The organism is Allohoeflea poritis (genome assembly GCF_027889715.1).
Classification (GTDB): domain Bacteria; phylum Pseudomonadota; class Alphaproteobacteria; order Rhizobiales; family Rhizobiaceae; genus Hoeflea_A; species Hoeflea_A poritis.
The window spans coordinates 171,542-268,623 of record NZ_JAPJZH010000008.1 but is presented as its reverse complement, the minus strand read 5'-3'; the positions used below and the strand labels follow the sequence as shown (position 1 = coordinate 268,623).

Annotated in this window: 87 protein-coding genes (1 of these 87 cut by a window edge); 34 read left to right on the top strand and 53 right to left on the bottom strand. The window is 61.4% G+C overall.

What is annotated here, in order from left to right:
• The first annotated feature begins 135 nt into the window (after positions 1–135).
• Positions 136–1,662, top strand: a complete 1,527-nt coding sequence (locus OOZ53_RS14845) for a UxaA family hydrolase (protein ID WP_271090420.1) — start codon at positions 136–138, stop codon at positions 1,660–1,662.
• A gap of 20 nt (positions 1,663–1,682) precedes the next feature.
• Here the strand turns inward: OOZ53_RS14845 and OOZ53_RS14840 are convergent, their stop codons facing one another.
• From OOZ53_RS14840 to OOZ53_RS14790, 11 genes are all read right to left on the bottom strand, one after another.
• Positions 1,683–3,326 (bottom strand): GMC family oxidoreductase, encoded by a 1,644-nt coding sequence (locus tag OOZ53_RS14840; protein WP_271090418.1) that lies wholly within the window; start codon positions 3,324–3,326, stop codon positions 1,683–1,685.
• Between the two features lie 6 nt (positions 3,327–3,332).
• Positions 3,333–4,343, bottom strand: coding sequence for a zinc-binding alcohol dehydrogenase family protein (locus OOZ53_RS14835; RefSeq protein WP_271090416.1), 1,011 nt, complete (start codon positions 4,341–4,343; stop codon positions 3,333–3,335).
• Entirely contained in the window at positions 4,340–5,854 is a 1,515-nt protein-coding gene (locus OOZ53_RS14830) for an FGGY-family carbohydrate kinase (protein ID WP_271090415.1), read from the bottom strand. The genes OOZ53_RS14835 and OOZ53_RS14830 overlap by 4 nt, the downstream gene beginning before the upstream one ends.
• Positions 5,847–6,689: a class I fructose-bisphosphate aldolase gene (locus tag OOZ53_RS14825; RefSeq protein ID WP_271090414.1), complete on the bottom strand. Its 843-nt coding sequence runs from the start codon at positions 6,687–6,689 to the stop codon at positions 5,847–5,849. Before OOZ53_RS14825 ends, OOZ53_RS14830 begins: the two co-directional genes overlap by 8 nt.
• Positions 6,680–8,404, bottom strand: coding sequence for a glycerol-3-phosphate dehydrogenase/oxidase (locus OOZ53_RS14820; RefSeq protein WP_271090413.1), 1,725 nt, complete (start codon positions 8,402–8,404; stop codon positions 6,680–6,682). The genes OOZ53_RS14825 and OOZ53_RS14820 overlap by 10 nt, the downstream gene beginning before the upstream one ends.
• 60 nt (positions 8,405–8,464) lie before the next feature.
• Positions 8,465–9,472, bottom strand: a complete 1,008-nt coding sequence (locus OOZ53_RS14815) for an aldo/keto reductase (RefSeq protein ID WP_271090412.1) — start codon at positions 9,470–9,472, stop codon at positions 8,465–8,467.
• Entirely contained in the window at positions 9,465–10,436 is a 972-nt protein-coding gene (locus OOZ53_RS14810; RefSeq protein WP_271090411.1) for a sugar-binding transcriptional regulator, read from the bottom strand. Before OOZ53_RS14810 ends, OOZ53_RS14815 begins: the two co-directional genes overlap by 8 nt.
• Positions 10,433–11,467, bottom strand: coding sequence for an ABC transporter permease (locus OOZ53_RS14805; protein ID WP_271090410.1), 1,035 nt, complete (start codon positions 11,465–11,467; stop codon positions 10,433–10,435). The genes OOZ53_RS14810 and OOZ53_RS14805 overlap by 4 nt, the downstream gene beginning before the upstream one ends.
• 6 nt (positions 11,468–11,473) lie before the next feature.
• Positions 11,474–12,502: an ABC transporter permease gene (locus OOZ53_RS14800; RefSeq protein WP_271090409.1), complete on the bottom strand. Its 1,029-nt coding sequence runs from the start codon at positions 12,500–12,502 to the stop codon at positions 11,474–11,476.
• Positions 12,499–14,010, bottom strand: a complete 1,512-nt coding sequence (locus OOZ53_RS14795) for a sugar ABC transporter ATP-binding protein (RefSeq protein ID WP_271090408.1) — start codon at positions 14,008–14,010, stop codon at positions 12,499–12,501. The genes OOZ53_RS14800 and OOZ53_RS14795 overlap by 4 nt, the downstream gene beginning before the upstream one ends.
• A 100-nt stretch (positions 14,011–14,110) precedes the next feature.
• Complete coding sequence (locus OOZ53_RS14790) at positions 14,111–15,133, bottom strand: sugar ABC transporter substrate-binding protein (RefSeq protein ID WP_271090407.1); 1,023 nt, start codon at positions 15,131–15,133, stop codon at positions 14,111–14,113.
• A gap of 401 nt (positions 15,134–15,534) precedes the next feature.
• Between OOZ53_RS14790 and OOZ53_RS14785 the strand changes: the two genes are divergently transcribed.
• Positions 15,535–16,515 carry an arginase family protein gene (locus tag OOZ53_RS14785; protein ID WP_271090405.1) on the top strand — a complete coding sequence of 327 codons (981 nt, stop codon included), beginning with the start codon at positions 15,535–15,537 and terminating at the stop codon, positions 16,513–16,515.
• A 3-nt stretch (positions 16,516–16,518) separates the two neighbouring features.
• Here the strand turns inward: OOZ53_RS14785 and OOZ53_RS14780 are convergent, their stop codons facing one another.
• The 3 genes from OOZ53_RS14780 to OOZ53_RS14770 form a co-directional block, all read right to left on the bottom strand.
• Positions 16,519–18,096 carry an ABC transporter permease gene (locus tag OOZ53_RS14780; RefSeq protein ID WP_271090403.1) on the bottom strand — a complete coding sequence of 526 codons (1,578 nt, stop codon included), beginning with the start codon at positions 18,094–18,096 and terminating at the stop codon, positions 16,519–16,521.
• Positions 18,093–19,127, bottom strand: a complete 1,035-nt coding sequence (locus OOZ53_RS14775; RefSeq protein WP_271090401.1) for a quaternary amine ABC transporter ATP-binding protein — start codon at positions 19,125–19,127, stop codon at positions 18,093–18,095. Before OOZ53_RS14775 ends, OOZ53_RS14780 begins: the two co-directional genes overlap by 4 nt.
• Before the next feature lie 75 nt (positions 19,128–19,202).
• Complete coding sequence (locus OOZ53_RS14770) at positions 19,203–20,150, bottom strand: ABC transporter substrate-binding protein (protein ID WP_271090400.1); 948 nt, start codon at positions 20,148–20,150, stop codon at positions 19,203–19,205.
• 518 nt (positions 20,151–20,668) lie between these two features.
• Here OOZ53_RS14770 and OOZ53_RS14765 point away from each other — a divergent pair.
• Positions 20,669–21,658 (top strand): LysR family transcriptional regulator, encoded by a 990-nt coding sequence (locus tag OOZ53_RS14765; RefSeq protein WP_271090399.1) that lies wholly within the window; start codon positions 20,669–20,671, stop codon positions 21,656–21,658.
• Here OOZ53_RS14765 and OOZ53_RS14760 read toward each other — a convergent pair.
• A complete protein-coding gene (locus OOZ53_RS14760) occupies positions 21,642–23,162 on the bottom strand; it encodes a trimethylamine methyltransferase family protein (protein ID WP_271090398.1) in 1,521 nt (506 codons plus the stop codon). The two genes, OOZ53_RS14765 and OOZ53_RS14760, sit on opposite strands and share 17 nt — an antisense overlap.
• Positions 23,163–23,351: 189 nt before the next feature.
• Between OOZ53_RS14760 and OOZ53_RS14755 the strand changes: the two genes are divergently transcribed.
• Positions 23,352–25,772 carry a GcvT family protein gene (locus OOZ53_RS14755; RefSeq protein ID WP_271090397.1) on the top strand — a complete coding sequence of 807 codons (2,421 nt, stop codon included), beginning with the start codon at positions 23,352–23,354 and terminating at the stop codon, positions 25,770–25,772.
• Between the two features lie 119 nt (positions 25,773–25,891).
• Positions 25,892–27,088 carry a DegT/DnrJ/EryC1/StrS family aminotransferase gene (locus tag OOZ53_RS14750; RefSeq protein ID WP_271090396.1) on the top strand — a complete coding sequence of 399 codons (1,197 nt, stop codon included), beginning with the start codon at positions 25,892–25,894 and terminating at the stop codon, positions 27,086–27,088.
• 57 nt (positions 27,089–27,145) lie between these two features.
• Here the strand turns inward: OOZ53_RS14750 and OOZ53_RS14745 are convergent, their stop codons facing one another.
• The 8 genes from OOZ53_RS14745 to OOZ53_RS14715 all read right to left on the bottom strand — a co-directional run bounded on the left by OOZ53_RS14745 (position 27,146) and on the right by OOZ53_RS14715 (position 33,954).
• Positions 27,146–28,081 (bottom strand): ABC transporter permease, encoded by a 936-nt coding sequence (locus tag OOZ53_RS14745; protein WP_271090395.1) that lies wholly within the window; start codon positions 28,079–28,081, stop codon positions 27,146–27,148.
• Complete coding sequence (locus OOZ53_RS14740; protein ID WP_271090393.1) at positions 28,078–29,016, bottom strand: ABC transporter permease; 939 nt, start codon at positions 29,014–29,016, stop codon at positions 28,078–28,080. Before OOZ53_RS14740 ends, OOZ53_RS14745 begins: the two co-directional genes overlap by 4 nt.
• Positions 29,013–29,237 carry a hypothetical protein gene (locus OOZ53_RS26500; RefSeq protein ID WP_333780597.1) on the bottom strand — a complete coding sequence of 75 codons (225 nt, stop codon included), beginning with the start codon at positions 29,235–29,237 and terminating at the stop codon, positions 29,013–29,015. The genes OOZ53_RS14740 and OOZ53_RS26500 overlap by 4 nt, the downstream gene beginning before the upstream one ends.
• A gap of 4 nt (positions 29,238–29,241) precedes the next feature.
• The gene (locus tag OOZ53_RS14735) at positions 29,242–30,483 is read right to left on the bottom strand and encodes a sugar ABC transporter ATP-binding protein (RefSeq protein ID WP_333780596.1); all 1,242 of its coding nucleotides are present in this window, start codon (positions 30,481–30,483) and stop codon (positions 29,242–29,244) included.
• Positions 30,484–30,516: 33 nt separating this feature from the next.
• Positions 30,517–31,539: an ABC transporter substrate-binding protein gene (locus tag OOZ53_RS14730; RefSeq protein WP_271090392.1), complete on the bottom strand. Its 1,023-nt coding sequence runs from the start codon at positions 31,537–31,539 to the stop codon at positions 30,517–30,519.
• 245 nt (positions 31,540–31,784) lie between these two features.
• On the bottom strand, positions 31,785–32,513 hold the full coding sequence (locus tag OOZ53_RS14725) for a response regulator transcription factor (RefSeq protein WP_271090391.1): 729 nt from the start codon (positions 32,511–32,513) through the stop codon (positions 31,785–31,787).
• Positions 32,510–33,799 carry a GAF domain-containing sensor histidine kinase gene (locus OOZ53_RS14720; protein ID WP_271090390.1) on the bottom strand — a complete coding sequence of 430 codons (1,290 nt, stop codon included), beginning with the start codon at positions 33,797–33,799 and terminating at the stop codon, positions 32,510–32,512. Before OOZ53_RS14720 ends, OOZ53_RS14725 begins: the two co-directional genes overlap by 4 nt.
• Positions 33,800–33,813: 14 nt before the next feature.
• Positions 33,814–33,954, bottom strand: coding sequence for a hypothetical protein (locus OOZ53_RS14715; RefSeq protein WP_271090389.1), 141 nt, complete (start codon positions 33,952–33,954; stop codon positions 33,814–33,816).
• 23 nt (positions 33,955–33,977) lie between these two features.
• Between OOZ53_RS14715 and OOZ53_RS14710 the strand changes: the two genes are divergently transcribed.
• Entirely contained in the window at positions 33,978–34,880 is a 903-nt protein-coding gene (locus tag OOZ53_RS14710) for an SMP-30/gluconolactonase/LRE family protein (RefSeq protein WP_271090388.1), read from the top strand.
• Positions 34,881–34,972: 92 nt separating this feature from the next.
• Here the strand turns inward: OOZ53_RS14710 and OOZ53_RS14705 are convergent, their stop codons facing one another.
• Positions 34,973–35,653: a GntR family transcriptional regulator gene (locus OOZ53_RS14705; protein WP_271090387.1), complete on the bottom strand. Its 681-nt coding sequence runs from the start codon at positions 35,651–35,653 to the stop codon at positions 34,973–34,975.
• Entirely contained in the window at positions 35,650–36,570 is a 921-nt protein-coding gene (locus OOZ53_RS14700) for a hydroxymethylglutaryl-CoA lyase (RefSeq protein ID WP_271090386.1), read from the bottom strand. Before OOZ53_RS14700 ends, OOZ53_RS14705 begins: the two co-directional genes overlap by 4 nt.
• A 101-nt stretch (positions 36,571–36,671) precedes the next feature.
• Between OOZ53_RS14700 and OOZ53_RS14695 the strand changes: the two genes are divergently transcribed.
• From OOZ53_RS14695 to OOZ53_RS14645, 11 genes are all read left to right on the top strand, one after another.
• A complete protein-coding gene (locus OOZ53_RS14695; RefSeq protein WP_271090385.1) occupies positions 36,672–37,883 on the top strand; it encodes a CaiB/BaiF CoA transferase family protein in 1,212 nt (403 codons plus the stop codon).
• Between the two features lie 20 nt (positions 37,884–37,903).
• Complete coding sequence (locus tag OOZ53_RS14690) at positions 37,904–38,734, top strand: MerR family transcriptional regulator (protein ID WP_271090384.1); 831 nt, start codon at positions 37,904–37,906, stop codon at positions 38,732–38,734.
• Between the two features lie 52 nt (positions 38,735–38,786).
• Positions 38,787–40,985 (top strand): hydantoinase/oxoprolinase family protein, encoded by a 2,199-nt coding sequence (locus OOZ53_RS14685; RefSeq protein ID WP_271090383.1) that lies wholly within the window; start codon positions 38,787–38,789, stop codon positions 40,983–40,985.
• A gap of 12 nt (positions 40,986–40,997) precedes the next feature.
• Entirely contained in the window at positions 40,998–42,878 is a 1,881-nt protein-coding gene (locus tag OOZ53_RS14680) for a hydantoinase B/oxoprolinase family protein (RefSeq protein ID WP_271090382.1), read from the top strand.
• 9 nt (positions 42,879–42,887) lie between these two features.
• Positions 42,888–43,544: an isochorismatase family protein gene (locus OOZ53_RS14675; protein WP_271090381.1), complete on the top strand. Its 657-nt coding sequence runs from the start codon at positions 42,888–42,890 to the stop codon at positions 43,542–43,544.
• A gap of 3 nt (positions 43,545–43,547) precedes the next feature.
• Positions 43,548–44,636: a sugar ABC transporter substrate-binding protein gene (locus OOZ53_RS14670; RefSeq protein ID WP_271090380.1), complete on the top strand. Its 1,089-nt coding sequence runs from the start codon at positions 43,548–43,550 to the stop codon at positions 44,634–44,636.
• Positions 44,633–46,204 carry a sugar ABC transporter ATP-binding protein gene (locus tag OOZ53_RS14665; protein ID WP_271090379.1) on the top strand — a complete coding sequence of 524 codons (1,572 nt, stop codon included), beginning with the start codon at positions 44,633–44,635 and terminating at the stop codon, positions 46,202–46,204. Before OOZ53_RS14670 ends, OOZ53_RS14665 begins: the two co-directional genes overlap by 4 nt.
• A 33-nt stretch (positions 46,205–46,237) precedes the next feature.
• Positions 46,238–47,311 (top strand): ABC transporter permease, encoded by a 1,074-nt coding sequence (locus OOZ53_RS14660; RefSeq protein WP_271090377.1) that lies wholly within the window; start codon positions 46,238–46,240, stop codon positions 47,309–47,311.
• A 142-nt stretch (positions 47,312–47,453) separates the two neighbouring features.
• On the top strand, positions 47,454–48,260 hold the full coding sequence (locus OOZ53_RS14655) for an amidohydrolase family protein (protein ID WP_271090376.1): 807 nt from the start codon (positions 47,454–47,456) through the stop codon (positions 48,258–48,260).
• Positions 48,247–48,651, top strand: coding sequence for a hypothetical protein (locus OOZ53_RS14650; protein ID WP_271090375.1), 405 nt, complete (start codon positions 48,247–48,249; stop codon positions 48,649–48,651). The genes OOZ53_RS14655 and OOZ53_RS14650 overlap by 14 nt, the downstream gene beginning before the upstream one ends.
• The gene (locus OOZ53_RS14645) at positions 48,648–49,802 is read left to right on the top strand and encodes a cytochrome-c peroxidase (protein WP_271090374.1); all 1,155 of its coding nucleotides are present in this window, start codon (positions 48,648–48,650) and stop codon (positions 49,800–49,802) included. The genes OOZ53_RS14650 and OOZ53_RS14645 overlap by 4 nt, the downstream gene beginning before the upstream one ends.
• Before the next feature lie 21 nt (positions 49,803–49,823).
• Here OOZ53_RS14645 and OOZ53_RS14640 read toward each other — a convergent pair whose 3' ends face one another.
• From OOZ53_RS14640 to OOZ53_RS14610, 7 genes are read right to left on the bottom strand one after another with little or no spacing between them, the layout of a single operon-like run.
• Positions 49,824–50,978, bottom strand: a complete 1,155-nt coding sequence (locus OOZ53_RS14640; protein ID WP_271090373.1) for an iron-containing alcohol dehydrogenase — start codon at positions 50,976–50,978, stop codon at positions 49,824–49,826.
• A gap of 4 nt (positions 50,979–50,982) precedes the next feature.
• On the bottom strand, positions 50,983–52,353 hold the full coding sequence (locus OOZ53_RS14635; protein WP_425499152.1) for an aldehyde dehydrogenase family protein: 1,371 nt from the start codon (positions 52,351–52,353) through the stop codon (positions 50,983–50,985).
• Positions 52,354–52,355: 2 nt separating this feature from the next.
• Positions 52,356–53,720: a glutamine synthetase family protein gene (locus OOZ53_RS14630; protein ID WP_271090372.1), complete on the bottom strand. Its 1,365-nt coding sequence runs from the start codon at positions 53,718–53,720 to the stop codon at positions 52,356–52,358.
• 41 nt (positions 53,721–53,761) lie between these two features.
• On the bottom strand, positions 53,762–54,796 hold the full coding sequence (locus OOZ53_RS14625) for a TRAP transporter substrate-binding protein (protein ID WP_271090371.1): 1,035 nt from the start codon (positions 54,794–54,796) through the stop codon (positions 53,762–53,764).
• Between the two features lie 58 nt (positions 54,797–54,854).
• Positions 54,855–56,177 (bottom strand): TRAP transporter large permease, encoded by a 1,323-nt coding sequence (locus OOZ53_RS14620; RefSeq protein ID WP_271090370.1) that lies wholly within the window; start codon positions 56,175–56,177, stop codon positions 54,855–54,857.
• Entirely contained in the window at positions 56,167–56,784 is a 618-nt protein-coding gene (locus tag OOZ53_RS14615; protein WP_271090369.1) for a TRAP transporter small permease subunit, read from the bottom strand. The genes OOZ53_RS14620 and OOZ53_RS14615 overlap by 11 nt, the downstream gene beginning before the upstream one ends.
• The gene (locus tag OOZ53_RS14610; RefSeq protein ID WP_271090368.1) at positions 56,781–57,581 is read right to left on the bottom strand and encodes an N-formylglutamate amidohydrolase; all 801 of its coding nucleotides are present in this window, start codon (positions 57,579–57,581) and stop codon (positions 56,781–56,783) included. Before OOZ53_RS14610 ends, OOZ53_RS14615 begins: the two co-directional genes overlap by 4 nt.
• Before the next feature lie 86 nt (positions 57,582–57,667).
• Between OOZ53_RS14610 and OOZ53_RS14605 the strand changes: the two genes are divergently transcribed.
• Positions 57,668–58,540, top strand: a complete 873-nt coding sequence (locus OOZ53_RS14605) for a MurR/RpiR family transcriptional regulator (protein ID WP_271090367.1) — start codon at positions 57,668–57,670, stop codon at positions 58,538–58,540.
• Positions 58,541–58,549: 9 nt separating this feature from the next.
• On the opposite strand, the gene OOZ53_RS14600 is transcribed toward OOZ53_RS14605, so the two are convergent.
• The 3 genes from OOZ53_RS14600 to OOZ53_RS14590 form a co-directional block, all read right to left on the bottom strand.
• On the bottom strand, positions 58,550–59,341 hold the full coding sequence (locus OOZ53_RS14600) for a DNA-binding transcriptional regulator (protein ID WP_271090366.1): 792 nt from the start codon (positions 59,339–59,341) through the stop codon (positions 58,550–58,552).
• Between the two features lie 91 nt (positions 59,342–59,432).
• Positions 59,433–60,911, bottom strand: a complete 1,479-nt coding sequence (gene mhpA, locus OOZ53_RS14595; protein ID WP_271090364.1) for a bifunctional 3-(3-hydroxy-phenyl)propionate/3-hydroxycinnamic acid hydroxylase MhpA — start codon at positions 60,909–60,911, stop codon at positions 59,433–59,435.
• Positions 60,912–61,727: 816 nt separating this feature from the next.
• On the bottom strand, positions 61,728–62,363 hold the full coding sequence (locus OOZ53_RS14590) for a TetR/AcrR family transcriptional regulator (RefSeq protein WP_271090363.1): 636 nt from the start codon (positions 62,361–62,363) through the stop codon (positions 61,728–61,730).
• A gap of 96 nt (positions 62,364–62,459) precedes the next feature.
• Here OOZ53_RS14590 and OOZ53_RS14585 point away from each other — a divergent pair, with 96 nt between their 5' ends.
• Together OOZ53_RS14585 and OOZ53_RS14580 are read left to right on the top strand one after the other, a co-directional pair.
• Positions 62,460–62,729 (top strand): hypothetical protein, encoded by a 270-nt coding sequence (locus OOZ53_RS14585; RefSeq protein ID WP_271090362.1) that lies wholly within the window; start codon positions 62,460–62,462, stop codon positions 62,727–62,729.
• A 168-nt stretch (positions 62,730–62,897) separates the two neighbouring features.
• On the top strand, positions 62,898–63,566 hold the full coding sequence (locus OOZ53_RS14580; protein ID WP_271090359.1) for an SH3 domain-containing protein: 669 nt from the start codon (positions 62,898–62,900) through the stop codon (positions 63,564–63,566).
• A gap of 204 nt (positions 63,567–63,770) precedes the next feature.
• Here the strand turns inward: OOZ53_RS14580 and OOZ53_RS14575 are convergent, their stop codons facing one another.
• From OOZ53_RS14575 to OOZ53_RS14560, 4 genes are read right to left on the bottom strand one after another with little or no spacing between them, the layout of a single operon-like run.
• Positions 63,771–64,586 carry an ABC transporter permease gene (locus OOZ53_RS14575; RefSeq protein ID WP_271090357.1) on the bottom strand — a complete coding sequence of 272 codons (816 nt, stop codon included), beginning with the start codon at positions 64,584–64,586 and terminating at the stop codon, positions 63,771–63,773.
• Positions 64,583–65,479 carry an ABC transporter permease subunit gene (locus OOZ53_RS14570; protein ID WP_271090356.1) on the bottom strand — a complete coding sequence of 299 codons (897 nt, stop codon included), beginning with the start codon at positions 65,477–65,479 and terminating at the stop codon, positions 64,583–64,585. Before OOZ53_RS14570 ends, OOZ53_RS14575 begins: the two co-directional genes overlap by 4 nt.
• 4 nt (positions 65,480–65,483) lie before the next feature.
• Positions 65,484–66,623 (bottom strand): ABC transporter ATP-binding protein, encoded by a 1,140-nt coding sequence (locus OOZ53_RS14565; RefSeq protein ID WP_271090355.1) that lies wholly within the window; start codon positions 66,621–66,623, stop codon positions 65,484–65,486.
• 43 nt (positions 66,624–66,666) lie between these two features.
• Entirely contained in the window at positions 66,667–67,752 is a 1,086-nt protein-coding gene (locus OOZ53_RS14560) for a polyamine ABC transporter substrate-binding protein (protein WP_425499150.1), read from the bottom strand.
• Between the two features lie 285 nt (positions 67,753–68,037).
• On the opposite strand from OOZ53_RS14560, the gene OOZ53_RS14555 reads away from it, so the two are divergent.
• Together OOZ53_RS14555 and OOZ53_RS14550 are read left to right on the top strand one after the other, a co-directional pair.
• Entirely contained in the window at positions 68,038–68,823 is a 786-nt protein-coding gene (locus tag OOZ53_RS14555) for an SDR family NAD(P)-dependent oxidoreductase (protein ID WP_271090354.1), read from the top strand.
• A complete protein-coding gene (locus tag OOZ53_RS14550; RefSeq protein WP_271090353.1) occupies positions 68,820–70,181 on the top strand; it encodes an aminotransferase family protein in 1,362 nt (453 codons plus the stop codon). The genes OOZ53_RS14555 and OOZ53_RS14550 overlap by 4 nt, the downstream gene beginning before the upstream one ends.
• 5 nt (positions 70,182–70,186) lie before the next feature.
• Here OOZ53_RS14550 and OOZ53_RS14545 read toward each other — a convergent pair whose 3' ends face one another.
• Entirely contained in the window at positions 70,187–71,239 is a 1,053-nt protein-coding gene (locus tag OOZ53_RS14545) for a GNAT family protein (protein WP_271090352.1), read from the bottom strand.
• A gap of 110 nt (positions 71,240–71,349) precedes the next feature.
• On the opposite strand from OOZ53_RS14545, the gene OOZ53_RS14540 reads away from it, so the two are divergent.
• The 4 genes from OOZ53_RS14540 to OOZ53_RS14525 are packed head-to-tail and all read left to right on the top strand — an operon-like array spanning position 71,350 to position 75,667.
• On the top strand, positions 71,350–72,288 hold the full coding sequence (locus OOZ53_RS14540; RefSeq protein ID WP_271090351.1) for a class I SAM-dependent methyltransferase: 939 nt from the start codon (positions 71,350–71,352) through the stop codon (positions 72,286–72,288).
• On the top strand, positions 72,278–74,272 hold the full coding sequence (locus OOZ53_RS14535) for an alpha-ketoacid dehydrogenase subunit alpha/beta (protein ID WP_271090350.1): 1,995 nt from the start codon (positions 72,278–72,280) through the stop codon (positions 74,270–74,272). Before OOZ53_RS14540 ends, OOZ53_RS14535 begins: the two co-directional genes overlap by 11 nt.
• A gap of 7 nt (positions 74,273–74,279) precedes the next feature.
• The gene (locus OOZ53_RS14530) at positions 74,280–75,398 is read left to right on the top strand and encodes a 2-oxo acid dehydrogenase subunit E2 (RefSeq protein WP_271090349.1); all 1,119 of its coding nucleotides are present in this window, start codon (positions 74,280–74,282) and stop codon (positions 75,396–75,398) included.
• Between the two features lie 14 nt (positions 75,399–75,412).
• The gene (locus tag OOZ53_RS14525; RefSeq protein ID WP_271090348.1) at positions 75,413–75,667 is read left to right on the top strand and encodes an acyl carrier protein; all 255 of its coding nucleotides are present in this window, start codon (positions 75,413–75,415) and stop codon (positions 75,665–75,667) included.
• 19 nt (positions 75,668–75,686) lie between these two features.
• Here OOZ53_RS14525 and OOZ53_RS14520 read toward each other — a convergent pair whose 3' ends face one another.
• The 11 genes from OOZ53_RS14520 to OOZ53_RS14470 form a co-directional block, all read right to left on the bottom strand.
• Positions 75,687–76,232: an OmpA family protein gene (locus OOZ53_RS14520; RefSeq protein WP_271090347.1), complete on the bottom strand. Its 546-nt coding sequence runs from the start codon at positions 76,230–76,232 to the stop codon at positions 75,687–75,689.
• A 47-nt stretch (positions 76,233–76,279) separates the two neighbouring features.
• Positions 76,280–76,921: a L,D-transpeptidase gene (locus OOZ53_RS14515; RefSeq protein WP_271090346.1), complete on the bottom strand. Its 642-nt coding sequence runs from the start codon at positions 76,919–76,921 to the stop codon at positions 76,280–76,282.
• A gap of 145 nt (positions 76,922–77,066) precedes the next feature.
• Positions 77,067–77,468, bottom strand: coding sequence for a YcbK family protein (locus OOZ53_RS14510; protein ID WP_271090345.1), 402 nt, complete (start codon positions 77,466–77,468; stop codon positions 77,067–77,069).
• Between the two features lie 120 nt (positions 77,469–77,588).
• Positions 77,589–79,004 carry an amidase gene (locus OOZ53_RS14505; RefSeq protein WP_271090344.1) on the bottom strand — a complete coding sequence of 472 codons (1,416 nt, stop codon included), beginning with the start codon at positions 79,002–79,004 and terminating at the stop codon, positions 77,589–77,591.
• A 16-nt stretch (positions 79,005–79,020) separates the two neighbouring features.
• Complete coding sequence (locus tag OOZ53_RS14500) at positions 79,021–80,121, bottom strand: DUF1513 domain-containing protein (RefSeq protein ID WP_271090343.1); 1,101 nt, start codon at positions 80,119–80,121, stop codon at positions 79,021–79,023.
• A gap of 2 nt (positions 80,122–80,123) precedes the next feature.
• On the bottom strand, positions 80,124–81,227 hold the full coding sequence (locus tag OOZ53_RS14495; protein ID WP_271090342.1) for an imelysin family protein: 1,104 nt from the start codon (positions 81,225–81,227) through the stop codon (positions 80,124–80,126).
• Between the two features lie 27 nt (positions 81,228–81,254).
• Entirely contained in the window at positions 81,255–82,118 is an 864-nt protein-coding gene (locus OOZ53_RS14490) for a phosphodiesterase (protein WP_271090341.1), read from the bottom strand.
• A 93-nt stretch (positions 82,119–82,211) separates the two neighbouring features.
• Positions 82,212–83,168: an NAD(P)-dependent oxidoreductase gene (locus OOZ53_RS14485; protein ID WP_271090340.1), complete on the bottom strand. Its 957-nt coding sequence runs from the start codon at positions 83,166–83,168 to the stop codon at positions 82,212–82,214.
• 31 nt (positions 83,169–83,199) lie between these two features.
• Positions 83,200–84,408 (bottom strand): mandelate racemase/muconate lactonizing enzyme family protein, encoded by a 1,209-nt coding sequence (locus OOZ53_RS14480; RefSeq protein WP_271090339.1) that lies wholly within the window; start codon positions 84,406–84,408, stop codon positions 83,200–83,202.
• Between the two features lie 8 nt (positions 84,409–84,416).
• Complete coding sequence (locus tag OOZ53_RS14475) at positions 84,417–85,520, bottom strand: mandelate racemase/muconate lactonizing enzyme family protein (RefSeq protein WP_271090338.1); 1,104 nt, start codon at positions 85,518–85,520, stop codon at positions 84,417–84,419.
• Between the two features lie 5 nt (positions 85,521–85,525).
• Positions 85,526–87,154, bottom strand: a complete 1,629-nt coding sequence (locus OOZ53_RS14470) for a GMC family oxidoreductase (RefSeq protein ID WP_271090336.1) — start codon at positions 87,152–87,154, stop codon at positions 85,526–85,528.
• 110 nt (positions 87,155–87,264) lie between these two features.
• Between OOZ53_RS14470 and OOZ53_RS14465 the strand changes: the two genes are divergently transcribed.
• Complete coding sequence (locus OOZ53_RS14465; protein WP_271090335.1) at positions 87,265–88,164, top strand: LysR substrate-binding domain-containing protein; 900 nt, start codon at positions 87,265–87,267, stop codon at positions 88,162–88,164.
• Positions 88,165–88,284: 120 nt separating this feature from the next.
• Positions 88,285–90,075 (top strand): acyl-CoA dehydrogenase, encoded by a 1,791-nt coding sequence (locus OOZ53_RS14460; RefSeq protein ID WP_271090334.1) that lies wholly within the window; start codon positions 88,285–88,287, stop codon positions 90,073–90,075.
• On the opposite strand, the gene OOZ53_RS14455 is transcribed toward OOZ53_RS14460, so the two are convergent.
• Entirely contained in the window at positions 90,072–90,569 is a 498-nt protein-coding gene (locus OOZ53_RS14455; RefSeq protein ID WP_271090333.1) for a ClbS/DfsB family four-helix bundle protein, read from the bottom strand. The two genes, OOZ53_RS14460 and OOZ53_RS14455, sit on opposite strands and share 4 nt — an antisense overlap.
• Positions 90,570–90,729: 160 nt before the next feature.
• Here OOZ53_RS14455 and OOZ53_RS14450 point away from each other — a divergent pair, with 160 nt between their 5' ends.
• Entirely contained in the window at positions 90,730–92,019 is a 1,290-nt protein-coding gene (locus tag OOZ53_RS14450; RefSeq protein ID WP_271090332.1) for an O-antigen ligase family protein, read from the top strand.
• 15 nt (positions 92,020–92,034) lie between these two features.
• Here OOZ53_RS14450 and OOZ53_RS14445 read toward each other — a convergent pair whose 3' ends face one another.
• On the bottom strand, positions 92,035–92,574 hold the full coding sequence (locus OOZ53_RS14445) for a sugar transferase (RefSeq protein WP_271090331.1): 540 nt from the start codon (positions 92,572–92,574) through the stop codon (positions 92,035–92,037).
• A 163-nt stretch (positions 92,575–92,737) separates the two neighbouring features.
• On the opposite strand from OOZ53_RS14445, the gene OOZ53_RS14440 reads away from it, so the two are divergent.
• The 5 genes in view from OOZ53_RS14440 to rfbD are tightly spaced (at most 25 nt apart) and all read left to right on the top strand, a layout consistent with a single transcriptional unit that may run on beyond the window.
• Positions 92,738–93,685, top strand: a complete 948-nt coding sequence (locus OOZ53_RS14440) for a glycosyltransferase family 2 protein (protein ID WP_271090330.1) — start codon at positions 92,738–92,740, stop codon at positions 93,683–93,685.
• A gap of 25 nt (positions 93,686–93,710) precedes the next feature.
• The gene (gene rfbA, locus OOZ53_RS14435; RefSeq protein ID WP_271090329.1) at positions 93,711–94,586 is read left to right on the top strand and encodes a glucose-1-phosphate thymidylyltransferase RfbA; all 876 of its coding nucleotides are present in this window, start codon (positions 93,711–93,713) and stop codon (positions 94,584–94,586) included.
• A complete protein-coding gene (gene rfbC, locus OOZ53_RS14430) occupies positions 94,586–95,134 on the top strand; it encodes a dTDP-4-dehydrorhamnose 3,5-epimerase (RefSeq protein WP_271090328.1) in 549 nt (182 codons plus the stop codon). Before rfbA ends, rfbC begins: the two co-directional genes overlap by 1 nt.
• 17 nt (positions 95,135–95,151) lie before the next feature.
• Positions 95,152–96,222, top strand: a complete 1,071-nt coding sequence (gene rfbB / locus OOZ53_RS14425) for a dTDP-glucose 4,6-dehydratase (RefSeq protein WP_271090327.1) — start codon at positions 95,152–95,154, stop codon at positions 96,220–96,222.
• A protein-coding gene (gene rfbD / locus OOZ53_RS14420) for a dTDP-4-dehydrorhamnose reductase (protein ID WP_271090326.1) crosses the window boundary here: on the top strand, positions 96,219–97,082 show its 5' portion. The gene runs 18 nt beyond the window's last position; only the first 864 of its 882 coding nucleotides appear in the window; it begins with the start codon at positions 96,219–96,221; the stop codon falls past the right edge of the window. The genes rfbB and rfbD overlap by 4 nt, the downstream gene beginning before the upstream one ends.

The following is a 97,082-nucleotide window of genomic DNA, read 5'->3' as shown; positions in this document are numbered from 1 at the left end:
CGCTGGTTCGGCTGTGCATCGTCTTTACTTTGCCTATTAGAATGCTAACATGTTAGTTGATGATTTCATCGCGTCAAATCCCAAGATGAAGTACAGCAGATACTAGACCAGGAATTCTCCGGAGCAACCGCCTCAATGAATCGCCCACTGCCTGAAACTGTCCGTCTGAATGACGCGGACAATGTCGTCATCGCGCTGCGCGACATCCGTCGCGGCGAGACGCCCGCCCAGTTTGCCGGGCCGCTGCGTTCCGACATCGCCCGCGGTCACAAGATCGCCCTGGCGCCGATCAGCGCCGGAAGCAATGTGGTGCGGTACGGTCAGATCATCGGGCAGGCGAAGTCGGACATCGCGCCGGGCGAACATGTGCATGTTCACAATCTCGGCATGGCCGAACACACGCAGGACTATGCTTTTGCAACGTCCAATGCACCGCTTCCCCAAATCGCGGATGAGCGCACCTTCCAGGGCTTTCATCGCGAAGACGGACGCGTCGGCACGCGCAATTATCTCGGTATTGTCACCACGGTGAACTGTTCCGGCTCCGTGGCGCGGTTCATCGCAGAGGCGGCCGAACGGACGGGGCTGCTGGACGGGTTCGAGAATGTCGATGGCATCGTGCCGATCGTGCACGGAACGGGCTGCGGCATGTCCGGGCGCGACGAAGGTTATGCGACACTGTTCCGCACGCTTTCCGGTTACGCGCAGCATCCCAATTTCGCGGGCGTCCTGCTGATCGGCCTTGGCTGCGAGGTCATGCAGATCCCCGACCTTGTCGGCGAACGCAAGATCCGCAGCGACGGCAATTACCGCTACATGACCATTCAGCAGACGGGGGGCACGCGGCGCACCATCGAGGCGGGATTGAGGGAACTGCGTGAGATGGCGCAGATTGCCAACCAGGCCGTCAGGAAAGCCGCGCCGGTCTCGCAACTGACGGTCGGCATGCAGTGCGGCGGATCGGACGGATATTCCGGCATCACCGCCAATCCGGCGCTCGGTTTCGCCTCCGATCTTCTTGTTCGTCACGGTGGAACCACCATCTTGTCCGAGACATCGGAGATCTACGGGGCCGAACACCTGCTGACGCGCCGTGCCGTGTCACCCGAAGTGGGCGAAAAGCTGATCGAGCGGATAAGGTGGTGGGAGGATTACACCGCCCGCAATGGCGGCGAGATGAACAACAACCCGTCTCCCGGAAACAAGCGCGGCGGCCTGACGACCATACTGGAAAAGTCGCTGGGCGCGGTGGCAAAGGGCGGCACGGCGCCGTTGACCGAGTGCTACAAATTCGCCGAGCCGGTGGACAGGAAGGGCTTTGTGTTCATGGACAGCCCCGGTTACGACCCCTGTTCCGTGACGGGGCAGGTGGCTTCCGGCTCCAACCTGATCGTCTTTACCACCGGGCGCGGCTCGGTCTCCGGTTACAAGCCCACCCCGTGCATCAAGCTGGCGACCAATACCGAGATGTATGAACGCATGTCGGAGGACATGGACATCAACTGCGGCGATATCGTATCCGCCGGCGTCAGCATCGAAGAAAAGGGCGAGCAGATCTTCGAAGCCTTCATTCGCGTCGCTTCCGGCGAACAGACCAAGAGCGAGGAGCTGGGTTTCGGGGGCGCCGAATTCGTGCCCTGGCAGATCGGCGCGGTGATGTAGGATCAGGTCTTAGGATAAATCTAACTCGGAACAGCTCTAGCTGCCGTGCGGATCATGTCTGCGGCTTTTTCCGCGATCATGATCACCGGCGATGCGGTGTTTCCGGAAACGATCTTCGGCATGATCGAGGCATCGACGACACGGATGCCGTCAAGACCGGCGACTTTCAGTTCAGGATCGACGACCGCAGCCGGATCGCTGCCCATTCTGGCCGTTCCGACGGGGTGAAAGATCGTCGTCGCGATATCGCCTGCGCAGCGCACCAGTTCCTCGTCGGCGGTGTATTGGGGTCCCGGCAGGAACTCCTCCGGCTGATATTTCTTCAGCGCCTGCGCGGTCATGATCCGGCGCGACTGCCGGATCGCTTTGACCGCGATCTCGCGGTCCGATTTCGCCTTCAGATAGTTCAGGCGGATATCCGGCTGTTCGTCCGGATCGGTCGTGCGGATGTGACAGGACCCGACGCTGTCCGGGCGCAGATTGCAGACGGAGACGGTGATTGCCGGAAAGGTGTGCAGCGGATCGCCGAACTTGTCGAGCGAGAGCGGCTGGACATGGTATTCCAGATCGGGGGTTTCCAGTGACGGATCGCTCTTGGTGAACAGTCCCAGCTGGCTCGGCGCCATGCTCAGGGGCCCCGACCGGCGCAGCGCATATTCGGCGACCATGCCGATCTTGCCGGACAGGCTGTTGGAGACCTGGTTGAGGGTCTTGCAATTCGAAACACGATAGGCGGTGCGGATCTGCAGGTGATCCTGCAGGTTCTCACCGACCCCAGGCAGTTCGTGGCGGATCTCCAGTCCAAGATCGCGCAGTCTTTCCGGATCGCCGATCCCGGACAGTTCAAGCAGTTTGGGCGAATTGATCGCACCGGCGGTCAGCAGGACCTCACGATCGGCATGCACCGTCCATTGTTTACGGTTCCTTTTGAAGCGCAGTCCCGTCACCTTCGCACCGTCAAGCAAGAGTTCTTCGGCAGCGGCATGGGTCAGGACCCGCAGATTAGCTCTTCGCTTCACGGGATCGAGAAAGGCCTTGCGCGTATTCCAGCGCACGCCGTTGTTCTGGTTCACCTCGAAATATCCGGAGCCTTCATTGGTGCCGGTATTGAAGTCGGCCGTCGGGCCGTAGCCGAACTCGCTTGCCGCATCCTGGAAGGCGGCGAGGATTTCCCATGACAGGCGCTGTTGCGAGACCTTCCACTCGCCGCCGCTGCCGTGGAAATCGCCGGATCCCGAAAAATGGTCCTCCGACTTGGTGAAATAGGGAAGCACGTCGTCCCAGGCCCAGCCGGGATTGCCCATCTGGCGCCAGCGGTCATAGTCCGCCGCCTGTCCGCGCATGTAGATCATGCCGTTGATCGAGCTGCATCCGCCGAGCACCTTGCCGCGCGGATAATGCAGCGAGCGCCCGTTCAGCCCGGGCTCCTCGACGGTCCTCATCATCCAGTCGACCCGCGGATTGCCGATGCAATAGAGGTAGCCGACCGGGATGTGGATCCAGTGATAGAGATCGCGCCCGCCGGCTTCGAGCAGCAGCACCTGCACGGCCGGGTCCTCGCTGAGCCGGTTGGCGAGCACGCAGCCGGCCGTTCCGCCGCCGACGATGATGTAGTCGTAGCGACCTTCGAGCCGTTGGATCTGGTTTGATTGTTTTTCAGGCATTGATTTTCAGTACGCGATTACGAGCTTGCCGATCATAGAGCCAGTTTCAATCATTCGGTGGGCGGTTTTCAACGTTTTTGCGCTCAAACCCTCAAGCTTTTCGGTTTCCGTCGTCATGACAAGGCCATCGTCGACGAGGCGGGCCATGCGGGCGAGGATATTTCCCTGCCGATCCATGTCCGCCGTCGCGAACAGTGACCGGGTGAACATCAGTTCCCACATCAGCGCAGCGGATTTTTCCTGCAGCATGGAGATGTCCAGCCTGTCAGTGGTCTCGACAATGGTGCCGATCCGGCCCTGCGGGGCGATCAATTCGCACATGGCATCCCAGTGCCGCGACATGTCGGCATATTGCGCGATGTAATCGACATGTTGCCGTCCGTCGCGCCTCGTCTGTGCGACAAGATCGCGATGGTCGACAATGTCGTGCGCGCCCATTCTCCGGCACCATTCGCCGCTCTCCGACCTCGATGCCGTCGCAATGATTTCAAGTCCGGTGAGCTTGGCGGCAAGCTGGATCGTAATCGAACCGACGCCGCCGGCGCCGCCAATCACCAGCAGTGACGGGCTTTCGACACCGGCCGGTACCTGCAGCCGGTCGAAGAGCATCTCCCAGGCTGTCAGCGACACGAGCGGCAAGGATGCGGCCGAAGCTGGCGAAACCGAGTGCGGCGCGTGCGAAACGATGCGGTGATCGACGGCCTGCAGCTCCGCATAAGAGCCCGGTCGGCTTGCGTCGCCCGCATACCAGACCCGGTCGCCCTTTTTGAAGCCCGAGACGTCGTGTCCTACTGCTTCGACAATGCCGACAGCGTCATAGCCGAGCAGGAACGGCTCATCCAGCGGCCCCTCCGCGGCGGTGCGGATGCGCCGCTTGGCGTCCGCCGGATTGACGGAAATGGCCTCGACCGCGACCAGCAGGTCCGCTGGGCGCAGGGCAGGGGTGGGTAATTCGACGTCCAGCAGGGCGTCATCGGCCTCGATGGGCAAAGATTGCAGGAAGCCGACCGCTTTCATCGCGCCTGTTCCTTCGCCTGTTGCTGCCAGAAGGATTCAAGTGCACCGGCGAGATCGCGATACGTGTCATAGCGCCGGTCGTAGTGGGTCTTCAGCAGCGGGTCCGGTTCGAACGCCTGCTTGATCAACGTCATACGCGCCAGGCCTTCCTCGTAGTCGCCGACATGGGCGGTGGCGACGGCGGCGCCGATGGCCGCTCCGAGTGCACCGGTTTCCCTTGCCTCCGCGACGGCGACCGGCACGCCGAGGCAGTCGGCGAACATTTGCGGCCAGTGCGGGCTGCGCGAGCCGCCGCCCGATAGAATTGCCCTGTCGAAGCCGACACCGGCGGATTTCAGCTTTTCGATATGCCGGCGGTGCTCGAACACGACACCCTCGAAAAGGGCCCGCAGGAGATGGCCTTCACCGTGCCAGCCCGCCAGCCCGTAATAGCCGCCGCGATGGTGCGCGCCCTGACCGGAACCATAGAGAAAGGGATGGAAATAGGGGTCGTCGGAGCGCGGCTCCACGGATGCAATGCGCTCGTTGCAGAAGCCGAAGGGATCGTCATGGTGGCCGCCCCGCTCGACGAGTTCGCGGACATACCATTCGAGGTTGGCCGCCGATGTGGCGCTCGCCTCGATATTGACGTAGCGGTTGGGCCCGAAGGCAGAGACCATGAACACCGACGGGTCGCGAACCGGCGCTTCGGAGAAGACCTGGTTGATGCTCCAGGTTCCGGCGATGATGGATGCGCCGCCTGCCTGTCCGGCGCCGGACCCGAGGGCGCTTGCGACGACATCGAAATAGCCGGCGATCACCGGCGTTCCGGCGGCCAGCCCGGTCAGTTCCGCCGCCTGCCGGGTAACCGTCCCAACGATGTCGCTCGGATCGCGAACCGGCGGCAGCATGCCCCGTGCATCCTCTAGCCCGTAGAGGCCGAGCAACTCGTCATCATAGGCGCCCTCCGGAAGGCGCAGCATACCGCAGCCGGACATGTCCGACAGGTCGCTGACCCGTTCGCCCGTCAGACGTTGGGTGATGAAGTCCTTGCAAAGCAGCGCGGTGCCGGCTTTTTCGTAGATATCCGGACGGTTCCGCTTTACCCAGGCCAGCAGGCTCGGCGTCTGCGATGGCCAGGGTTTTTGCAGGCAAAGCGCATGGAAGCGCTCGCCGGACCGGCCGGCCAGATCGCCGGCAAGGCCGGCCGCGCGACTGTCCAGGGACTGGACACCAATGAGCGGCTCGCCTTCGGCGTCCAGCAGATAGAGCCCGTTGCCGTGTCCGGCGCAGCCGACGGCCGCAATTTCGTTGGACCGGATACCGGCTTTGCGGATGCAAGCGTTTATTACGGTGCAGGCGTTCGACCACAGCTCGTTGAGATCGCGCTCGACATAGCCGGGTTCAGGCGTCGCCGATTGGCCGTCGAGCGCGTGCATCGCGATCTGCCGCCCCTCAAGGTCGAAGAGGACCGCCTTGATCACCGTGTTTCCGGCGTCGAGGCCGAGCAGATAGGATGCGTTGTCAGGCATTGTGGTAGATTTCCCAGGCTTCCTCGCCGGAAGCCCCCTTGTGTATCATCGCCATCAGGGCGGCAACCACGGCGCGCGGGTTGTCGTGCTGATAAATGTTGCGCCCGTAGACCATGCCGCTGGCGCCTTGCGCCATGAGGGCGGCTGATTTGTTGAAGACGTTTCTCAGATCTTCCTTGCCGCCGCCGCGTACGAGGACGGGAACCCTGGCCGTCTCCACGACCTTGTGAAAGTCCTCAGGATTTTCCGTCGGGTCCGCCTTGATGATATCGGCGCCCATTTCGGAGGCAAGTCTGACCAGCGTCACGATCTTCTCGGCATCGCCGTCCACCTGGTAGCCGCCGCGCTGTTCGTTCGGCAGCATGACGAGCGGCTCGATCATCAGCGGCATGCCGTAGCGGTGACAGGCTTCGCGCACCCGGCTGATATTCTCGACGCACTGGCGGAACAGGTCCGGCTCGTCCGGCAGCATGAATAGATTGACGACCACCGCCGCCGCATCCATTTCCAGCGCGCCGATGATCGGATTGTCCGCGTTCTGCAGCATGGACCACATGACCCGGTGACGCCGGTCATTATAGGGGTTGCCCATATCGATGCGCATCACCAGGGCCGGCTTGTCCTTCTCGGCACGGCTCTGCAGCAGATCAGCCTGGCCATAGGCACACTGTATCGCGTCGGGCCCGGCGGCGATGAGCGTATTCATGACCGAAGCCATATCTTCGAGGCCGACGAGAAAGCCGGGTTCATTGCAGACACCGTGGTCGATCGCCACGTCCAGGCATTTGCCGTGGGTGAACATGCGGTTCATGCGTGCCTTCTGGCTTACGCGCATTGCTGACTCCTTGCGTGGTTTCGTTCTTGAAGCGATTGCAACGACACACCGTAATAGTCGTCCAACTCCCGGATCAGGCTGTCGCGCTGATCGGCGATTTCCTGCGAGGAAAGACCGGTTTCGGTGGTCATGATTGCGGCCAGGCTGTCGATCAGGTCCAGCGAAACGGCACCTGTTATGGCAAGTGACGTTCGCCGCAGGGCCAGGTCGGCGATCGTTTCGACCTGCTCGTTGCGGATCAGATAGGCGATTTCCCGGCTTGTATATGGGGTAAGCGCGCCGGCAAGCGGCTCGTCATCGCCTTCCTGGCAGAAATGCGCGATCTCTTCGGCGCAAGAACCGTAGTGGCCGATCAGGTGCTCGGCCCTTTGACGCGGAATGCCCTTGTCTCGGATCAGTCTTTGAAGGATTTTTTCGCCGCCCGGTTCGAAATCGCGACCGCCGCCGATCGGCATATCCGGCGTTTGGCAGCGCCGTTCATGCCCCAGTTCCTTCAGAACTTCGTCCGCGGTCTGTTCGGCGAATGCCCTGAAGGTCGTCCATTTCCCGCCGATCATGCAGAATTGCGGTATCGGGCCGTCAAGCCGGTGCACGAAATGTCCGCGCGTAATCCGGCCGGTAAAGCCGTGGTCGCTTTCCGGCAAAGGCCGGATGCCGCTAAAGCTGAATACGACCTGCTGCCGTGTGACATCGATATCCGGAAAGACCTGCCCAATTGCGCCGAGTATGTAATCCAGCTCGTGGTCCTCGCAGCGCACCCGTGCGGGCCGGTCCACGCGAATGTCGGTTGAACCTGCCAGTACGTAGCCTTGATAAGGGAACGCGATGCAGACGCGACCGTCAACATTCTCGTAATAGACCATGTGCCCGTTCAGAGCGCTGCGAAGCTCCGGATTGTCGATGATCAGGTGCGAACCTTTTGTTCCGGAAACAAGTTTTTTGCCGGCGGCATTGCCGAGGGCCTGGATCGTGGAGTCGATCCATGCGCCGGTCGCATTGACCAGCGCTCGCGCCGTGACGGGCTGCCTGATGCCGGTCCTGCGGCAGGTCACGACCAGGCCGTCGTCCCCGGCCGTCAGCTCCGCATAATTTATAGCGACGCTGGCGGGGGCGGCGGATGCCATGTCGGCAATCATCTCGACGCACAGCCGCTCCGGGTGCGTGATCCAGGCGTCGTGGTAGATGGCGGCAAAGCGCGCCTGCCGTGTCAGCACCGGCCAGGATCGACGAGCCTGTTTCGCGGATATGACCTGGTGCTTCGGCAAACGGCGCCGGTCTCGTGTCACCCAGTCGTAGAGCATCAAGCCCAGCTTGATCGGCAGGATACCGCGGTTGGCGGGTTTGCCGGACCATCCCAGGAAGCTGGCTGCCGCGTTCATTGACCCTGAAAAAACCGAGGTGATGGGGATCAGTGTCGGTAGCGGCTTCACCATGTGAGGCGCGGTTTTGAGAAGACCGTCCCTTTCGCGAAGGGACTCGCGAACGAGGCCAAACTCGCCGTTTTCCAGGTAGCGCAGCCCGCCGTGGATCATGCGGGAGGGCGCCGCGCTGCAGCCCGAGCAGAAATCATGCCGTTCGACCAGAAGAACCCGAAGGCCTTGCAGGGAGAGCTCGCGGTAGACGCCAATGCCATTGACGCCGCCGCCGACCACGATGGCGTCAAATCCGCCGTCGTCGTGCAGTTCCGCCATGATCTGTTGGCGCGTCTTGGACATAATTCTCCCGTTCGCCGGCAGCTTCCCCACCAGCGTTCCCGTTTCTTTGTTTGACGAGGACTAACCGTCCAGGTCGGTCAGGTTTTCGGCTGCCGCTTTGCCGATCGCCTCGATATCCGAAGCGGACAGCCGCAAACGGCCGGCCTTGGCATTCTCGACAGCCTGTTTTTCGTCACGTGCGCCGCACAGCGAGAAGGTGATTCCGGGCTGCTGCAGCGTCCAGGCAATCACGATTTGCGCATTTGTCGCGCCATGTGCCTCGGCGATCGGCGTAATCGCGGTCATCAGTCGCGCCACCTTTTCGCGGTTGGCCGTTGAAAAGCGCGGATTGTCCTTTCGCTGATCGTCGCCTTCGAATACCCGGTCCGGGCCGATCTTTCCGCTCAGCAGCCCAAGCGCCAGCGACGAGTAGCTCAGCACGGAAACGTTGTTTTCCAGGCACAGTGGCACGAGGCTCGTCTCAATGTCGCGTTTGACCATGGAGTATTCTTCCTGGATCGCATCGAGCTGTCCGGCCGCCAGGTAGGCGCGGACCTCTTCGGGCGCCGTGTTGCTGGCCCCGATCGAGCGGATCTTGCCCTGCGTCTTCAGCGTTTCCAGCGTTTCCATGGTTTCCGCCACGGGTGTGGTCGGATCCTGCCAGTGCGTGATGTAGTGATCGATCACGTCGGTGCCGAGCCGTTTCAGGCTCTGCTCCACCTCGTGGATGATCGCGTCCCGACCGAGATAGCGATGAACGGGGACGCCTTCGTAGTCGAAAAAATGGTTGCCTTGTTGCGTGTGCCAGACCAGACCGCATTTGGTCGCGAGGACAACCTTGTCCCGGCGTCCCTTCAGAGCCTTTCCGACAATGGTTTCGGCCAAGCCCTGGCCATAGGCGGGGGCGGTGTCGATCAGTGTGATGCCCTCGTCGATTGAGGCCTGGATTGCCCGGATCGACTTTGTCTCGTCCGTTCCGCCCCACATCCAGCCACCGATGGCCCAAGTGCCGAGGCCAATTGCCGAGGCCTCGATATCGGAGCCGCCGATCCGGCGCTTCAGCTGATCGCCCGCGGTTCTGTCAAGCATCTTCGATCTCCATTTCAAGCACCGATCGGGCGGTGCGCTCATCCGTAACCAGGGAGTTGAGGTATCCGCCCTCGAGCGCGGCGATGATGGGTTCGACCTTTTCCGGTCCGGACGCCACGCCGATCGTGACCGGGATTTCAGCGGCGAGATCCGGCGCATAGGCCACCAGTTTCGAGTTGTAGCCGTTGCCCGACAGCTTTCCCTGCCGGTCGATCAGATAGCCCAGAAACTCGCCGCGAATGCCGTCGTCGTAAAGCCGCTGGCGCTCCTGTTCGGATACCGGATGGGCCTCGTAATACGTGGCGTTCGATCCGACCACCGATCCGACGCCGACCAGCGCGACTGCTGCGTTTGCGACCTGGTCCATCACGCTCTTGACGGACTGCACCGACATCAGCAGGTCCCGTTCCTGTTTCGAGGCCGTGTGCAGCGGCGCGTGCAGCAGGGTGGCGTGGCCGCCGAGCCTGTCGGCCAATTCCGTCGCTATATGATTGACGTCCGTGTAGTGCTGGCCCTGAACGCCGCCGGTCATGGGCACGATATTGACGGCGAAACTGCGATCCACTGCGAGATTCTCGATCAGGGCGCTGAGCGCCTTGCCGGCGGAAATGGCGACGGTATCGCCATCCTGCAGGACTTCCAGAAGAAGGGTTCCGGCGCCTTTGCCGACCTGGTTGAGCGTTGCTTCCGCGCTGCCGGTCACCTCCGGCACGACAACGCAGTGTTTCAGTGGCCACCTGCTGGAGAGCTCGCGTTCGAGATCGAAAAGCGGCACAAACGGGCTCTTTATCGTGATCTGGACCATGCCCAGTTCGCGCCCCTGCTTGATGAGCCTGTTCACTTTTGCCGTCGAAAGACCGAGTTTTGCGGCGATCTGGGATTGCTGAAGCCCTTCTTCGAAATGAAGCGACAGGACCCGGGCAATGGTCCGCATCTGTTCGACATCGGGGGCGCTGGAGTTCACGAGGACTTCCCCTTCTTGCTGACAATGTGGTTCGACGCCGCCGCGAGCAGCAGCGCGGAGCCGATAACGAGCGTCTGGTAATAGGCCGGCACGAGCGTCAGCATGCCGACGGTCAATGACATGATGATCAGTGCGGCCACGAAGGATTTCGAGACCCGGCCTTCGCCGCCGCTGAAGGCGGTGCCGCCCAGCAGGACGACCAGGATGACCGTCAGTTCCATGCCGTCGCCGGACAATGGGTCGCCAAGCGACATGAAGCTCGATCTTGCAATCCCGGCCAGTGCGGCCGTGACACCGACGATCCCGTAAAGAACCCAAACGATCTTGCCGGTCTTGATGCCGGACAATTTGGCCGCTGTCGGGTTTCCGCCGGTTGCCGCGGCGTATTTGCCGATGAGCGTGCGTTTTTGAACGATGATAAGAACGAGCGTGACAAGGATCGCGACCCAGAAGGCCATCGGCAGGCTGAGCAATACGCCTTCTCGGCCATAATCGTTGAACCATGCCGGCATCTTCAAACCGCCCCCGGATTTGATCGCCGATACGCCGTCCTGAACAAGTAATAGCGCGATGCCCTTGTAGAGGCTGAGCGTTATCAGCGTCGCGATTACCGGCGTTATCTTCAGACGCACCACCAAAAAACCGTTGATCGTGCCCAGAACGACCCCGACCGCAACCGTTGCAACGAAGGCCGGCAGGAAAGGTACGCCATTGATCGCCAGCAGCGCATAGACGACGGCGCTCAGGCTCATGGCGCTGCCGACGGACAGGTCGATATAGCCCGAAACCATCAGCAGCGTGAATGCGCCGGCAAGCGTGATCAGCGGAGCGGAAACGCGCAGAATATTGATAATGTTGTATTTGTTCAGGAAGTTGCCGCGTTCGAACAGCGTGAACTGATCAAGATTGGCAACACTCAGAACGGCAATCACGGCCACGAAGACGAAATAGATGTAATAGTCGCGCAGGAACCGCGCAATTCGCCCGTTCCGGTCTGTCGGTCCCTGACTTATGGCAGTTGGCTGGCTCATTGCGGATCACCGGTTCCTGCGGGCCAAGGCCCAGGTTTGAACGACGATTGCGAGGAAGACCGCGATCGCCTTGAGCGTGAACTGCCAGTCGGGCGACAGGACCAGCCCCGTTGCCGCCGACGTCACGACGGCAAGGATGATGGCGCCGAAGAACATGCCGACCACAGAGCCGAAACCGCCGGCGATCGCCACGCCTCCGAGCAAGGCGATGACAAGCGCATCGAACTCCATGAGCATGCCGCGATTGGAAAAACCCGACTTGAATTCGGAGGCGAGCAGTATTCCGACGACACCGGCGATGGCCGAACTGAACAGGTAGAGGTAGGTTATGTGCTTTGCGCGGTCGATACCCGACAGGGTCGCCGCAACGGCGTTGGCGCCGATCCAGTAGGTCTTGCGGCCGAAGACGGTCTTCTTCTCGATGAATACGGCGATCAGGATCAGGAGGATCATCAACACGACAGGCAGTTTCACAGACGTGCCGAACATGTAGAGATTGCCGAGGACACCGAACTCTTCCGGCAGGTTGGTGTTTCGCTGCGAACCGTGCGTGATGACCTGCGCAATTCCGCGCGCCACCATCATGGTGCCCAGCGTAACGATAATGGAGGGAACGCCGAACCGGACGACGAAGAGGGCGTTGAGGCCGCCGATCGCCATGGCCCCGAGCAACGCGCAGGCAATCGCCAGGAAGTAGGGCATGCCGAGCCCGGTCGAAAGTGCGTTCGCGCCGCCGGCGGACTGGGCGAACCAGACCGACAAAACGCCCGACAGCGCGACCACACCGCCCACGGACAAATCGAAATTGCCCGATACAAGCAGGAAGGTGACACCGACACCGAGCGATATGACCGCCCAATTGTTGGTCACCAGGTTGATCATGTTCTGAAGCTGGAAGAAGTTGGGAACCAGCAGCGATGCGGTGAGGAAGAGTGCCACAGCCGCCAGCACGACCAGAAGCGTAATGAAGGCTTCGTCGCCAAGCCTGCGGCGTGTGAACTCCGTCCGCGGCGGGATTTGAGCGGAAATGGTCATTGCACCGCTCCTTCGCCGCCACCGGTTACGACGTTGAGAATATGGGCGATATCGACCTCGGGTCCGTTCGCCATTTCCTCGATGAGCGCACCGGAATAGAGAAGGAAAATCCGGTCGCAAATCCCGAGCACTTCCTCCAGTTCGGACGAAAAGACGGCAACGGATTTGCCGGTATCGGCCATATTCTTGATGATGTTGTAGATCTCCATTTTCGCGCCGACGTCGACGCCGCGGGTCGGTTCATCCAGCAGCAACAGATCGGCATCCGCAAACAGGCATTTGGCGAAGACCACTTTCTGCTGGTTCCCACCGGAGAGCTTCTCGGTGTGCTTGTCGATTGAATCAGTCGCGATGCTCAGCTTGCCGACATATTCATTGGCGGCCGCAAGCTCCTCGGAAGACCGGTAAACGCCTTTGTCGGACAGTTTGCGCAGGTTCATGACGGGAATGTTCTCGCGGATCGAGAGATTGGTAAAAAGGCCCTGGGTCCGACGTTCCTCGGGAACCAGCGCGATGCCGGCTTCGATGGCCTGCCTGGGAGAATGGCCGACGGGATTGCCCTTGAACGTGATGGATCCCGACGCCTTGTCGGCACCGAACAGCGCGCGTGCGATCTCGGTCTTGCCCGCGCCGACCAGGCCGTAAAACCCGACGATCTCGCCGCGTTTGATGTCGAAGCTCACATCGTCCAGCAGGTGATTGGCGAGGCTTCTGGCTTCCAGGACGGTTTCGCCGGTCGCCGTCTTTCGCGGCTCGTACGTCTGAAAGACGTTGCGTCCGATCATCATCCGGATCAGATCCGAACGGTCGGCGATCTCGGAAAGCGGCGCCGTTGCGATGTGCCTGCCGTCGCGCAACACGGTCACGGCGTCGCCGAGTTGAAAAATCTCATCGAGCTTGTGGGAAATGTAGATTACCGTCACGTCGGATTCCCGCAGGCGCCGGATCACGCCGAAGAGGCGTTCGACCTCACGTTCCGACAGGGCCGCGGTCGGCTCGTCCATGATGATGACGCTCGCGCCGGACGAGGCTGCCCGCGCGATCTCCACAATCTGTTTCTGTGCGACGCTCAGGCTCGAAACCCGGGCCGTGGCGTCAATGGACGGCTCGATCGCATTCAATGTCCGGACCACCCGGTCGTCCAGATCGGATTTGACAAGAAAGCCGAAGCGGCTGCGCTCCATTCCAAGGGTGAGGTTTTCCATGACCGTCAATTCGTCGACGACATGCATTTCCTGGAAGAGCGTTGCAATCCCGCCGTCACGGGCTTCCTGCGGGTTGGCCGGGAAAAATGGCTGCCCCCGGACCTTCATGGATCCGCTTGTCGGCTGAAGCGCGCCGGTCAGCATTTTCACCAGTGTCGATTTGCCGGCGCCGTTTTCGCCGACCAGACAGTGCACCGATCCGGCCTCGATCGAGAAGGTTACGTCGTCGACGGCACGAACGCCGGGATAGTCTTTCGTCAATCCGACGACGGACAGAACGGGCGTTTGCTGTTCGCGATCCACTGTGGCCTCCCTGATCCCGGTGCGCCCTTGCGGGCTTGTTCAGTCCCGGTGCGGTTCCCGGCGGCGCCTCTGCGCTGTGCCGCCGGGAACCCCTTTGCGCTTATTCGCCGAACTGCGTTTTCAGCCAGTCCTTCGCCTCGGCCTTGTCCATCGTCCAGTAGGAAATGGTATAGGCCTTGTAGAAGAACTCCTCGGCGACGTTGGATGTCTTTTCGACCTTGCCGTTGACGACATCCATGATCAGGTCGACGCGGCCGCGTGCGGTTTCAACCGGCGGCAGGCCCATCGAAACCTTGAGGCTCGAATTGGGATCGAAGACCTGGTCGTACTCGACAGCGTCGAAATCCACGCTCGCGACGATTTCGGTCAGCGGCTTGCCGTTGTCGAACTTGCCGCGGCCAAGCTGCGAAAGGCCGGCCATTGTGCCAACGGTGAGGTTGGATGCCTCGGAGTAGATCAGGTTGACTTCCGGGCGCTGCGTCAGCAGGTCGACGATGATCTGCTTGGCGGCTTCCTGGCCGGCGCTGGAATCGAGCGCGCCGAGATTCTCGGCCTTCGGATCGACCGACAAAACGCCTTCGACGAACGGTTTGGTGCGGCCCGAATTCACCTCGGTGTGGTTCGGCCAGCCCAACTGGACCATGACAATCGGCTTGTCGGGATGTGCTTCCTTCCACGCCTTGGCCATCTGCGCGCCCATCTCGAAGGAGACAGCCGCCTCGTCGCTGCGCGCGGTCGGAATTCCGGTGTCGGCGATCGGGCTGAAGAACGACGTCATCACGATACCCTGATCGAGCGCATCATTCACGCCGGGCGTCGCAGCCTCGGCGTCCCAGATATGCAGGGTCGCTCCATCGAAGCCGCCGGCGACCACCTGGTCGATATTCTGGGTCATGACAGCAGAATCGGCCTGGCCGTCGAACACGACGACTTCGGCGCCGTATTTTTCCTTGGCGTAACGCTCCGCCTCGGCACCCTGTGCCTGGTGAAACACGTTGGACAGGTCGGATACGAAAAACGCGATCCGTTTCCCATCGTCCGCACCGGCACCGATGCTGCCGGCGGCCATCACCGATGCGGCCAGCACGCTGCTCATCAGCAGCTTTTTCCCGAAATTTTTCATGTGCATTCCTCCTATGCTTTGCGGACATCGACGCGGATGTCTCTCCCACTGCAAATGACAGGAATCCGTCTAACGAAATTTTTTGCAGCTTCTGCAATAAATATCAATAGTGAAATTTATGTCAAGAAGTGATAAAAATTTCATTGTGAGAATTGTAATGCCAATCCCACTCGGCCCGGACGGCCGAAACTGCAATTCGGCTGTCCCCGGTACGTGGCGATACATGCCGCAATCACTGGAAATGTTTGAATTCCGGTCGTTCAGGCCGGCAGTTCATGTTCGACTGTGCGAGCGTTGCGGGGCAAGGCTGATTTCGCTTGCGGCGAGGCGGCCCTGTGCCACTATGGGCGGCGCGGTGTCACGCGATGAGATTTTGAACTCCCGGAAAAGAGAGGTTCGCCTTGGCTGAAGAACACGATCGCAGCATGATGGAAAACCTCTACTGGTGGGGCGTGCCGACGCTGTTCCGCTGTCCCCATGAAGAGATCGGCGGGCAGGATATCGTCCTGGCGGGTGTTCCGCACTCCACCGGCAACGGCACCACCGAACGCGACCAGCATCTGGGGCCGCGGGCCGTGCGAAACGTCTCGGCTGTCCAGCGGCGCGTCCATGGGGTGTTCGGCCTCGACCCTTGGGCGACCGCAAAGATCGCCGATATCGGAGATGTCGCGCTGCCGCGCGCCAATGACAATGAGGATTGCATTGCGCGCATTACCGAATTCTACCGGCGGATCGATACTGCAGGCGCGCGGCCCGTTTCCATCGGCGGCGATCATTCGATCACCGGCGGCATTGTCCAGGCGCTCGGCTGCGGTCATCTAACGGCAGGAGAGCCTGTGAGCTTCCTGCATCTCGATGCCCATACGGATGTCTTCACCAAGGTGGATCACTTCCTTGGCGCGAAAAAGTCGGCAGCCCATTGGGGCGCCTATCTTGCCGATCAGGGCAAGGTCGATCCGCGCCGCTCGATGCAGATCGGCCTGCGCGGCCATCCGCGAACCCTGGACTGGCTGCAGCCGTCCTATGATTATGGATACAATGTCGTGACCATGGCGGAATATCGGCAGCGCGGCGCGTCCGACGTCATCGCACAGACCAAAGATATTCTTGACGGGCGGCCGGTCTACATCACCTTCGACCTCGATTGCCTCGATCCGTCCGTCGCCCCGGCGGTGTCCAACCTGGAGCCGGGCGAAAAAGGCTTCGACATCGACGAGGCGATCGGGCTCCTGCGCAGCGTGCGCGGCATGAACATTGTCGGCGGCGATGTCGTGTGCATGATGCCGACCAAGGACAGCCCCAACAACATCACCGCGCTGGTCGCCGGCGCGGTGATGTTCGAGATGGTCGCTATGATCGCCGAGAGCGTTTCGGGCCGCTGACGATCAGTCCTGATCGGCCCGCCGGAACGCGCCCTGGACGATGCGGTCGATGACCATGGCGCAGAACAGGATGGCGAAACCGCCGAGCAGGCCGGGACCCTTGGCGGCATATTGCAGCGCTTCCAGAATCACCTTGCCCAGTCCGCCGCCGCCGATCAGCGAGATGATGACGACCATCGACAGACACATGAGAATGGTCTGGTTGACGCCGGCCATAATCGATGGCAGCGCAAGCGGTATCTCGACATCTCTCAGCGTCTGGAACCGGGACGCTCCGAAGGCATTGGCGGCCTCCTTGATGCTTTCGGGGACCCCGCGCATGCCCAACGCCGTGAGACGAATGACCGGCGGCATGCCGAAAATGATCGTGGCAAGAATGCCCGGCGGGTTGCCGGTGCCGAAAAAGGCGATGATCGGTATGAGATAGACGAAGGCCGGCAGGGTCTGCATGAGGTCGAGCACCGGTTCGGCGAAACTGTATGCGCGCTTCGATTTACCGAACCAGATTCCGAGCGGGATGCCGATGACGACACAGATGATCACGGCCGCCCCGACGAGCGCCACCGTCTCCATGCTGATTTCCCAGTATCCGAGGATCGCGACATAGGCGAGGGCGGCTGCTGTGAAGATGGCGACGCGCGGACCGGCGGACCGCCAGGCGACAACGCAGATAACGACCATGACCACCGGCCATGGTGTAACAATGAGCGCCAGCGTCATGGCGTTGAGAATGGCGCGAACGCCCGCCGTTATGCTGTCGAAGGCGCCCTGGCCGGCCACGGCGGCCGCGTCGATGCGCGCTTCCAGCCAATTGGCAAGCTCGGTGAATATCGTCTCGTTCTGGTTCGCGATGAACAAATGGCTGAACTGGTCTTCGGGGAAGGTGTTCAGGATTTCCAGCGGACTGGCGACCGTAAATTTGTAGATCGTCAGCGGCGCGATCACCAGGACCAGTACGATGCCGAGCAGAAGGTTCTGCTGTTTCAGGCCCGATTCAACCGTATTCGGGCTGATCCGCCAGCGCGTATATTGCTTCTCGTAGACAATATTGGCGTAGAAGCCCTGCAGCAGCTTGAAGGCGAGCAGCAGAACCAGACCGGTAATAAGGATGGTGATCGCCTCGGCATTGGCTGTATCGGCCTGTGCCTGACTGCGCTCGGCGGCCTTCGCCATATTGGCCGCCAGCGTTTCGAAGCGGCTCGGATCTTCGCCTGCGGCTGTGGCCTCCGCGGCTCTTTCCAGAAACTCCTGTGAGCGGGAAAGCTGGCTTTCGGCGCGTTCGCTGAATTTGGCGCCCGGATTGCCCCAGGCGCCCCGGCCGATCTGCACCCAGGCGATCATCTCCAGGATCAGGAAGGCCCAGAAGAAGCCCCAGACGCCCCGCATGGCCGCCCAGACGGGTCCGAGCACGGCGGCTGCAATGTTGAAGGTCAGCGGCGGTGCGCCGGCGGCTTCATGGATCTTGTGGAACGCGGCCGCATAATAGGCGCCATTGCTCCCGGCGAATTCGCTGATCGAGGCATCCAGTTGCTCGCGATCGACCTCGACATCCGACGCGGCGGTAACCGTGATATCCGTCATTCCTTGCCTCCCTGAATACCACGCAGCAACCGCGGTTTGGTGACCACGCCGATATCGCTCCCGTCCTTGGTGATGACGACGGGAAGATCCGATCCGACCGCATGGTCGATCAGCTGATCAAGGTCCGCCTCCTCATCGGCTCTGGGCGCGCCTTCGGTCGGTCCGTCATACCGCTCGAGCGGTTCCATAATGGAGTGGGCCTTGACCAGTTTGAGTTTCGAGATGCCCTGGACGAACTCGCGCACATAGTCGTCGGCAGGGTTCATCACGATGTCTTCAGCCGTGCCGATCTGGACGATGACGCCATCCTTCATGATGGCGATGCGATGGCCGATGCGGATCGCCTCGTCGAGATCGTGGGTAATGAACAGCGTTGTTTTCTTCAGTTGCGCCACCAGGGCCTTGAACTGGTCCTGGAGTTGCATCCGGATCAACGGGTCGAGCGCGGAAAACGGCTCGTCCATCAAAAGGATTTCCGGGTCCGAAGCCAGCGCCCGGGCAATGCCGACGCGCTGCTGCATGCCGCCGGACAGTTCCTTTGGCAGCCGGTCCTCGTAGCCGATCAGATTGACGAGTTCCAGGGCGTGATCGGAGACCGCCCATCGTTTCGATTTCGGTACGCCGCGTATTTCCAGTGGATAGGCGACATTGTCGCGGACCGAGCGATGCGGCATCAGCGCCATATGCTGAAACACCATGCCGATCTGCGTGGCGCGGACATTGCGCAGTTCCGAGGCGGACATGGCGCTGACATCGCGCCCGAGGATCTCGATGGTGCCTGATGTCGGCTCGATCAGTCGGTTGACGTGCCGGACCAGGGTGGACTTTCCTGAGCCGGAAAGGCCCATAATGCAGAAAATCTCGCCTCTTGCGACCTCGAAGGTGGCGGCCTGGACCCCGACAACACAACCGAAACGCTCCAGCACTTCCGGTTTCGTGAGGCCTTCCGCCTTTATGGCCTCCATCGCTTCGTCGGCGCGGTCCCCGAAGACCTTCCAAACATCCGTCAGCTTTACGACAGTTTCGCTCATCTGCGCCCCCGAGGCTTCATTCAACTGGTTGATGGCCGCGGCGCTGAAAACGCCGCGGCCACCGGTTCGGTCGGATTACTGGCTAAGCCAGTCGAGAACCTGGTCCTCGTTTTCGCTGACCCATTCCTTGGCGTATTCAGCCGGGTCTTTCTTGTCGACGACCAATGCGTAGGTCATCGCGCTGACAGCGTCCGTGTCGAGCTTCATATTGGCAAAGAGCTTTGCGACCTCGGGATGCTGTTCTTCGATTGCCTTTGCATAGTGAAGATGCAGATAGGCGGTGTCCCAGGCCATCGCAGCCGACGACTTGTCGAGCCATGCCGGGTCGTCAGTCGGCTGTACGACCTTCCAGCCGGACGGATCGTGCGCTGGCTCCTCGAGGATCTGCAGATCATGCAGGACAAACACGTAGTGGGGCGTGTAGCAGAAACCGACCCATGGCTTGCCCGCCTTGATGGCGTTGTCGAGATTGGCATAGGCCAGCGTTTCATCGGATTCCGTCAGCTCCATCAACTCACCATAGCCATAGGACTTGGCACGGATTTTCTCGACATTGGTCGATGCCCAGCCGGGGGCTCCGATCCAGATTTCGCCGCGGCCATCGCCGTTCGTGTCGAACACGGCCGCCTTGTCCGGGTCGGTCAGATCGTTGATCGACTTGATGTTGTGCTCTTCGGCCGTGGCCTTCGGCACGCAGATGCCCTGGAATGCCTCGACGCCGTTGGAGTTCATGACGACCGAGCCCTTGTCCTTCACATAGGTATCGTGAAGGTTCTGCTGGTTCGGCATCCAGACTTCGGGGTGGGCGTGCATCGAACCCTTGTCCATGGCCTCGAACACGATCGGGTTGGTACCGTTCTGCAATTCGACCTCAAGGCCGAGATTGTCCTCGATTACAACCTTGAGGACGTTGGCCGTCGCTGCAACGGACGGCCAGTTGGGTACGCCGATAACGACGTCCGCGGCCAGGGCCGGCGTTGCCGACAACATGGTGGCGGCGATGAGTGAGGAAATGTGTTTCATTGGGTTCTCCCTGTTCAATGATGATTCAGTTGGTCTGCGGCTGCAGATTATTCGCAAGACCGCCGCTTCAGCCCCTCGGTTGCATAATATGTCTCGTCCGATTGGTCACACCAAGGCTGGCCGAACAGGCCTGACGGATGTGCTCAGATGGATGAGTTGGCGTTGATCCGGTGCTGTAGTAACGGCCTGGACGGTAATTTGTTGCCAATTCCCTTCGGTTGATCGCCACATCCGCAGGTTTAACCGGAGTGTAGCCTGTTGCCGGACGCTGGCAAAGCGATGCGCGATCCAAAACAATGTGTTCCTCTTATTTGCTGCCGCCTTGTGACCGGCGGCTGCCCGTCTTCGCGGGTTGCACTTAGACTTCCACAATAGGGCGCGGTGATGGATCGTTTTTTTGCAGTTCCTAAAAATTAGGAATATACTTGCGAAGAAGTAGAAACCGGGTTCGCTCTGGCCCGGATGGTGCCTCATAATGGGACCATTGCGCAAATTGAAGGCAAAAGGCGGAGGCACGCATGCAACGGTCGCGGCTCAGTCTGAAATGGCTGGAGGTGTTTCAACTGGCGGCACGGTCCGGTTCCGTCCAGGAGGTGGCATCTGAAACCGGTCTTTCGGTCAGCACGGTGTCGCATCATATCCAGAGTCTGGAAAAGCGGCTGGGTGTCAGCCTGCTCGACCACAATCGCCGGCCCATGGTTCTCACGCCGGCGGGCAATGTGTTCCTGCGCTATATCGAGGAGGCGCTCAGTCTCATCCGCAAGGCGGAGATCGAGGCGGTGTCCGGCAACATGATCGAGGCACGCAGTCTGCGGCTCGGGATGGTCGACGATTTTGACGCCGAGATTGCTCCCGAACTGGCCCGCACGCTGGCCGCCGGCATGCGCAATTGCGAGTTCACGCACTTTGCGCGCCCCAGTCATGAAATCCTGCATCTGCTGCGCAACCGTCAGATGGATGTCGGGGTCGCGACGCGGCCGATGGACGACGTGTCGGATCTGGTGGAGTATCCGCTGGTGCGCGATCCGTTCGTAGTCGTCACGCCGATCTCCCAGGGCATGTCTCCCGAGGATTACCTGGCCGGCAAAAGCACTATTCCGCTTATTCGATACAGCCAGACGCAGATCATCGGCCGCCAGATCGAAGCGCAGCTCAGGCGTCTTCGCATATCACTGCCCAACCGGATTGAAATGGAAAGCAACCAGTCCATCATCGGCATGGTGGCCGATGGGAGCGGCTGGGCCATCACAACCCCTTTGAGCTATCTTAGGGCGCGCCGGTTCCACGGGCAGACCGTCCTTCACCCCTTTCCGGGGAAAAGTTTCGCGCGTTTCATCTCGATTTTCACCGCCGAAGAATATGCCCAAGGCGTTGCGCGCATGATCGCCAACACCATGCGCCGCCTTATCCATCTGCGGACCATCGAGCCGGCGGTGCAGCAGATCCGGTGGCTTGAAGAGGGTTTCTATGTCCTGCCGGAACGCAGCGGCGTCAACGCAGGCGTGTAAAAATGTTCCTGATGGCAGCGTCAGTGGAAGTCCCCAGATAGTCCGGGTGATGGGTAGCCAGAATTTCCTTCGCTTTTTCGCGCGCTCTTGACCAGGCCTGCTGCGCGCCCTTTTCCTCCCATGTTCGCGGCGTGTCCCTGTCCGCCAGGGCCGGATAGAAATAGTCGCGTTCCATGGCCGCAAGCGTGTGCGAGCCGCCGAGAAAATGGCCGTCGCCCAGTACCGCGCCGCATATTGCATCGAATCCGAGATTTTGCTCGTTGACCTCGACGCCGCGCAATATCCGGTAGGTGTTGGAGTGCATTTCATCGTCGAGGACGAAAGCTTCGAAACTGGCGCCGAGCAGCGAGGCCGTCATTCCGGAACTCTCATAGATGAGATTGCCGCCCGCCAGTGCCGCCGCCAGGGATGTTAGCGCCTTTTCCGTTCCATATTGCGCATCGATGGCCTTGGCGTCGCTCATGGATGCGGCAACGCCGGAGGGAAGTCCGAGCCAGTTGGACAATTGCGCCGATGCCGCGTTCAGCACGGCGATCTCGCCGCCGGCGCCCGAAAAGGCACCGGTGCGCAGGTCGACAACGAACGGCCAGTTGGAAAACACCATGGGATGGCCGGGACGGATGGCGTGCACCATCAGCAGGCTGCCGAGGGTCTCGGCGAGGGACTGGGCGAGAAATCCGGCCAGTGTGGCCGGTGCCGTGGCGCCCGCCTGGGCGGCGGTGATGCAGGAAATCGGGATGTTGTGGCGGATGCATTCGAATGTGACATCCACGGCGTCCTCGCCGTAGCGCATGGGCGAGATGACCGGGCTGATATGCGCCTTGACGAAAGGCCGGCGGGAAAAGGCGCCTTCGCCGCCCGCGGCGATATCGAACATCTGCACGATGGGGGCGACATTCTGTGCCAGCGTGAAGGAGGTTGCCGTCGGCTTGGTGGTGTTCTTGACCAGCGCATAGGCGGTGTTCAGGTCCAGATCGAAGACATCCTCGACATCGGTGGCGACGCAGCAGCGCGTGAACCAGCTGATATTGGCCAGCGTGTCCTGAAGCCGGGTGAAATCATGCAGGTCGCGCAGTGTGGACGGGCGGTAGAGCCCCGTTTCGATATCAAGGGTCTGCACGGCGGCGCCGCCGGTTCCGAAATAGACGCGGCTGCCGCCCACTTCGATCGAGCGTGCTTCATCACGGCCGTGAAGAACGAATGTCTTGGCCGACTTGCCGATCGCTTCCTCTACAAGATCGCGGGAAAACAGAAACCGGCCGCGTTCATCGCGCTGCGCTCCGCATGCCTCGAAGCGCTCGGCAAGCCGTTGCGGCACCTCGCCCATGCCAAGGGTGGCGAGCAGGCGCAACGCGGTGTCGTAGATCTTCTGGAGGTCCTGTTCATTCAACGGCCGGTACTGACCGCCCGTCTGACCCGGCGGACAGGGATTGGTTTCGGGACCGGCAGCCCGTCGGCTTATCCGCTCGCGCCGTCCCGCGCGTTTCGGCGAACTGTGTCCCATGACAGATCTCTCCATTGCCATAGCGAGGCTCGGAAGAGGATTAGGATGCCGGCTTGAAAATTGCACAAGCACGTTTCGGTTCAAGCGAAAATGTCGAATTCGAGTTTCGAAATTATCGGATAAGAGATGCTATGGTTGACCGAAACTCCAGAAAACCGCTGCCTATGACTGGTTCAATGGAGCGCCTTGATGAAATCGCGTTGCAAAGTTGTTGTCATTGGCGGCGGTATTGCCGGGTGCTCGACGCTCTATCACCTGACGCGCGAAGGCTGGAGCGATGTGGTTCTCCTGGAACGGGACGAACTGACCAGCGGCACCACGTGGCATTCGGCGGCCCAGGTGACCAATTTCGGCATGAACCAGACAATGATCGGACTGAAATCGCACTCGATCAGGCTGTACAAGGAACTGGCTGAGGATCCGGAATATCCGATCAACTACCACCACGGGGATGGCGGTATTCGTCTTGCAAATACCGAAGCGCAGATGGACGGCTATCGGCATTTCGCGTCTCTTGCCCGCGGCATGAATGTGCATTTCGAGGTGATAGATGCGCAGGAATGCGCGCGCCGTCACCCCTTGATCTCGACGGAAAACCTCGTCGGCGGGCTGTGGGACCCGCTGGACGGCGATATCGATCCGGCGCAATTGTGCCAGTCACTGGCGCGCCGGGCGCGCAAGGCCGGCGCGGAAGTCTATCGCCACACACCGGTGACAGCGCTCACCCAGCGCGATGACGATACGTGGACCGTGCATACCGCCAAGGGCGACATCGATTGCGATATCGTGGTCAATGCAGGTGGCTACCGTGTCAACGAAGTCGGCGCCATGATGGGCGTGCACCATCCGGTTGCGTCGATGGAACACCAGTATTTCCTGACCGATCCTATCCCGGCTATCGAGGAAGCGGGCCACCGCATGCCGCTGTTGCGCTGTCCGATTTCGGATTTCTATTGCCGGCAGGAAAAATTCGGCCTGCTGCTCGGTTTCTACGAGCAGGACTGCAGGACCTGGGGCATGGACGGCATCGATCCCAATTTCACCAATGCGCTGTGCCCGGACGATCTGGATCGTGTGACGGACGTGCTGGAAGGCGCATTTGCACGCATGCCTGCGCTGATGGATGCGGGCATCCATACGGTGATCAACGGTCCCATCACCTATACGATCGACGGCGCGCCGCTGGTCGGACCGGTTCCGGGCAAGCGGAATGCCTATTGCATCATCGGCCTGCGCGCCGGGCTCGGCGAGGGCGGCGGACATGGATGGCTGCTGGCGCAGCAGATCGTTCACGGTGAAGCCTGTTATGACACCTGGTGCCTCGATCCGCGCCGGTTTACCGGCCACGGCAATGTCGAGCTGACGGCCGTGAAAGCCATCGAGGATTACCGGAACGAGTTCCGGTTCCACTTCCCGAATGAGCATCGCCCGGCGGGACGTCCCTTCAAGACGACGCCGCTGACCGCCGTGCTTGCCGCGGAAGGGGCGGCGTTCGAGGTGGTCAATGGCTGGGAGCGCATTGAATATGTGAAGCCGGCTCCCGACTTTCACCCGACACACACATTCCGGTTCGATGAAGCATTCGACACGGTGGCCGGCGAAATCGCCAATCTGCGCGAGAATGTCGGCCTGACGGAAGTCAGCGGCTTCAACCGCTATGCGCTCACCGGCACGCATGTGCACGATTTTCTCGACCGGGTCATGTGCGGCCGGGTTCCGCGTAAATCCGGCAAAGTCGGGCTTGGCTACCTGCTGAACCGTCACGGTATGGTCAAAACCGAGGCTACCATCGCGAACCTGCCGGACGGGAGGGTGTGGTACGGATCGGCCGCGGCCGCGGAATATCACGACCGCGACTGGCTGAGGGATCATATCACGCCGGATGAGGATGTTTCGATCGAGACGCTGACCAACGATTTCACGATCCTGGTCGTCGCCGGCCCCAAATCGCGCGACGTGCTGCGGGCCGTCAGCCGCGCCGACTGGTCGAAGGAGGCTTTCCCGTGGCTGTCCGTGCGCGCGTGCTTTGTCGGCATCGCGCCGGCAGTCGTCATGTCCGTCAGTTTTTCCGGCGAGCTTGCCTACGAGATCCATGTGCCGAACAACCAGCTATACGCCGCCTATCTGGCGCTGAGACAAGCCGGCGAGCAGCATGGAATGAAGCTCTTCGGCGCGCGCGCCATCGATTCCATGCGGCTGGAAAAGGGCTTCCTGCACTGGAAGGCCGATATTCTGACGGAATTCGACCCGTTTGAAACCGGGCTCGACCGGTTCGTCAAGATGGACAAGGCGGACTTTGTCGGCAAGGCGGCGTTGTCGGAGCGGATAGCGGGCGGTCCGTCACGCAAGCTGGTCACGCTTGAAATCGAATGCAGGGATGCGCCGGCCCATGGCGGTGCGTCCGTTCTGCGCGACGGTCCGGTGGTCGGCACCGTTACCTCGGGTGCGTTTGGGCACCGCGTTTCAAAGAACCTCGCCTATGCTTTCGTGCAGCCCTATCTTGCTGTGCCAGATACCCGAATGGAGGTCGATGTGCTTGGCGAACGGGTTGCGGCGCGGGTCATCGAAATGAGCCCCTATGACCCGGCCCATGATCGTATGCGGGCCTAATATCCCGGTCTTGCCGGCTCCGGCGCAGGCGAGACGAAATTGGAGGAGATGAATGTACGGATCGTTTTTCTGCTGTCCCGGTTTATTGCGATGATGCTTGCTCTGGCGGGATCAGCACCATGACGTCAAGGATCTTTCGTGGCAGTTTTACGCAGCAGGAGCCGATCCCGGAGGAGGCGATCGAGGCGGCGGTTGCGGTAATGCGCAGCGGTCGTCTGCACCGCTACAACCTTACCAGTGGCGAACATGGTGAAACGGCTCTCCTGGAACGGGAATTTGCGGACTGGCAGGGCAGCAAATACTGCCTTGCCATGGCATCCGGCGGCCAGGCCATCCAGACGGGACTGCGGGCGGCCGGGGTCGGGGACGGCGACAAGGTCCTGACCAACGCCTTCACGCTGGCGCCGGTGCCGGGCGCCATTGCCGCCGTCGGCGGTTTGCCCGTGCTTGTCGAGATCGATGAAAATCTGCGCCTGGACGTGGAAGACCTCGACCGCAAGGCGGCAGAAAGCGGGGCACGCACGCTGTTGCTGTCGCATATGCGCGGACATTTGTGCGACATGGACGCCGTGATGGCGGTTGCGGAAAGCAGGGGCTTCCAGGTTATCGAGGATTGTGCGCACACAATGGGCGCGCGTTGGAAAGGAACAAAGTCCGGCAACTATGGCGTTGCGGCCTGCTTTTCGACCCAGACCTACAAACACATGAACTCGGGCGAGGGCGGTTTCCTGACTTCGGACGATCCTGACCTGATGGCCCGGGCGACCATCCTGTCGGGAAGCTACATGTTCTACGACCGCCATGGCGCCGGTCCCGACGAAAAGCATTTCGAGGCGGCACGCTACCAGATGCCCAACCAGTCCGCCCGCATGGACGCGTTGCGCGCGGCAATCCTGAGGCCGCAATTGCGCCTGCTCGAAGAAAACATCGCCCGGTGGAATACGCTCTACAACACCGTCGCCGATGGGTTGAAGAAAAGCCCGGCCATTGTCGTCCCAAGGCGCCCGCAGGAAGAAGACATGGTCGGATCGTCGATCCAGTTCCGCGTGCCCGCGCTTGATGTTGCGGGTTGCCGGACCCTCATCCGCCGTTGCAGCGACCACGGCGTGCAGCTCAAATGGTTCGGCGACCGCGAACCGAGCGGCTTCACCTCGGACCACGCTTCCTGGCGGTATTTTGAAGCGCAGACCTTGCCCAGGACCGATGCGGTCCTGTCGACCCTGTTCGATATGCGTTTGCCGCTGACTTTCTCACCGCAGGACTGCACGCTCATCGCCGATATCATTGTCGAGAATGCCGATCTGGTCCGCACATGACGGCTCGGTGCCTTCGCTGATGAAGCAGTGAAAGGATCTAGTGCCTGCCAGTGGCGATCAGCGGTCGCGGCCGGATGCCGCCAGGATGACGCCGATGATGATCAGGCCGGTCAGGATCAGGCGCGGCCCCGCGCCGAGACCGAAGGTGTTCAGCATCGTCACGAGCAGGAACATGAAGAGGGCCGCTCCCCAAAGGCCGGGCACGTTGGAAAAACCGCCGGCGACGGATGTGCCGCCGATAACGACGACGGCGATGGAAGCCAGCAGATATTCTTCGCCCATATTGAGTGCCGCGCCACCTGAAAACGCCGCCAGAAAGAAGCCGCATATGGCGGAAAAGACCGCGCAGAGCGTGTAGGTGAGGTAGCGGACACGGTTGACATTGATGCCCGCAAGCCGCGCCGCGCGGGCGTTCTGCCCGATGGCAAGCACAGACTGGCCGTAAACCGTGCGCCGCAACACCACATGCATAATGGCTGCCAGCATGATCGTCGCGATTGCGAGGTAGGGAAGCCCGAGGATTTTGCCGGTGGCAAAATCGCCGAGTGCTTCAGGCGGTTTTATGCGCAGGCCGCGATTGTACCAGATGGCCAGCGACTGATAGATGAAGCTGGTGGACAAAGTCGCAATGATCGGCGGTATGTTCAAAAGCCGGATCACCAGATAATTGGCGCTTCCGATCAAGATACCGAGCACGAGTGCCAGCAGCAGGCCTACCAGGATCATGCCGTCGGACCCGTCCATTACCTTCATCGCCACCGTGGCGACCAGTGTCATGCTCGACGGAATTGACAGATCGACATTGCCGGGGCCTGTCGTGATCACCAGCATCTGCCCGATGGCAACGATGACAAAAAACGATCCGAACAACAGGGCGGCCGAAACGACACCGGCACCGGCCGCGCCGCCGGAGACGGCGATGATCGCCACCACCATCAGCACCGCGCCGAACCAGGACCAGAACCAGGGGAGACGGAATATCGCGGCGATCATTTCCTTGCCTCCAGCCTGTTGATCAGAACGCGAAGGGCCAGGACGATGATCAGGATCGCACCCTGCGCGCCGATCTGCCAGTCCGGGTTCAGCCGCAGGAACGACAGGAACGAACCGGTCAGGGTCAGGGTGATCGCGCCGATAACCGCACCGATGGGCGACACGCGTCCGCCGACAAACTCTCCGCCTCCCAATATCACGCCGGCGATTGAAAGCAGCGTGTAGCGCAGGGCGATATTGGCGTCGGCGGATGTGGTCAGGCCGACCAGCGCAATGCCCGACAGCGCTCCGAAAAAGCCGGCAAGCGCAAACATTGTCGCCTTGATGCGGACCATCGACCAGCCGGATCGTTCGACCGCCCTGGCGTTGCCGCCGGCGCCGCGCAGCACAACGCCATAGGAGGATTTCATCAGCGCGATATGGACGACGAGCGCGATGACGATCGACGCGATGATCGGAAACGGCACATAAGCCGGTTTCAGGGTCATCAGCGAACGGATCCAGCCCGGCGCCTCGCCGCCGGGGGTCGGCAGCAGCATGACCGCGATGCCCAGCCAGACGAAGGACATGCCGAGCGTTACGACGATGGAGGGCAGGTTGCGCAGTTGGATGAGGGCGCCGAGCGCGGCATAGACCGCGATGCAGCCGGCAATCGCCAGGATTCCCAGAAGCGGGGTTTCCTGAAGAAGGGTCGCGGCGATACAGGCCATCAGGCTGACATAGGAGCCGATGGACAGATCAAGGTCGTTGACGCACAGGATGAACATCTGCGCGATCGTCGCGAGCGCGATCGGTATGGCCAGGTTGAGCATCAGGTTGAGGCCGAAATAGCTCATCGCGCGTGGCTGGATATAAAAAATCGCGGCCAGCAGGATCGCCAGCGAAACCGCCGGCAGCAGCGTCCGGAAAAGGCGGGGATTGATGATATCCCTCATGCCGCCTTGTCCTTGAAGGATGCCTCGAGAATACGCTCTTCGGTGACATCGGCGCGATCGAACTCGGCCATGATCCGGCCTTCCCGGAAGACGTAGACATGGTCGCAATGGCTCAACTCGTCGGTTTCCGTGGTGTACCAGACGAAGCTGCGACCGCTGCGTGCTTCCTGATCGATCAGCAAATAGACCTCTTCCTTGGTTCCGATATCAACGCCGCGCATCGGGTCATCCATCAGGATGATGTCGGCGTCGGAACCAAGCGCGCGCAAACAGCGCCTTTTGCTGGTTGCCGCCCGAGAGCGACAGGATTGGCATGTTCAGATCCAGCGATTTGATGCCGATTCTCTTTTGCCAGCTATTGGCCAGTTCCAGCTCGGGCGCGGATTGGATGAGGCCGGATTTCGTGAAGCGCCGCAGCGAAGATATGGAGGTGTTCTTGATGATGGACCATAGCGGGAAGACCCCGTCATTCTGGCGATCTCCGGGCACCAGCGCGACGCTGCCGCTTATCTTTATGTCCGGGTCGCGCCGGGAGGCCGCATCGAACAGGCGGATGATCATCTCGGTCTGTCCATGGCCGCCGAGACCCGCCAACCCGATGACCTGGCCGCGGTGAAGCTTGAAATCGGCCCCGGAGACCTTTTCGGACGCCGTGATCACGATGTCCGCCATTTCGCCCTTGCTGCCCCGATCGGATTTTTCCGCGTTCTCATCGACCACATTGCCCATGGCCTGCACGAGGCCGGCACGGTCGAATTCGCCGACGGGCCTGTCTGCGACGATGCGGCCGTCGCGCATGACGATGACGCGGTCCGAGGTCGAGAGGATTTCGCCGAGAAGATGCGAAATCAGGATGATTGTTCCCCCCTCAGTCACGTATTTTCGCACATAGGCAAGCAATTGCTCCGCCTGGCCCTGGTCGAGCGAAGATGTCGGCTCATCGAGTATGACAAGCCGGGGCGGCGGGCCGTCCGAGGCAAACGCCCTGGCGATCTCGACCATCTGCCGCTTTGCGATCGTCAGGTCGCCGACAACGTCCTCGGTCGAGATATTGTTGCCGGGGAATATCTCATCGAGCTGTTGGCGGATGATGCCGGTGGCCTGTCTCTTCCACAACAGTCCGCGCACGGATTTCAGCGAAACCCGCAGGTTTTCCGCAACCGTCAGGTTCGGGCACAGGGAAAGCTCCTGGAAAACGCATCGCAGACCGGCTGCATGGGCGGATGCGATGCTGTGCGCGGCTATTTGTGCGCCGGCTATCTTGAGCGTGCCCTGATCGGGTGCCATGACACCGGCCAGTATGTTCATCAGGGTCGATTTGCCGGCCCCGTTGTGGCCGACAAGTCCGAGGCACCGCCCGGCGCTGATCGCGAGATCGACCCCGGCCAAAGCCTGAACGGCGCCGAAACTCTTTCCGACGCCGTTCAATTCCACGACCACATCGCTGTCCTGTGCCGATCCGTCCATCAACATTGCCCTGTGATCGTTATTCGCACTCCGTCAGGAGGCTTCGTCGATCACCTTGATGGCATCTTGCTGCGAATATTCGACATTCGCAACGCCTCCGGCCTGGGTGTTTTCCAGGTTTGCTTCAAGATTGCCCTGGTCGATGCGCAGAAAGGGAACGGTCAGGTCCTTGGGGACGTCCTTGCCGTCGAGAATCTGCTGCGCGACCCAGAAGGCCAGCGTCGAAACGCCGGGTGCGATGGACACGGACATGGTTTCGTATCCGTTCGCGTCCTTCTGTTCCTTCCACCAGGTAAGCTCGTCATGGCGATTGCCCATGATGATGGTTGGCGTGTCGCGGCCGGCGGCCTTGAAGGCCTGTGCGGCACCATAGCCGTCACCGCCCTGGGTCACGACCGCAGTGATTTCCGGAAGGCTTGGGAGGATACCCGCGACAGCCTTCTGGGAAACATCCTGCGCCCAGTTCCCATGGACGGATCCGACTATCTTGAATTTGCCGCTTTCAGCGACGCCTTCATGGATGCCCGCCGAAATCTCGTCATCGACGAATACGCCGGCAAGACCGCGGATCTCGAGCAGATTTCCGCCGTCGGGGTATTTTTCAGCGAGATATTCGACCTCGCTCTTGCCCATCTTCTTGAAATCGACGGCGATGCGCCATGCGCAGGGTTCGGTCACGACGCCGTCGAATGAAACGACGGTGATCCCGGCATCACAGGCCTCCTTGACAGCACCATTCAGACCTTCAGGCGAGGCGGCATTGATGACGATCGCGTCGTAGCCCTGGAGTATGAGGTTCTGAATCTGGGCGGCCTGTTCCGTGACCTGGTTTTCGGCCGTGGTGAACGGATCGGCGGCCGCCACCACGCCGTTCTTGACGGCTTCGCCGGTTACCTTTTCCCAGCTGTTCAGCATTGCCTGGCGCCAGGAGTTTCCGGCGTAGTTGTTGGAAAGCGCGATCTTCTTGCCGGATGTGTCCGCTACAGCCGGCTGAACGGTCGTCGCGGCTACGATGGCAACACCCAGACCCAAAACGCTTGCGGTCAAACTCTTCATTTCGTCCTCCCATGGCACAAACCGGACCCCTATAGCGATCCCTCAGAACGGATCGCCCGGCCATGGCGGCGACCCGCTCAAATCCTCCCGCCGATGCTTCCGCATCCGCGCGCCCGGTTTTTTCTTTCGGTATTCCCGGTCAGGCAAAGGCTACGGCGTGGCCGGGACGCGGGAAAGCCGCCAATGCGGGTTTGTTCCTGCGTATTCACGCCGGGCAAATAGCGGGTTTCCGCAGTCACCAAAGCCTAAAGGATATGCTTGTCGAGCCAGGCCTTGAGATGCTCTTCGCCGAGCGCCAGGCCCTCGACATTCAGCAGGCCGCGTGAAAAGGCAACGGCGACCGCCCGGGTCCTGGAGTTGAAGGCCGGCCCGACCTTGCCGTCGACGGGCGTCTGATCGATGCCCAGTTTCTCATAGAGATGTTTCAGGCGGCTCTGCACGCCGCGCGTGGAAATCGAACGGCGCGCGGCAATCGCCTTGTCCGTCATGCCGAGGGCGATGTCCATGAGCACCTCGAACTCGGCGTCGCTCAGGCCTTCATGTATGTTTTCGCTGCGCTGCTGCACGCCGCGGATCTCGCGGTCGATGATGCACTGATCCTCCTGGAAGACGCCACGCAGGGCGAGTTCCAGCCGCTGTTCGCTGGCCGTTTTCAGCAGGTAGCCATACACCGCCTCGTTGGGCACGATGCGGGAAATGCCGCGCACATAGGCTTCGTCCGCATAGTTGGACCAGAACAGGATGCGCATGGCGGCGTGCTTGCGCCAGATCACGCTGGCGGCCGTAACGCCACTGGTGTTGGGCATCTGCATGTCCATGATGATACCGTCGATTTTTTCGCCGGCGACCAGGTCGAGCGCGGTTTGCCCGTCCGAGGCTTCGAAGATCTGCTCGCATTCGGGCATGGCGGTGGCGACCGCGTTCTTCAGGAACGTTCGGTGGAAGGGATCGTCCTCGGCAATCAGCAAATTCATGAGCCCGCCCTTTTTACCGCGGTGCTCTCAGCGGAAAGAGGATCGGCATCGTCCGGTATTTGCAGGATCGCTAGCGGCACATGCAGCGATATGCAAGTGACGTCCGCATCGTGCCGCAGGGCGATATCTGCACCGATAAGGGCCGCTCGGACCTTCATATTGTCGACGCCGCGTTTGGAATCGGACCATCCGTCGGTCGGTGTCGCGCCATCGTTGCGTACTTCGACGATCACATGGTCGCCATCCCGATACAGCGACACGGAGATCGTGCCGCATTGGCTGTGCTTGACGGCATTGGTCAAGGCTTCCTGCACGATCCTGAAGACAGCGGTCCGGATGGTGTCGGAGCCGTGGTCGAGGATGCCGCCTGTTTCATCATTCAGGACCGTCTTGATGGAACGGCCGGCTCCGGCGGTGGCCTTTTCGAGTTGCGCCTCGATCGCCTGTTGCAGGCCGAACAGTTCCAGTATGCCGGGTTTGGCATTTTCGATGATGCGGCGAAGCTCATCGGTGCAGCGGGCGATGCTGCGGCCGACCTTGGCAAGTTCAAGGGATTCCGTGCCTGCACGGCGGGTCATTTGCGTGACCTGCCGGTAGATGCTGGAAAGATCGGCGAGCGTCTGGTCGTGCAGTTCCATGCCGAGACGCTTGCGCTCCTCCTCCATGCCCTCTGTCAGCCGCAACGCACCGCTGCGAAGCGCCTGTTCGCGACCGATGGCTTCGCCCTCGCGAAGGGCCGCCTGGCGGGCCTGTTCGCCCATTTTCAGCGCGTAGATATAGGGTGAAATGAGATCGGCGATGCGTTTGGCCTCTTCAAGGTCGTCCTGGGAATAGACGTTCTTGGCGTGGCTTGAAATATTCAGCGAACCGTGGACGACGCCGTGCACGTGCAAGGCGACGTGGATCCGGGAATGCAGATCCGCCTCGTAGATCGGCGCATCGAAGGCGCCGTCAAAGTGGAACTGCGGATCCTCCCAGGCGTCGCTGGTCAGGATATAGGGAATCTTGCCGAGCAGCAGGTTGCAGATCGGGCTCTTTGCGATGGGCCGCGACCGGTCACCCTCGCTCCAGCCGGTTTCAACGCCGACCTCGAACGCCATGTGTTCGCCCTTGCGGTCGGAGGTGATGATGGCGATGTCCATATGGTCGAAGGGCAATATCTCGCGGATCTCGTCGGCGATCCGCTGGAGCACTTTCTGGAAATCGAGCTGTCCCGCGACCGCCCTGGAGATCGACAGGTAGCGATCGAGGCTGTCGGATTGAATCCTGTCCGTTTTCTGTTCCATATGCGCACATATCATCACAGTTTGCTGCCGGCGCAAATCCCTTTATCCCGCAGCACGTTGCGGGAATCCGCACGCTGAACTTCGTTGTCACGCAGTACATTGACCGCAATTGCGGGTTTAAACTCACCGGCGACCGGTCTTACCTTGGCCGACATCACGCGGACCGCAGAGCAATCCAATGCAAGATCACATCGTCGTCGACGATCGGCGCTTCCTGTCCCTGATTCAGCCGAACGCGCATCTGGAGAAGATCGCCGGCGGCATGATCTGGACGGAAGGACCGGTCTATTTCCCGCAGGGCGACTATTTCCTGTGGAGCGACATTCCCAACAACCGCAGCTATCAGTGGTCGAGCGGCTCAAGCGTGCGGGTTTTCGATCACAATCCCAATTACTGCAATGGCCACACACGTGACCGCGAAGGAAGGCTTATCAGCTGCGAGCACCTGACGCGGCGTGTCACCCGCCTGGAGCATGGCGGATCCGTCACCGTCATTGCCGACAGCTTCAACGGCAAACGACTCAACTCGCCCAATGATGTGGTGGTCAAGTCGGACGGCAGCATCTGGTTTACCGATCCGCCCTACGGGATCCTCAGTGATTTCGAAGGCGCGGCCGCGGAGCAGGAACAGGACGGTTGTTACGTCTTCCGGTGGTGCCCGGACACCGGAGAGCTGAGCGTCGTCGCCGATGATTTCGTCAAGCCGAACGGGCTTGCCTTTTCTCCCGACGAAAGCCTGCTCTATGTTTCGGATACCGGGCTTTCGCACGATCCCGACGGTCCGCATCACATTCGCGTTTTCGATGTGAAGGACGGCCGAGCGCTCGCAAACGGACGGATTTTTGTGGACATCGAGGAGGGCGTTCCGGACGGCTTCCGGGCCGACTGCCAGGGCAATATCTGGACCAGCAGCGCCGCCGGTGTTCAGTGTTTCGACCCTGACGCCATGCGTCTCGGCATGCTTGCGACGCCTGAGACGGTGGCCAATGTCACCTTCGGCGGCCGCCGCAATATCCGGCTGCTGATCACCGCGACCACATCGGTCTACACGACCTTCGTCTCCGTTAAGGGCGCGACCTAAGCCGCTGTTGTCAATTGGCTATTTCAACGTTTTCGTTGCCGTGACAGGTGAAGAGCGGTGGATGTGCGCCGCTGCATATCAGCTGACAGTGCTCAGAAGGCGGCGGGAACCTTGCGCTGGCCGGCGCGCGCCGCCATGGATGCGGCGGCCAGGAGGTGTGAGGACATGACGCTGGCCGCCCATTCGGGTGATCGTGCGGCGATCGCATCCGTTATCTCGTGGTGGTGCGCGGCGCTGCGGATGAGGTCCTCGTCGGAATAGAGGTGGTACATGCGCGCCACCATGCCGACATTGACGGCCATGGAGATGAGAGCGCTGAGGCGCGGCGAACGGGCCGCTTCCATGATGGTGCGGTGGAACTTCTCATTGGCGGCCGAGATGATCTTGTAGTCGGATTGCGATTTCGGCGGCGTGTGGGCCGACATTTCAGCGCTCAGTTCCTTCAGATGTTCAACCTGCTCATCGGTCGCGAATTCGGCCGCGCGAGCAGCGCCATAGCTCTCGAGCAGCTTTCTGATCTGGAACATCTGCTCCAGTTCCTCGTCCTCGAAATGAGCGACGCGCGTCGTATATCCGGTGCCGCGCTCGACGAAACCTTCATGGATGAGCTTGCTGATCGCCTCGCGCACGGGTGTCCGGCTGAGGCCGAGATTTTCAGCCATTCTCTGTTCGGTGATGCGCTCGCCTTCCTTGAGCGTGCCGGACAGGATGTCCGAGCGGATGGCGTGGTAGGCCTGGTCCGTGGCGGCGGTTCGCTGTGCGGGATTGCTCATGCGGCTGCCTCGCCGGTTTCGGATTTCGGAAAACCGCCCGCCTTCATGAGCTGTCCCGGTACGGGCTTGCCGAGTTGCTGTTCAAGCCAGAGCGCCGTTTCGATGGCCGCATCGAGCGACATATTCGTCCGCACGCCAGACCGTTCCAGCATATAGAGCAGATCCTCGGTGGCGATGTTGCCGGTGGCGCGCGGCGCGAACGGACAGCCGCCGACGCCGCCGAAGCTCGCGTCGAGCGACCGGGCGCCGGCTTCCAGCCCGGCCCAGGCATTGGCGATGCCGGTGTTGCGGGTGTTGTGCAGATGCAGACGCACGGGAATGTCCGGAAAGGCCTGACGAACGGCCGTGACCCGCCGTGCGACATCCTGCGGCACCGCCACGCCGATCGTGTCGGCGAGCCCGATTTCACGAGGGGTGTGGGCAATACAGGCCTCGACGACCTGCATCAGCCGCTCAAGCGGGACTTCACCCTCGAACGGGCAACCGAAGGCGGCGCCGATGGTTACGCCGACCCGGATGCCGGAGGGCGCATCGCGCATGATGTCGCCAAAGGCCCTGATGCTCTCCTCGGTCGGAACCCCCTGGTTGCGCATATTGAACGTATCTGTCGCGACGACGACGAAATTGGCCTCGTCGAGCCGTGCGGCCACCGCACGGTCGAAGCCGCGGCGGTTGAGCGTCAGTCCGATGAATTTGGTCGCGGTGCCGCGCGGCAGACCGCGTGCCACCTCATCGGCATCGGCCATCTGCGGAACGCGTTTCGGATTGACGAAACTTGTCGCCTCGATGCGGTCGGCGCCAGCGTCCACGGCCCGCTGAATGAGCTCGAGCTTGACGGCGGTGGTGAGAATCTTTTCGTCATTTTGTATCCCATCTCTGGGGGAAACTTCAATGATTTCAACGAAATTTTCGCTCATAAGCCAAATCCGTTTGATTTTTGTATGCAAAATACTATAGACAAGTATGCCGGTTTAGACCAGTCTGCAAGTCACAGTTTGTTGTCGGGAGGTTCATCACAATGAATTCGGGCGTGCCGCGGCAGGGGCCTTTGACGGACCTGAAAGTTCTCGAGATGGGACAGCTTCTCGCCGGACCGTTCTGCGGCCAGCTGCTCGCCGATTTCGGCGCCGAGGTGATCAAGTGCGAACAGCCCGGGGCAGGCGATCCGATGCGCCAGTGGGGGCGGGAGAAGCCGCATGGCAAGTCGCTGTGGTGGCCGGTCGTTGCCCGCAACAAGAAATCCATCACGCTGAACCTGCGCACCCCGGAAGGTCAGGAGATCGTTCGCGACCTGATCAAGACAACCGACATCCTGATCGAGAATTTTCGCCCCGGCACAATGGAACGCTGGAACCTCGGCTATGACGAGCTGTCGAAGATCAATCCGCGCCTTGTCATGGTGCGGGTGACGGGCTTCGGCCAGACCGGCCCCTATGCGGCGCGGGCCGGATATGGCGCCATCGGCGAAGCGATGGGCGGTCTGCGCTATGTCGTCGGCGATCCGCAAACCCAGCCGAGCCGCATGGGCATTTCCATCGGCGACGAACTGGCTGCGATCCATGCCTGCATGGGTGCACTGATGGCCATCCACGCGCGCGAGCGCACCGGTCGCGGCCAGATCGTCGACAGCGCCATCTACGAAGCCGTCCTCAACATGATGGAAAGCCTGGTCACCGAATATAATGTCGCCGACTATGTGCGCGAGCGCACCGGTCCGATCCTGCCCAATGTGTCGCCCTCCAATGTCTTCGATACGGCGGACGGCAAGCTGCTGCTGATCGCGGCCAACCAGGATACCGTGTTCAAACGGCTCGCCGAGGCCATGGGACGCCCGGAGCTGGCCGAAGACGAACGCTACGCAACCCATTCGGCGCGCGGAAAATACCAGGCGGAGCTCGACGGTCTGATCAATGAGTGGACCAGGACGATCCCGCTGAAGGAGCTCGAGGCGCTGCTCAACGAGCACGGCGTGCCCTGTGGCCTGATCTACAAGGCCGAGGACATGATCGACGATCCGCACTTTCAGGAAAGGGACGCGATTGTCGATGTTCATCATCCCGATTTCGGGACCATCAAGATGCAGAATGTGGCGCCGAAACTGTCTGAGACACCGGGAGCCATCCGCCATGTCGGGCCGGAGCTGGGCGAACACAACGATTACGTCTACGGCGAAGTTCTTTCGCTTCCGCAGGACAAGCAGGCAAGTCTCCGGGAGAAGGGGATAATCTGATGCGATCGGACCAGTGAGCGATGGCTGAAAAGCGTAGCGATTCCGGGCGTCATTTTCTCCCCGTCGGGGAGGCAGCAAGGCTGCTTGGCCTGAGCCGGATGCGTTTGCGTGAAGCCATTGCCAAGGGTGTTCTGCCGGCAAGGCGCGACAATGAGGGGCGGCTGCGTGTCGACCTGACATCCATCCCGCCGGATCTCGAGGGTCAGATCAGCGGCAAGGGCATGGCTCCCGCCGAATTGCTCGACACGCTGTTCGACGAGGTCGAGGAGCTCCAGGGCCTGCTTGCCGAACGCGACGAGGAAATCGGCAAGATCCATCAACTGCTCGAACGGCAGGACAGTGCGCTGGCGCAGTCCATGGATTTGCTCGCCAAACGTAACGAGCAGGCCGGGCCGCAGGATGATCGCACCGAGGAACTGGCCGGCGTGTCCGACCGGGCGCTTGCCATGCTCGACGATGCGACGGCCAGGCTGGAAGCCGCCTTGCAGGACAATGCCCGTTACCGGCAGCTGCTGGAGCGGGCATTGTCGCTTTCGGACGCGGCGACGGCGCCTGGCCGCGACAGCCGGGAGCTGACGGAAGCAGCCGACCGCGCCATGAGCCTTCTGGATCGCGCCTTGCAGGAGGCCGAGCGCAAGGGCGCGGCGACCGCCGAGCTTTCAGCCATGCTGGAACGGGCGCTGGCAACCGGCGAACGGCTCGAAAGCCAGATCCGTGAAAGCGAGCGGCTGGTGCGCCGGCATGAGGCGGCGGTCGGCCGGATGATCGGTATTTCGGAGCGGGCCATCAATCTGGTCACAGTGGAGCCGCGCCGCCGCTGGTGGTGGCTTGCATGGCTGACGGGCCGGTAGAGTAGAGGATTTTCAGCGCCGCTTTCGGCGCGCGTAGGGGAAACACTGCACGATGAACAGCACGGACGATCTGATCAAGCATTATGAGGAACGGCTGGCCGCCTTTGAGGAGCGATTGCGGCGAATGGAGGCTGATGCCGGCTCGGCGCCAGCCCCTGTCCGCCCGATGCGTGCCGGAACCGGCTTGCGGCTCGGCGTCGATGTCGGCGGCACCTTTACCGACCTCCTGATGCTCGATGAGAAGAACGGCAGGACCTACACCGCCAAGGTGCCCTCGACGCCGGCCGACAGCTCCATCGGCGTTCTCAACGGGATCGAAAAGATCTGCCGCGAAGCCGGCATAGCGCCGACCGATATCACCGAGGTCATGCACGGCACCACGGTCGCCACCAACACCGTGCTGACCAATGCCGGCGCGCTGGTCGGGCTTGTCACCACCAAGGGCTACAAGGACGTGCTGCAGATTGCGCGCTCCTATGTGCCGGGCGGGCTCGGCGGCTGGGTGATCTGGAACAAGACGCCGCCGCTGGCGCCGCTTGAGCTGACCATCGAGGCGGATGAGCGCATGGGTGCAAATGGCGAGGTGGTATCCAGCCTTGACGAATCCAGGATCCGCAAGGATCTCAAGAAGCTCTTCGATCAGGGCATCGAGGCGCTGACCATCGCGCTGTTCAACTCCTATGCCAATGATGCGCATGAAAAGCGCATCGCCGAGATCGCCCGCGACATCGCGCCGGATATTCCGGTCTCCACATCGGCCTCGATCATGCCGGAGATGTATGAGTATGAGCGCGCCGAAACGACGGTGGTCAATTCCTATGTGCGCCCGGTCGTCTCCAAATATGTTTCCAACCTGCAGCGCGAGTTGCGCAACCGGATGGGCGAGAACGTGCTTCTGCAGATCCTGCGCTCTGATGGCGGGCTGTCCTCGGCCCAGCTTGCCATGGATCAGCCGGTCAACCTGCTGATGTCCGGGCCTGCCGGCGGCGTCTCCGGCGCGCTGTGGATCGCGAAGCAGGCCAAATTCGAGAACCTGCTGACATTCGACATGGGCGGCACATCCACCGATGTGGCCCTGATTCAGAATTCGGTGGCGCGCACGAGGCGCGAGACGCGCGTCGCCGACGTGACCGTCCGTGCGCCATCCATAGACGTGCGGACGGTCGGAGCCGGCGGCGGCTCCATCGCCTATGTGCCGGAACTGACCAAGGCGCTGCGCGTCGGGCCGCAATCGGCCGGCGCCGATCCGGGGCCGGCGGCTTATATGAAAGGTGGCGAGGAACCGACGGTGACCGACGCCAACGTGGTGCTCGGCTATCTGCCCTCCGATGCCAAGCTGGGCGGCGATATGGCGATCAGCCGGGACAAGGCGGCAGAGGCTGTCGGCAAGATCGCCGATGCGCTTTCGATCCCGGTGGAAGAGGCGGCCGAGGGCATCATAAAGATCGTCAATGAGAATATGTGCGGCGCACTGCGTCTTGTTTCTGTGGAACAGGGTTACGATCCGCGCGAATTCGCGCTGATCGGTTTTGGTGGTGCCGGGCCGCTGCATGCCAATGCGCTGGCCCGCCTGATCAATTCCTGGCCGGCAATCATCCCGCCCGGGCCGGGTGTCCTGTGCGCCTATGGCGATGCGACCACGCAGCTTCGCAATGAGGCAAGCCAGACCTATGTCACCCGCGTTGCCGACACCTCCGACGCGGAAGTCGGAAAGATGCTCAACGCGCTGCGCGACGCAGCCGCCCGCGAGCTGACGTCCGAAGGCGTCGCCCAGTCCGGACAGAGCGTGATCTACCAGATCGACATCCGCTATCACGGCCAGGGCATGAAGCTGACCATCGATGTATCGCCGGAGGATTTCGAGCGGGAAGGGCTGGCCGGTATCGGGCGGCGTTTCGACAAGGAACACGAGCAGCTCTTCACCTTTGCCCTCGATGCGGAGCACGAGTTGGTCGGCCTGCGCGCCGTCGTCCAGGACGCCGAAAAGAGCTTCATTGCCGAGAACCAGGGCGCGGGCGGCGCGGATGCCTCATCGGCGCGCGTTCACACGACGCGCATCTATACCGACGGCAACTGGCAGGAGGGTCATATCTACGACCGCGACCGGCTGCGGCCGGGCAACCGTATCGAGGGCCCTGCTGTCGTCACGGAGATGGATTCAACGGCGCTGATCCTGCCGGACCATGTCGGGGTGGTGGACGATGTGGGCAATATTCTCATCTGGCCGGCAGATCATGAAAACGCACGTTGAGGGACAAGTGAAATGGTAGCCAAGATCATTCAGAGCGACACACGGCCCTTCAATCGCATTGCGGTCGACCCGATCACGCTGGACATCGTCGAGAACGCCTTGCGCAATGCGCGCACGGAAATGGATGCAGTCCTTTTCCGCACCGCCATGTCGCCGGGCATACGCGAACAGCACGACGCCTTCCCGATGATTGCCAACCAGGAAGGCAAGATGGTCGTCGGGCAGTTCGGCTCGTTCCTCTACGGTTTCATCAACGGCTATGAGGGAACGATCGAGGATGGCGACATCTTCATCACCAACGATCCCTATTCCTGCAACGGCGCTGTCAGTCACCTGAACGACTGGCTGTTGATGATGCCGATCTTCCATGAAGGCAAGCTTGTCTCCTGGGCGGCGATGTTCGGTCACATGACCGATGTCGGCGGCAAGGTGCCGGGTTCGCTGCCGACCGATGCAAAGATGATCTACGAGGAAGGCATGATCGTGCCGCCGACCAAGATCTTCCGGAAGGGCGAACTGGCGGATGAAGTGCTCAATATCATGCTGCACAACTGCCGCATGCCCGAATGGAACAAGTCGGATTTCTTCGCAATCATCGCCGCGCTGCGTCTGGCCGAGCGCCGGGTGCGCGAGAACATCGACCGCTTCGGCGTCGACACCTACATCTCGGCCATGTGGGATATGCTCGACCGCAACAAGGCGGCGATGAGCGCGATCATCCAGATGATCATCCCGGAAGGCGATCACAAGGCGCATTTCGAAGACTGGATCGATGATGACGGCATGGGCAACGGGCCGTACCGGATCGCCTGTTCCCTGTGGCGCGAGGGCGAGGTCGCCCATTTCGATTTTTCCGATTCCGACCCGCAGAGCCTGTCTTCGATCAATTTCCTGTTGAACGAGGAAATGTTCAAGATGTTCTTCGGGGCCTTTACCATCAACCTGTTCGACCCGCAGATCCTGTTCAATGACGGCTTCTACGACTTGGTCGAGGTCCATATTCCGGAAGGCTGCATATTGAAGCCGAAAAAGCCGGCGGCATTGTCGTGCCGGACCCATATGCTCGGCCGTATCTTCGACCTGATGGGCGGGCTTCTGGGACAGGGTGCGCCGGACGCGCTGAATGCAGCCGGATTCTCCGACAGTCCGCACTTCATGTATTCGGGCTTCAACGAACAGGGCGAGTGGTATCAGCTGTTCCAGATCGGCTTCGGCGGCGTGCCTGGACGACCGGCGGGCGACGGGCCGGACGGCCATTCCATGTGGCCGGCCTTCACCAATGTGCCGAACGAGTTCCTGGAAGCCTATTTCCCGCTGCGTATCCGCGAATATGCGACGATCCCCGACAGCGGCGGGGCCGGACTGCACCGCGGCGGCAATGGCATCACCATCGCCTATGAAATGATGGAAAAGGGCGAGATCTCGATTCATGACGACCGCTGGCTGACCTATCCATGGGGCGTCAATGGCGGCGAGCCGGGCATGCGCTCGACCAAGCGACTCGTGCGCACCGACGGCAGCGAGGAAAACATTCCCTCGAAATGCGACCGGATCGCGGTCAACCCGGGCGATATCCTCTACTTCAACACCTGGGGCGGCGGTGGCTGGGGCAATCCGCTGAAGCGGGATCCCGAGCTGGTGGCGCTGGATGTCAGCCGCAAGCTCGTTTCGGAAGAGGGGGCGAAGCGCTACGGCGTCGTCCTGTCGCGCGGCAAGGTCGACAGGAAGGCGACCGAGAAGCTGCGCAACAAGATGGCCGGCAGCCAGTCCAAGCAGCTGTTCAACCGCGGCTTCGAAAGCATCGAGGAACTAAAGAAGCGCTGCAAGGCGGAAACCGGTTTCGAGCCGCCGGCCGCTCCGGTCTTCCACCGCTTCATGCAGGCTGCGGAATAGGAGAGGATGATGGCCGAGGCACTCGACAGCAACTATGCCCGTGCCGGATACCACGCCCGGCAGAGCTGGGGCCGGCGCCCGGCGCTGCTGCTGATCGACTTCGCCATGGCCTATTTCGACGAAAACGCGCCGCTCTTCGGCGGCGAGAACTGCCAGGCGGCGCTCGACCATGCAGTGCGTCTTGCGCCGGCTGCGCGTGCCGCCGGCGTTCCGGTCATCTTCACCGAGGTCAAGTATCAGCCGGGCGGAGCCGATGGCGGGGCGTTCTACGCCAAGGTGCCGGCACTGTCCTGCTTCGATGCCGGAAAAGATACGCAAAAACTCGCTACCGGTTTGGCGGTCGAGGAAGGCGATATCCTCGTTACAAAACAATATCCAAGCGCCTTTTTCGGAACTTCTTTGGCAGCAACGCTGAAGTGGCTGAACATCGACACGCTCCTGCTTGCCGGCGTCACGACATCCGGCTGTGTTCGGGCGACCTGCATCGACAGCATCTCGTACGGATTTGTGACGCTCGTTGTCGAGGACGCGGTGGGCGACCGTGCGGAGGAACCGCACGCCGCAAACCTCTTCGACATGAGCGCCAAATATGCCGACCTCCTCAGCACCGAGGCGGCGATCGAATACATGCAGCAGACACAAAAGAACCACGACAAGGAGGAATGAACCATGAAGAAGCTTTTCCTGCCGGCGCTCGGCGCCGCGCTGATGTTCGCACCGGCGGCGCATGCGGATATGGATGCCGCAAAGGCGCTGATCGAGAAACACAGCAAGTTGCCAACCTTCGAGGCGCCCGGACCGGCGTTCGACGCGAAAGCCTGCATGGCGGACAAGAAGATGTTCGTCATTCCGCTGACCAACGCGAACCCGTTCAATGCTGCGATCAGCCAGGGCTTTGTCGACGCGGCCGCCATGGTGGGTTTCGAGCTGCGTGACTGGGAAACCCAGATGGATCCGGCCGGCTGGATCCAGGGGATCAACACGGCCGTTGCGGAAGGCTTCGACCTGATCGACATGCAGGGCGGCCTGCCGCCGGAATTCCTGGTGCCGCAGATCACCGAGGCGCGCTCCAATGGCGTCAAGGTGACGGCGACGCACAATTACGACGCCACCACGCAGCAGATCCCGGAGTTTCTCGATAGCGCCGCCAATACGGACTATGTGACAGTGGGCAAGATCATTGCCGCCTGGGCGATGGTGCAGACCGACGGCAAGGTCAACGCGCTGGTGCTCGGTCCGGACGAGATTACGCCGACCGCTCCGTTGCGCGACGCGATTCTCAACTATCTGAAGGACAATTGCCCGGACTGCAAAACCCAGTACATCAACGTGCCGGTGAACGACTGGGCAACCAAGACGCAGCCGGCGGTGCAGAATGCGCTGCTTGCCGATCCGACGATCAACTATGTGCTGCCGGTCTACGATTCCATGTCGCAATTCATCGTGCCGGCCATCCAGATCGCTAATTCGGACGCCAAGATCGTATCCTATAACGGCACGCCATTCGTGCTCGACATGATGCGCGACGGCGACATCGTGGAAATGAATGTCGGGGAAAGCCTCGGCTGGGTCGGCATGGCCGGCACCGATGCGAATATGCGTCTGCTGTGCGGTCTCGATCCGGTGACCGTGCTCAACACGCCGGCCTTCATCTTCACCGACGAAAACGTTGCGACCGCCGGCAATCCGGCGACCTTCAACGACGGCTATGGCGATGTCCACAAGGCGGGATTTGCCAAGCTGTGGGGGCTTGAGTGACGTCAGGCATGGTCCAGCGCGCCGCGCATGGCGACGCGCTGGTCATTCGGCATCTGTCCAAGCGCTTCGGCGGTGCCGTGGCGCTGGACGATGTTTCGCTGACGGTTCGCCGCGGCGAGGTGCACGGCCTGCTCGGATCGAACGGTTCGGGCAAGTCGACATTGATCAAGGTGCTTGCCGGCTTTCACACGCCGGAACCGGGCGCGGAAATTTCGCTTTACGGTGAAAAACTGCACCTGCCGATCTCAGGCGTCGATGCGCGCGCAAAGGGTCTCGCCTTCGTCCACCAGCATCTGGGCCTCATCCCGTCCTTGAGCGTTGCCGAGAATTTCTTCATGGGATCCTTGTCGACGGGGCACAACTGGGCCATCAACTGGCGTGCGGCGCATCGCAACGCCCGGCGCATCTTCGAGTCCTTCGGCCTGGCGCTGGCGCCGGAGGCGCCGGTTGCGTCCCTGTCGGCGGTGCAGCAGGCATTGCTTGCCATCGTGCGCGCCTATGAGGATATCCGCATCGCCACCAAGGATCATGCGGACCGGCCGGGCGTTCTCGTTCTGGACGAGCCCACGCCGTTCCTGCCGAGGGCCGGGGTCGAACAGCTCTTCGGACTGGTGAGGCAGTGCACCGACCAGGGGGCGAGCGTTATCTTCGTCAGCCACGATGTGGACGAGGTGCGCGAAATTACGGACCGGGCGACGGTGTTGCGCGACGGCCATCTGATCGACACTGTCGTTACCGCCGATACCGGCACCGAGGCTTTTGTCGAGCGCATTATCGGCCGCAGCATGGAGCGCTATGCCGGCGCCGGCAAACAGCGAAAGGCCGGTGCGCCTGCCGTGATGATCCGCGACCTGGCTGCGCCCGGGCTTGGGCCGGTCTCGTTCGAAATCGGTCGCGGCGAGATACTCGGCCTTACCGGGCTGATCGGGTCCGGTTTCGACAATATACCGGCGCTGCTTTACGGCGCGCGCGGCGGCACCAGCGGCTATATGGAAGTCGCTGATTTCGATGCCGATCTGAAACATTTGTCGCCGGAAATCGCACTGTCACGCGGCATCGCCTACCTGCCGGCGGACCGGCTGGGCGAGGCGGGTATCGGGTCGCTTCCGGTGGGCGACAATGTCGCGATGCCGGTCTACCACACGCTCAGGGGGGCATTGGGGCTGACCGACCGCAGTATCCAGCGGCATGCCGCCAGGCTCGGCGGCGAGGCGGGTGTCAAGCCGAATGTGCCGGCGATGCCGCTTTCGGCACTGTCCGGCGGCAATGCGCAAAAGGCGCTGATGGCGAAATGGCTGCAGACCGATCCCAGCCTTCTGCTGCTCGACGAGCCGACGCAGGGCGTGGATGTGGGCGCCAGGCAGCAGATCTGGGATGCGCTGGACAGGACGGCGGCGGCGGGAACGCCGATCCTGGTGGGTTCGACCGATTACGAGCAATTGGCCCAGCTTTGTCATCGCGTGCTGATCTTCTCGCGCGGGCAGATCGTGGCGGAGCTGTCCGGCTCCGGGCTTACCAAAGACAAAATCGCCGAGAGATGTTACCGGTCTATGCCGCAGGCCGTTTAGGGGCCGCAGGTCGTTCAGGGGATGCAACGATTGATGAGTGAGGGACAGTCCGACGACAGCATAGCCGCCTATGAGGAGCGCATCGAGGCGCTCGAAGCCAAGCTGCGCGCGCTGGAGGAAAATGTCGCCGCGAGCGCGGAACAGGCCGGCCACGGCTTTGACTGGAAAATGTGGGGCGAGCGCTACGGGCTGCTGATCGCCTGGGGCGTGATGATCCTGATCCTCGGTTCGGTCAAACCGGATCAGATGTTCGCCTGGAATTCCTACGCCACCATGCTCGGCTCCAACGCCATGGTGGTGGTCCTGACGCTGGCGCTGATGATCCCGCTGACCAGCGGCGATTTCGATCTGTCAGTGGCGAGTGTCATGGGGCTGAGTTCCATGCTGTTGGCGGTGCTGAACGTCAAAATGGGCATGCCCATCGGCGGTGCCGTCGTCATTGTCCTGCTGGTCGGTGCGGTCGTCGGCCTGATCAATGCGTTCTTCATCCTCTATTTCGGCGTTCACTCGCTGATCGTCACGCTCGGCACCGGCTATTTCATCAATGGGCTTATCCTTTGGGTGTCGGATTCAGCGACCATTGCCGGTGTTTCCATGGGGCTGGTCAACGCCGTGATCCTGACGCGCCTGTTCGGCATTCCGATCGGCTTTTACTACGCGCTCGCGCTGACCCTGATCATCTGGTACGTCTTCCAGCACACCAGTCTCGGGCGCCGTTTGCTTTTTGTCGGGCGTGGCCGGGAAGTGGCGCGCCTGTCCGGCGTCAATGTCGACCGGGTTCGCGCCGGAGCGCTGATGGCCTCGGGCACCATCGCGGCCTTTGCCGGCGTCCTCTATACGGGCATGCGAGGCGCGGCCGACCCGTCCTCTGCGCTGGCCTTCCTGTTGCCCGCCTTTGCCGCAGCATTTCTTGGTTCGACCGCCATTTATCCCGGGAAATTCAATGCGCTGGGCGCGTTTGTTGCGGTGTTCTTCCTGTCGACCGGGATCATGGGTCTCAACTTCCTCGGCGTGGACAGTTTCGTGCAGAACCTCTTCTATGGCGGCGGGCTGGTGATCGCGGTGTCGATTTCGCAGCTTATCCGCGGCCGCAGGCCGATGGACTAGCGAGATCCGCCGACCAGCTTCGTCCGTTGCCGCTTGCGAATTACGATTGCGCCGCGATTTTGTGAACCAGGGTCTTGCTTCGTCCGTAATAAAGGCGTTGTTTCAGCGGGATTGCTCTGGTTTCTATCGGGATGCATTTGTCATGTTTCGTGTGTTTTCAGTTATTGCCATTCTTGGATTTCCTGCCGCAGCGATCGCGGATGACTTGCCGATTTTTGATGCCCATATTCACTACAGTCACGATGCCGTTGAACTGGTTCCGCCAGAGGAGGTGGCCAAGATCCTGCGGGACGCGGGCATCAGAAAGGCCATGGTTTCCAGTTCCGACGATGACGGGACGCAGAAACTGAAAGCGGCGGCGCCCGACATAATCGTGCCGGCGCTCCGGCCCTACAGGCGGCGCGGCGAACTGGGCACCTGGATGCATGATCCGACGGTGATCGATTATCTCAATGAGCGGTTGAGCGCATACGACTATGAAGCCATCGGCGAATTTCACGCCTTTGGCGACGACATCGAAGCGCCCGTCATACAGCAGATGATCGGCATGGCGCGTGACCGCAACTTGATCCTGCACCATCACGGCGACCGTGAAGCGCTCGATTTGATTTTCAAGACCTGGCCGGAGGCACGTGTCCTGTGGGCGCATTCCGGCTTTGAGGGGCCGGACGGCATTGCCGATGCGTTGAAGACCTATCCGCGCCTGTGGGCCGATCTTGCCATACGGTCGGGCATGGCCAGCCTCGGCGAAGTCAGGCCCGATTGGCGGGCGCTGTTCACGGCCTATCCCGACCGGTTCATGCTGGGTACCGACACCTTTGCGCCGGAGCGGTGGTATTATGTCGGTTCACATGCGCAGACGTCGCGCGACTGGCTGGCGGACCTGCCGGATGATGTGGCCAGAAAAATCGCCTATGAAAATGCGGAGGCCATGATTGCCAGCAAATAGAGCTGTCGCGGCGCTGTGCCTGCTTGCATATCTGGCCGGACCGGCTCTAGCCTGTGTCTCCGACCCTGACGCGCAACGCATGACGCCGGAAACCGAGGCGGCTCCGGAGGTCTACGCAATCCTCGGTCCGTCCGTGGTCTCGCAGCCCACCGGCCTGGAACTGGTGGTCTGCCCGTGGAATTCAGGCGCGGTTTCAAGCGTTGATGTCGATGCCTGGATGCCCAGCCACCAGCATGGCATGAATTACGAGCCGGACATCGAGGCCTTGGGCAACGGGCGCTTTGCAATCACAAACATGGTCTATCACATGCCCGGGCCGTGGGAATTGACGGTCACCGTCCGTGCTGGAGCAGAGCGGGCGTCCTACGTGCTGGATATGCCGATCCCATGAACCGGCTTTGCCGCATCATTGTCGCTTTTCATTTGGTCGCCGCGATCATTGCCGGGCCGGCGGCGGCCGATGTGTTGCTGACGCCGGAAGAGATATCCCGGACCTTGACACACGGACCTTGGCCGCCAGCGGTTGGACCGGACCCGAGCAATCGCGTGTCCGGCAACGCGGCCGCGATCGCTTTCGGTGAGCAATTGTTCCATGATCCGGACTTGTCCAGGGATGGCTCGATCTCCTGTGCCACCTGCCATGTGCCGGCGCGCGGTTTTTCGGAGGACCGGCCGCGCGCCATGGGGCGCGTCGCGTTGGACCGCAATACGCCTTCGCTTATGAATGTCGGCACGCACCGCTGGTTCGGTTGGGCAGGGGACAGCGACAATCTGTGGGCGCAAAGTCTTTTGCCCATTCTGAATGCGGATGAACTGGCAAGCGATGCGCAAAGCCTGAAGACAATGATGGCCGACGGTCCTTATGCCAGCACCTATGCGCAATTGTTCGGGCCATCATCCGATCACGCATCCGAAACGGTGCTGGTGAATATCGCAAAGGCCTTGGCGGCGTATAAGGAAACGCTGATCACTGGCCAAACATCCTTCGATCGCTTCCGCGACGCGCTGGAGCTGGGCGATATGGCACGTGCGGCGGACTATCCCGAAAGCGCGCAAAGGGGTTTGCAGATCTTTCTCGGCAAGGGCAATTGCGCCTTCTGTCATACGGGTCCGGCCTTTACCAATGGCGAGTTCCACGATGCGGGCGTGCCCTATTTCATTGAGCCGGGGCGCGTCGATCCGGGGCGCCATGGCGGGCTGAAAGCGTTGCTTGAGAGCCCGTTCACCCTGGATGGCGCGTTCACCGACGATCCCGGGAAAAGGGGCGCCTGGGCGGTGCGCAATGTGCGGCGCACGCATCTGGATTTCGGGAAATTCCGGGTGCCGTCACTGCGCGGCGCATCACGCACGGCACCCTATATGCACGATGGAAGTCTGCCTGATCTCGAATCCGTTGTCGCCCATTACAACACCATCGATATGGAGCGCCTGCATGCGGACGGAGAAGCGATCCTGATGCCGCTCAATCTGTCCGATGACGAGGTCGATGACCTGCTCGCCTTCCTGCGCAGCCTGAGCGACGATCAGCCCGTGGCGGACTGATCGCCGGAAATTTCAGCGTCATCACGCCGCGCCGGCAAGCTCCATCACCAGCGCGCGCGTGTTTTCTTCCGTCAGAACCACGGGATTGCCGCCACGGCTCGGATCGATCAGGGCGCTGGCGACGATGCGGTCGATATCGGGTTCCCCGATGCCCATGGCGGCGAGGTTTTTCGGAATGCCAAGCGCCGCGTTCAATTCGCCGACAAATGCGTAGAACCCGTCGAATCCGCCATCGATGCCGAGATAGGCGGCAGCCTCGGCAAGCCTGTCTTCGACCGCCGGCCGGTTGAAACGCAGGACAGCCTGCATGACCACGGCATTCGTTGTGCCGTGATGGGTGTTGTAAAGAGCGCCGATCGGATGGCTGAGCGCGTGGATGGCGCCGAGGCCCTTCTGGAATGCGGTGGCGCCCATCATGGCCGCCGACATCATGTGAGCACGGGCTTCCAGATCGTCCGGTGTCGCGTAGGCGCGCGGAAGATATTGCTTGACGAGACGCATGCCTTCGAGCGCGATGCCCTGGCTCATCGGATGATAATGGGGCGAGCAATAGGCTTCCAGGCAATGGGCGAAGGCGTCCATGCCGGTCCCGGCGGTGATCGCCGGCGGCATGCCGACCGTCAGTTCCGCGTCGGCAATCACGACCGAGGGCAGGACCTTGGGGTGGAAGATGATCTTCTTTTCGTGGGTGGCCGCGTTGGTAATGACCGAGGCGCGGCCGACTTCCGAACCGGTTCCGGCCGTTGTCGGCACCGCGACATTCGGTGCGATGGCGCTTGCGTCGGCGCGGGTCCACCAGTCGCCGACATCCTCGAAATCCCAGACCGGCCGCGTCTGGCCGGCCATGAAGGCGACCATCTTGCCGAGATCGAGACCGGAGCCGCCGCCGAAAGCGACCACGCCATCGTGCCCGCCGGCCCGGAAGGCTTCGATACCGGCGGCCAGGTTGATCTCGTTCGGGTTGGGATCGACATCGGCGAACAGCGCGCGGCCAAGGCCGGCGGCTTCCAGAATATCGAGTGCGCGAGCGGTGATCGGTAAATCGGCCAGCCCGCGATCGGTCACCAGCAGCGGTTTCTCAATGCCTGCATCCGCGCAGGCCTGCGGCAGTTCGGCAATGCGTCCCGCGCCGAAACGAATGGCTGTGGGGTAGGACCAGTTGGCTTCAAGCTTCATGCGCTCAGCTCTTCTTCAAGTGGTAGGATTTCGGACGGGTGACGTGCTGGTAGCCGATATGCGACAGGGCGCCGCCCCGACCGGTGTCCTTGCAGCCGGTCCAGCAAAGGCCCGGGTCGAGATAGTCGCAGCGGTTCATGAAGACCGTGCCGGTCTCGATGCGTGCGCCGATGGCTGCCGCACGCTCTGCATCGGCTGTCCAGAGTGAGGCCGTCAGCCCGAATTCGCTGTCGTTCATCAACGCCACGGCTTCGTCGTCACTGCCGACCGGCATGATGCCGACGACCGGGCCGAAGCTTTCCTCGCGCATCACCCGCATGTCGTGGGTCACATCGGTCAGGATCTGCGGCGCCAGATAGGTGCCGCCATCGTCGGCAAAGCGTGCCGTGTCGATGACCGGCCTTGCACCGGCGGCGATGGCTTCCGATGTCTGGGCGCGGACAAGATCGGCGAAGCGCAGGTGCGCCATCGGGCCGAGCGTCGTGTCGGTGTTGAGCGGATTTCCGAGTACATAGGCGTCAACGATGGCTTTCGCCTTCTCGACGAAGGTATCGAAAAGGTTCTGGTGCACGTAAATGCGCTCGATGCCGCAGCAGCACTGGCCGGAATTGAACATGGCGCCGTCGATAAGCGTTTCGGCCGCGGCGTCGACATCGGCGTCGTCAAGCACATAGCCGGGGTCCTTGCCGCCGAGTTCGAGGCCGACGCCCGTGAAGGTGCCCGCGGCGGCGCGCTCGATCGCCTGCCCGCCGGCCACCGAGCCGGTGAAATTGACGAAGCCGAAACTGCGCCGGGCAATCAGATCCGAAGTTGTCGCATGATCGAGGAACAGGTTCTGGAAGACATCTTCAGGAACGCCCGCTTCGTGGAAGGCACGGGCCAGCCTCTCGCCGGCGAGCAGGGTCTGGGTCGCGCCTTTGAGGATGACTGCGTTTCCGGCAATGAGGGCGGGGGCAATGGTGTTGATCGCCGTCAGATAGGGATAGTTCCAGGGCGAGACCACCAGGACGACGCCCTGCGGCTCGCGCAGGATACGGCGTTCGAATGCCGGACCGTCCTCGACGACAAAGGGTGCCAACGCTTGCTCGGCGATGTCGGCCATATAGTTTGCCCGCTCCTCGACACCGCCGATCTCGCCGCCATAGCGCACCGGACGGCCCATCATATGCGCCAGTTCCGGAACGGCCTCGTCGTTCATGTCCCGCAGCCGGGCGACACCGGCGCGCACCAGGGCGATGCGGTCGTCGAGCGGCCGTGCCGCCCATGCTGGCTGAGCCGCGCGGGCGCGGGCAATGGCACTTGCCGCCTCGTCGGCGGAAAGCGTCGGGCGGGTGGCGAAAACCGACCCGTCAATCGGTGAGATGCATTCGAGCATGGTCAGGCCCTTTCGAAGCCGCGGGCCACTTCCCAGTCGGTGACGATGCGGTCGAACTCCTCCTGTTCCCATTCGGCGCAGCGCACATAATGGGCGGTGACATCCTCGCCGAGGGCCGATTTCAGCATCGCCGAGCCGCGCAGGCATTCGGTCGCTGCACGCAGCGTGTTCGGGATATCGGGTGCTTCGGCGGCGTTGTAGACATCGCCGGTCGTGGGGTCGGCCAGTTCCAGTTTTTCCTCAATGCCGGCAATGCCGGCAGCAAGCTGTGCGGCGAGCGCCAGGTAGGGATTGAAATCCGAGCCGCCGATGCGGCATTCGACGCGCACCGCCGCCGTGCCGTCGCCGCAAAGCCGGTAACCGGCGGTGCGGTTATCGACCGACCAGACGGATTTGGTCGGCGCGAAGGTGCCCTTGGCGAAGCGCTTGTAGCTGTTCACGTAAGGTGCCAGGAACACCATGATGTCGGGCGTATATTTGATGAGACCGGCAATGTAGTTGCGCATCAGGTCCGACATGCCGAGTTTCGCGCCGGCGTCCTGGAAGGCGTTGCCGCCATCGTGCCACAGCGACTGGTGAATATGCGAGGAACTGCCGACGCGTCGATGATCCCATTTCGACAGGAAGGTCGCGGCATGCCCGTTCTGCCAGGCAATCTCCTTGACCGCGTGCTTGGCGAGCGTGTGATGATCGGCGCAGGAAAGGGCGTCCGCATAGCGGATGTTCAGTTCCTCCTGTCCGGCCTCGGCCTCGCCCTTTGTGTTTTCCACCGGAACGCCCATCGCGACCAGATGGTTGCGGAGGGGCCGCATGACCGCCTCCTCCTTGGTGGTCTGGAAGATGTGGTAGTCCTCGTTGTAGCCGCTGATCGGCTGCAGGTCTCGAAAGCCGGATTTGCGGATTTCGTCGTAACTCTTTTCGAACAGGAAGAATTCCAGCTCGGTGGCCATGACCGGCGAGAGGCCCATGTCGGCGAGCCGCGCGATCTGGCGCTTGAGCACGGCGCGCGGCGCATGCGGTACGGGTTCGTGGCTGTGATGGTCGAGCACATCGCAAAGAACGAGCGCTGTGCCCTCAAGCCATGGGACGGGGCGCAGCGTGGCGAGGTCCGGTTTCATGACATAGTCGCCGTAACCGGATTCCCAGCTTGTCGACGCATAGCCGTCGGGCGTCGCCATTTCGAGGTCGGTCGCCAGCAGATAGTCGCAGCAATGGGTTTCCTCATAGGCACTGTCGACGAAGTGCCGGGCGACGAAGCGCTTGCCCATCAGCCGGCCCTGCATATCGATAATGCAGACGAGCACGGTGTCGATCGTGCCGTTGGCGACGGCGGCTTTGAGTTCGTCGAAAGTCATCATCCGTTCCATCAAAGTTGCGGGGCAGGGAATGTCCGCCCCGCAGGTTGGTATCAGCTGTAACGGTAGGGCCGTCCAGCCTTTTCCATATCCGCATTATACTTGCGGAAGATATCGACCACCTTGGCCTTTGTCGGGCTTTCGGCGGCAATCTCGTCCCAGAACTGGACCGCGGCCTTTTCGACCGTCGCCCATTCCTCGTCCGGAATGGTGGTCAGCTTGAGCTTGGTGCCGTGGACACGCAGATTGGCCTCGCCGCCCCAGTACCACCACTGACGATAATAGTGCGACTGGTCCATGGCCATCTGCAACATCACCTTCAGATGCTCGGGCAGTTCGTTCCAGCGGTCCATATTGGCGAAGAACGAGCCGGCCCAGGCGCCGGAGATGTTGTTGGTCAGGAAGTAGTTGGTCACGTCGGCCCAGCCGACCGTATAGTCCTCGGTGATGCCCGACCAGGCGATGCCGTCGAGTTCGCCGGTCTGTACGGCGACCTCGATATCTTCCCATGGCAGCGTCACAGGCACGACGCCGAACTGCGACAGGAAGCGGCCGGCGGTGGGGAAGGTGAAGACGCGCTTGCCCTTCATGTCCTCCAGGCTGTTGATCGGATCCTTGGTGGCGAAGTGGCACGGGTCCCACGCGCCGGCGGAAATGTGCTTGACGCCGACGGCGGCGTATTCCTCGTCCCAGATCTCTTTCAGACCGTACTGGTTGAAGAGCACCGGCACGTCCAGCGAATAGCGCGAAGCAAAGGGGAAATAGCCGCCGAAGACGGTCACTTCCGTGGGCGATGCCATGGAGTCGTCATCCGACTGAACGGCGTCGATCGTGCCCTTCTGCATGGCGCGGAAGAGTTCGCCGGTCGGTACCAACTGGTCGGAGAAGAACAGTTCGATCTCCATCTGGCCCTTGGCGGCGATATTGAAGGCGTCGATCGACGGCTTGATCACGTGTTCGGCCAGCGCCGGGCCGGCATAGGTCTGCATGCGCCATTTGATCGGCGCCTGGGCCTTGACGGCGGGCGCGGCAAGGGTTGCGGCCCCGGCGATGCCGGCGGTTTTCAGAAATTTACGTCTTGAAGTCATGTCGTCCTCCGATTTGTCATCGTTATGGTTGGCATTCCCGCTCCTTTCGGAGTTCTTGTCAGTTTCCGTAGACATATTGCGGCAGCCACAGCGCGATCTGGGGGAAAGCCATGATCAGCGCCAGGCAGGCGATCATCACCCCGACAAACGGAATGATGGACTTGTATATGTCGGAGAGGTTCACCTCCGGCGGCGCCATGGCACGCATCAGGAAGAGGTTGTAGCCGAATGGCGGCGTCATATAGGCGATCTGCGTGGTGATCGTATAGAGCACGCCGTACCAGATGAGGTCGAAACCCAGCACCTTGACCAAAGGCACATAGAGCGGCGCGACGATGACCAGCATTGCCGTGTCGTCCAGGAACGTTCCCATCAACAGGAAGCTGAGCTGCATCAGGATGAGGATCATCCACGGATCGAGCCCGAGCTGTTCGGTGAAGAGATTGTCGATGGCGCGGACAGCGCCGAGCCCGTCGAACACGGCACCGAAGCCGAGCGCCGCCAGGATGATCCACATGAACATGCAGGAGATCGCCAGGGTCTGGCGCGTGCTGTTTTCGAAGACCTCGCGGGTCATGCGCCCCTTCAGCACGGCCGCCGCGAAGGCGGTGAGGGCGCCGATGGCGGAGCTTTCGACCAGCGAGGTCCAGCCATTGACGAAGGGGACCATCATCGCCGCGAAGATCGCCAGCGGCAAAGCGCCGGCCTGCAGCAGCTTGAGCTTCTCGGCCCTCGGCATGGTGCGCGCTTCGTCCTTGAGCGCCGGGCCGAGATTGGGCTGAAAATAGCAGCGCAGTCCGATATAGAGCACGAACATGCCGGCCATCAGCAAACCCGGCACGACACCTGCCAGCCAGAGCTGGCCCACCGGTTGGCGGGCGATCATGGCGTAAAGAACAAGGACGACCGAGGGCGGGACGAGGATGCCTAGCGACGATCCGGCCTGGATGACGCCGGTGACCATGCGCTTGTCATAGCCGCGTCGCAACAGCTCGGGCAGGGCGATTGTTGCGCCGATCGCCATGCCGGCCACTGAAAGTCCGTTCATTGCCGAGACCAGAACCATCAGCCCGATCGTGCCGATCGCCAGCCCGCCATTGATCGGCCCCATCCAGACATGGAACATGCGGTAGAGATCGTCGGCGAGCTTCGATTCCGACAGGATGTAGCCCATGAAAATGAACATCGGCAGGGTCAGCAGCGGGTACCATTTCATCAGCTTCATGGCGGCCGAGAAGGGGATGTCCTGACCGCCGGTACCCCAAAGGGCGAGCGCCGCGATGGCGGCAACAGCCCCGATGGCGCCGAAGACCCGCTGTCCGGTGAACAGCATCAGCATCATGGATGCGAACATGAAGATGGCGATCATCTCATGCGACATCGGCGCGGCGCCCCCATTCATAGCCCCTGATACAGGCGATATCCTTGAAGAGTTCCGAGACGGCCTGCAGCAGCATCAGGAATATGCCGAAGCACATCACGGTCTTGATCGGCCATAGAAACGGGCGCCAGGCGGAGGGGCTGCGTTCGGTGCGGCCGATAACTTCGGTTGCCGCGTCCGGCCCGCCGGTAAAGAAAGCTGCGACGATCTGGCCGAGGAAGCCGAAAGGCTCGTCACCCCAGTGGCCCAGCGAATAGGCCGTGGAGCCGACACCGCCATAGAGCAGCACGCCGAGATAGAAGATGAGGAAAAACACGGTGAAGCTGTCGAACCAGGCTTTGCGGCGCACGCTCCAGGATCCGTAGAACAGGTCCATGCGTACATTGGAGCCGAGCTGGATCGAATAGGGTCCGCCCATGATGTAGTAGGCGACCATGGCGAATTGCGCGGTTTCCAGGGTCCACAGCGAGGGCAGGAAGAATGTCTTGGAGACCGACGACCACAACAGGATCGCCATCATGACGAAGACGCCGTACATCATGATGCGGCCGATGCGGTAGTTGACCGCATCCACGACACGTACATAAGCCGCCATCGCACGGTTCATGGCGCGGCCTCCGGCGAAAGGCCCGCAATCGCCGCCCGCAGCCAGGGGTGCAGCAGTTTCGCCATTTTGTTCTGCTTGTGCCGTGTGTCGATGAGATCATTGCGTATCTCGATCATCACATTGGCGAGCCCGTTGGCGCTTCCATGCAGGTTCAGCGTATGGCTGACGCCGTCTTGAGGCCCATAAGGATCGTTGAGCCGGACAGTGCGTTGCGTGAATTGTCCGGCGGTGGCCATCATGGCCTCGGCAAGGCGCGGATCGGACCCATGAAGAACGCCGATCTCGGTCGATCTTTTCTGGCCGTGATAGGTTGGTGTGAAGCTGTGGATGGTGACCAGCGTCGCATTGGACGGAGCATTGCCGACGACCTTTTCCAGACGCCGCCGGAACGGCATGTAGACGGTGTCGATGCGCTCGGTGCGGTCTTCGGCGGTCAAATCCCGGTTGCCCGGAACCGGCGTCACTTCGCTGACGGCCGGTATTGCATCCTGCGCCTCTGGCGGGCGGTTGCAGTCGTAAACCAGCCGTGACACGCAGCCGAAAACCAGCGGCGCGTTCAGCGCGCTGCTGAGAGCCTCGGCAACGCCGAGCGCACCCGGGTCCCAGGCGATGTGGCTATGCTGTGCCAGCGTGTCCACGCCGAGCCCGTCATAGAGCGCCGGAATCCAGTTCGAGGCGTGTTCGCAAACCAGAATCACGCCGTGATCCCCGTGTTCGTTGAGCACGGCGACGACCTGATCGGGCGTTAAGGCGTTTGGCTCGTCCAGCAGCATCTGAAAATAATTCTTCACAACCATGGCGGCTGTCAATATAATTACTGAAAAATTTTCTTCATCCACGGTTGCCATGGGCATCGATTGTTCAATGCGAGAGGGCCGAAGCATTGGAACCACATGAGACAACGGTCGCCGAACGCTTGAACGCACGGCAGCGGGAACTGACGCGCGCGGAGCGACAGGTCTCCGATGTGATCCTCAGCAACTATCCCGCATCCGGCCTCGGCAGCATCACCGAGCTTGCCGAAGCGGCGGATGTTTCGACCCCGACCATCGCCCGCATGGTTCAGAAACTCGATTTCGCCGGCTACCCGGAATTCCAGGCCAAGCTGCGCGAGGAACTCAACGACATTCTGTCGAATCCGATTGCCAAGCGAGATACCTGGGTCAGCGCGGCGCCCGACCAACACATACTCAACCGATTCACGCAGGAAGCCAGCGAGAACATCCGCAGCAGCCTGGAACAGCTCGATCCGACGACCTTCGACCGCATCGCGGCCCTGATCGCCGATCCGGAACGCCGTGTGCATATCTCGGGTGGACGTATCACCCAGACCCTGGCGAACTATCTGTTCCTGCACCTGCAGATGATCCGGTCCGATGTCGTGCTGGTCCCGTCCAACTCCAATGCATGGCCGCATTATCTGCTCGATTTGAAGGAAGGCGACATCCTCGCTGTCTTCGATATCCGCCGCTACGAGAGCAGCACGCAGCTCTTGGCGGAAATGGCGCGCGAGCGCGGTGCTGAGATCATCCTGTTTACCGACCAGTGGCGCTCGCCGATCCAGGCCATTGCCAGCCACACCGTTTCGGCGCGCATAACCGTGCCGTCCGCGTGGGATTCGTCGATCGCCATCCTGCTTGTCGTGGAGGCAGCCATCGCCGCTGTCCAGGAACTGCACTGGGACGACACGCGCGGCCGGACCGAGGAACTGGAAGGCATTTTCGATCGGACCGGCCTGTTCCGAAAATTCGTCTGAAACGACCGGTCAGCCCGGCCGGATTGCCTCCGCGATATTGGCGGCGATTTCGCGCAGGGGCTCTGCGGAGGTCTCGACGGCCTTTTGCGTTGTCATCGCAGAGCGGATCCAGATCATCGAAACACAGCCGAGAATTGCGCCGCCCGAAAGGATCGGCACGGCGATCGACGCTGTTTGCGGACGGAATTCGCCGGCATCGCGGATCGCATAGCCACGCTCTTGGGCTTCTTGGATCATGGGATCCAACCAGGCGGAGCGCAGGAACGGCAGATCGGCCGGATCGCCCAAGCGGCGAAGATGTTCAAGGATCAGCACACGCTCCTCCCGCGGGCAGAAGGCAAGATAGGCACGTCCGGCGGACGTTCTGAGCATCGGCAATCGGTATCCGACCATCGCGCGGTCGATCGAAAGCGGCGATCGTGCATGGGTGGATTCAAGGATCACCATCGCCGCGTTTTCGTAAACCGCAAGATCGAGCGGCCAAATGAGTTTCGCGCCGTATCTGGCAAAAAGCGGTGCTGCCGCCTGGCACAGCGCGGACCGATGCGCGTGGCCATCTCCGAGCGCTGCAGCCTGAGGCGTGATCCGCACGATGTTGGCGCTTGCGGAGAAGACGACATAGCCCTCTTCCTCCAGCGTCGAAAGCAGCCGGTAGACGGTGGGGCGGGGGATATCCAGTGCCCGGGCGATGGCGCCCGGCCGTGCTTCGCCGACAGCGCTTATGTGGCGCAGGATGGCAAGTCCGCGCGTCAATGCGCGAACGGTGTCGCCCTTTCTGCCCCGATCCGGTTTTGACAACATGCCGCATCCTTTCATGTTGCCGTCCGGCAGGGAAGGGCGGCTGCGGGGTTTCACGAGCGGATGGCGGGAGCCGTTTACCCGTATGCGGCTGTCAGGCGGCAACGGGATCGGGAAGCCTATCAGATAGAAGCTGCGTGAGCTCTTCCGCCGTGTCCGCCGCACCCAATATGTACCGGTCGGGGCGCAAGATGACGGCGCGCGCACCGACTTGCGCAAGGTGTTCGGCTGCATCAGCGGATGCAGTTGTCGACACGATTGCCGTTCCCTCCGGCGCGCTGAGTTGGTCGACCAGATCCGCATCAGCCACCACAACAAAACGGTGCGGATGGACGTCATCCATCAGCGCGCCGCCTGACAGCCGCGGCTGGCCGAAGAGCCTCCCGGCCTTGTCGCCTGTTCCAAGGCCTTTTCCCAGCGGCGGCGCGATGGATTCCATGCGCGCCGCGCCGTCGGCGGACGGAAATGCCGCGCGCAGCGCCTCTTGCGTGCCGCAAGTGTTGATCAGCCCGCCGAGGCGAACGGCAGTGGCGATATATTCGCGTGCATTCGGCTTGCGCTCGCTTTCATAACTGTCGAGCAGCCGTTCTGCTGCTGTGGCCGTGATGCTGCCCTGACAGATCAGGGCGAGCTTCCAGTATAGATTCGCAACATCGCGAATGCCGGCGCACATGCCCTGTCCCATGAAGGGTGGCGTCTGGTGGCAGGCATCGCCCGCCAGCAGCAACCGCCCCTTGCGCCAGGATTTCGCCACAAGGGAGTGGAATGTGTAGACAACCGAGCGTTCGAGTTCCGCCTCGTCCGGCGTCAGCCAACGGGATAGCAATTCCCACACACGCGCCGGCCGTGCAATTTCGTTCGCATCCTCTTCGGGGCGAACGGTGATCTCCCAACGGCGGCGCAAGCCCGGGCAGCGCACATAGGTGGCGGGGCGTTCCGGCACGCAATATTGCACGGAGTGATCGCCAAGTTCCGGTTTCTCCCGGTTGAGTATCGCATCGATCACCAGCCAGCGTTCGTGGAAACCGAAATCCTCCATGCCGGCTCTGATGACGCCGCGCACGAGCGATCTGGCGCCATCGCAGCCGACAACGTATTTTGCACTGACACGGCAGGTCCGGCCATTGCGCCTGTCCTCATAGCGCAGTTCAACGCCATCTTTCCGCTCCTTCAAGGAGACGACATCGCAGCGGGTTCGCACCGAGACGGTTTCGCGTTCGGCCATATGATCGCGCAGCAGCTTTTCGAGATCCGGCTGGTGGAAGCGGTAATTTGCGCGCCAGCCCTGCGGACCCTGGCCTTGCGGTCGCGGCCAGTCGAGCAGCAGCCTGCCGTCCGCGCCGACAAAGCGCATGCCCGGGTGGGGTGCGGTTTTCGGCTCCAGAGCATCGGCGATGCCGGCCCATTGCAGGGTGCGCATGACTTCGGCGTCGAGATGAACCGCGCGGGGCAGATGGTAGGCGTTGCCTTCGCGTTCGAGAATGACGACACTGACGCCACATTGTCCGAGAAGATGGGCCAGTGTGGCTCCGGTCGGACCGTATCCGACGATGGCGACATCAAAACACTCCATGACCCGGCGCCCCTATCCCGCCTGAAGCAGGTACGCCTTCGAGCAGACGTTGCGGCTATGTGTCGAATCAGGCGCGAGACCTCTTTCCGTTACCAAATTCAAGTTTTCCTCCTGTTTTGTGAGCGTAGTTCGGATGAGGCGGGCTGAGAAATTGACCTGCGCTGCTTGTCCGCTATGCGGACAGGGAATGTGCCTGCCGGTTCGGCAATCGGATCGTTGTTGCGGTGATTTCGGCGTGTTTGACGGGTCGCGTAAATGAAAACGGCGCGTCGCGGCGCCTTTCGCAACATCGCTCTTATAAAGCCGGTCCTGTGTTCTTGCGATTGTCAGATTGAATGCGTGAAAATACTGGCGTCCGGCCGGCGAATTACTCCGGGATGAGGGTTCCTGTGCCGGATTAATCTGGGTCTATCTTTGCAGGTTGTCATGCTTAGCCTATGCCCGTAAAACGCGTGTGTTGTGGGAATGCAACACCCTACTTTCTCAGGGGTTTTCAAGGGATTTGGCCGGCTTGACAATTTTTTGTGCAGAGCCTACGCGTTTCAATATAAGAAAAATAATTAATTAGTTAGTTTTGTTGGGTGTGATGCGCTGACAGCCAGTCTATGCGGGCGTTGGTTTGGGCTGTCTCGGATGCGGCATTAGAACGAGGGATGACCGAAAGAACGGCGGTGGATGGCGCGATCTTCGCGCTCCTTTCTGCGCCGGATAACGGTGGCGAGATGGCAGGGTATTCCTTGCCTCGGGCCTGCCGGACATCACCAAACCCCTGGCCGGATTGTCGCCCCATTCCGGTCTTCGTCCGGCGGGCCCACTTCATTGCTCTACAGCCTCGTCCCGAGTGCTGACGAAATGTGTGACCATCGCAACCAGTTCGCGCTCGTATTCCGGGTCCTTGAGATATCTCGGTTCTGAAAAGAGCGTCGACCGGATGCTGCCCAGCAGGGCGCCAGAGAGGGCGAGGCACGAAATTTCCGTGGGTCGGCGAAAGCGTGCCGGATCAATTTCGACAAGGCGCGTCTGAAACATATGCATTATGCGAAGATTGGTTTCGTTCGTCCTCGCCACCAGTTCCGTGTCGTGAATCAGCGTCGTCAGAACGCTCTTTCGTGCCCTGCTGCGGCCGAAGCGCTGCAGGATCGCGCGTACGACGCCGAGAATAAGCTCATCGGCATCCAGGCCATCGGTCCGTTCCAGCAGTGCCCGTGTAGCCATCTCCTGCTGCTTTAGTTCGGCTTCCACCATTTCGCGCATGATTGCCAGCTTGTGCGGAAAATAGCGATACAGCGTGCCGATTGAGTAACCGGCGCGCCGGGCGATGTGGTTCGTGGTCAAACCGGCCCTTCCGCCGTGCTCCAAAAGCTGAGCAGTGGCTTCCAAAATCTCCTCAATGGTCTTCTGCGCCCGCTTCTGGTGCGGAAATTTCCTCTTCTTTTCAGGTGCTTGTGGCATGAACTCTTAAATGTCCGCGGATCCGAAAACTGAGTAGTGAATGCCCGAGGGCGAACATATCTATGTCGGACCGAACAAAACCTATCGGAGAAAACAATGAAACATCTTATCGTATTGACCCTGGTTCTTCTACCGGTCTCGGCGGCCGCCGGGCAGGCCGAGGCGAATGCATGTGCGGCCGGGCTCGATGCACCGGCGAAGCAAATCTACGATGCCAGCGCACCCCATGTAACACCGACATCCGATTTGCATGATGTGGTCCGCCAGCAGGCGCGGAGCCTGGTCGTCTCGGGTCAAATGACCCGACAGGTCGCGCAGGCCAATGCCATGTCAGCCGGCAAATGTCTGCAGAAACTGCAATCGTAAAACGGGCCGTGTCATGGCCCGGCGGATTTCGCGGCGCCTTTCTCAACCGGGTGTCTCAAATCCGATTGCCGGAGCCATCGCACAGTCCCGACCGCCAGGACAGGCCAATTGCCGTCCCCCCCGGCGGCCCGTCCGGCGGTTCCAACAGTTCTCCACGGAGTAATTGTCGTGAATCATAGAATAATCCTACCGTTCGTCGCCCTCGTCGTCCTCACTGCTTCGCCTGCTCAAGCGGCCAGTTCGGCCTCCGTGACAGTCGATCTCAATCTGCGCGCGGGGCCCTCAACGCAATATCCCGTTGTTGCCGTTGTCCCGCAATCCGCTCCTGTCACCATGCATGGATGCAATGCCAATGTTACCTGGTGCGACATTTCCTATGCCTCTTACCGGGGCTGGGCTTCCGCCAACTATATCCGCGTTTCCAGCGGTGGAACGCAAACGGTGGTCACGCCGGCAGTCGCGGCGACGGTCGGCATCGCCACGGTTGCCTATAGTCGTGCCTATTGGGACAATTATTATTCGACATATCCCTGGTACGGGCAGTGGAACTTCTACTACAGGCCGCCGCCGCCGCCCGGCTCAGTCACGGGTGGCGCGGGTTGTATCGGGAATGCATGCGGCGCGACCCGTGCGACCACCGGCGCCGAGGGAAATACGCTGAGACGCAGCGGCGGTTGCGTCGGAAGTGCCTGCGCCACCAGGCAGAGCGTGACGTCCCCCACGGGAAATTCGGCCAGCAAAACGGTCACCTGCCGCAGCGGCGATCCGAACTGCACCGTCAGGCGGACCGGGCCGTCCGGCAACACGCATATCAGGCAGCGGCCGGCCAGACACTGACCCCAGACACTGATCGCTGCCCGATGGATGGCAGATGCATTAGCATGAGATCCGGCCGCACGCTTGCCCGGACAAGTATGCGGCCGGTTGCGCGATGCGGCCCATTGACCGAAGACGCTATGCGAAACATCTTCCAACTCAGCGATTTCAAGATGTTTCGCGCGTTTCCGCTGGTTCTTCGGAACAACTTTCTGAACGATCGATTCAAGTCGCGGCGGCGCGTTGCTCTTCCGCCCGCTGGCGCATGATGGCCCGTTTCGAGACCAGCGATGCCGTGATGACGCCGATGGTGACCAGAGCGATCAGGATCGTCGAAAGCGCGTTGATCTCGGGGCTGACACCCAGCCGGATGGAGCTGAAGATCCTGATCGGCAGGGTTGTCGATGCGGGCCCGGTGGTGAAGGAAGCGATGACGAGATCGTCGAGAGACAGTGTGAAGGCAAGCAACCAGCCGGAGATCACGGCCGGCGCGATAATGGGCAGCGTGACGCTGCGGAAGGCATCGAAGGGTGTGCAGCCGAGATCAAGCGCGGCTTCCTCGATGGACCGGTCGAAGGTGGCAAGCCGCGAAGAGACGACGATCGAGACGAAGCACATGGAAAAGGTGGTGTGGGCAAGGACAACGGTGAACACGCCGCGTTCGAGGCCGACGGCGATGAACAGCAACAGCAGCGACAGGCCGGTGATCACCTCCGGCATGACGAGCGGCGCGTAGATCATGCCGGAAAACAGCGTGCGCCCGAAGAAGCGCCCGCCGCGCACCATGACATAGGCGGCCATGGTTCCCAGCACGGTGGCCGCCGTCGAGGAAGCGAGCGCGACCTTGAGCGTCACCCAGGCGGCATTGAGGAACGCCTCGTTGCGCATCAGCTCGAAATACCACTTGGTTGAAAATCCTGCCCAGACCGTCACCAGTTTCGAGGCGTTGAAACTGTAGATGACGAGGATGACGATCGGGATGTAGAGGAAGGCAAAGCCGAGCGTCAGCGCGGTGACGTTGAACCAGGTCAGGCGTCTCATTCGTCCGCCTCCCTTTGGGCCTGCTGGTTGCGCTGGAAGAGCGTGATCGGAATGATCAGGATGAGGAGCAGCACCACCGCCACGGCCGAGGCGACGGGCCAGTCGCGATTGGTGAAGAACTCCTCCCACAGCACCTTGCCGATCATCAGCGTCCCCGATCCGCCGAGCAGCGACGGTATGACGAATTCGCCAAGCACCGGGATAAAGACCAGGAAACAGCCGGCGATCACGCCCGGACGCGAGAGCGGCGCGGTGACAAGCCAGAAAGCCTGGATGCGCGAACAACCGAGATCTTCCGCCGCCTCGAGCAATGAATTGTCGAGCTTTTCCAGTGTCGCGTAGATCGGCAGCACCATGAAGGGCAGATAGGTGTAGACGATGCCGATATAGACGGCGGTGTTGGTGTTGAGGATCGTCAGCGGCGTGTCGATCAGGCCGGTCCATATGAGGAACTGGTTGAGCAGTCCGCCCTGACTCAAGATGCCCATCCATGCGTAGACCCGGATGAGAAAGCTGGTCCAGAAGGGCAGGATGACGAGCACCATGAGGCTCGGCCGCCATTCCTCCGGCGCGTTGGCCATGCCGTAGGCGATGGGAAAGCCGACCGCGAGCGTCAGCAATGTCGAGACAACGCTGATCGTCAGGCTTGAAAGAAAAGCCTTCCAGTAAAGATCGTCCTCGGCGAGGAAGCTGAAATTGTCGAAATCGAGTTCGCTTAAGTAAGCGGTGAAACCCTGCCAGCCGGCGGAAAGATCGAGCGTCGGCGTATAGGGCGGGATAGCGATCGCCGTCTCCGACAGCGAGATCTTCAGGACGATGCCGAAGGGAATGAGGAAGAACAGCAGCAGCCACAGATAGGGGATGGCGATCAGTATCAGGCGGCGCAGGTTCATCCGTTCATCCCGTCAGCACGATCCCGGCGGTGTCGGTAAAGGACAGCCAGACCGCGTCCTCCCAGGTAAAATCGCGCCGCCCGATTCGCCTGCTGTTCGCGGTCTGCGCCTTGACAATATGGCCGGTATCGAGCCGCACGTGATAGGTCGAGATGTTTCCGAGATAGGCGATGTCGTGGATGTTGCCGCTTATCGCGTTGACGGCATCGGGCGGCCGTTCGGCCGAAATCGCCACCTTTTCGGGCCGGATGGCGAAGGAGCAGCGGGTCCCCGCCGCAAGCGGGGAGGCGGAAGAGCCGACGATCAGCGGCTGTCCTTCCGCCCAGCTTATCTCGACGCGCTCGCCTTCGGTCGATGCGACATTGCCCTCGATCAGATTGACGTCGCCGATGAAGTCGGCGACGTAGACCGAGTTGGGCATCTCGTAGATGCGGTCGGGCGTATCCACCTGGATCAGCCGCCCGTGATCCATGACCGCGACCCGGGTCGCCACGGTCATCGCTTCCTCCTGGTCGTGGGTGACGATGACGAAGGTGGTTCCGGTCTTTTCCTGGATGTCGACCAGTTCGAACTGCGTCTGCTGGCGCAGTTTCTTGTCGAGCGCACCGAGCGGCTCGTCCAGAAGCAGCAGCTTCGGGGCCTTGGCGAGCGCCCGGGCGAGGGCGACACGCTGGCGCTGGCCGCCGGAGATCTGGTGCGGCTTGCGGCCGGCGAATTCCCTGAGCTGGACAAGACCCAGCATCTCGTCGACGCGGCCCGGTATCTCTGTCTTCGGCATGTCGGATCGTTTCAAGCCGAAAGCGATGTTCTCGGCGACGCTCAAATGCGGAAACAGGGCGTAGGACTGGAACATCATGTTGACGGCGCGCTTGTTTGGCGGGACGGGGCCGATATCGCGCCCGTCAAGCAGGATGCGGCCCTCGGTCGGCTTCTCGAAACCGGCCAGCATCCGCATCAGGGTGGTCTTGCCGCAGCCCGAGGGGCCGAGAAGGGCGAAGAACTCACCCTTGAAGATGTCGACATCCAGCCGGTCGACCGCGGTGAATTCGCCGAACTTCTTGGTCACCCCCTCAAAGCGGATGAGCGGTTCCTCGTTCGGATCCTGCCAGGGCGCAAAGCCGCAGCCATTTGCCGTCTGTTGCATCATGTCCCCCGCATGAGCACGCGTCCTTCCGGCGAAAATCCGGTCAGGTGCCGGACTTGATCTTGGTCCAGAGCCGCGTCACGTATCGCTGGGTGCGCGGGACCCAGGCGATCGTCGTATAGAGCGACTTCAGCGTCTCTTCGTTCGGGTAGATCGCCGTATCGGTGATGACGTCCTCTTCCAGGAATTCCTGTGAGGCCAGATTGCCGTTCGCGTAATAGACATAGTTCGAGGCGGCGGCCATGTTTTCGGGATCCATCATGAAGTTGAGGAACTTGTGCGCGGCGTCCGGATTGGGCGCATCGGCAGGGATCGCCATCTGGTCAAACCACATCACGGCGCCTTCCTTCGGCGCGTTGTATGCGATGGTGACGCCGTTTTCGGCCTCGTCGGCGCGGTCGCGCGCCTGCAATATGTCGCCCGAATAGCCGAATGCGACGCAGATGTCGCCATTGGCCAGCGCATTGATGTATTCGGAGCTGTGGAACTTGGTCACATAGGGCCGCACCGCCATCAGAACAGGTTCCGTCTTGGCGATGATATCGGTGTCCTGCGTTTTGGGATCTTCGCCGATATAGGTGAGTGCGGCCGGGATCATCTCCGCCGAGGCATCGAGGAAATGGACGCCGCAGGCGGCGAGTTTTTCCATGTATTTCGGGTTGAAGACGAGCTCCAGCGAGTCGATGGGCGCATCGTCGCCGAGCGCTTCCCTGACCTTGTCGACATTGACGCCGATGCCGGTGGTGCCCCACATGTAGTTGACCGAATAGGCATTGTCGGGGTCGTAGGGTGCGGTGCGCTGCTTGATCAGATCCCACAGGTTCTTGCTGTTCGGAAGTTTCTCCTGGTCAAGCGGCTGGAAGACGCCGGCCTGTATCTGGCGCTGCAGGAAGCTGGCCGAGGGCACCACGACATCATAGCCGGAGCTGCCGGCCAACAGCTTGGTTTCAAGCACATCGTTGGAATCGAAGACGTCGTAGATCAGCTTGACGCCCGTCTCGTCTTCGAACTTCTTCAGGAGTTCCTCGTCGATATAGTCGGACCAGTTATAGACACGCACTTCCTCGGCCATCGCCATACCGGCGGACAATGTCAGAGAAAATGCGAGAGCAAATCTTATCAGTTTCATCGTGGTTCCCTGCTGTCAGTCTGCTGCCCAATTGCCCGGTTTCGCGGGGGCATGCGCCGGGGGTAATCCACGGCTGGCCCGCAAACCGGATGTTTTGCCGTTAGATTGCACATCAGCCGTCGCTGCGTCGAGAAAAAATGGGCGGCAGGGCGCGGCCGCGCACCTTTGACGGGCAAACGAATGAATGATGAAAAAAGGCGTTTCCGGCTGGTGTCTACGTCGCTACTATGCCGGTTTGTCGGCCAATCCGAACAGCGATGAACAAGGTGGGGGTGCCAGTCTGTCATGTCGCAACGTTTCGAGAATTCAATCGTACTGGTGACTGGCGCAAATGATCGCGGCTTCGGCGGTGCCATTGCCGAAAAATTTGCCGAGGAGGGCGCAACGCTGGTGCTGACGGACCGGGTCGCTCCGTCACGTCTGCTCGGCCGGCTCGAGCGGCGCGGCGCATCGGTTCGCTGGCATGAAGGCGACATTACGGATGCGGGTTTCGTCAACAACATGGTTGCGGAGACCGTCTCGGAATTCGGCCGCATCGACACGGTTGTCAATTGTGCCGGGGTCAGCTGTTTCGGCCTGTTCGAGGATCTGACCGACGAACAGTGGGATTTTACCTTCGACGTCAATGTAAAAGGCACGGTCCGTGTTTCGCGCGCCGCGTTGCCGCATATGACGTCGCCGGGCGGTGTGATCGTCAATATCGCTTCGGTGCTGGCCGAAAATGCCTGCGCGGGGAACGCGGCCTACGGTGCCAGCAAGGCGGCGGTGATCGCGCTGACCAATTCGCTGGCGCTGGAAGTCGCGCCGAAGAAGATCCGCGCGGTGTGCATCGCGCCGGCGCTCGCCCATACGCCGATGCTGCATGATTTCGCAAAAGACTTCACGCAGGAAGCCTGGGACCAGGTGAATGCCTGCCATCCGCTCGGCACCGGCTCGCGCCACGACATCGCCAACGCGGTTGCCTTCCTGGCCTCCAGCGATGCCGGCTGGATCACCGGCAGCACACTGCCGCTCGGCTGGACCCGGACCATTCCGCTTCCCATGGTGTCATCGGAGAAACAGCAGTCATGAGCCTATCCGAACAGCAGAGCGTCGAACAGGAAGCCCCTGCCGGCGAGGACTATCACCTGTGGCATCCGTTCAGCCAGATGCAGAAGATTCTCGGCGCGCAGAACATTGTCGTGGAACGTGGCGAGGGACCGTATCTCTACGACCAGAACGACAAGCGCTATCTGAACCTGACATCATGCCTGTGGAATGCGCCGCTCGGCCTTGGCCGACAGGACATCATCGAGGCGGTTCACAAGCAGCTCAACGAACTGAGTTTCGCGGCGTTGTTCCGCACGGCGCACCGACCGGCGATCGATCTTGCCCGCAAGGTAGCGGAGATCGCGCCGAAGCGCCTCAACCGCGTCTTTCTGACTTCCAACGGTTCGGAGTCGGTGGAATCGGCCATCAAGATGGTGCGCCAGTACTTCCACCGGAAGGGCTCGGGGAAATACAAGGTGATCTCGCTGGAGAACGCCTATCACGGCGTTTCCTACGGCGCACTGGCGGCGTCCGGATTTGCGGACGACCAGCAGGGCTTCGGGCCGATGCCGGCGGGTTTCGTGAAGATCGCGCAGCCGTTTAATCGCGACAGCCAGACCGAGGCGGAGCGGGAAGCCTTCGAAATTGCCTGCGCCGAACAGCTCGAAAAGGCCATTGTCGCCGAAGGCCCTGAAACGGTCGCCATGTTCATCCTCGAACCGGTGCAGGGCATGGGCGGCGCCATCGTGCCGGGGCAGGCCTATTTCGACATCATCAGTGAGACCTGCAAGCGCCACGACATCAAGCTGGTGGTCGACGAGGTGACGACGGGCTTCGGCCGCACCGGGACGCTGTTCGCCTCGGAACGGTTCAATCTCGATCCCGATGTCATGTGCCTAGGCAAGGCGATCAGCGGAGGCTATTTCCCGCTGGGCGCGGCGGTTGCCACCGATGAGATCTGGGAGGCTTTTCTTTCCGATACGGACGCCATGCGGTTCAACCACGGCTCGACCAATGCCGGCCATCCGGGTGCCTGCGCGGCCGGTCTCGCGGCCATCGACATATTGACGCGGGACAATCTGATTGCCGATGCGGCGGCACGGGGTGAAGCGTTTCTCGAGCGGCTCCAGGAACTGAAGGAACTGCAGGTCGTCGACAATGTGCGCGGCATCGGCATGCTCTTCGCGATCGATCTGGTGCGCGATCCGGCCGGACGCGAGCAGCTTGACGCCGAAGCCATGGATATGGTGGCCAAGGCCTGTTTCGCGCGTGGCCTATGGGTGCATATCGCCGGCAGCCGGATCCTGATGCTGCCGCCCTTCATTCTCGAGGACTCGCATTTTGATGAGGCTTTTTCAGGCCTTAAGCGAATTCTTTCAAGAGTTCCGAACTGGATCTGATCACGTCAGCGCAGCATCAGCTCGAAGCTGTCGGAGGCTGACGCTTCGATGGATTCATCGGCAAACAATACGACCAGGCGTCCGGGATCGGGCGCCGGCAGGAAGCCGGACGGAATGACGGTGCGTGCGCGGAACATGGACGACCGCAGTGCCGTCGCGACCTGCGCGCCTTCCTGCCGCGCCCGTGTGCAGGCCTCCTGAAGCAAGTGGCGCCGGATCAGATCGTCCCCGGCAGCCAGCATGTCAATGACGACACCGCGTATTTCCCTTTCGTTCCACACGGAGAGCCAGTGCAGGCCGATCACGCCGGCGACGGAACCGTTGCGCTCGGCGACCAGCGCATCCGTCTTGCCCGATCCGATCAGGTATTGGCCCAGACTGTCGCGGTCCCAGCGGATCGACCAGTCCGCCCGTGCGTTTTGTGCTTTCAGCAGTTCCAGACAGTCACCGAGATCGTCGTGGCGACAGGCCCTGACCCCGATACCGGCAGGCGCTGCATCGGCGCCGCTTTGCAGCCGCGCGCCAAGTTCAGCGTTTGCGCGGGCCTGTTCGGCGCGACCGGCTTCGTCGAGCACGGACGGATCGAAGGCCCGGATCCAGTAGCCGGCATCCGTTATGAACTGGAAATTCTTCGGATAGGCCTTCGCGTAGCCCGTCCAGCATTGATGGGGACCGGAATTCGGGCCACCCATGACGAAGCCAAGCGAGAAAGCGTAGCCATTGTCGCGGTGGCGCCGCCGCAGTTTCTCGATCACATAGGGCGTCAGCCCTCGAAAGGCGGGATCGATCATGAGGCAGGTCGAGAAGGTTCCGGCCAACGTCTCGCCGCGCACATCGAACATGTAGGGAACGGCAAAGAAGGAGCCGATAAGGCGTTCGCCGTCATAGGCGCCCACCATCAATTCACGGTCGGCGGCCGGAGCCTCGATCTGGCGGCGCAGATAGGCGGCATCCCACAGCGGCGACCATTTTTCCTCTTCGCCCTCCTGCTTGCGTATGCGCAGACACAGTTCGGCAAAGTCGCTTCCGTCGCCGTCATAAGTTCGAATTTCGACCATCCGATTATGCCTTTCGGTTTCAAACCAATTCGCCTATTTTGCGTTTTACAGAGGGAATGATATCCCGTCCAACCAATCCCGAACCAGCAAACGGATCGATTGCACGCGACATGAAGCACGACCTGAAGACCGGTTCGTATCCGCTGGTATCGGCGCTCCAGGATGGCCTGAACAAGACGCTTTTCGGCGCGTCGGCCTCGGCTGTCGAGGGTCTGCGCGCGGACTATGGCGACGGCTATCTTGCCGACTTCGAGCGCAGCCTCGATTTGCTGAAAAAAGCGTTCCCGGAGAATGCGTTTCCGAGCTGGGCCGTGCGCGGCTTCCAGCGCCTCGGCAGCACTATCCTGCGCGAGGAAGTGGCCTTTAAGCAGACCGGGCAATACTCGGCAGGTGTCGAGGAACTTCAGTCGCTTAAGGACGATTTCTACAGCAATCCGGACGTTATGGAGGGCTATTATCTCGTCGGGCTCTACTGCACCTATTTCCTGTGGCCGCATCACTACCAATTGCTGCGGTTTTACCGGGACGCATTCCTGGCGCCACCACATGATCCGCAAGGCCTCGTCATGGAATGGGGGCCGGGCCACGGACTGCTCAGCGTCGAGGCGCTTGGCCGGTGGACGAACAGCCCATCCCTGTTGATCGATCTCAGCCCGCAGAGCCTCGATTTCAGCAAGGCTGTCCTCGGAGCCAGCGGGGCGGGCGCCCGGGTCGAAACGCGACTTGAAGACGTTCTGGCCGCACCGGATCTGCCAAAGGCAAGCCGCATTATCTGCGGGGAGCTTCTTGAGCATGTGCCGGACCCGAAGGCTCTGGTCGGCCGGATCCGGGACAGTCTCGAACCGGGCGGGCTCGCCTTCCTGACCGGCGCGATCAATGCGCCGCAGCCCGACCATATCTTCCTGTTTCGCAGCGAGGAAGAACTGCTGCGGCTGGTGGAGGATGGCGGGCTTTCGGTGCATGCGCATCTGACGGTGCGGCATCCGAGCCGGGCGGGCGATGACAATCCGCCCGAAGTGACCGCCATGGTGGTCGGACATGGTATCTGAACCGACGGCTGAGACGCGGCCCGGGTTCGACGGCAGGTCGAAACCGGAATTGCCGCTTGACCCTGCGGCGCTCTACGGCTTCGGACATCTGATACGCGGCTCCGAGGAAACGCTGCTCGATCTTTTCAGCAAGGGCCAGCTTTCCGGCACGACCCATACCTGCCTCGGCCAGGAACTTTGCCAGATGGGTGTCGTGCGGGCGCTCAACCATGACAGGGACGCCATATTCTCAAACCATCGCAATCACGGGCATTTTCTCACCTATAGTGGCGATTTCGCGGGTCTCTTCGCGGAAATCATGGGACGTGAGGCGGGCGTGTGCGGCGGACATGGCGGCAGCCAGCACCTGGCATACCGTGGTTTTCACAGCAGCGGCGTTCAGGGCGGCATGACGGCCATTGCGGTGGGCGAGGCCCTGGCCCGAAAACAGGATGGCGCCGGCGGTATTGTCGCGGTGATCATCGGAGACGGCACGCTGGGGCAGGGGCTTGTCTATGAATCGCTCAACCTGGCGGGTGTCTGGGATGTCCCGGTGCTTTTCGTGGTCGAAAACAACAGCATCGCGCAGACCACGCCCACCGACATGACGACAGCCGGATCGCTGACCGCGCGAGGCGAGGCTTTCGGGATTCAAACATGGCGCGTCAGCGACGATGCACCGGATTTTTTCGAGCGGGCCGAAGCGGCGGTGGACGCCGTCAGGAAAACGGGTTCACCCGGCTTCCTTGTCATTGACACGATGCGGCTCGGGCCGCACAGCAAGGGCGATGATCTGCGCGGCAGCGAGGAAATGGACGCGATCCGGGCCCGCGATCCTCTGACACGGCTGGGAGAACGCCTGCCGGATGCCGAGCGGCAGGCGATCGAGAAAAGCAACGCCGACTTTCTGAAAGCGGCCGTCGATGAGGCGATGCAGTCGCCGCCGGCGCAGTTCGACGAAGTGCCGCTGCACCCGTTTGGTCCCAATCAGCCGGTTCAGGCAAAGACCGTGCAAGTTGGCGGAACGGTGCGTCAGGCGCTCAACGCGGCGCTACACCGTATGCTCGAGCAAAGTCCCGAGGTTATCCTGCTCGGCGAGGATCTGCACGATCCCTATGGCGGCGCGTTCAAGGTCTCGGAGCGTCTGACAACAGCCTATCCCGACCGTGTCCTGTCGACCCCGATCAGCGAGGCCGGCATTGTCGGCGCCGGGATCGGTCTTGCCATGGCAGGCAAGCGGCCGATTGTGGAGATCATGTTTGCCGATTTCCTGAGCCTCGGCATGGACCAGATCTACAATCACGCGGTCAAGTTCCCGCCGCTCTTCGATGAGGTGACGGTGCCGCTGGTGATCCGCGCGGCCTGCGGCGGCGGACGCGGCTATGGCGCGACCCACAGCCAGACGCCGGAGAGCCTTTGCGCCTCCGTGCCGGGCCTGACCGTGATCTATGGCAGCCACCGGCACGATGCGGGCGGGCTTCTGGAGAACGCCGTGCTGAACTGGGACCATCCGACGGTCTTTTTCGAGCACAAGCTGCTCTATAGCCGACCGAACGAACCGGATGGCTACAAAGCGCTGGCGGCGCACGCCTCCGATCCGGCGGCAGGCCTCTTTCCAACGCTCCAAAATGGCAGGGACGAACCCGACATCACGATTATTGCCTATGGCGGTATGGCGCCCCTGGTCGAAGTGGTCGCGGAAGAGCTGGAGCGCGAGGAGGAACTCTCGGTCGAGATCATTCTTCCTTCGCTGATCGCACCGCTGCCGCGCAACACGCTGATCGCGGCGCTGTCGGACCGGCCGCGCATCGTCCTTGCCGAGGAATCTCCGACGGAATTCGGGGTCGGCGCGGAGATCGCGGCAAGCCTTGCCGAAGCCGGCTTTGACGGCCATATCCTGCGCGTCGGCCCGCCCCCGGTGCCGATCCCGTCGGCACGCTCGCTGGAAGAGCAGGTCCTGCCGGACCGCGACCGGCTGATTGCTGAAATCCTGGAAATGTTCTGAGCCCGCCATGCCCCGTCCGATCCACGTGCCGCGCATCAACAACAATGACGACGAGGTCAAGCTCATCGCCTTTCTGGTTTCGCCGGGCGAGGCAGTGAAATCCGGTCAGGCGGTGGCGGAAGTCGAGTCCGAAAAAGCGACGGTCGTCGTGGAAGCGGAAGAGGACGGATTCGTTATCGAAACTTCGGGCACGCAGGGCCAAATGCTCGATGTCGGCGCCGTGCTTCTTTGGCTTGGCGAAACGCCGGATGAGACCGTGCCGCAGAATGATCCTGCGCCGCAATCCGTGGATGGACAAGCCGGCACCGACCGGCCGACGGCCGGCGCGCTGGCTCTGATCGGCAAACACGGGCTTTCCGCCGTTGACATTCCCGCCGCCGGCGCCCGCCTGAAAGTATCGGATGTCGAAGCCTTCCTTTCCGGGAACGCGCCGCCTGCCGAACCGGAAAGGCCCCCCGCTCCGCAATTCGGAGCGCCGGATGCCGGCGGGAAGAGCACGGAATTCAGCGCCTATGAGGCGGCGATGCTCCATTCTGTTTCATGGCACGCTCATGAAGCTGCCGCCACCTATCTTGAAGCCGCCTATGACGAGGCCGACTGGCAGGCCTTTGCTCAGGGGTTCCGGGACCGGCACGGACTGTTGAGCAGTCCGCTGGTGCCGCTGATGGCCTATCAGCTTGTCCGGCACGCATCGGATAATCCGGATCTCAACAGCACGGTCCATAACGGCCGCAAATTCGTCTATGACCGCGTCAATCTCGGCTTTACCGTCCATATCGGCGGAAAGCTGTTCCTTCCGGTCATCCACGAGGCGGATGGCATGAATGCCAGGGAATTCGTCGATGCCTTTGCCGGCCTCCACCGTTCGGCGATGCGCGGCAAGCTGCAGCCGGCAGATATGAAAGGCGCGACGATCGCGATCTCCAGCATGGCGCGCTGGCCGGTGCTGCGGCACATGCCGATCCTGCCGCCCTTCGTTTCGCTGATGGTCGCGCACAGCGCGCCGCAAGATGGCCGTTCGATCCTCGGCGCGACCTATGATCACCGGGTGCTCGACGGAGCCGCCGCCTTCCAGGCGCTCAACCACCTGACGTCGCCGGACGACAAAGAAATCACTTCAAAATAGGAACATATGAACCCATGGACCCGGATACGGCACGACAGCAAATCCGCGACAAGATCACCGCGCTCGCGGAATCGCTCGGCAACAAGGCGGACGGTCTCGGCGACGATGATTTCATCCCGCAGCTCGACATTCTGGATTCGGCAGCCACCATGGAACTGATCATGTGGCTGGAGCAGACCTACGGAATATCCATTCCCGACGATGACCTGACCATCGAGAATTTCGGCACGATTAATCTGATCGCCGGTTATGTGACGAAAAACGGCTGAAAGCCGCTCCAGACACGCTTTAGCTCTGGTTGCCCCGATATTGCGGTGCCGCGGCGTCGAACTCCTCACGCAGATTGACGACGACACGCCGGTTCTGCGCCTTGCAGGAAATCTCCGGACAGTTGCGGACCAGCCGTTCCTTGCCGTAGCCCTTGGCCCACATGCGCTGCGGGCTGACGCCCTTTGAAGCAAGATAGTCCATGACGGCCTTGGCGCGCCGGTCGGACAGCTTGATGTTCGCCTCGCCGGAGCCCGGATCGTCGGAGAAGCCCTGCAGCTTGACCAGCCAGTTGCGGTGGCTGTTGAGCCAGGCGGCCTGAAGGTCCAGCGTCTCGCGCGCCACATCGTCCAGTTCGGCTGAGCCGGACGTGAAGTAGACCCGCCGGCCGGCGGTCATGATGAAGTTTTCCTCGCTGCCGGACTTGATGCTGGCGAAGCCGACGGCGGCGTCGTCCGTCTGCCCGGAATTGGGATCGCCCAGCGCGCGCGCCGCGTTGCAGCCCGAAAGCGCCACACCGGACAGAAGCAGCGCGATGATCGCCACCAGATGGAGAATACTCTTCATACTCTTTTCCCCCGTATTGCGCGCTCCCCGTCGCGCGCTTCTTCAACTCATGCCCTGTCGGAAATGTGCTCCAGGACGAGAACCGCCGTGCCGACCGGCGCGCGCCGGTAGAGATCGATGACATCTTCGTTGAACATGCGGATGCAGCCCGACGAGACGTTCGAACCGATCGACCAGGGCTCGGCGGTGCCATGCAGACGATAGCCCGTGTCGCCGCCGCCCTTGCCATGCAGATAAAGCGCACGCGCGCCTAGCGGATTTCTCGGGCCGCCTTCCATTGAATCGGGCAGTTCGGGCTGACGCTTCTTCATCTCCGCGGGCGGGACCCAGCGTGGCCAGCGCGCCTTTCGGGCGACATTGGCGCGCCCGAACCACTGGAAACCCTCGCGCCCGACGCCGACGCCGTAGCGCATCGCCGTGTTGTTTTCCCAGATCCAGTAAAGATAGTGGTTGCGGGTATCGACAACGACCGTGCCCTGCGGCTCGTCGGAGAAGTACTTCACCATCTGTCGGTGCCAGCGCGGGTCGATCGACTTGAAGTTGGTGTTCGGATAGGTGTGAGCGCCGTCGTTGGTTGCGCCCTTGAAATATTTCGATTGCTGCGCCTGCGCGCCGCCGGTCCAGATAAAGGGTACGCTCAAACCGGCCGCTGTCGCCACGGCGCCCTTCAATAGGCTACGCCTTTCCATTTGATCCTCCATGCGCCGGTCGTTGCCGGCATGCCGCATCCCGCCCGGTGCGGCCGTTCGTCACATGGAGGCTATTTAATGCGTAAAAGACGTTTTTGGTCAACAGCCGGCCACGGTTGGCCGACTACGCTGCGCCCGATCCGGCCTACCAGGTGCGCCGCGGGCCGGTGTCGATGTGATAGTGGCCGGTGCGGGCATAATAGCTGTAGCCGCCGACCTCGCGCTGGGCGCGAAGAAAGGCGATGACCGATTTGGGATCGCCACGTACGGAGAAATCGACCGCCTGGCAGTTCAGGTGGTAGGAGTTGCGGGCGCCGCCCTTGCGCCAGTTCTCGAACCACCAGCGCTTGGTCGAATGGACAGTGACGGTACCGTAGCGCCGTGAGACGCGGTTGAGCACACGCTTGAGCTTGCGCGGCACGCACCATTTGGTGTCGTTGTAGTTTACCTTCGACGAATAGGAGCCGATGCCGAAGAGGTTGGCGCAGCCGGAAAGCGGCAGGCTGGCCAGAGCCACGATCAGAATCGAAAAGACTGTCTTGCGCATAGCACCGCACCGAGGAACATACTGAACGTGCTCCAAGGATGACGGCCATCCCTTAAAATTGTCATGAAGGATATGGTTAAGGATTAACCTCTAGCGGTCCGGTCGCGTTAAGAAATCCCGTCACGCGACCGGATCGATGGGCGCTGTGTCCCAACCGAGGATTTCCTCGATGTAGCGGGCGTGCCGGAACAGCTCGTATTCGCCGTGCGGGCGGCCGATGAGCTGGATTGCGAGCGGCAGGCCGTTTGCCGTGAAACCGCATGGGACGGTTATGACCGGCAGGGTCGCGGCCGAAACCACATAGACGATTTTCAGCCAGTCGTAATATTCGCTGACCGGCACACCGGCGGACGAGCCCGGATGGGTTTCTTCGGCCTGGAAGGGTGGCATGATCGTCGCAGGGCAGATCAGCAGGTCATGATCGTGCATGAATGCCGATGCCTTGCCGAAAAGCCGGCCCTGCGCCGCCATGGCGCTGCGGATCGAGGCCGCATCGGTCTTGAGACCCTTTTCGATGTTCCACACGACCTGCGGGTTGAACAGATGGCCGGCCGTGGCGAGTGCGTCGCCGAGCTTGATTGCGTAGAATATTGCGCGCTGAACGGTGAAGGCCTCCACGGCATCGGAGAAATCCGGATGGCTTTCTTCGAGCTGCAGGCCCGCGCTTTCCAGAGCGCCGATTGCCGTGTTGAAGGCATCGCGGACTTCGTCATCTATTTCCGTCACGCCGAGATCCGGACTGACCGCAACGCGCAGCGGGCGTTTCGGTTGGCGTGCGGCGCTGAGAAAGGAAGTAGCGGGAGCCGGTTTCGACAAACCTGCCTCGGCGGACAATCCGCTCATGGCGTCCGTCATCAGGGCGACGTCCTCGACACTGCGTGCCATCGGCCCTTCCTGCCCGAGCACCTGAAACGGCAGCTGGGGCTGGTCGGAGGCGATCAGCCCGGGCGAGGGGCGCAGGCTTGCCACGCCGCAAAAGCTTGCCGGGGTGCGCAGCGAGCCGGCCATGTCCGAGCCGTGGGCGATCCAGGCCATGCCGGTTGCCAGCGCCGCCGCCGCGCCGCCGGACGATCCACCCGCGGAGCGGGACCGGTCGCGCGGATTTAGGGTGATGCCGAAGACCTTGTTGTGCGTATGGCCACCGGTGCCGAATTCCGGTGTGTTTGATTTGGCGTAGACGACCGCACCGTTTTCTTCAAGGACGCGGGCGGGCAGGCCGGTTGCCTCCGATACGTGATCCTTGAACAGGAGCGAGCCGGAGGTCGTGCGCACGCCGGCCACCTGGGTGAGGTCCTTGATCGGAACTGGCAGGCCGCGAAGAAGCCCGCGCTCTTGAACGGGTTTTTCCTGCAACTGCCGCGCATTGTCATGGGCGCGGTCGAAACACAGGGTCGGCAGCGCGTTGATCAGCGGATCGACCCTGGCGATCCGCGCTTCGAGCGCTTCAAGTGCGTCGGCCGGTGAGATGGCGCCCCGGTCGAGAAGCGCTACCATGGCGCTGGCGCTGAGGCCGATCAGTTCGTTGCGGTCGGTCATTTGCGATCCTTTTGCGCTATCCGGCGATCCTGACCAGGTGATTGTCCCAAAGGTGCGTATCCGAGCCGGGTATGCGTTGCCGGCCATTTGCAAGCAGACCGTTGCCGGTGGACGCAAGGTAGCCCGATCCGTTGTCGCTGATGCCGCAGACATTGGCAATTCGGCGGTGTGACAGGACATTGCCGGTTGCGCCGTCGAGCACGAGGAGGCTGTTGCCGCGCGGTGAGGTGACCGCCACGGTGCCGGCATCATTGTTGGCGGCGATCGAGCCGATGTAATTCTTCAGGCCCATCAGATGATCTTCAGGCAAATCGAAAAGCCGCAGTTCCCGGCCGGGTTTGGCGTGGCCGCACAGCGGCGGACGGCGGTGCCCGGCTCCTTCATACTGGCAGGCGAAATAGACGCCCCCGGCGCCGTCGCCGGCGAGATGGCGGATCGAAAGCCGATGCAGCGTCGCCGGCAGGGACAGTCGCTCGATCAGCGTACCGTCACGGCGATCGATGAAACAGAGCGATGGCTGCATGGTCGCAAGGTTGAGTTTCGTGCGCCCGAAATCCGGGTGGGTCTCGAGGCCGCCATTGGCGATGACCAGCGTGCGGCCATCGCCGAGGAGGAGCATGTCGTGCGGCCCGATGCCGCCGGAGGATATCTCACCGATCCTTCGGTAGCCGTCATCCGCATCGTATATCCCGACAACGCCGGCGGCGTTTTCGAAATCATTTTCGCTGGCATAGAGCCGGCTGCCGTCGCGGCTGAAAACGCCATGCCCATAGAAGTGCCGACCGGCCGTGGCGACAATGGTTCCAGGCGCGGACTTTCCGTCAGCATCGAAGGTGACGGCAATGGTTCCGGGGCGCCGTGCGAATACGACCGCACGGCGGCTCGGGCTGTGACATGTGATGTCGTGGCCTCTTGAGGGCAAGGGGATTTCGGCGACGATGTCTCCGCTTTCGGTCAGGAGCGCCGCGCCATAACCGCCGGACCGATCGACATAGGCCGATGCGAACACCGCGTCGGTGCGGACGAGCGCCTCGGCACGCGCAGGCAGTAGCGCGGCGGCGAACGCGGTGCCGGATGCCGACAGAAAGGCGCGCCTGTCCAGATGCCGCGCAGCCAAGATCAGTCTCCGTCGAGGCTGGAGAAATTGGCCGTCAGATCGAGCGCGGCGGTCATGTCGATGCCGAAATTCTCGCCGAGGCCGCGAACCACCGTGCGAACGAAAACAAGCCTGGAGCGCTGTTGCGGGTCTTCGATCAGCTCCGCCGCCGTGCCGCTCAGCGATTCGATGCCGGCGATGCCGTGGCGAAAGCCGAAAACGATCGCGTCGTCGATCCAGGCGGAGCCGTCGGGAAGTTGCGAAGCCAATTCCGATTTCTCATAGAATTGCCGGAAGTTCTTCAAGCCGGCCTGAAGAAAGCGCAGCGTATTGCCCGAGCGGCGAAACAGCGCGCGGCGCGGCCGGTCGCGCTCCGGCGTCACGCCCAGGAATGATCCGAGTTCAATCGTATCGTAATATTCCATTCCGTTGGAGAACAGGCTGACCAGCGCGCTCAGCGCCTCCTTCTCATCGCGAAAGGCGGCATTGTCCGGTCCCGGATGCTGCCACGCATATGCAAACCCCTCGGACGCTTTCCACGCGGTCAACAAATCTCCGGCAATTCCGTCAATATTTGTCGAGATCGCCAGCGCCAGGCGGCAACGGTATCCGTCCGGGATTTGCGCCAGCGTTTCCGCGCCATCGCCGTAAAGGACAAATTCCAGCGCCGTCAGCCCCTGGACCGCGACACTCTTGCCGGCAAGGCGCGCGGGGTCGGTTGCGGTCGGATCCTGTTTGGCGATGATCGCCTGGATCTGACGCAGTCCGATGCCGCGCCGGTCGGGCCAGAAGAAGAGCTTTTCAAGCCGGTTGTTCTCAAGGACCGGTCCGATGCGCACGATATTGACCGCGGCCATCGCCACAACCGTATCGCCGAAAGTAGCCCGAACGTCGTCCAGTGCGTCCGACGACGGGGTCATGCAAAGCCGGCCGATTTGTTCCTTCAAGGCGCTGGCTTGTTGGCTGAGGGTCTCGTGCGCCGGAAGAACAAAGCCGGTTATTGCCTTGTGTACAGCTGAAACCGGCGTGTTCTCCGCGGCCGATACCGGCCCTGCGCAAACGCACCAAAGTAGAATTCCCGCCGCGATAGTCGGGGCCAGGCTGCGAATTGAAACCAACAAACTCATTGTTCCGGCCGCGTTCTGGATATCCGATCAGGTCATGCGGTCCCAGTCGCCATGCCGCATGTTCAGGCTGTATTCCTTACCGTCCTGGCCGTCTGGTGTCACCAGCTCGAACCGCGGCGAACGGTCCATGAATTCATGCAGATGCGCGACGATCTGGTCACGGTCCGCCAGCACGACACCATAGACGGGCGGCTCGAAATTGCCCGGCACGCTGGTTTGCGGTGCGCGCAGGTCGAGCGCAAGCTGATGGTTCAGCCCGCGAATACAGGTGAACCCGATGCCGCGCCAATTGCCGGATACCGGCCGATGCACGTGCCCGAAGAAAATATGCCGTATCTTTCCGATATGCGGCTCAAGCACGTCGAAGAAGGCGTCCGAGTCCAGCAGATCGATGACATCCATGCCCTTCAGGCCGAGTTTCAGCGGCGGATGATGCATGAAGATCATCGCCGGCTCGTCGCTTTCCTCAAGCCGCTCGCGCAGCCAGGCGCGGCGGGTCTCGCAGTATTCACCCGCATCCGTCGCCGTGTCCTTCTTGGTGTCGAGAAACAGACAGCGGCCGGCTTCCGTGTCCAGCGCCGACTGGACAAAGCCATTGGCATCGGCCTCAACGCCCGGGACAACCTTCAGCAGCACATCGCGATGATCATGATTGCCCATCAGCACCTTCACCGGCATGTCGAGGCGGCCGATTGCATCGGACAGAACGCCGTAGCTGGCATCGTCGCCCCAATGGGCCTGATCGCCGGTAAAGACGACAAAATCGGCGTCGCCATGTTCTTCCAAAATGCTGTCTATGGCCGCGTGAAGCCGGCGCTCGGGCGACACGCCGTAAAGGCGGCGGCCGCCGCTGATCAGGTGAATATCCGTCAGATGGATGAATTTCAGCACGTTCGGCACCTTCAACAAGAAACCCCGCGCCATAGTGAACCAGCGGGCATTCAAGGTCCACGCATTTTGTATGAAATTCGAAGTCTGAGACGGCTAAGTCCTTTTAGGCACGATCTCGTAACCGGGCTCTTCGGGCTCGTCGTCGATCATCTCGGCGGGAAAGCCCGGTGCCAGGATTTCGAGTCCCGTCGCTTCCTCAAGCCGTTTGATGATATTCGGTGAATATTCGCGTGATCCGAAACGCTTTTCGCCATCCTTGAAGATGTCGATTATGACCGGGTTCATTTCGAGAGGAACGCCTGCGCGGTCGGCAACCTGCTGGAACAGGCCGATATCCTTCGACACGAGGTCCATGGTGAAATTGATATCGCGTGAGCCGTTGAGGATCACCTGGCTTTCGGTCTCGTGGACGAAGGAGTTGCCGGACGAAATGCGGATCGCCTCATAGGCGGTGTTGAGATCCATGCCGGCGGCCCTGGATGTCACCAGCGCCTCGCACAGCGTGACGAGATTGGCGGTGGCAAGAAAATTGGTCACCACCTTCAGGACGGAGGCCGAACCCAGCGGGCCGGTATGGAGGATGCGCCGGCCCATCGCCTTCAGGACTGGCAGCATGCGCTCGAAGGTCTTGCGCTCGCAGCCGGCAAAGATGGCGATGTTGCCCGTCGCGGCGCGGTGACAGCCGCCCGATACGGGACAATCGACAGGTTCGGAGCCGGCGGCCGACACGCGTTCCCCCAGCCGGCGGACCTCGGCCTCGTCGGTCGTCGACATCTCCGCCCAGATCTTGCCGTGCGCAAGGCCGGCGAGAATCCCATCCTCGTCTTCCATCACGGCGGCCGAAGCTGTCGGGCTCGGCAGGCAGGTGATTATGACATCGCAGTCTTCGGCCACCTTTTTCGGGCTGTCGGCCCAATGGGCACCTTTTTCCAGGAAGGGTTCAGCGATTGATTTGTCGAGATCGCGTACCGTCAGGTCGAAACCGTTGCGCAACAGGCTGCCGGCCAGCTTGCCGCCAACGTTTCCGAGACCGATAAAGCCGACTTTCATGTGTTCCTCCCGTGTCGCGATGTGCGAATTCCTAGCGAAGCGGCCGCGTTTCCATCGTCAGGTGGAGTTCCTCGCCCTCATAGGGATGGGCGCGCGCGACATCCGTATTCAGCTCGACGCCGAGACCGGGCGCATCCGACGGTATGACGTAGCCGTCTTCCCAGCGGATCGGCGTTTTCAGCAAGTCGGCATGAAAGCCCTCCCATTTCAGGATGCTCTCCAGAACGAGGAAATTAGGGATGCATGCGGCGAACTGGATATTGGCGGCGCCGACAACAGGGCCGCAATAAAGATGCGGCGCGATCTGGGCGTAACGGGTTTCGGCCATTGCCGCTATTTTCTTGGCTTCGAGCAAGCCGCCGACGCGCCCGAGATCCATCTGCAGGATGGAGGCAGCGCCGGTATCGAGCACGCGGGCGAATTCATACTTGGTGCACAGCCGCTCGCCGGTTGCGATCGGGATGGAAGTGGCCCGGGCGACCTCTGCCATCTGTTCCGGCATCTCCGGCGGTGTCGGCTCCTCGAACCAGAGCGGCTCGTAAGGTTCCAGCCGCCGCGCCATGCGCTTGGCACCGGAGACGGTGAACTGGCCGTGCGTGCCGAACAAAAGATCGGCACGTGTGCCGACGGCTTCGCGGATGCGCTTGCAGAACAGCTCAGAGCGTTCAAGATCCTCGAGGCTCGGCTGGTGCCCGTCATAGACCGTGTAAGGTCCGGCCGGGTCGAACTTCACGGCGGTAAAGCCCTGGTCGACGAGATCAAGAGCGATCTGCGCGGCAATATCCGGATCGTTGTAGACATTCGGCGCATCCGGGTCCGGATACACATGCTCGTCGCCGGGCGGGTAGAGATAGGTGTAGCTGCGCAACCGCTCATGCACCCGGCCGCCCATCAATTCGTAGACGGGCTTGCCTGCCGCCTTGCCGACAATGTCCCAACAGGCCATTTCCAGGGCGCTCAATACGCCCATGACGGTGACATCGGGGCGCAACGTATAGCCGGCGCCATAGGCGTTGCGCCACAGCCGCTCGATATGATGCGGATCGCTGCCCTCGAATATGCGCGCGAACATGTCCGTCGCCATGTCGGCGACCAGGTGCGGGCTGAACGTGGCGTTGTAGATCTCGCCGACCCCGACAATGCCGCAGGCAGTGTGGAGCTGAACGAAGATGAAGTAGCGTCCGCCGCGGGACGGGGGCGGGTTGCCGACAACGAAGGTTTCGATGGATTGCAGTTTCATGATGCGTCCTAGCCGGTTTCGCTGACCTGGTAATGGGCTCTTTCGAGCCATTGCGGATTGATCTCGACGCCCCAGCCGGGCGCGTCTGACACGGTTACGCCGCCATCGGTGACAGCGAACGGATCACCGACAAAGAGCTCCTGCTGCCATGGATAATAATCCGCGCCCTCGATGGAGAATTCCAGATAGGGGCCGGCATTCGGTATGGCGCGCAGGAGGTGCATGGTGAAGAGCGTGACCATCGAAAGATTGGCCGAATGGGGCGTGCAGGGCAGGCCGGCATCGGCTGCCATCCTGGCGACCCGGAGTGCCCGCGCAATGCCGCCGATATAGCAGATGTCGGGTTGGATGACATCGACCGCGCGCATGGCGATCATCTGGCGCCAGATTACGAGATCGCAATCCTGCTCGCCGCCGGTCACATCCAGCGATAGTGCGTCGCTGACCTGTTTCGTCGCATCGAGGTCCCAATAGGGGCAAGGCTCTTCCAGGTGGACAACGCCATTGTCCTCCAGCATGCGGCCAACCTCGATTGCCTTTTGCGCACTGTAGCCGCTGTTGGCGTCGACAAGCAGGGTCGCATTGTCGCCAAGGGTCGACCGGACTGCCGGAACGATCTCCTCGGTGCGGCCCGGCCACTCGTCACGGTCGCGGCCGCATTCGCTGGCGATGCGGAATTTGAAGGCGTCATAGCCTTGACGGTCGCGCAATTCCTGCAGGCGTCTGGCCTCAGCGTGCGGTTCGATATCCCGGCGCATGCTTGAGGCGTAGCAGCGCAGCCAACCAGGGCTGCCGCCCAGCAATTCGCAGACAGGCTTTTGTTGTTGCTTGCCGCGAAGGTCCCAGATGGCCGTGTCGAGGCCGGCCATGGCGCGGCGCAGATAGGAGCCGGGGAACTTGTGTTCTTTTTCGACGATGCGGTCCATGAGCGCATCGATATGCAGGGCGTCTTCTCCAAGCGCCCAGGGCGCGACCTGCCGGTGGAACACCTGTGCCGTTATGTCGGCATTGTAGGTCGAGACTTGTCCCCAGCCGCTGGAACCGTCTTCGGCCGTCAGGCGGACGAAACCGACATATTCGTTGCTGAAGGTTTCGAGGCGCTTGATCTTCATCCCGTTCAGCCTGCCTCTTGCGTGTCTTCCAGGATCATGTCCGCGCCCTTCTGGGCAAGCATGATGGTCGGCGCATTTGTATTGCCGGATGTCACATTCGGAAAGGCCGAAGCGTCGACAACCCGCAAGCGCTCGATTCCGTGCACGCGCAGACGGGCGTCGAGTACGGAGTTTTCGGCGCTCGTGCCCATACGGCAGGTGCAGGTCGCATGGTAGACCGTTGAGGCGCGGGCCTTGAAATCTTCCAACACCTCTTCATCGCTCAGGCTCGCCGGATCGGGTTGCTTCGGCGCCCGGATCAACTGTTTCATCGTTGGCGTATCGACAAGCTGCCTCAGCAGCCGTGCGCCGCGGATCACAGCGTCGCGGTCCTCATTGGTGGTCAGCGAGTTGGGCTTTATCTTCGGCGGCTCGGCCGGGTCGTTCGATGCGATATCGATGCGGCCGCGGCTGGTTGGCCGACACTGCTGAAAAGACAGTAGGAAGCCGGGTTCCGAATCGATCTGCGGTTTTGTGCCGTCGCCCGTCGAATAGGTCGCCGGGTTGCAGTAGATCTGCATGTCGGGGCGCGTCCGGTCCGGCGCCGAGCGGATGAAGCCGCCGCACTGATTGATCCCGAGGCTCAGCATGCCACGGCGTGTCAGGGCATATTGCAGCGCCGCAAAGACGCGACTGCGCCAGGGCTGGAGCTGATTGTTGAGGGTGGGCACGGTCGAGCGGTAGTAATAGTTGACCGCCAGGTGGTCCTGCAGGCCGCCGCCGACTTCCGGCAGGTCCGTGTGGACATCAATTCCATGACCGGACAGCAAATCGGCGGGTCCGACACCGGAATGCTGCAGAAGCTTGGGCGAATTGACCGCACCGCTGCTGACGATGACCTCGCGGCGCGCGCGGGCCTGCTCGAGGCGCTCGCCCACGCGGTAGCTTATGCCGACGGCGCGGCGTCCGTCGAAAAGAATCCGTTCCACATGGGCATCGGATGTGACTTTGAGGTTTCCACGCCGCAGGGCCGGGCGCAGGAAGGCATCCGCCGAAGAACACCGCCAGCCCTTGCGTGTCGTGTTGTGGAAGATGCCGAGACCTTCGCGCTCAGGGCCGTTGATATCGGCGGTTGTCGGCCAACCGGCTTCTCGTGCCGCCTCGAGAAAGTGCCGGGTCACCGGGTGTGCCTGATCGGCTTCGTCGGTTACCCAAAGCGGGCCGTTGCCGTTGGTTTGCAGCCGGCCGTTTTTGCGCCGAGCCTTTGTCTCCGTGCGTTCGAAGACCGGGCGCACGCTTTGCCAGTCCCAGCCATTGGCGCCGCTTTCGGCCCAATCGTCGAAATCATGCGGCAGTCCGCGGATATAGACCATGGCGTTGATGGAGCTGGAGCCGCCGATGACCTTGCCGCGCGGCCAATAGGCTGTGCGGCCGCCGAGCTCCGGGTCCGGCTCGGTGCCGTAACACCAGTTGACGGACCGGTCCATGAAGGTGAACCCGTAGCCGATCGGGACGCGGATTCGCATCTTACGGTCCGAGCCGCCGGCCTCGACGAGCAGGACGGTATGGCGACCGTCACGCGTCAGGCGTTCGGCCAGGACGCATCCGGCCGATCCCGCGCCGACAATGATGAAATCGAATTCCTGGGTGGACATGGCGGTACCGTCTTGATTTCGCGCCAGTCTTGATGGTGATATGACTATAATCAAACGAAGCTTTATCGGTCAAAGGCCCAAGAATATTTGTTGATGCGGGAGCAATCCGTATGAGTTACCAACTTCCGCCCGTTGCATGGCTGCGGGCTTTCGAGGCCGCTGCGCGGCATTCCAGCTTTGCGGCCGCGGCGAGTGAGCTCAATATGACGTCGGCTGCCATCAGCCACCAGATCAGATCGCTGGAAAAGCGTCTGGGGTTTGGCCTGTTCGAGCGCTTGCCGCGTGGCGTGCGCCTGACCGATATGGGGGCCGCCTATGTGCCGGCCGTGCGAAAGGCCTTCGAGGAGCTCTCGCTCGCCACGATGGGCATTTTCGGCTCGCTCGGCGACAAGACCTTGCGCATCCGGGTGCCGATCTCCTACGCCACGCTGGTGCTCGTTCCGAAACTGCCGGAGTTCCGCAGCGCGTATCCCGGCATTGAGCTGCAATTGTGCACGACCATCTGGGGCGACGGCCTCAATCATGAATCGGTCGATATCGACATTCGCTATGGCGACGGCACCTGGGCCGACCAGCCCGGCAAGGGCGGCTTCGCCGAGAAAATCAGCGATGAATCGTCGATCGTCGTATGCAGTCCGCACTATGCCGACCGTCTCGGCGCCGATGCCGGTCTTGCCGAACTGTGTTCCGGTAGCCTCATTGAAATCATGGGCTGTGAGGGTATGTGGAACGACCTGATGCGGCAGTACGGGCTGGAGATGCTGAAACCGAAATCCGGCGTCAAATCCGACACCTCTCTCGTGGCGCTTGAATATGCGGCGGCCGGGCTCGGCGCGGTGCTGGTGCTGGACGCCTTTGCCGAGCCCTATCTGGAGTCCGGCCGTCTCGTCCAGCCCGTGGAGGCGCGCCTGCCGAACGAGCAGGCGCACTACGTGCTGCGCCGGCCGGGCAGCCAGCACGCGCCGGAAGTTCTGCTGTTTACCGACTGGCTGCTGGAAAGCTGCCGCTGACGGCAGGACAGCGGCGATCATGCGCTTATTTCTTTGCCACCGCGCAGGCGGCACGATAGGTTAGATCAAGGATGAACAATTCGGGCGGCGCCGTCTCGGCCACACATCAAGGAGATCATCATGCCCAATATCTTGCGGCGGGAGGATATTGCGTTCCTTTTGTACGATTTCCTCGATCTGGAGGAATTGAGCAGGCTGCCGCATTTTGCCGATGCCGACCGGAGCGTCTATGACGCCATCCTTGATAGTGTCGAAAAGATCGCTGAGGAGCGCTATCAGCCGCACGCTCAGAAGCTCGATGCGAACGAGCCGGAATTCGACGGCGAGCGCGTGTATATCATTCCCGAGGTTAAGGAAGCGCTCGACGCCTTTGTTGAAGCAGGGCTGATGGGCGCCAGTTTCGATGCGGATCAGGGTGGCCTGCAATTGCCCTATCTGCTGCAGACGGCGATATCGGCCTGGTTTTCCGCCGCCAACTGGGGCACGAGCGGCTATACGGGGCTGACAGTGGCCGCTGGCAACCTGCTTGCCGAACATGCCAGCGACGCGCAGAAAGAGCGTTATCTGCGCCCCATGATCGAGGGCCGCTATTTCGGCACCATGGCACTGTCGGAGCCGCATGCCGGCTCATCCGTGGGTGATATCCGCACCCGGGCCGAGCCGCGGGACGATGGCAGCTACCGCCTTTTCGGCAACAAGATGTGGATCTCTGGCGCCGATCATGAAATGTCGGAGAACATCATCAATCTGGTGCTGGCGAAGATCCCGGGCGGGCCGCCGGGCGTCAGGGGAATCTCGCTGTTCATCGTGCCGCGCTATCTCGTCAACGAAGACGGCTCGCGCGGCGACCGCAACGATGTGCGCCTTGCCGGCCTCAATCACAAGATGGGTTGCCGCGGCACGGTCAACTGCGTGCTCAATTTCGGCGATCGCGACGGCGCGGTCGGCTATCTTGTCGGCGCACCGAATTGCGGCCTGCAATATATGTTCTCCATGATGAACGAGATGCGCATCGGCGTCGGCCTGAGCGCGGCGGCGCTGGCCGCGACCGGCTATTTGCATGCGCTGGATTATGCGAAGGATCGCACGCAGGGCCGCAGGCTTGCCGACCGTGACCCGCAAACCCCGATGGTGCCGATTATCGAACATGCCGATGTCAAGCGCATGCTGCTTCAGCAGAAAGCCTATGCGGAAGGGGCGATGGCGCTTTGCTTCTATGCGGCGCGGCTGGCCGACGAGAAACGCGCCGGCGATCCGACTGCGCAGGAAAAGGCGACGGCGCTGCTCGATATTTTGACGCCGATCGTGAAATCCTGGCCTTCCGAATTCGGCCTCAGGGCCAACGAGATTGCCATCCAGGTCTTCGGCGGAGCGGGCTATACGCGTGACTATCCGGTCGAGCGGTTCTACCGAGACAATCGGCTGAATCACATTCATGAGGGGACGCGCGGCATTCAGGGGCTGGATCTGTTGGGGCGCAAGGTGCCGATGAATGGCGGCGCGCCGCTGCGTGCCCTGGTGAGCGAGATGCAGGCCACGGTGCACGCGGCACGGGCCGTTCCCGCTTTCGCGGACATGGCCGAAGGGCTGGAGGCGGCCATCAATCGCGCGACCGAGACGACGCTGTCGATGGGCAGCAAGGCGGAGCAACTCGGCCAGGAGGCCTATCTCGCCAATGCGACGATCTATCTGGACATGCTTGGCCACGTGGTGGTCGCCTGGATCTGGTTGCGCCAGGCACTGGTGGCGCACGAGAAACGAGCAGGCGGCGCGGATGACGCGCTGTGTGTCGGCAAGATCATGGCGTGCCGCTATTTCTTCCGTTACGAACTTCCGGCGATCGAGGCGCAATGCGCCTTGCTGGCGGATATGGATACGACCTGCCTGGATACGGCGGCCGAAGCGCTTTAAGCCAGATACGCTCTAAGCCGCGCGCGGATGTATTTTGCCGCCGAGCGATAGTGGCTGGGTCCCGCCGCCTCGGCCCAGCGGCCGGGCGTCCAGTTGTTGTTGGCGCCCTTCATCGGACCGCCATAGAGGTCGCCATCCGACTTTTCCTCCATAAAAGAGAGCAGCTTGCGATGGTTCGCCTCCAGCATGGCGTGCGCATCGCTCCAGCCGAGGCCGGCCTGTGCCGCCCTTAACTCGGCATTGTAACGTTTCAGATCGTTCCACTTGTAACCTTTTGCCGGAAAATAGACCGGCCGGCCGGCAAGTCCGTCCGCATACCAGCCTAGAAACAGGTCGATCCAATGGGCGCGATGTCCGGCAATATCCTTGATCGAGGTGTCTTCGTCGCCCTTGACGAGCGCCTGCTCGCCGTCGACACGATCGAGAAGCTGGCTCAGCTTTGCAAACTCCTTTTGCGTGATATCAATGAGTTGGTCCTTGTTTTGCGCGGCCATGGGATCTCCCTTCACCGGACCAATAGCGAAAATATCTCCGGTTGGCTTTGATCCGCCTCAAATGCCGTTGCGGTGCTGAATGCGCTGCTGCGCTGCTTGCATTGTGTCCCCGGTTCTCATAACCCTCAGCGGCGGGGACCATCAGCGCGGGAGCGATCAATTGGCGGAACCGACCGGCGTGTTCAGCCGCCTGTTCTGGGTGCATTTCCATCGCAGCGACGTCAGCGCTTCGTTGCGATGGGCAATCGGCCTGTTCGCCCTCTTCCTGCTTTTTCCGGGCATTGGCAGCGGCGGCTCGGTTGTTGCCGTCGGTTTCTGGTTCGTCGCGCTGTTCTACTTTGCGTTCGACCCGCAAAACCGTAGCTTCGATACCGTCGAAAAGCCCGTCATCGCTGCCTTTGCGGCCTATTATCTGATCATGGTCTTTTTCGCCGTGCTCAATGCGATCCCCGCCGGCACCTGGGAGCATTTCGGTGCGGTCTACGGCAATATTCTGTTTCTGGCCTTTGCCCCGGTCATGCCGGTGCTCAGGCGTTTTGTCAGACCATACTGGACCAATGTGTTTTTTGCCGGCACCGCAAGCGGTGCCATTCTGGCGGCGCTGATCGTTCTGATCGCTGGCCAGTCCTCGCATGAACATATGCGCTCGGCTTTTAGCGGCAATCCGCTGATCCTGGCGCTGGGTACCATGGTTTCCGGCCTGCTTTGCATCCACGGGCTGCTGTTTTTTCGCGGGGCCATGCGATGGCTGCTGGCGGCCGGGGCGCTGGCGGCGCTTTTTGCCTTGCTCAGTGCTGGAAGCCGCGGTCCGTTGTTGTCCTATATGATCACGCTTTTCGCCTATGCGCTTGTCATGGGATACCGCCATTTCGGCCTGGTCTTCATGGCAAAGCGCGGTCTGCTGGCTGCCATGGCGGTCGGCGCGCTCAGCTTCGGTGTCATCAAGGCCGATCCGGAACTGACCCACCGGATCGAACTCGCCATCGAGCGGGTCGAACGGCCGACGGACAGCGGCCTCGAGGAAGAGAGCATTTCCATCCGCATCTTGCTCTACAAGGCTGGCCTGGCTGCCTTTATGGAGCGGCCGCTGACCGGCTGGGGCCGGCAGGACGTCGTGCGCGCGGCGATTGCGAAAGACCCGGAAAACGCCAGGTTCTTCACATATTCGCATCTTCACAATGGCTATCTGACCGATCTCGTCGCCTCCGGCGTGCTCGGATTATTGTCGCTGCTTGCCGTCCTGTTCGTGCCGCTGATGGTGTTGCGCAACGCGCCGCCACTTGTTTTCGGCGGTATTTTTTGCGTCACGATCTCCTATGCGCTCTACGGCGTAACCAACCTGCTTTTCTATCACGACGTCTCGACGCTCTATTACCTTTCGCTGATAACCGCGTTCTGCACCCTTTCGCGGCTTCCGGATGCCAACTTGCAGGCGGGGCGGGACCGTTAACCGGATACGCAGGCGCTATCGTGTGAAGACGCTGGCAATGGTTCTGAAGCAGATGCGCAAATCCAGCGCCAGTGACTGGCGCTCCATATATTCGCGGTCGCTTTGCGCCAGTTCAGCGGGGCGGGACATGTCGATGCCGTGGATCTGGGAAAGGCCGGTAATGCCGGGCCGGATCGCGAAGACGCCACTGCGGCGGCGCTCGGCAATCACCGCCTCCTGATTTGGCAGGCAGGGGCGCGGCCCGACGAAGGACATGTGGCCTGCCAGAACGTTGAACGTCTGGGGCAACTCGTCCAACCGCGCGCGGCGCAACAATGCGCCGAGGCGCGTATGCGCATCTATGCCGATTTCATGTGTGCCCCTGTGCGGCGTGCCGGCGCGCATCGTCCGCAGCTTCCAGATCGTGAACGGCCGCTCTCCGCGCCCGAGGCGCGTTTGCGCGAAAAACGGATTGCCGGAGCTTTCGAGGCGGACAAGCAGGGCGAGCAGCAGGATCAGCGGCCAGAGGAGCGAGAGGAGGAGGAGGGACAGAGCGATGTCAACAAAGCGTTTCATGGGGCGGCTGCCGGTGAGGATGAATATCCATTTGACACAATTGCATTCCCATTGCTATCCGCTGGATGGGCGGATCATTTATCCAAGAGAAATCGCGCGGTGGGGAAACCCAACGCTGCGGGCCCGTAGAGCGATTCCGGAACTGTGGAAGCAGGACTGAAATGTGAAGAACGTGCCTGCAGCGCAAACCGGTAAAATTGCCGTTTTGATGGGTGTCTACAACGGTTCGCGATTTCTTCACGAGCAGCTTCAATCCATTGGAAACCAGAGCGTTGAACAGATTGACCTCTGGGTGAGCGATGATGGCTCGACAGACAGCTCGCTGGCGATCCTCAATGCCCGCAAAGGGGAATGGAGCAAGGGTGAGTTTCATATCGTTGACGGACCCCAAAGCGGATTTTCGGAAAACTTCAGAAGCCTGATGCGCAACGACAAGATCAATGCCGACTATGTCGCATTCAGCGATCAGGATGACATTTGGGACCAGGACAAGCTCGAAGTGGCGATCCGCGCGCTTTCTAGGTGCGATCCCGATCGCCCGGCACTGTACGGTGGCCGTACACGGATAATCGATGAAGCCGGTCGTGTATTGGGCCACTCGCCGCAATTTCGCCGAAGACCGGGTTTTGGTAACGCAATTGTCCAGAACATCGCTGGCGGCAATACAATGGTGTTCAACAGGGCCGCCTGGGCTGTGCTTTCGGAGAGTGCGCGCAGAACGTCATTCGTCAGCCACGACTGGTGGTGCTACATCATGATCTCGGGCTGCGGCGGCACGGTGATCTACGATCCGGAGCCGCATATCGGTTACCGTCGGCACGGCAGCAATCTGGTTGGTGACAACATAAGCTGGCGTTCGCAAATTCAACGCATCCGGCGGCTGGTCGGCGGGCAGCTCGCATCGTGGAGCGACAACAACCTGGCAAGTCTGCAGATTTGCTACGGCCTTTTGGAAGAGGAGTCCCAAGCGGTTGTCGATGAATTTCAGTTGCTCAGGGTCGAGAAATCCCCGCTACGCCGGCTGCAACGACTGCGCAACTCTGGCATATATCGGCAATCCGACAAAGGAAATTTAGGGTTGTGTGTTGCGGCTCTATTGAACAGGCTATGAACGAAGTAACGTGGTTGAGGTACAAATGAAAGGCATTATCCTTGCGGGCGGCAGTGGAACACGCCTTTATCCGCTTACACTGGCGGTTTCAAAACAGGTGTTACCGGTCTACGACAAGCCGATGATTTACTATCCGCTGAGCGTCCTGATGCTCGCGGGCATTCGTGAAATCCTGATCATCTCCACACCGCGGGACCTGCCTATATTCGAGACGATGTTGGGCGACGGCAGCAGTTATGGCGTAAGCCTGAGCTATGCCGAACAGCCGCAACCGAACGGGCTGGCCGAGGCGTTCATTATCGGCCGGGATTTCGTCGGTAGCGACGGTGTTTCAATGATCCTTGGCGACAATATCTATTTCGGCGATGGGCTTTCGCGATTGTGCCAGCAGGCTGCGTCTCGATCGGAAGGCGCATCCGTCTTTGCTTACCACGTCGATGACCCGCATCGTTACGGGGTCGTCGAATTCGATACGGAAACCAAAAGAGCCCTAAGCATCGAGGAAAAGCCTCAGTCACCGAAATCAAACTGGGCTGTGACTGGCCTCTATTTTTATGACAATGATGTTCTGGATATCGCGCGAACAATTGCGCCGTCCGATCGCGGCGAACTCGAGATAACCGCCGTAAACAATGCCTATCTGGAGCGGGGTGACTTGCTTGTCCATCAGTTGGGCCGCGGCTATGCCTGGCTTGACACTGGAACGCATGACAGCCTGCACGAAGCCTCTGCCTTCGTGCGAACGATTGAGCACCGGCAGGGCATCAAGATCGCGTGCCCGGAGGAGATCGGCTTGGTGATGGGCTGGCTGAAGCCCGATGAAGTTTTGCGGCGGGCCAGCCAGCTGGGCAATACGCCATACGCTGCATATCTTGATCGGCGCGCCAGGGATCTCGCCTGATGGAAACGCGGGAACTTGGCCTTGAGGGTGTTTTCGAAATAAAGCCAAACCGCCATGGCGACAGCAGGGGCTTTTTCTCGGAGACCTACAATAAGCTACGGTTGGAAGAAGCAGGAATCTGCCTCGAATTCGTTCAGGACAATTTTTCCTATTCGGCCGCCAAGGGCATCCTAAGGGGGCTACATTACCAGCTTCCTCCCGCAGCGCAGGACAAGTTGGTACGGGTTTCCCGTGGTTCGATCCTCGATGTCGTGGTCGACATTCGTCGGACCTCGGCCACTTTCGGTCGTTGGGTTTCGCTGGTCGTATCCGCCGAAGCCTGGAACCAGATTTTTGTGCCGAAGGGGTTCGCGCACGGATTTCTGACACTGGAGGATGACACCGAGGTGGTTTATAAGGTGACGGAGTTTTATTCGCCGCAGCACGACCGCGCGATCCGGTTTGACGATCCGGAAATCGGTATCAAGTGGCCGATAGACAGCAAGGATATTATTTTGTCGGAAAAGGACGCTGCGGCGCCGTTGCTGGCTGACGCGGAGAAGTTCTAAAGGACGCGGAGAGGGGCATGCGGATTCTCGTTACAGGCGGTGCGGGATTTATCGGATCGGCGGTTTGTCGCCATTTGGTCAAAGATCCCAGCAATTTCGTCATCAATCTCGACAAGCTGACCTATGCAGGCAATCTCGCTTCGCTCCGGTCAATCGAAAACAGCCACAACTACAAATTTATCAAGGCTGATATCTGTGACGAGTCCCGTGTGTTGCAGATCCTTCAACAGGAGCGGGTCGAGGCGATCATGCATCTTGCGGCGGAAAGCCATGTCGATCGCTCCATCGACGGGCCGGCGGCCTTTGTCCAGACCAATGTCGTGGGAACCTATCACCTGCTGAGCGCTGCACTTACCCACTGGCGTCTGCTTGCTGAAGAAAACCAGGCGCAGTTCCGTTTTCACCATGTCTCGACGGATGAGGTTTTCGGTGACCTGCCCTTCGAGAGCGGCATTTTTACCGAAGAAACGCCCTATGCGCCGTCTTCGCCCTACTCGGCATCCAAGGCAGCTTCTGATCATCTGGTGCGCGCCTGGGGCGAGACCTATGGCCTTCCCGTGGTGTTGTCCAATTGCTCGAACAATTATGGCCCGTTCCATTTCCCGGAAAAACTCATTCCACTGGTTATTCTAAATGCACTCGAAGAAAAGCCGCTACCGGTCTACGGCAAGGGCGAAAATGTGCGGGACTGGCTGCAAGTCGAGGACCACGCACAGGCGCTGGCAACGGTGCTTACGCGAGGAACAGTCGGCGAGAGCTACAATATCGGCGGCAATGCCGAGCGCACAAATCTGCAGGTGGTCGAGGCGATCTGCGATATTCTCGATCAGGTTCGTCCGCGCGCCGGCGGCAAGAAATACCGCGACCTGATTACCTTTGTGCCCGACCGGCCCGGCCATGACCGGCGCTATGCGATCGATTCCTCCAAGATTCGCCGCGAACTCGGCTGGGCGCCGTCTGAGAGTTTTGAAAGCGGCCTTGCGCGGACCGTCGATTGGTTTCTGGAGAACGACTGGTGGTGGCGGCCGATCCGTGAAGGCACTTATAACGGCAACCGGCTCGGCAAACTGAAAGAGGGTGCAGCTTGAGGATACTCGTCACCGGCACAAAGGGGCAGGTGTCGCGCTGCTTGCAGGACATGGCCCAAGATCGCGGTGATGTGGAACTGGTGGCTGTCGGCCGACCAGAGCTTGATCTGCTGAAGCCGGCGGAAGTCCGGGATGTTGTTGCGCGCCACAGACCGGACGTTGTTGTCTCGGCGGCGGCGTATACGGGCGTCGATCAGGCGGAGGACGAACCGGATATCGCGTTTGCCGTCAACGAAACCGGTGCGGGTGCCGTGGCCGCTGCAGCAAGGGTGATGGGCGCGCCAGTTATTCATCTTTCCACAGACTATGTCTTTTCGGGCGAACTTGACCGGCCCTACAGGGAAGATGACCAGCCGGATCCGCAGAGCGTCTACGGAGCCAGCAAGCTTGCTGGCGAAAGGGCGGTTGCCGCGGCCAACGAACAGCATATCATCTTGCGTACGTCCTGGGTGTATAGTCCTTATGGCAAAAACTTCAGGAATACTATGTTGCGGCTTGCTGAAACGCGCGATGAGATCCCTGTGGTTGACGACCAGATCGGAAATCCAACATCGGCCCATGAAATCGCCGACACGATTTTGAGTATCTGCCTGGGACCGCTCGCGCAAAGCGAGGTAACACCCTGGGGGGTGTTCCATCTGGCCGGGAAGGAAGCGATGAGCTGGGCGGATTTCGCGGAGAAAATAATGCGAGAGAGCAGCGTTAAGGGTGGGCCCTTTGCCAAAATACGGCGGATCACATCGGCGGAATATCCGACCAGAGCCAGGCGACCGATGAATTCGAGGTTGGCGGCAAGCAGGCTCGCAGCCTGTTTTCCAAAAGCGGGCAAGTATCGAAGCAGGCCTGCCGGGTCTGACGAC

Bases quoted from the DNA above. Each gene is read 5' to 3' on its own strand.
- OOZ53_RS14585 (WP_271090362.1), top strand. From the start codon at position 62,460: ATGAAACATCTTATCGTATTGACCCTGGTTCTTCTACCGGTCTCGGCG.
- OOZ53_RS14820 (WP_271090413.1), bottom strand. From the start codon at position 8,404: ATGTCCAAGACGCGCCAACAGATCATGGCGGAACTGCACGACGACGGC.
- OOZ53_RS14560 (WP_425499150.1), bottom strand. From the start codon at position 67,752: ATGAAACTGATAAGATTTGCTCTCGCATTTTCTCTGACATTGTCCGCC.
- OOZ53_RS14805 (WP_271090410.1), bottom strand. From the start codon at position 11,467: ATGAGCCAGCCAACTGCCATAAGTCAGGGACCGACAGACCGGAACGGG.
- OOZ53_RS14660 (WP_271090377.1), top strand. From the start codon at position 46,238: ATGAGTGAGGGACAGTCCGACGACAGCATAGCCGCCTATGAGGAGCGC.
- OOZ53_RS14825 (WP_271090414.1), bottom strand. From the start codon at position 6,689: ATGCGCGTAAGCCAGAAGGCACGCATGAACCGCATGTTCACCCACGGC.
- OOZ53_RS14765 (WP_271090399.1), top strand. From the start codon at position 20,669: ATGCAACGGTCGCGGCTCAGTCTGAAATGGCTGGAGGTGTTTCAACTG.
- OOZ53_RS26500 (WP_333780597.1), bottom strand. From the start codon at position 29,237: ATGCGCGGCGTTGATATCGGAACCAAGGAAGAGGTCTATTTGCTGATC.
- rfbC (WP_271090328.1), top strand. From the start codon at position 94,586: ATGGAAACGCGGGAACTTGGCCTTGAGGGTGTTTTCGAAATAAAGCCA.
- OOZ53_RS14470 (WP_271090336.1), bottom strand. From the start codon at position 87,154: ATGTCCACCCAGGAATTCGATTTCATCATTGTCGGCGCGGGATCGGCC.
- OOZ53_RS14720 (WP_271090390.1), bottom strand. From the start codon at position 33,799: ATGGAACAGAAAACGGACAGGATTCAATCCGACAGCCTCGATCGCTAC.
- OOZ53_RS14515 (WP_271090346.1), bottom strand. From the start codon at position 76,921: ATGGAAAGGCGTAGCCTATTGAAGGGCGCCGTGGCGACAGCGGCCGGT.
- OOZ53_RS14540 (WP_271090351.1), top strand. From the start codon at position 71,350: ATGAAGCACGACCTGAAGACCGGTTCGTATCCGCTGGTATCGGCGCTC.
- OOZ53_RS14830 (WP_271090415.1), bottom strand. From the start codon at position 5,854: ATGCCTGACAACGCATCCTATCTGCTCGGCCTCGACGCCGGAAACACG.
- OOZ53_RS14670 (WP_271090380.1), top strand. From the start codon at position 43,548: ATGAAGAAGCTTTTCCTGCCGGCGCTCGGCGCCGCGCTGATGTTCGCA.
- OOZ53_RS14520 (WP_271090347.1), bottom strand. From the start codon at position 76,232: ATGAAGAGTATTCTCCATCTGGTGGCGATCATCGCGCTGCTTCTGTCC.
- OOZ53_RS14525 (WP_271090348.1), top strand. From the start codon at position 75,413: ATGGACCCGGATACGGCACGACAGCAAATCCGCGACAAGATCACCGCG.
- OOZ53_RS14685 (WP_271090383.1), top strand. From the start codon at position 38,787: ATGAACAGCACGGACGATCTGATCAAGCATTATGAGGAACGGCTGGCC.
- OOZ53_RS14835 (WP_271090416.1), bottom strand. From the start codon at position 4,343: ATGAAAGCGGTCGGCTTCCTGCAATCTTTGCCCATCGAGGCCGATGAC.
- OOZ53_RS14555 (WP_271090354.1), top strand. From the start codon at position 68,038: ATGTCGCAACGTTTCGAGAATTCAATCGTACTGGTGACTGGCGCAAAT.
- OOZ53_RS14780 (WP_271090403.1), bottom strand. From the start codon at position 18,096: ATGACGGATATCACGGTTACCGCCGCGTCGGATGTCGAGGTCGATCGC.
- OOZ53_RS14640 (WP_271090373.1), bottom strand. From the start codon at position 50,978: ATGAAGCTTGAAGCCAACTGGTCCTACCCCACAGCCATTCGTTTCGGC.
- OOZ53_RS14690 (WP_271090384.1), top strand. From the start codon at position 37,904: ATGGCTGAAAAGCGTAGCGATTCCGGGCGTCATTTTCTCCCCGTCGGG.
- OOZ53_RS14695 (WP_271090385.1), top strand. From the start codon at position 36,672: ATGAATTCGGGCGTGCCGCGGCAGGGGCCTTTGACGGACCTGAAAGTT.
- OOZ53_RS14790 (WP_271090407.1), bottom strand. From the start codon at position 15,133: ATGAAAAATTTCGGGAAAAAGCTGCTGATGAGCAGCGTGCTGGCCGCA.
- OOZ53_RS14460 (WP_271090334.1), top strand. From the start codon at position 88,285: ATGCCCAATATCTTGCGGCGGGAGGATATTGCGTTCCTTTTGTACGAT.
- OOZ53_RS14675 (WP_271090381.1), top strand. From the start codon at position 42,888: ATGGCCGAGGCACTCGACAGCAACTATGCCCGTGCCGGATACCACGCC.
- OOZ53_RS14655 (WP_271090376.1), top strand. From the start codon at position 47,454: ATGTTTCGTGTGTTTTCAGTTATTGCCATTCTTGGATTTCCTGCCGCA.
- OOZ53_RS14750 (WP_271090396.1), top strand. From the start codon at position 25,892: ATGACGTCAAGGATCTTTCGTGGCAGTTTTACGCAGCAGGAGCCGATC.
- OOZ53_RS14625 (WP_271090371.1), bottom strand. From the start codon at position 54,796: ATGACTTCAAGACGTAAATTTCTGAAAACCGCCGGCATCGCCGGGGCC.
- OOZ53_RS14635 (WP_425499152.1), bottom strand. From the start codon at position 52,353: ATGCTCGAATGCATCTCACCGATTGACGGGTCGGTTTTCGCCACCCGC.
- OOZ53_RS14770 (WP_271090400.1), bottom strand. From the start codon at position 20,150: ATGAAACACATTTCCTCACTCATCGCCGCCACCATGTTGTCGGCAACG.
- OOZ53_RS14545 (WP_271090352.1), bottom strand. From the start codon at position 71,239: ATGGTCGAAATTCGAACTTATGACGGCGACGGAAGCGACTTTGCCGAA.
- OOZ53_RS14465 (WP_271090335.1), top strand. From the start codon at position 87,265: ATGAGTTACCAACTTCCGCCCGTTGCATGGCTGCGGGCTTTCGAGGCC.
- OOZ53_RS14800 (WP_271090409.1), bottom strand. From the start codon at position 12,502: ATGACCATTTCCGCTCAAATCCCGCCGCGGACGGAGTTCACACGCCGC.
- OOZ53_RS14775 (WP_271090401.1), bottom strand. From the start codon at position 19,127: ATGAGCGAAACTGTCGTAAAGCTGACGGATGTTTGGAAGGTCTTCGGG.
- OOZ53_RS14510 (WP_271090345.1), bottom strand. From the start codon at position 77,468: ATGCGCAAGACAGTCTTTTCGATTCTGATCGTGGCTCTGGCCAGCCTG.
- OOZ53_RS14570 (WP_271090356.1), bottom strand. From the start codon at position 65,479: ATGAACCTGCGCCGCCTGATACTGATCGCCATCCCCTATCTGTGGCTG.
- OOZ53_RS14505 (WP_271090344.1), bottom strand. From the start codon at position 79,004: ATGACCGACCGCAACGAACTGATCGGCCTCAGCGCCAGCGCCATGGTA.
- OOZ53_RS14755 (WP_271090397.1), top strand. From the start codon at position 23,352: ATGAAATCGCGTTGCAAAGTTGTTGTCATTGGCGGCGGTATTGCCGGG.
- OOZ53_RS14620 (WP_271090370.1), bottom strand. From the start codon at position 56,177: ATGTCGCATGAGATGATCGCCATCTTCATGTTCGCATCCATGATGCTG.
- OOZ53_RS14630 (WP_271090372.1), bottom strand. From the start codon at position 53,720: ATGGAACGGATGATGACTTTCGACGAACTCAAAGCCGCCGTCGCCAAC.
- OOZ53_RS14840 (WP_271090418.1), bottom strand. From the start codon at position 3,326: ATGCCTGAAAAACAATCAAACCAGATCCAACGGCTCGAAGGTCGCTAC.
- rfbB (WP_271090327.1), top strand. From the start codon at position 95,152: ATGCGGATTCTCGTTACAGGCGGTGCGGGATTTATCGGATCGGCGGTT.
- OOZ53_RS14590 (WP_271090363.1), bottom strand. From the start codon at position 62,363: ATGCCACAAGCACCTGAAAAGAAGAGGAAATTTCCGCACCAGAAGCGG.
- OOZ53_RS14535 (WP_271090350.1), top strand. From the start codon at position 72,278: ATGGTATCTGAACCGACGGCTGAGACGCGGCCCGGGTTCGACGGCAGG.
- OOZ53_RS14485 (WP_271090340.1), bottom strand. From the start codon at position 83,168: ATGAAAGTCGGCTTTATCGGTCTCGGAAACGTTGGCGGCAAGCTGGCC.
- OOZ53_RS14530 (WP_271090349.1), top strand. From the start codon at position 74,280: ATGCCCCGTCCGATCCACGTGCCGCGCATCAACAACAATGACGACGAG.
- OOZ53_RS14715 (WP_271090389.1), bottom strand. From the start codon at position 33,954: ATGTCGGCCAAGGTAAGACCGGTCGCCGGTGAGTTTAAACCCGCAATT.
- OOZ53_RS14600 (WP_271090366.1), bottom strand. From the start codon at position 59,341: ATGTTGTCAAAACCGGATCGGGGCAGAAAGGGCGACACCGTTCGCGCA.
- OOZ53_RS14610 (WP_271090368.1), bottom strand. From the start codon at position 57,581: ATGGTTGTGAAGAATTATTTTCAGATGCTGCTGGACGAGCCAAACGCC.
- OOZ53_RS14550 (WP_271090353.1), top strand. From the start codon at position 68,820: ATGAGCCTATCCGAACAGCAGAGCGTCGAACAGGAAGCCCCTGCCGGC.
- OOZ53_RS14480 (WP_271090339.1), bottom strand. From the start codon at position 84,408: ATGAAACTGCAATCCATCGAAACCTTCGTTGTCGGCAACCCGCCCCCG.
- OOZ53_RS14455 (WP_271090333.1), bottom strand. From the start codon at position 90,569: ATGGCCGCGCAAAACAAGGACCAACTCATTGATATCACGCAAAAGGAG.
- OOZ53_RS14445 (WP_271090331.1), bottom strand. From the start codon at position 92,574: ATGAAACGCTTTGTTGACATCGCTCTGTCCCTCCTCCTCCTCTCGCTC.
- mhpA (WP_271090364.1), bottom strand. From the start codon at position 60,911: ATGGAGTGTTTTGATGTCGCCATCGTCGGATACGGTCCGACCGGAGCC.
- OOZ53_RS14760 (WP_271090398.1), bottom strand. From the start codon at position 23,162: ATGGGACACAGTTCGCCGAAACGCGCGGGACGGCGCGAGCGGATAAGC.
- OOZ53_RS14615 (WP_271090369.1), bottom strand. From the start codon at position 56,784: ATGAACCGTGCGATGGCGGCTTATGTACGTGTCGTGGATGCGGTCAAC.
- OOZ53_RS14565 (WP_271090355.1), bottom strand. From the start codon at position 66,623: ATGCAACAGACGGCAAATGGCTGCGGCTTTGCGCCCTGGCAGGATCCG.
- OOZ53_RS14680 (WP_271090382.1), top strand. From the start codon at position 40,998: ATGGTAGCCAAGATCATTCAGAGCGACACACGGCCCTTCAATCGCATT.
- OOZ53_RS14815 (WP_271090412.1), bottom strand. From the start codon at position 9,472: ATGCTTGACAGAACCGCGGGCGATCAGCTGAAGCGCCGGATCGGCGGC.
- OOZ53_RS14745 (WP_271090395.1), bottom strand. From the start codon at position 28,081: ATGATCGCCGCGATATTCCGTCTCCCCTGGTTCTGGTCCTGGTTCGGC.
- OOZ53_RS14700 (WP_271090386.1), bottom strand. From the start codon at position 36,570: ATGAGCGAAAATTTCGTTGAAATCATTGAAGTTTCCCCCAGAGATGGG.
- rfbA (WP_271090329.1), top strand. From the start codon at position 93,711: ATGAAAGGCATTATCCTTGCGGGCGGCAGTGGAACACGCCTTTATCCG.
- OOZ53_RS14495 (WP_271090342.1), bottom strand. From the start codon at position 81,227: ATGAGTTTGTTGGTTTCAATTCGCAGCCTGGCCCCGACTATCGCGGCG.
- OOZ53_RS14475 (WP_271090338.1), bottom strand. From the start codon at position 85,520: ATGAAGATCAAGCGCCTCGAAACCTTCAGCAACGAATATGTCGGTTTC.
- OOZ53_RS14710 (WP_271090388.1), top strand. From the start codon at position 33,978: ATGCAAGATCACATCGTCGTCGACGATCGGCGCTTCCTGTCCCTGATT.
- OOZ53_RS14705 (WP_271090387.1), bottom strand. From the start codon at position 35,653: ATGAGCAATCCCGCACAGCGAACCGCCGCCACGGACCAGGCCTACCAC.
- OOZ53_RS14645 (WP_271090374.1), top strand. From the start codon at position 48,648: ATGAACCGGCTTTGCCGCATCATTGTCGCTTTTCATTTGGTCGCCGCG.
- OOZ53_RS14740 (WP_271090393.1), bottom strand. From the start codon at position 29,016: ATGAGGGATATCATCAATCCCCGCCTTTTCCGGACGCTGCTGCCGGCG.
- OOZ53_RS14730 (WP_271090392.1), bottom strand. From the start codon at position 31,539: ATGAAGAGTTTGACCGCAAGCGTTTTGGGTCTGGGTGTTGCCATCGTA.
- OOZ53_RS14725 (WP_271090391.1), bottom strand. From the start codon at position 32,513: ATGAATTTGCTGATTGCCGAGGACGATCCCTTCCACCGAACGTTCCTG.
- OOZ53_RS14845 (WP_271090420.1), top strand. From the start codon at position 136: ATGAATCGCCCACTGCCTGAAACTGTCCGTCTGAATGACGCGGACAAT.
- OOZ53_RS14735 (WP_333780596.1), bottom strand. From the start codon at position 30,483: ATGGACGGATCGGCACAGGACAGCGATGTGGTCGTGGAATTGAACGGC.
- OOZ53_RS14575 (WP_271090357.1), bottom strand. From the start codon at position 64,586: ATGAGACGCCTGACCTGGTTCAACGTCACCGCGCTGACGCTCGGCTTT.